The sequence below is a fragment of the Pseudomonas azerbaijanoccidentalis genome, assembly GCF_019145495.1.
GTDB lineage: Bacteria > Pseudomonadota > Gammaproteobacteria > Pseudomonadales > Pseudomonadaceae > Aquipseudomonas > Aquipseudomonas azerbaijanoccidentalis.
This window is the reverse complement of record NZ_JAHSTU010000004.1, coordinates 398,668-510,345: the sequence shown is the minus strand read 5'-3', so window position 1 is coordinate 510,345 and position 111,678 is coordinate 398,668. Positions and strand designations below refer to the sequence as shown.

Sequence of the window (111,678 nt, the reverse complement as noted above, 5' to 3'; positions counted from 1 at the left end):
GGCAACCCAAGGTTCTGCGCCACGCGTTTGGCCAGTTCCAGATCGATATTGGCGAGGATTTCATTGACCTGCCGGGCACGAATGAACTCACGCTCGACCTTGCCCAGCTCAAAGCTGTAGGCCGAAATGATGTGTTCCTGTTCGTGCTTGCTCATGCTGTGGAAAAACAGCCGCGCCTGGGAGAAATGGTCGCCGAACGATTCGCTGCGCTGACGGATCTTGTTGGCGTCGATGCGCTCCGGATAGCTCTCGAAACCGCCGTCCTGCGCGGCGGGCGGTGTTTCCTTCGGCCAGCCGCCGTCGATGGAGTTCGGTTCGTAGGACGCACGACCCTTATCGATGGTGGTTCGATGCAGCGCATCCCGCTGGCCGTTGTGAAACGGTGCTACCGGACGGTTGATCGGAATTTCATGAAAGTTCGGCCCGCCGAGTCGGCTGATCTGCGTATCGGTGTAGGAAAAAAGCCGACCTTGCAGCAATGGATCGTTGGAGAAATCGATGCCCGGCACGATATGCCCCGGGCAGAAAGCGACCTGCTCGATTTCGGCAAAGAAGTTGTCCGGGTTGCGGTTGAGCGTCATTTTGCCCAGCGGTGTGATCGGTACCAATTCCTCCGGGATCAGCTTGGTCGGGTCGAGGATGTCGAAATCGAAGGCGTGTTCGTTTTCCTCCTCGATGACCTGTACGCCAAGTTCCCATTCCGGGTAATCCCCCATCTCGATGGCTTCCCAGAGATCTCGACGGTGGTAGTCAGTGTCTTTACCGGCGAGTTTCTGCGCCTCGTCCCATACCAGCGAACAAGTCCCGGCCGTGGGGCGCCAGTGGAATTTGACGAAGCGCGATTTCCCTTCGGCATTGATCAGGCGGAAGGTATGCACGCCGAAGCCCTGCATGCTGCGCAGGCTTTTCGGGATGGCCCGGTCGGACATGGCCCAGATCACCATGTGTGCCGATTCCGGAACCAGGCTGACAAAGTCCCAAAACGTATCGTGGGCCGAGCCACCGGTGGGGATTTCGTTGTGCGGTTCGGGTTTTACCGCATGTACGAAGTCAGGAAACTTGACGGCGTCCTGAATGAAAAACACCGGCATGTTGTTGCCCACCAGATCGAAGTTGCCTTCTTCGGTGAAGAACTTCACGGCGAAACCTCGTACATCGCGCACAGTATCGCCTGATCCGCGAGGACCCTGCACGGTAGAAAATCGCACGAATACCGGTGTTTTCTTGCCAGGATCCTGGAGGAAACCAGCTTTGGTCAGTACGGAATGGTTCTCGTAGGCCTGGAAGAAACCATGAGCGCCGGTACCGCGCGCATGCACGATGCGCTCGGGAATACGTTCATGGTCAAAGTGCGTGATCTTTTCACGCATGATGAAGTCTTCCAGCAGCGACGGCCCACGGGCGCCGGCCTTCAGGGTGTTTTGATTGTCAGCCACCTTAACGCCTTGGTTAGTGCGCAAGGCCTGGCCGGTGGCGTCAGAGCGGAATTTTTCCAGGCTGTCGAGTTTGGTATTGGTGTTGCTGCGGTCCAGGGTATCGGTCCCGGCCAGTGCGCTCTCGGTGGCGGCAGGCTTCTTGGTGCTCATCAGGCGTCTCTCCTCAGGCATTTTTCGGGGTGCCTAATTAGTGACTGATGCTGTTTTTAGCCGTTCCTTTTATCTGACCTTTGATCGCGTTATTGCCAAAAGACTGGTCGAATGCGAAATAAATGCTAAGAACTGCTATACGGACAGGCTAAAATGCGCGCCCGGCTAACCGCTGATCCTTTTCTAACGCGCCCCACAAGGTTCGCTACGTGATCGAGTTTCAAAACGTCCATAAAACCTACCGCGTCGCCGGTAAGGATATCCCCGCCCTGCATCCGACCAATCTGACGATTGAGAATGGTCAGGTCTATGGCCTGATCGGCCATTCCGGTGCGGGAAAAAGTACCCTGCTGCGTCTGATCAATCGCCTGGAAAACTCCAGTGGCGGCAAGATCATCGTCGACGGCGAAGAAGTCACCGCGCTGGACGCCAACGGCCTGCGCCGTTTCCGTCAGCAAGTCGGGATGATTTTCCAGCACTTCAACCTGCTGGCGTCCAAAACCGTGGCCGACAACGTCGCCCTGCCGCTGACGCTGGCCGGTGAACTGTCGCGTAGCGAAATCGACCAGCGTGTGGCCGAACTGCTGGCGCGGGTGGGTTTGTCCGATCACGCCAAAAAATACCCGGCGCAATTGTCCGGTGGCCAGAAGCAGCGTGTCGGCATTGCCCGCGCCCTGGCGACCAAGCCAAAAATTTTGCTATGCGATGAAGCCACCAGTGCCCTGGACCCGCAAACCACGGCGTCGGTCCTGCAATTGCTGGCCGAGATCAATCGCGAACTGAAACTCACCATCGTCCTGATCACCCACGAGATGGACGTCATCCGCCGGGTCTGTGACCAGGTCGGTGTGATGGACGCAGGCGTCATCGTCGAACAAGGCCCGGTGGCGGATGTGTTCCTGCATCCGAAACACCCGACCACCAAACGCTTCGTACAAGAAGACGAGCACATCGATGAGGGCGAGCAGCGTGACGACTTCGCTCACGTGCCGGGCCGCATTGTGCGTCTGACCTTCCAGGGCGAAGCCACCTACGCGCCGCTGCTGGGGACCGTCGCCCGCGAAACGGGTGTGGACTACAGCATCCTCGCCGGTCGTATCGACCGCATCAAAGACATCCCTTACGGGCAACTGACACTGGCCGTCACGGGCGGTGACATGGAAGCGGCCTTCGCCCGCTTCACCGCTGCCGACGTCCACATGGAGGTGCTGCGCTAATGGAAGCCCTGACAAGTTTCTTCGCCAACATCGACTGGTACGAAATCTGGCTCGCCACTGGCGACACCCTGATGATGCTCGGCGGTTCGCTGTTGTTCACCGTACTGCTCGGCCTGCCGCTGGGCGTGTTGCTGTTCCTGTGCAGCCCGCGTCAGTTGCTCGAAGCCAAGGGTATCTACGCGATGCTGTCGCTGGTGGTGAACATCCTGCGTTCGCTGCCGTTCATTATTCTGTTGATCGTCATGATCCCGTTCACCGTGCTGATCACCGGCACCTCGCTCGGTGTCGCCGGCGCCATCCCGCCGCTGGTAGTGGGCGCCACGCCGTTCTTCGCGCGATTGGTAGAAACCGCCCTGCGTGAAGTGGACCGCGGCATTATTGAAGCCACACAGGCCATGGGCGCGACCACGCGGCAGATCATCACCAACGCCTTGCTGCCGGAAGCCCGTCCGGGCATCTACGCTGCGATCACGGTGACAGCCATTACGCTGGTGTCCTACACGGCCATGGCCGGTGTGGTCGGCGCCGGTGGTTTGGGTGACTTGGCGATCCGCTTCGGCTACCAGCGTTTCCAGACCGACGTCATGGTCGTCACCGTAATATTGCTGCTGGTACTGGTTCAAATACTGCAAACCGTCGGCGACAAACTGGTCGTCCACTTTTCCCGTAAGTAAGACTTGAGCCGGCCATTCGCTGGCAGGCGCCAAACGGGCGCCTCACATGGAGTTAGCTGAATGAAAAAACTACTCGTCGCCTTCGCTGCCGTTGCAGCGTTTTCCGCCCACGCCGCTGACACCCTGACGGTCGCGGCCACGCCGATCCCGCACGCAGAAATCCTCGAATTCGTGAAGCCGGCCCTGGCCAAAGAAGGCGTGGACCTGAAAGTGAAGGTCTTCACCGATTACATCCAGCCGAACGTACAAGTTGCCGAAAAACGCCTGGACGCCAACTTCTTCCAGCACCAGCCGTACCTCGATGAGTTCAACAAAGCCAAGGGCACCAATCTGGTTTCCGTGGCCGGCGTACACCTGGAGCCGCTGGGTGCTTACTCCAGCAAATACAAAACGCTGGATGAGCTGCCAAGCACCGCCACCGTTGTAATCCCGAACGACGCCACCAACGGCGGTCGTGCGCTGTTGCTGCTGGCCAAGGCTGGCGTGATCCAGTTGAAGGATGCGAACAACATCCTGTCGACCGTCAAGGACATCACCGCCAACCCGAAGAACCTCAAGTTCCGTGAACTGGAAGCCGCCACCATCCCGCGCGTGCTCACCCAGGTCGACCTGGCCTTGATCAACACCAACTACGCGCTGGAAGCCAAACTCGACCCGGCCAAGGACGCACTGGTCATCGAAGGCAGCGACTCGCCATACGTGAACATCCTCGTTGCCCGCCCGGACGACAAAGACAGCGAAGCGATGAAGAAACTGGTGGCTGCACTGCACAGCCCGGAAGTGAAAGCATTCATTATTGAGAAGTACAAAGGCGCGGTCGTGCCGGCGTTCTGATCCGAAGCACGCGCTACGCAAAAGGGGACGCTACAGGCGTCCCCTTTTTCGTTTCCGATCTGCCGTAGCCCGCCTTAGAAGTCTGAAAAGCTGTAGGGCTGAAGCTCGGTGATTTGGGACAGCAGGGTCAGATGCTCGACTGCCTTCACTTTCTCAAGATGATCGAGGGTATCCGGGCCACCGAGCATGAGGGCTGGGACGAACCCGTACATCTCGTCGTGGTGTAGGGGGCCGAGTTTTTTCTTGGCGGGTTTGAAGAGGTCACCATAGTCGTTTGTGTCCACATCCATGGATAACAAAAAATCTTGGAGTTCCCGATCCATTTGTTCATTTGTAATTTCATAGTTGTCAAAAATAAATCGCGAAAGAACGCTAGTTATCTGAAGAGAAGATCCCGTTTTCTCGCCCCATAGGTACAAATCACCAAAGGCGCTACGAGCAATCAGGTGATAATTGTCCTTTTCTTTTAGTTTTGTTCCTTCAATCCAGGATGCCACCACTCCTTCATATTCCTGAGGATTGACGATCCAGAAAATCCCGTCGCCGTAACCAGACCAACCATGTTCTGACCAATATTCCAATAACTGATTGGGTAGTTTGCCTCGGTAGCGATCGATGCTAGAAAGCGGCACTTCCCGCCGATCGATTGCCCCACCGAATTTCTCTATAAATCTGGAAAAAACTTTGTCCATTCAGTACCACCTTAGTCCTTTGACGACTTCTATGATCTACAGATCGGAAAAACTGTAGGGCTGGAGTTCGGCGATTTGGGAGAGCAAGGTGAGATGTTCCACCGCCTTCACTTTCTCAAGATGATCCAGAGAATCCGGGCCGCCGAGCATCAGGGCTGGGACGAAGCCGTACATCTCGTTGTGGCGTAGGGTGCCGAGCTTTTTCTTTGCTGGTTTGAACAGGTCGCCATAATCGTTAGCGTCTACCTCACACGACAACAGGAAACATCGCAATCCTTTATCCATGTCCTCTCCTGTGAAAATGGATTTGAATGTTATATAGCGGGAAAGCACACTAGTTATCTTAAGGGAAGCACCTGTTTTTTCTCCCCATAGATACAAATTTCCAAAAGCGCCACGAGCAATTAGGTGGTACGTATCCCGCTCTTCAAATACAGTACCTTCGATCCAAGACGCAACCATCCCCTCGTATTCCTGAGGATTGACTATCCAAAAAATGCCGTCGCCGTAACCGCACCAACCGTGTTCGGCCCAGTATTCCAACAACTGATTGGGCAGCTTGCCTCTATAGCGTTCGATACTTGATATCGGCACTTCCCGCTGATCAATTGCCCCACCGAACTTCTCTAAAAATCTGGAAAAAACTTTGTCCATTCAGTATCACCTTAGTCCTTTGACAACTTCTATCGTCTACAAATCCGAAAAACTGTAGGGCTGGAGTTCGGCGATTTGGGACAGCAGGGTTAAATGTTCCACCGCCTTTACTTTCTCAAGATGATCGAGGGTATCTGGACCTCCAAACCCAAGGGCTGGAACGAAGCCGTACATCTCGTCGTGTCGCAGGGTGCCTAGCTTTTTCTTTGCTGGTTTGAACAGGTCGCCATAGTCGTTCGAGTCCACATTTCTGGAAAGTATGAAGGAGCGAAGTCCCTTATCCATTTCCTTCCCGGTATAAATAGAGGTGTGGGTTGTATAGCGAGAAAGGACACTCGTAATCTTGAGCGAAGCCCCAGTTTTTTCACCCCAAAGGTACAGGTCGCCAAAAGCACCGCGAGCTATTAAGTGGTAGGTGTCATATTTCTCAAGTTTCGTTCCCTCAAGCCAAGACGCCACGACACCTTCGTATTCTTGCGGGTTCACAATCCAGAAAATGCCCTCAGCGTACCCGCTCCATCCATGTTCATCCCAGTATTCCAGCAGCTGATTAGGAAGCTTGCCTCTATAGCGTTCCATACTCGATGCAGGAACTTCTTGCCGATCTACTGGCTCGCCAAACGTCTCCAAAAAAATGGAAAAAATCTCATCCAATTGCTTTCTCCTTAACATTTATGAAGTTTTACATTGAGATATGTTTGTCTACGGAGTGGAGTTGGTACTGTCTCTGCAGCACCTTTCAAGCTTGCAATTTTTGGCCTCCACTGAGGGCCAATGCTTGAATTAACTTGTCGATCACCAAAGTCTGAAATCACATCCTTGCCGCCTGCTCTCAAATCAGGATTATGCAGCCCAGCAAGGTTTGACATTGTTTCCTTAGCTCTTTTTATGCTTTCTACTTTCGCAGCTTTGGCGCTCATCGTTTGCATCAACTCTTCTTGAAAACGCGCTTCCAACTTGTCTTGTAAATCCTTTCGGGCGAGCCTAGCAGCCGCCCGACTCCGCTTCACCGGATTAGCAATATTCTCCAAATACTCATCAACCGTCAGCCGATTCAGCCCGTCCTCCTGTCCCTTCAACTGCCGTTCGAATTCTCCGATTTTAGACGCTGGCAGCTTGTCCGCTTTGAAGCATTCGACTTTATGAAGCGGCATCGCGTTCGGCTTGTCACGGGACGGGTTCTTGTCTTTGCCCGGTGGGTGATTCGGCGGTGGTGCAGGGTCCTGATGGCTGAGAGCACCCCGGCGCGGTGCTGAGGTTTGCAGGTCGGGGCGTTTTTTCAGGGCGTCTTCGTGCTTGAGCATCCATTCGCCTAAACGCGCGCCTTTGGGGCTGGCGCGCATCTCCTGGGCAAGGACGCCCGCATTGCCTCGACCACGGGTGAGGTAAGCCACGATGGCGCTCAGCAGCAGGACAACAACCTCCACATGGCCACGTGCAATCTCTTGGGCGGCGCTGTATCGGGCAGAGGAATCATCCGGCCTGAACGGGTCTAAACCGCCCTCACTGCGTGGGCCGTTCCACGCGATGTGGATGCCGCGCCAGTAGTAGTCGCCAATGCGTGGCAAACCTTCGGTGAAGAACTCGGCAATGGACGTCAGGCCCAGAATGCCCAATATCCACGTGCTGATTTGCAAGCCCATCGCAGCGCCAGCCGCTCCCATGGGGATGGCGCCTGCTCCACCGAGAAATGCACCGGTCCCTGCGCCGATGGCTCCACCGATCAATACACTGCCGGCAACGATCATTGCCATTTGAGCGACGACTTCGATCAGCTCGTTAAGGACGCTGGCGATATCGATGTCAGCGAAGCGCTGTCTCAATAAGCGAGCCGCTTCCCACTCAGCCTCAATGAAGGCAGACCTGACGCAATTGACCCGACGGATATTGAGCGAGGCGGAGGGCGCGGGTTCGTTGAAATGAGTGCGATACCGGGCGCCTCCCTGGTAACCCATCTCTCGAGTGATTCGGTTTTCAATCTCGTGCCACGTGGGCACCAGGTGCCATAAAAACATCAATTGTCTCCCTGACAATTCGCTCCTTGCATGACTCATCAAGTTGTACTTGTGCAAAGTGCCGAGGCACAGGGGGGCCGCATGACCCAAAAGATCAAATCGGACGCGTCCTACACGGGTTGCGGAAACAGGGAAGTTAACTGTGTTGGGTTTTGTGCTCCCAACTGTGTGCCGGGCGCCGAAGTGAGTGCGGTACCGAGCACATACCTGACATTCCTCCCGTTCATGAACGACTCATCCCAGTGACCATTGCTGAAATACGCTTACAACGTATGCGCAAGTTATTGCGCAGAGACGAGGCGTTTTTAGGCCGTTCTGTGCGGTTCTTTGTTGCCCTACATCGTCGCCGGATCAGTCGCACAAATTTGAAGATCCTTCCTACATACGTTGATACCGACGCCAGATAGATTTCGATTCCTCAAGTGGATGTTTTTTTGCTTAGAAGGGAGTCGAGCGCATCTTGTCCGGACATACAAATATCGAATTAATAACTGCGAGATGTTTCTCTGTCTCAAGTTGTAAGTTTGTATGAATTACTCCAGCAAACTTTCAGAATATTTTCTCGATCTCGCTAAGACTCCTGTTTCTCAGCATAAATTTGCGGGTGAGGATGCTCGCTATTCGAGCGAATACGAGGAGTTGGAGTGTGAGTTGGGCAAAGCCGGATCCTTGCACGAGCGCGGCCAGACCGATTGGCTGAAAGTCCTCGAAATCAGCGAGCGCCTTCTGCGCACCCAATCCAGGGATCTACGGGTTGGCGCCTGGTTGACTTGGGCGCTTTATCAGCGTGAGTCCTTTCCGGGATTGCTGGCCGGTTTGGGATTGCTGCATTACCTGTGCGCCACCCATTGGCTCAACATATACCCGCTCAAGGCCCGGACCCGATCTGCGGCTATCGGTTGGTTGGTTCCACGACTTGAACAGGTACTCAACGAAAGCATTGCGATCAAAGAGCAGTTGCCTTTGTTCCGGTGTTTGCTGGAGCACCTGGAAGGTCTTGATGCCATTTGCACCCGCCATCTGGGCGACGAAGCACCTCTTTTATTTCCTGTTTCCCGCCGCCTGAAAAGCCTGGTGCAACGGGTGGTCGAAGATCAACCGGCATTAAGTGTCGTGGAATCCGCGGTGGCTCAGGTGAAGCAGGCTGCCACGCAACTATTCAATCCCGACACACCTATCGATAACGAAAAAGAGGCTCATAAAGCTCTGCGAACTCAGCAGGAGAGTGCGCGGCGGTTGTGTGCCTGGTGGTTGAAAAACAATGCCACCGATTCGCGAGCGTTACGGCTAAATCGTGCCCTTCTCTGGCTACCGGTTGACATGTTGCCCGAGCGCAACGCCGAGCAAATCACAGTGTTGCGCGGGTTGCCTGCCGACAAGCTCAAAATGTTCAAGGAACGTTACGAACAGGCCAAGTTCGCAGATTTGCTCGTGGAACTTGAGGCCAGCCTGGCGAAGGCGCCGTTCTGGTTTGATGGTCAGCGAATGGTGTGGGAGTGTCTTCAGGGGCTGAACGCAGACTTGGCCATGCGTGAGGTGGAAGTTCATTTCTCACTGCTGATTCAGCGTCTGCCCGGCATCCTCGAATTGCGTTTCCATGATGGCGTTCCTTTTGCTGACTCGGCCACGCGGCTGTGGGTTGATGCCCATGTCATGCCTCATCTGCAAACTTCCGTCGAACTCCAAACAGTGGAAGGCCACGAGGCGCTCCCGGCCTGGGTACAGGCCCTCGAAGACGTCCAGCCGATCCTGCGCAAGGACGGCCTTAAAGCCGCCGTGCAAGTGCTCAAGCAGGGCCTGCAGAGTGCCCATGGAGCGCGAGCGCGTTTTTACTGGCAGTTGGCGCTCGCGCGATTGTGCTTCATGGCCCGTAAGTTCGAATTGGCAAAGACCCAGCTTGAAACCCTCGACCAGACATTACGGGACGCAGGCCTGCACGCCTGGGAGCCGGACCTTGCGCTGCAAGTGCTGCAGTTGCTGCATAGCTGCTGTGAGTTGTTGCCGCAGAACCACGCGGTCCGCGAGTGCAAGGAAGAGATTTATCGCAGGTTGTGCCACCTCGATCTTGAAGTGGCACTCGACTAGGCCTCCGGGCCACAACCGCAAGGAGAACAGCCATGGCCAAAGAAGGCTCGGTAGCCCCCAAGGAACGCATCAACGTCACGTTCAAGCCCGCCACCGGCGGCGCCCAGGAAGAGATCGAATTGCCGCTCAAATTGTTGGCAATCGGTGACTACACCCAGCGCAAGGACGAACGAAAAGTCGAGGATCGAAAACCGATCAGCATCGACAAGATGACCTTCGACGAAGTGCTCGCAAAGCAGGAGCTGCAGGTCACCTTGAGCGTGCCGAACCGGCTTCAGGAGGAGGGTGCTGAAGAGTTGGCCGTGGGGCTGCGCATCGGCTCGATGAAAGACTTCAATCCGGCCAGTCTGGTCGAGCAAGTGCCTGAAATGAAGAAACTGATGGAACTGCGTAACGCACTGGTGGCCCTCAAGGGCCCGCTTGGTAACGCGCCTGCATTCCGTAAAGCCATCGAAGGTGTTCTTGCCGACGACGAATCCCGTAGCCGCGTATTGGGCGAGCTGGGACTGGATGCCACAACCGAGCGAGCCTGAGCTCACCTGCCGCCAAGGAAGCCAACATGAGTACGAATGCAGCACACCAGCAAAGCACCGAGAATCGCGAATACAGCATCCTCGACAGCATCATTGCCGAAACCCGCCTGACCCCGGACGACGAGGCCTATGACATTGCCAAGCGCGGCGTGTCGGCGTTTATCGAGGAGCTGCTTAAGCCGAAGAACAGCGGTGAGCCGGTAAAAAAGGCCATGGTCGACCGGATGATTGCCGAGATCGATGCCAGGCTTGGCCAACAAATGGATGAAATTCTCCACCACCCGGATTTCCAGTCTTTGGAGTCTTCGTGGCGTGGTTTGCAATTGTTGGTTGATCGCACCAACTTTCGCGAGAACATCAAGATCGAAATCCTCAACGTTTCCCAAACGGACCTGCTGGACGATTTCGAAGATTCACCGGAGGTGATGCAAGCCGGCCTCTACAAACACATCTACACCGCGGAGTACGGTCAGTTCGGTGGCCAGCCCGTCGGTGCAATCATCGCCAATTACTTCATGTCCCCCAGCTCACCGGATGTGAAGTTGATGCAGTACGTATCCAGTGTTGCGTGCATGTCCCACGCGCCGTTCATTGCTTCGGCCGGGCCTGCATTCTTTGGCCTGGACAGCTTCACCGGCCTGCCGGACCTGAAAGACCTGAAGGATCATTTTGAAGGCCCGCAGTTCGCCAAATGGCAAAGCTTCCGCCAGTCAGAGGACGCCCGCTACATGGGGCTGACCGTGCCACGCTTCCTGTTGCGTAATCCGTATGACCCGGAAGAAAACCCGGTCAAATCGTTCGTCTACAAGGAAACCGTTGCTGACAGTCATGAGCACTATTTGTGGGGCAATACGGCTTTTGCATTCGGCACCCGACTGACCGACAGCTTTGCGAAATTTCGCTGGTGCCCGAACATTGTCGGTCCGCAGAGCGGCGGTGCGGTTGAAGATCTGCCGTTGCACCATTTCGAAAGCATGGGCGAAATCGAAACCAAGATTCCCACCGAAGTCTTGGTGTCTGACCGTCGTGAATTCGAGCTGGCCGAGGAGGGGTTCATTGCGTTGACGATGCGCAAGGGCAGTGACAATGCAGCCTTCTTCTCTGCCAGTTCCGTGCAAAAACCCAAGCACTTCGGTATCAGCGCCGAAGGCAAGGTGGCCGAGCTTAACTACAAGCTCGGCACTCAACTGCCCTACATGATGATCGTCAATCGGCTGGCCCACTATTTGAAGGTTCTGCAGCGCGAGCAACTGGGGTCGTGGAAAGAACGCACCGACCTTGAGCTGGAGCTCAATAAGTGGATTCGCCAGTACGTTGCCGACCAGGAAAACCCGAGTGCCGAGGTTCGTGGCCGGCGACCATTGCGGGCGGCTCAAATCACAGTCAGTGATGTTGACGGCGAGCCAGGTTGGTACCGCGTCAGCCTCAACGTGCGCCCGCACTTCAAGTACATGGGGGCCGATTTCACCCTTTCTCTGGTTGGCAAACTGGACAAAGAGTAAGCGGAGCTGACTCATGGCCGGATACGGCAGCCTCTTCGAACGCCTGAATGGCGAAGCAAGCAAACGTGATGGCTGGAGCCTCGAAAACTCTGCCATGGCGTCCGTGGCTGCCCATCTGGCCAAGATGCTCAGCACCCGTGCAGGCAGTGTCCAGACGCTGGCGGATTACGGATTGCCGGACCTCAATGACATGCGTCTGAGCCTGCACGATTCCTTGAGCCGCGCGCGTTTGTTCATCGAACGTTTTATCGAGGCCTACGAGCCGCGATTGAGCAATGTGCGTGTTCATCCTCGATTGCAGCAAGAAGATCCGCTTCGTTTGTCCTTCTGCATCGAAGGCCTGCTGGAAGTCGAGGGGTTCAAGCGCCAGGTCAGTTTTGCCGCCCGCGTGGATGGCGGTGGTCAGGTCATGGTGAGCCTATGACATACGGAACTCGCCATGTCGTTTAACCGCTACTACCAAAGTGAGCTCACCGCACTTCGCCAGTTGGGGCGTCGATTGGCCGAACGCAGTCCGGCGTTGTCCTCCTATCTGGGGCAAACCGGACAAGATCCCGACGTGGAGCGCTTGCTGGAAGGCTTTGCTTTTCTGACCGGGCGTTTGCGCCAGAAGCTTGATGACGAATTGCCGGAACTGAGCCATTCGTTGATGCATCTGCTGTGGCCCAACTATATGCGGCCGATTCCGGCTTTCAGCATGTTGCAGTTCGCCCCTTTGACGCGTTCGGAGCCTGCGTTGACGGTTGCACGCGACACCCCGGTGGAGAGCGTACCGATCGAAGGAGAGCGTTGCCGTTTCCGTACGTGCTATGCCACCGAAGTCGCGGCGCTGGAGCTTGTCGCGTTGAGCCACTCGGTCAAAGGTGATGGTTCGCTGTTGAGCCTGCGACTGGAGATGACCGCTGACGGTCATCTTGGCGAGTTGCAGTTGCGCCACCTGCGCCTGCATTTCGCGGGTGAACGCTACATCAGCCAAGCGCTGTACCTGAGCCTGTTGCGCCACCTGCAAGGTGTCGAGCTGATCCCGCTGGATGGCAGGGGTGAGCCGCTTATCGGTGTGAACGATCTACCACTGGCATTTCAGTTGCCGGACGAATGTGTGCAACCAGTGGGCTTTGCTGAAGATGAAGCCTTGATGCCATACCCGCTGAATACCTTCCGCGGCTATCGATACCTGCAGGAGTACTTCGCTTTTCAGGATAAGTTTTTGTTCGTCGATATCAAGGGGCTCGACCTGCTCAAGACCTTGCCCGAAGAAAGCATCAAGCAGGTGCGGGGGATGGAGCTGCGCTTCGATATTCGCAAAAGCGCCCTGCAGCGCCTGCGTCCGACCCTCGATAACGTGAAACTCTACTGCACGCCAATCGCAAACCTGTTCAAGCACGATGCGCTGCCCATACGACTCGACGGCAAGCAGGATGAGTACCTGCTGTTGCCTGCCCGGTACAACCAGGAAAACTGTGGCGTGTTCTCTGTCGAGACCGTTACAGGCTGGAGGCCGGGTGGTCTGGGGTATCGGCAGTATGTGCCGTTCGAGTCATTTGAACATGATCCAAGTTTCGATGTACCGACCCACCGAGCGCACTACAGCGTTCGCCAGCGCTCCTCCCTGTTGCACGACGGCCTCGATACTTACCTGAGCTTTGGCACCCAAGCCGTCGACATGCAGGAAACCCTGTCGATTGAGCTGGTCTGCACCAACCAGAACCTTGCGCGCAAGCTGAAGCTTGGTGACATCAATCAGGCTTGCGAGCGGACGCCGGAGTGTTTGAGCTTTCGCAACATCACGCCTGTCACCGCCTGTTTCGCGCCACCGCTCAATCGAGACTTCCTCTGGAAGCTGATCAGCAACATGTCGCTCAACTACCTGTCGCTGGCGGACGTCAACGCGCTGAAGGTGATTCTGGAAACCTACGACTTGCCCCGCTACTACGACCAGCACGCGGAGAAAGTCAGCAAGCGGCTGCTCGGTGGACTGAAGTCAATCAAGCACCAACACGTCGACAGACTGCACCGAGGATTACCGGTCCGAGGGTTGCGCACGGAACTGACCATCGATCCGCAGGGGTACATCGGCGAGGGCGATTTATTCGTCTTCGCATCGGTACTCAACGAGTTTTTTGCGCTTTATGCCAGCCTCAATTCGTACCACGAGTTGCGGGTAATCAGCACACAGGGAGAGGTGTACCAATGGCTACCCCGCATGGGCCTGCAGCCCCTCCTTTGAGTGGGTTGAGTCGAGTCATACGCGAGTACTCCCTGTTCCAGGCTGTGCTGGCAGTCGTTGATCGGCTGCGCGAAGCGCACCCCGGCATGAGCGAAGACGATCTGTACGACCAACTGGAGTTCCAGGCCAATCCGAGCTTTGGTTTTCCCGGTAGCGACGTTGATCGCGTGGAGTTTTTTGAGGAGCACGGGCAACTGCGCGCACGACTTCGTTTCAACTTGATCAGCCTGGTGGGTGCCGGTTCACCACTGCCCGCGTTCTACGCCGAGCAGGCCTTGGGTGACAACGAAGACGGCAACCTGACCCGCAGTTTTCTCGATCTGTTTCACCATCGCCTGCAGCGATTGATGCTGCCGATATGGCGCAAATACCGGTACCGCGCCGGCTTCAAGAGCGGCGCCATCGACCCTTTCTCGGCGCAACTTTTTGCCCTGATCGGCTTGGGTGGAGAAGAGATCCGCAAGGCTGGCGAACTGAACTGGAAACGCCTTTTGCCGTACCTCGGACTCCTGAGTTTACGCGCCCACTCGGCAGCGTTGATCGAGGCGGTGCTGCGTTACTACTTCAAGCACGCCGAGATATTCATCGAGCAGTGTGTTGAGCGTCGCGTCGACATTCTGGATGAGCAACGCAATCGCCTGGGCCTTGCTAACAGCAAGCTTGGCGAGGATCTGGTGCTAGGCCAATACGTTCGTGATCGCGGCGGCAAATTCCGGATTCATATCCGTGAGCTCGACTGGGAGCGCTTCCATGAATTTCTGCCGATTGGTTTCGGCTATCAACCACTGTGCGCACTGGTTCGGTTCACCCTGAGAGATCCGCTCGATTACGACATTCGACTGCTCTTGCGCCAGGAAGATATTCACGAATTGCGCATTGGTGAGCAGAGCGCCTGCCGCCTGGGTTGGACCAGTTGGTTAGGGCGAGAGCACGCCAACGGTCAAGTGACCCTAAGCAGCAGTATTCATTAAGGACGAGACCCCATGATCAATGTGGACCTGCAACAACTCATTCAGGCGCTGGACGTCGAAAGCCGTCGCGACCTGGAAAGCGCTGCCGAGCGTTGCGTCGGCCGCGGCGCCAGCAAAGTGCTCATCGAGGACTTGCTTCTGGCCTTGCTGGAGCGCCCGCTGGGTTTACTCGGTCGTGCTCTGCAAGACGCTGAAGTTGATGCCGGAGAATTGATCAGCGCTTTGCATTTGCCGGGCGAACACGGCGCTTCACGCAACCCCGTGTTCGCGCCAGAGCTGGTGCAATGGCTTCAGGATGCGTTGCTGGTGGCGAATCTTGAACTGGGTCGCAGCCAGGTTGACCAGGCCTCGCTGATTCTCGCCCTGCTACGTAATCCAATGCGTTACGCCGGCAGCCGATACCAACTTTTACTGGCCAGGCTGAACATTGAGCGACTGAAAGAGTTTGCGTTGCTGGGGACGCGGCACCCGGCCATTGATCATTCAATCAAGAACACTGAATCACTGTTAGAGCGTTTTACGCACAACCTGACCCAGCAAGCCCGTGACGACAAGCTGGACCCGGTGTTGTGTCGCGATGATGCGATCCGCCAGATGATCGACATCCTCGCCCGTCGCCGCAAAAACAACCCGATTGTGGTGGGCGACGCGGGTGTAGGCAAAACAGCCATCGTCGAAGGTCTGGCCTTGCGCATCGTCGCCGGGGATGTACCGCCGCCGCTGCGCGATGTTGAGCTGCTGTCTCTGGACATGGGGCTGTTACAGGCGGGTGCCAGTGTAAAAGGTGAGTTCGAACGGCGCCTCAAGGGCGTAATCGATGAGGTCAAAGGCTCACCGAAATCGATCATCCTGTTTATCGACGAGGCGCATACATTGATCGGTGCAGGTGGCGCTGCCGGCGGCTCCGACGCCGCCAACCTGCTGAAACCGGCGCTGGCCCGTGGCGAGTTGCGAACGATCGCGGCAACCACATGGACCGAGTACAAAAAATACTTCGAAAAAGATCCGGCACTCGCCCGCCGTTTCCAGCCTGTGCAATTGCTTGAGCCAACCGTCAGCGAAGCCGTGACAATTCTTCGTGGCCTGGCCGGTGTGTATGAGAAGAGCCACGGCATTTATCTGCGCGATGACGCGGTGGTGGCTGCCGCCGAATTGTCGGCTCGTTACCTCACGGGTCGTCAGTTACCCGACAAAGCGATCGATGTTCTCGACACCGCGTGCGCCCGCGTCCGTATCAGCCTGGCTGCCGCCCCGCAGAGCCTGCAACGGTTACAGGCCGAGCTGGCTGAAGGGGAGCGCAAACGACAGGCGCTACGTCGCGATGCCGAGGCCGGTGTGTTGATCGACCATCAATCCCTGCACGCTTTAGAGCGTCATCTGCAGGACGCCGAAGTGGAAAAAGCGGCACTGCAAACCCGGTGGATGGCGCAGGCTGGCATGGCCGAGTCCGTGCTGAATTTACGCCAGCAGCTGGCCCAAGCCCGGGTTTCAGTCGACAACGTCGAGAAGGGTGACGGATGTTCAGGCGGGCAGGCAGATGACATTCAATGTGTGGAGGCGCTGGAAGCTTCTCTCAAGGAATCTCATCGAGCTCTGCTCGATGCACAAGGCAGCGAACGGCTGGTGAGCTTCGAAGTGTGCCCACGACTGGTGGCCGAAGTGGTGAGCGCCTGGACCGGTGTGCCGCTGACGCAACTGGCCCGGGAGCACAATGCCAAGGTCACCGGTTTTGCCAGCGACTTGCGCAACCGTATCCTTGGTCAGGAGCCCGCGATAGCGGCCCTGGACCGTGCAATGCGCGCAACGGCTGCCGGGTTGAACAGGCCTGACACTCCGGTAGGTGTGTTTCTTCTGGTAGGTCCAAGTGGTGTCGGTAAAACCGAAACTGCATTGGCGCTCGCGGATTTGTTATATGGCGGCGAGCGTTTTATCACCACGATCAACATGTCTGAGTTTCAGGAAAAGCACACGGTCTCGCGTCTGATCGGGTCGCCCCCCGGTTATGTCGGCTATGGCGAGGGCGGCATGCTCACTGAAGCCATACGCCAAAAGCCGTATTCGATCGTGCTGCTGGATGAAGTCGAGAAGGCCGATCCGGACGTCCTCAACTTGTTCTATCAGATATTCGATAAAGGCGTTGTCAACGATGGCGAAGGGCGGGAAATCGACTTTCGCAATGCGTTGATCCTGTTGACCTCGAATCTGGGCAGCGAACGGATCAGCGAGCTTTGCCAAGGCGCTGAGCGGCCAGCGGCCCAAGTGCTGGAGCAGGCGATTGCGCCCATCCTCAGCCGACATTTCAAACCGGCGTTGTTAGCGCGCATGCGTGTCGTGCCGTACTACCCCGTTAGCGGTCCGGTACTGCGCGAGTTGATTGAAATGAAACTCGAGCGTTTGGGTGAACGCCTGCGCCGTCGCGAGCTGGGTTTCACCTATGGCCAAAACCTGGTCGATCACTTGGCGGAGCGCTGTGTTCAAAGCGACAGCGGTGCTCGTTTAATTGACCACCTGCTGGAACTGCATGTACTGCCTCGAATAGCCGACCGTGTCCTCGATTCGATGGCCACGGGAGAGTCCCTTGGGCATGTTCATGCGACGCTGGATGCCGATGCTTGTGTCATCTGCGAGTTCGTCTGAGATGGGTGCGATGCTCGCTGACCTGAAACACCCATTGCTGTATGCCGAAGCCTTGCTGGAGCAGTTCACAGGGCTGTCACGGGCGGCGGATGGTGGCGCGTTGTTGGGGGAATTCGTACGAGGGGTCGCGCAGCTCAGCGGCTGCGAGTTGACGCAGTTGTATCTGCTGGACCCCGCTCATGGCGGCCTCGGGCTCATCAGCGAGTGTCTCGACGGCATTGTGCAGCCCAGGGCCGTCACGAGTTTGCAGGCAGATTACAGTGATCAGAAACTGTTGCAGTTTGCTCTGCGCCAGAACCGTGTAGTGGGTCTCGGTTCATTGAGAGACAGCCTGCACGACACTGATTTTTTGCCGACCCGGACCAGACCCTGGCAATCGCTTTTGTGCGTGCCGTTGCTGAATCAGCGAAAGGCTGTTGACGGCTTGGTGCTTTGCGCCAGCCATCGACAGATCGATCTGCAGGGATTCGCCGGCTCCCTTGGCCAGTTGGGCGCGTTCGCACTCGGCCAGCTACAGCTGTTACGCCGCTTGCGGCAACCTATCGGCAATGCGCGAGTTGTGCCTGTCAGTATCCCGAATGCCAGCGGCTATGGGTTGATCGGCAAGAGTCCGGCCATGCGGCGAACGTATTCCCTGATCAGCAAAGTCGTCAATAGCCCCTACACCGTCCTGTTGCTGGGCGAGACCGGTACCGGCAAGGAAGTGGTCGCGCGGGCCATTCACGACGGTGGGCCTCGACGCTCTCAAGCGTTCATCGTGCAGAACTGTGCCGCATTCGCCGAGAACCTGTTGGAAAGCGAACTGTTCGGCTACCGCAAAGGTGCTTTCACCGGTGCCGACCGGGATCGTCCCGGGCTGTTCGATGCGGCTAACGGCGGCACTTTGTTTCTGGATGAAGTCGGCGACATGCCGATGTCGCTCCAAGCCAAGTTGCTGCGGGTTTTGCAGGAGGGAGAGATCAGACCGTTGGGTTGTAACGACACCCATAGGGTCGATGTGCGGATTATTGCCGCGACGCACCGGGATTTACCGTCGTTGGTCAGGGAAGGCAAGTTTCGTGAGGACTTGTACTACCGCCTCGCACAGTTTCCGATCGAGTTGCCGGCTTTGCGTCGGCGTGAAGGTGACATCCTCGACCTGGCTCGCTACTTCTCTGACAAGGCGTGTGCACTCCTGCAACGGGATGCCGTGCTTTGGTCCGAAGCCGCCCTTGGTCATCTGGCCGCTTATACGTTTCCAGGCAACGTGCGTGAACTCAAAGGCATGGTCGAGCGCGCTCTGCTTCTGTGCGACGACGGCGAACTGTTGCCCGGGCATTTTTGCCTGCCCGTGGACGTGTTTGCTGAAGATAACAGCCTGCACCTGCGCGAACGGCTGGAGCGGTTCGAACGCAACCTGATGATCGCTTGCCTGCGAAAAAACAACGGCAATCAGACACGCACGGCCCGTGAGCTTGGGTTGCCGCGCCGCACCCTGCTGTATCGCCTCGGGCGCCTGAATATCTGCCCTGGGGACCTCGATGGTTAACGCGCCGTCACGCGGGTTACTGGCATTCGCCTTTTCTGTTTTGTTCTCCGGAGATTCGCCCATGCCTGTTCGTAATTGGCCCGCCGTCTTGCTGGCTCTCGTCGTTGTAAGCGGCGTTGGTGGTTGCGGTGGTAATTACAAATTCAATGACAACACCTATCGCCCCCTGGGTGATCCGCATGCGGTCAATCGCGGCCAGTGACTGCAAGGAGCATCAACTACATGGAACTGGTTCTCGAAATACTGAGCAGCAAGCAGTTCGTGCCAACGGATTTGTGCCAGAAGACCTTCAGCGAGTCAGGCGGGGTAATCGGTCGGGGGGCGGATTGCGACTGGGTCATTCCTGACCGCAAGCGTCACCTGTCCAGTCGGCACGCATTGATCAGCTGCCGCGACAATGGGTTTTTCCTGACCGATATCAGCAGCAATGGAATCCAGGACTGCACAACCGGTGTACAGGTGCCCAAAAATGAAGCGATTTTGATCGAAACCGGCAGCGTTTATCTGCTGGGGGATTTCGAAATCCGTGCGCGCCTGTGTTGCTCAGCGACAGCCTTTGACACGCGCGCCGGTGGACGGCGGATGACGGGAAACATCATTCCTGACGAAGTTTTCCTCGACTTCGACCCATTGATCGCTGTTGATCAGCAACAATCTCTTGCCTGCGAGATCGACGCGTTCACGGCGCTCGGTAGCGCGACTCAGGAACCCATGCAATGTGCTGACTTTGCGCGCATCGACATGGAAAACATGCTGGTGCCGCAGTTGATTGACGCACCGCAGGAGTCCGCACCGGCAGCGAGTCGCACGGCTGCCGAGCGCCCGTCTGAAGATTTTTGGGCACGTTTTGGTACTGCGCTGGGGATGGAGCTCGACGGCCTCGAGACTGACGCTCGCGAAGCATTGGCAGTGAGTGCAGCGCGGTTACTCAAGCAAAGCATTAGTGGTTTACAGCAAAGCCTGCGCACCCGCAGCGAACTGAAAAACGAACTTCGACTGGCGCAGACGACGGTACAGGGTCTCAATTCCAACCCTCTCAAGTATGGAGCCGATACCGCGGACGTATTGGGCATGTTGTTGGCTGACAGGCCGGGTCAGTTACCGGCAGATCAGGCAATCTCCCGCGCTTTCCGTGACCTGCAAGCCCATCAGGTGGCGTTGCTGGCGGCCAGTCGCGCAGCAGTTCGAGGTGCTGTGGAGCACTTTTCACCGCAACAGCTGACGCTTCGTTTCGAGCGTGAAAACCCGTCACTGCTGGGAAAGTTCGGCAATCGCTGGAAAGCCTACGGCCGCTATCACCAGGCCCTGCTTCAGGATGGCGAATGGGGTGAGCGCTTGTTGGCCCGTGACTTTGCCCAGGCCTATGAAGAGCAGATTCGCCTGATCTCCACCCTCCATACCGACCTTCAGGGATGACAGGCATGTCGACCGCTTTTTTCAAGGCGCTGATTGCGCTGTCCGCCATGTTGCTATTGACCGCGTGCGCAGCGTTATCACCGTATTCCAGCGTTTCCAAAATCAATTTGAAGCTGTCAGCGAGTGAGCAGTTGAACCCGGATCTCAATGGACGTCCTTCACCGATTGTTGTCCGTCTTGTCGAGCTCAGGCACCCGGTTGCATTCGAGAGTGCCGACTTCTTCAGTCTCTATGAGCGCGCCGCGAAATCCCTGGCTCCGGACCTGGTAGCCAGTGAAGAGTTGCAGCTGCGCCCCGGCGAAACTCGTGAGCTCAAGCTCAGTGTGCAATCGCAAAGCCGCTACGTAGGCATTCTTGCCGCATACCGTGATTTACCGGAAACCCGATGGCGCTACACCGTGCCCGTCATCACGGCGGGCGTCACTCACATCGACCTGGTTCTGGATCAGGCCGGTATTCATGGCAACGGTGAAGCATTTGTACAGGCGGACAATTGAGAATGGATTTCCATAAGGTCATTTGGCAGGAGGGAATGTTGCTGCGTCCGCAGCACTTTCAGCACAACGATCGGTATCACGACCATCAGATAAAGGCTCGCACTCAGTTATTGGGTAGTTTCACCTGGGGGTTCCTGAGCCTGGAGGTTGATTCGCAGTTTCTCAACATGGGCAAACTGGTGGTCAGCCGTGCCTCGGGAGTCCTGCCGGATGGTAGTCTTTTCGAAGTCGGTGGTAGCACTCAACCGCTGGTGCTGGATGTACCTGTGAATACTGGCAACACATCGGCCTATCTGGCGTTGCCGCTGGTCACCGGCAACCACATCGAAGCTCGTCGTCTGGAGCAGGCGGACGTGTTGGCACGATATGTCGCGTATGAGCGAGAGGTTACGGACTCCAACGCCGGCGACGGTTGTGCAAGCCAAGTCAGTTGCGCCCGCCCGGACTTCCGCTTGCTGCTTGGCGACCAGCAAGGCGATCAGGGTTTTGTCAGATTGAAAATCTGCCACGTCCTCGACACCACGCCCGACGGCGTGATCAGTCTCGATCCGGATTTCGTACCGACCTACATCCAGATGCACTCATCGAGCTATTTGCTTTCGTGCCTGAAGGAGGTGATCAGCATGCTCGGTCACCGAGGGGACACCATTGCAGAAAGGATCCGTTCCAATGGCAAGGTGGGCGGGGCGGAAGTCGGTGACTTCATGATGCTGCAATTGATCAATCGAACTGAGCCGTTGCTGCGTCACTATCTCAATCTGCAGCAGGTTCACCCGCAAGAGTTGTACTGCACGCTGCTGACCCTGCTGGGCGAGCTGGCGACCTTCTCAAGTGACAGCAAGCGTCCGCGAGTGGATGTTCGGTACGAACACAGTGACCAGGGTGTGAGTTTTCGCAAACTGATGGAGGCGATCCGTCAGGTGCTATCGATGGTGCTGGAACAGCATGCCATCGAGTTGCCGATGCAGGCGCGTCCGTACGGGATCATTGTTTCGCCTTTGCACGACCCAAAATTAACGGGGTCGGCCTCGTTCGTACTGGCCGCCAGCGCCCACTGCGACAGCGAAGAATTGCGCCATCGATTGCCTGCACATCTCAAGGTCGGCACGGTCGAGAGCATCCGCCAACTGGTCAATCTCCATTTGCCGGGTTTCAAAATCAAACCGTTACCGGTGGCTCCACGGCAGATCGCCTTTCACGCCAACAAGACCTATTTCATTCTTGAACTCGGCTCCGAAGACCAGGCGCAACTCGAGCGCTCTGGTGGTTTCGCGTTCCACGTTTCCGGTGAGTTCGCGGAGCTGGAACTGAAATTCTGGGCCATCAGGAAGTGAGCGACATGATCAAGGACATGCAATACGACCAGAATGACAAAACTGTCCTGCTTGACCGGCTCGGCCGTGGGCCGGCACAGGGACCACTGACGGACTCGGCGGCACCGCCGCGTTTCGAGCAGCTCGAAGATCGCATGATCTACGCCGCTCGGCAGATACCGCAGCAAACTTTCAACGTCCGCCGCAACGCATTGGTGGCATCAGCGTCATGGCTGTTATCGGAAGTCGTACGGCTCAAGCACTGCGCTACCGGTGAAGACTTACCCAGCCTCAATCAGCGATTGAGCACGGCACTGGAACACTTTGCAGATGGCGCATTACGTATCGGTATCGAAAGCAGCCAGGTTTCAACGGCACGTTATGTGCTGTGCACAGTGGTAGATGAGGCGGTGGTGACAACAGCGTGGGGAAAGGAGAGCGAGTGGTCCCAAATGAGCCTTCTCAGCAGGTTTCACAATGAGACGTCTGGTGGTGAAAAGTTCTTCCAGTTGCTCGATCGGCTGTCAAAAAACCCGATCAAGCACCTGCCGATGCTTGAGCTCATGTACTTGTGCCTGTCGCTCGGGTTCGAGGGTAAATACCGAATCCAGGCACGAGGTCTTCTGGAGCTCGAAAATCTTCGTGATGCGCTTTTTCGGCAGATTCGCCTGATACGCGCAGATGCTCCCTATGAACAGTCATCAAGCGGTAACGGCGATTGTGAAGGCAAGCGCCAAAGTCCGGTTCGTATCGTCCCGTGGTGGATGTTGGCACTGATTACAGCGGTATGTCTGATGGTGGTGTATTCAGGCTTTGCCTGGGTCTTGAGTGAACAGCGAGCTTTAGTGTTGCAACCGTTCCATCCGTTTGAGCAGGACGCGATTCAAGCGCAGGCGCAGCCATGGAAGGGGCGTGAGTGATGAAAAACCTCTTCGGAAAAACCGCTGCCTTTTTGCTTAAAACCTGGGTGTGGAGCCTGCTCTCGATATTGTTGACGGCAGTGTTCGTGTGGTGTGTCGGGCCGTTGTTGGCGATAGATGATTTCAGGTTCTGGGAAAGCCCGACATCGCGATTGCTGAGTATCAGTGTGTTGTTTCTGGTGTGGGGGCTGGCCATGGTTTTTGTCAGCTGGCGCACCGACATTCGCGAGCAAACCGAGGGCCGCGAGCAGGGTGTGGATCGTTTGCATCGAGAGCAGCAGATTGACGAAGAGCGCGCGGACCTGAGGGCACGTTTCAAGGCCGCCGTTAAAACCCTCAAAACATCGAGCTTCTATCGAAACCAAAGAGAGCGAGGGCGACGCGATCTGCCTTGGTACTTGCTGATCGGCCCTCAGGGGAGCGGCAAAACCACGTTGTTGAATGTCTCGGGTCTTGAGTTTCCCCTCAATAACCTTGACCGCAAATCAACCGATGAATCACAAGGTACTCGTTCGTGCGATTGGTACTTTGCCGAAAACGGCGTGCTCATCGACACCCCCGGACGTTATCTCAACCAGCCGGATGCTGACATTGACGCTGGCGGTTGGGCCACATTGTTGGGGTTGTTGCGCAAGCGCCGACGACACCGTCCGCTCAATGGCGTACTGGTTGCTCTGCCGGTGCAAATCCTCCTCTCGCATGACGGCGAAGCCCTTCAAACGCTGGCGCGACATGTGCGCACACGCTTGCAAGAGGTGCAGCAAAAACTGCATATCGAACTGCCGGTCTATCTGGTGTTGAGCAAGGCGGACGAGCAGTCAGGTTTCAATGAATTCTTTGATCAGCTGACCCGGGAGGAAAGTGATCACGTGCTGGGTGTGAGCTTGAGCAAAGACCCGGGCTCGGCTGATGCGAGTGCGATACGTGTGGAGTTTGAAGCACTGCTGCATCGTCTCGATAGCCAGGTGATCATGCGCATTCATCAGGAGCGCGACCCTCTTTGTCGAGGTCGTATTCTCGATTATCCGCATCAATTGGGATTGGTCGGCGAAGGGCTTTGCCAATTCATTGAAATGGCCTTCTGCGGTCATCGAAGTCAAGGCGCGTGTACATTTCGCGGCTTCTACTTCACCAGCGCCACTCGACCAGGAAAACCGCTTGCCTATCGTGGCGTGAACAACGCTGTATCGACGACCGCGCTTACGAGTCACCCGCGGTTCATAAACCATTTGTTCAGCCAGGTCATTTTTCCCGAAGCCGATACTGTTCAACTCGACAAGCGCGAGCACAGCCTTGTTTGTTGGGGGCAGCGGACGCTGTACATGACCTCGTTGGCGGCGCTGAGCCTGTTCGGCCTGTGGTGGGCCGGAGGTTTCTCGGCCAATCATGAGCGACTGGAAAACCTGCGCACGCTCGCGCAAGCCTGGACTCTTCAGCGTTCGGCGCTGATCCCTCAGGGTAATTTGTTGCCGGTTCTGCAAAACCTTGATGCCATTCATGCCGCGACACGGGCATTCCCGAAAGCAAGTGACGTTTCGTACCTGGAGCGTGGAGGTTTGTATCAGGGCGAAGCTGCCAATCCGGCGATCATGAGTGCTTACGAGCGTGAGCTTGAAACACACCTGCTGCCATTGATCGCGTCGCTATTGGAAGATCAGATTCGCACCCGGCCGGTGGACCGCGAGCGTTTGCTCAACAGCCTTCGTGCGTACCTGATGTTGAATTTCAAGGATCGCCGCGACGTGATATGGCTGAAAGACTGGATCGCTAGCGACTGGTCCCGCCGATACCCAGCAAACACCGCCGTGCAAAGTCGCTTGAGCGGACACCTTGATCAGTTGCTGAGCCAATCATTCAGCTACACACTCGACGATCCACTGGTCGCCCAGGCGCGGCAGATACTGCGCAGCGAATCCCTGGCCAATGTGGTTTATCGGGTGCTGCGCGAGCAGGCTCGCGCGCTCCCCGAATACCACTTGAACCAGCACCTTGGTCCTCAGGGAGATTTGTTCGTGGGTACGCACTCCCTGATCCCCGGGTTCTACACCCTGAAGGGGTATCAGCAATATTTTTCGGTACAGGGTGCCGCGCTGGTCACCGATATTCTGCGCGACAACTGGGTATTGGGTGAGAGTTCGCAGATCAGCGCCATGGACCTGCGGCATTTGATGGTCGAACTGGAGCAACTGTACTTTCGTGATTACGCCAATGCCTGGGGCGATGCCATCGCACGGATTGCGTTGCAGCCGATCGAGGATGCCGGGGACGGCGCCCAGCAGTTGGCCAGCCTGACTTCAGCCAGCTCACCGGTGCTGCAACTGCTGGCGCAAATTCGCGAGAACACTCGCATTCCCTCGATTGCCGATAGCGTGGATGACGCAGCGGCATCAGCACAACAGCTCACGCAGAAGAGCGGTGGGTTGGGCACACTTGCCGTCACCAATGTTCAGAAGGCTTCCGGGACATTGGCCGGCCATTTGCCCGATACGGCAAGAAAGGCAATGCAACGCCGCTTCGAGCCCTTGCACCGTTTGCTGGACGACGACAACGGCCCGAGTGCTGACCTGACTGCCGTACTGCACGCGCTCAACGAGCTACAACTGCAGCTGACGAGTCTGGCTCGTGCCGGCACCCCGGACCTGGCCGCGTACGAAATGGCCAAGGCACGCATGGAAAACCAGCGCGACGCGCTGAGCATTTTGCGAGCGGCGTCCGGTCGTTTGCCACGGCCGGCGGCGACCTGGTTCAACACGCTTGCCGAAGACAGTTGGCGCCTGGTGCTCGATGACGCTTACCGGTTCGTGAATCAGCGTTATCAGAGTGAGCTGTACAGCTTCTATGGCAAATCGATCAACAAGCGTTATCCCTTTGACGCCCACAGCGCCAGTGATGTGGCACTCAGTGATTTCCGCGAGTTCTTTAAGGTCCAAGGCCTTGTTGAGCGCTTTTTCGACAACTACATGCGCCCGTTTGTGAGCGGCAATCCGGGCAGCTACCGTCTGAAAACCGTTGATGGGCGCTCCCTGCCCGTATCGAGGTTTTACCTCGATCAAATGGTTTCGGCACATGTGATCCGCCAGAGCTTTTTTTCCGAAGATCCTTCCGAGCCACAGGTGCGATTCAAGCTGGAACCTTACACCCTGGATCCAGCCGTCAGCCGTGCCGAGTTCAGATTTGGCGACAGGACCATGGAGTACCGTCATGGTCCGATTATGGCGGCCTCATTTAAATGGCCCGTCGAGGCCGAAGGCGGACGTACAAGTCTGGTACTCGACAGAATGGTGGGGCGTCCGATCGGAATTGAGAAAAACAAGGGTCCATGGTCACTGTTCCGACTTCTGGACCTGATGCAGACCGAGTCTTTGATCGGTCGTGATGTGCTGGTGCTCAAGGCTGATGTGGGTGGCCTGCGTGCCAACTACCTGCTCATGAGCCAACGCACACCGAACCCGTTCGACATGGGTGTGCTACGTACTTTCCGCATGCCCATGCAGCTTTGATGAAGACTATTGGCGTTTGGCGCAGCGTTGCGCGCACGGATCGCGGAAAGATCCGGGCGCGCAATGAAGATGCTTTCCTTGAAAATCCGAAAAAAGGCATATGGGCGGTCGCCGACGGCATGGGCGGGTATCAACGGGGCGACATTGCCAGCGGGCTGATTGTTGCGAGCCTGGCCGAATTACCGGCGCAAAGCGATTTTGATGAGCGAATCAAAGGTGTACGGCAGTGCCTGTCGTGGCTCAATCGTCGCTTGAGTCAGGAGCTGACCGTGGTTGCCGGGCGTCAGGACGAGATCATCGGCAGCACAGTGGTGACGTTGCTGATCGAAGGCAGTCGTGCAGTCTGTATTTGGGCCGGTGACAGCCGTTGTTATTTGTGGCGCGAACAGCGGCTGTATCAGCTGACCAGGGACCATTCGCTGAGGCAGCAACTGATCGACGAACACAGGATGGATGACCGGCAGGCCTGGGCTCACCCGCACTCGGCTGCGTTGACCCGCGCAGTAGGCGCCAGCGAACAACTGAACCTTGATGTGCTGGAGTTCGTAGTGCATCCCGCCGATGTGTTTCTGTTATGCAGCGACGGTTTGCATCAAGACTTGAGCCGTGAGTCTCTGGGGCGCGCCTTGAGTCTGCCTGCGCCGGAGTCGGCATTGACACGTTTGTTCGAAGAAGTGTTGGGCGGTCCGGCGCGGGACAACCTGACAGGCTTGGTTATTCGCCAATGAGCGGGGCCGGGGACGTACTTGATGACATGTCGAGCCGCGACGAAGACCTGACGTACTTCGCTTTCGCAAAACCTGTGGCGACACACAGGGATGCGATGCAAGTACGGCCGGAACCGGTGCCGGATGTGTTGGCCGGGCGCTATCGCCTCGAACGTCTGCTCGGTGCTGGCGGGATGGGAGTGGTGTATCGCGCACGGGACTTGTTGCAAGAACAGTTCGGTGATCCCGAGCCTTATGTCGCGCTGAAAATGCTCAGCGATGAATATGCGGATTGTGTGGACGCCAGTGCCCTGCTTTTTAGTGAGTTCGCCCTGACGCGGCGTGTGCAGCACCCGAATGTAGTGCGCTTGTACGGTTTTGAGGCAGATACCCGCTGCAACAGGGCTTTCATCACAATGGAGCTGATGCGCGGCCTGACCCTGGACAAATTGTTGTGCGAGCGGCCCATGGGTTTACCGTGGCCAGAGCTGCGCGACATCGCACTTCCCTTGATCGATGCATTAGCCCATGTCCACAGTCGCGGCGTGCTCCACGGTGATATCAAACCGAGCAATGTAATGGTCGGTGAGGAAGGCCTTCGACTATTCGATTTCGGTTTGGGATTGGCCGAGGAAGATGCTCTGCCTGGCCTGCCGAAGCTGAGCCGTCATGGTTTCCATGCCTGGACCTTTGGCTACGCTGCCCCGGAGTTACTCGATGGCTCGCCACTGGTAGCCAGCGCTGATGTCTTCTCGGTGGCTTGCGTGATCTACGAGCTGGCCTGTGGCAAACACCCTTTGCGTCGAGTGCCGTCCAATCAGGCCCGTGATGTGGGTATGGAAGTGGAGCCTTTGACGTCCAGTCACCTGCCCAAACGCTGTTGGACCTCCTTGAAAACCGCGTTGTCTTTCGATCCTTCGAAGCGACACATCACGGTGGCCCAATTGCGTCAGGACTTCGCAAGTGCCAGTAATTTCAAGTTGCTGCAAGGCTGGCGTCGACTTTTTCCCAACAGGTTTCGTCAATGACTTGGTAGTCATCACCGCCAAAAATTGCGCCATCTTCTTCCAACGCATCGCAATAGTGGCGTTATCACCCGAACTCGCTACACTGCGCCGGCCGTTCATTTTTCTCTTGAGGCTTGCGCATGAAATTTCGTTTTTTGCTGTGGATGCTGGGTTTGTTGATGAGCAAGGCCAGCCGGACCAATCCTGCGTTTCAGCAGCAATTGGGTGACAAGGAACTGGTGTTTCAGCTGCAGACCCTGGACGGGAAGGTGGCACGGCATTTTCGCGTGAAGGATCAGCGCATCACCAGCAAGGCTGGCGTGTATGCCGAGCCTGCGTTCGCCATCGCCTTTAAAGACGCTGCCTACGGCTTCGCCACGATGCAGGCGAAGAACAAGCAATTGGCGTTCATGACGGGGATTCAGGACAAGTCGATTCAGATCAAGGGCAACCCGGCGCTGGTGATCTGGTTCCAGGGGCTGACCAAGTATTTGAAGCCGAAGAAGGCCAAGCCGAAGGCGTGAGTTGGCTGCGTCTGAAAGCCATTTTTATTTTAGGCGGTGCATGCGCAAGGCAGCGCTACAGGCGAGGCTAATAAGTCATGCTTTTTGTTGGATATTGTCCGGCAAACAGCTATAAACCTTCTATTGTTGAGTATTTAGTATGACTAATTATCAAAACAACAAAAAGGAAGGTCAACCATGCTTCAATCCCGACACGTGCTATCCGGCCTCGGACTGTCCCTGATAATCGCCACTCTCTCCGCCCAGGCTGCCGGCCTGTCTGCCGAACACAAAGCGTTCGGCAAGACCAATGACGGCACGCCCGTCGAACAATATATATTGCGCAACAGCCAAGGCCTGCAAGCCACAGTCATTACCTATGGCGGGGTTCTGCAGTCATTGAAGGTCCCGGGAAAGGACGGCAAGGCCGAAGATATCGTGCTCGGCTTCGATGACGTTCAGGGTTATCAAAGTGGTACCGCGTACTTTGGCGCGACCATCGGCCGCTACGGCAATCGCTTGGCCAACGGCGCATTTGAACTGGACGGAAGACACTATCAAGTGCCGAAAAACGACGGCCCGAACTCGCTGCACGGCGGACCGCTGGGTTTCGACAAACGCGTGTGGAAAGCGCAACCGACTAAAAGCAAGGATTCGGTCGGCGTGACCCTGACTTACCTGTCAGTGGACGGTGAAATGGGCTTTCCCGGCAACCTGAAAACCGAGGTCACGTACAGCCTGACCGAGAACAACGAACTGCGGATCGACTACAAGGCAACGACCGATAAACCGACGGTGCTGAACCTGACCAACCACAGCTATTTCAACCTCGCCGGCGCCGGTAATGGTGATGTGCTGAAACAGGTCGCCACCCTGTACGCGTCGCAGTACACGCCGGTTAATGCCACGTTGATCCCCACCGGTGAACTGGCACCGGTCGCCAACACACCGATGGACTTCACCCAGCCCACCGCCATCGGCAAAAATATCAAGGCTGATCACCCGCAGCTGAAATTCGCTGAACCGAAACACGGCGGTTTTGACTTCAACTGGGTGCTCGACGCCAAGGGCGACGTGAGCAAGCTCGCCGCTGATGTCAGCGACCCGCAATCGGGCCGCCGCTTGCAGCTCTACACCAGTGAACCGGGCGTGCAGTTCTACACCGGCAACTTCCTCGACGGCACGGTCAAGGGCAAGGCCGGCAAGATTTACCCGCATTGGGGCGCGTTCACGCTGGAGACTCAGCATTACCCGGATTCGCCGAACCAGCCGAACTTCCCTTCAACGCGACTGGACCCGGGCAAAACCTATACCCAGAGCGTCGTGCTGAAGTTTTCCGCCCAATAGCCCCCGGGCTCTCGCCCTACCACATAGCAGCTGTCGAGCCTGCGAGGCTGCGTCCGAGGACGCAGTTGTCGCTAGCCAGGCGGATGCGGTGCGCCTGAAACACGTCGCCTCAGTCATCCGAGTCAGAAGCCTCCCGTGTGTCATGAAGTTTGGTTCTGTAAGTCCTGTAAATCTGCTGGACGTCAGGGTTGTCCAGGCTTTCGTAGGTGATGCCTTCCTTGTCCAGGCCATCGAGGCCTTTGATGCCGCTGATGGTCTCTGGCCACTCGTCACGGCTGGATATATCGACTATGAACGGTTTCAGGTAGGTATCGAGATGCCTCTCGCGGGGCTCTCTGATTTCTTCGCTCAGTGCCCGCAAGTAGCCGTCTTTGCCGGTTTTTGACCAGTCAATGGCGAACCTGGCGCGGTAGCAAAGCTCCATGAAGACCAAAAGGATGGTGCGTCCGTTGCCGTCCAGAAAGGGGTGTGCAAACGCCAGTTGGCCCATCACCTCGCCGGGGTGGTCTCTGAAACGTTGTTTGTTTGCCGCCAACTCAAGTGCATAGTCGACAGATATTTTGATGGCGTTCGGGTGTTCAAAGAGGGTGTGTCGGGGATTGGCGAGTTTTGCAGGTAACCCGCTGTTTCGAAGTCACCGAACGGATCAAAAGTCATGCGCTACGTTTCTGTGCGCGCCTTTCCTGAAGATAGCGTCCTTGAAGTGCAAGCGTCTCGGTTTTGCTCAGAACGCCTTTTTTCTTCAGATTGACGAGCAGCTGTTCAATGCCATCCAACTCAACGATATCGCCGGCCATTCGAGTGATGGTCACGGCCATGCGGCTCATGCCATCAGGATCGGCAGTGATATGGTGGTCTTTAGCCAGTTTGCGGACTTGGCTTGCAACACTGACAGCAGCTGTTTGGGTCATCGTAAAAGCCCTCGGTTTGCAGTCAAATCATAGCAGTGCGCTTGTTCTTTGTCAGACCGAGGTGGCTGCTTCGCGAGCAGGCTCGCTCCCACAGGATTGAGATGATCCGGTGGGAGCGGGCTTATTTATGCCTGGGAGAATTGCGAAGCCAGTTCGCGCAGCAGCACTTCGGCTTCCAGTACTTTGCTGACGACGTCGTTGGCTTTTTCGCGGCTCAGGCCGAGGCGTTCGAGCAAGGCGTCGGGGATGTCTTCGTCGGGGCCGGAGCCGATGCCACGGCTACGCAGCAGGCGCACCGACAGGCACACCAGGTTCGGGTACTCGGCGTAGGCGCCGTCATAGGCCGGGTCGTGCTGGAAGCGCAGCGCGGTGGCCAGCTCTTCAGGCATGTCCCAGTAGCGCATCAGCCACGAGCCGATCTGTTCGCGGCTGATGCCTAACAGGTGTTGCTCGATGTAGCTGTGGCACAGGTGCGGGTTGACCTCCAGGTGGCGGCAGATCAGCGAGAAGTGCGGCGGGAACACGTGGGCCAGCAGCAGGTAGCCGAAGTTGTGCAGCAGGCCGGCCAGGTAGGTCAGGCCGGCTTCGGGGCGCTGGGTGCGCGGCATGGCGCGGGTCAGGCCTTCGATGACGGCAGCGGTGTAGATCGATTGCTGCCAGTACGGCGTGCTGTGTTGCGGCTGGTCTTTGGGCAGGCTCAGGGTTTTGCCCAAGGCCAGGCCCAGCGCCAGGTTGATCACCAGGTCGAAACCCAGTACCCGGACGATGGCATCTTCTACCGAACGAATTTTTCCCGGCGAGGCGTAGTACGGCGATGCCGCCCAGCTCACGACCTGTGCGGCCAGTGCCGGGTCGGTTTCGACCACGCCGGTGATGTCGTCGATGGTTGCGTTGGGGTCCACGCGCAGTTTGATGATTTTCTGCGCAGTTTCGGCCAAGGGCGGAATTTCGATGGTTGCTTCCAGCCGTTGCTGGATGCGTCGCGCGGTGAACGCTTGAACGGCCTGGGTGATTTCCTCGCGGTCATCGTCGGGGCGGTCGAGGTTCGGGCGGATGCTGGTCAGCGCTTCACCGAAGTTGGCGGCGCTGGCCTTGCTGAGCATCGATTTGAATGCTTCGCTGGTGATCTCCAGCAACACGCCCGGCTCGCCCGAGTTGACCAGCACACTCGGTTCGCGCAGCAGGCTTTCTTCGTACAGGCAGGGCGAGGTGGTGAGCAATGGCAGGCCTGGCAGTAGGCTCAGATTGTGTTTGCCGAGCATCTTTTCCAGGCGCTCAGTCGATACGGCTGTGAGGCGGCGACCGGTGAGTTCAGTGAGGCGGTTGAGGTCGAGCAATTGGCTCTGCGGAAACAGCACCATCAACGCGCCAACGGCATCATCGAGCAGGACGGCTTGCACCTTGCGCGCCGGATTCACGCCGTGATGATCCAGGACCTCTTCGTAGGCGATGCCCAGTTTGCCCAGCAACATCCGTATAGCCGACGGAGCGTGCGGGGGTTCGGGAGCGAGGGCTGCGTCGGTCATGGTCTGTATCCGTTTCAAAACAATTGCAGGAGTATAACCAGCTCTGTAGGAACGAGCTGATAGAAACTGCGACCGTGCTCACACTTGGCCGTATTGCTGCCCATGGCGCAACCAGCGGTCGAGTAGCGGGCTGACGTGGTCGGGCCAGCGTTCGAGCAAGGCTTGCGCGGCATCGCGCACCGCGGGCAGTAAATCGGCATCGCGCATCAGGTCGGCGACCTTGAACTGAAGCAGACCAGTCTGCCGCGTGCCGAGCATTTCGCCGGGGCCGCGCAGTTCGAGGTCTTTTTCGGCGATGACAAAGCCATCGTTGGTTTCACGCATGATGCCCAGGCGCTGGCGACCGATCTGTGACAGCGGCGGATGGTAAAGCAACACGCAGTGGCTGGCGGCGCTGCCGCGACCGACGCGACCGCGCAACTGGTGCAGTTGTGCGAGGCCCAGGCGCTCGGGGTTTTCGATGATCATCAGGCTGGCGTTGGGTACGTCCACACCGACTTCGATCACCGTGGTGGCCACCAGCAGTTGCAGGTTGCCGGCCTTGAACTCGGCCATCACCGCGGCTTTTTCCACAGGCTTCATGCGGCCGTGGATCAAGCCGACTTTCAATTCGCCGAGGGCGGCGGTGAGGTCTTCATAGGTGGTTTCCGCCGCTTGGCAGGTCAGCTCTTCGGACTCTTCAATCAGCGTGCACACCCAGTAGGCCTGACGCCCTTCGGCGCAGGCGCTGCGCACTCGTTCGATGACTTCGACACGTCGGGTGTCGGTGATCAATACGGTGTTGACCGGGGTTCGGCCGGGTGGCAACTCGTCGAGGATCGAGGTGTCGAGATCAGCGTAAGCGCTCATGGCCAGCGTGCGCGGGATTGGCGTGGCGGTCATGATCAATTGGTGCGGGCACATGCGCCCGCCGACGCCTTTCTGCCGCAGCGCTAATCGCTGCTGCACGCCGAAGCGGTGTTGTTCGTCGATGATCACCAGCGCCAGGTTCTTGAACTGTACTTCGTCCTGGAACAGGGCGTGGGTGCCAACCACCATCGGCGCGCCGCCGGCGATTTGTTCCAGCGCGGCCACGCGGTTTTTGCCCTTGAGCTTGCCGGCCAGCCACGCGACTTCGATGCCCAGCGGTTCGAGCCAGCGCTTGAACGTGATGAAGTGCTGCTCGGCAAGAATCTCGGTGGGCGCCATCAGCGCGACCTGATAACCCGCCTCCAATGCCTGAAGTGCGGCGAGGGCGGCGACCACGGTTTTACCCGCGCCCACGTCGCCCTGAATCAGCCGTAGCATCGGCTCGTGCTGGCTGAGGTCGTAGGCAATTTCATTGCCGACCCGTTGCTGCGCACCGGTGGGGTTGAAGCCAAGATTGGCCAGGTATTTGGCCGGCAGTTTTGTGGCTTTCGGCATCGCTGGCGCGCGCAGCGAACGCATGCTTTCGCGCAGGCGCTGCTGGGACAGTTGATGGGTCAGAAGCTCTTCGAAAGCCAAGCGGTGTTGCGCCCAGTGATGACCGAGTGCGAGCTCGTCGACATCGGCATCGGCTGGCGGGTTGTGCAGGTAGCGGATCGCATCGGCCAGCGGCGCCAGTTGGTAATCGCGCGCCAGTTCCTTGGGAAGCCAGTCGGGGAGGCTGCTGGGGCCGAGCAAGGTCAGGGTTTGCATGCACAGTTGGCGCAAGCGCTGCTGCGTCAGGCCTTCGGTGAGCGGGTACACCGGGGTCAGGGTTTCATCCACGGGCGGCGGCTCGTCGCCGGTGATGGCGCGGTATTCCGGGTGGTAGATTTCCAGCCCCGAGGCACCGGGCCGCGCTTCGCCGTAGCAGCGGACCCGCGTGCCGCGTTTAAGGCCTTCTTTCTGCGCGTTGCTGAAATGGTAGAAGCGCAGGCTGAGCCCGCCGGTGCCGTCCTGCAGGCGCACCACCAGGCTACGACGACGGCCCATGACCACGTCGGCACCGCTGACGGTGCCTTCGACCACGGCGTCCTGCCCCGGGCGCAGCGCACCAATCGGCACTACGCGGGTGCGATCCTGATAGCGCAACGGCAGGTGAAACAGCACGTCCTGAAGATTCTCCAGGCCGACCTTGGCCAGCTTCTCGGCCATGGCTTCGCCGACACCCTTGAGTGCCGTCACCGACACTTGCGACAACTCAGTCATGGCGTTGGCTTAACCGGCCGTTACCGGTGCGGCGGGCTTAGCCACCGAGCACAGGCGAATGGAGTCCGCGAGGATCTCGATGGCCTTCGGACGCGGGAAACTCGCGCGCCAGGCAATGGCTACAGTTCGGAAAGGAACCGGTGCCGAGAGCGGGCGAACCTCGATCACGCCGGGGGCGTAGTGATGGCTATCGACCGCCGACAGCGGCAGGATCGAAATCCCAAGGCCCGAGGCGACCATGTGGCGTATGGTTTCCAGAGAGCTGGATTCAACCGTGGTGTGCTTGGCGCCGTCGTTGCCTTTGGTCAGGGTCGGGCAGGCTTCCAGCACTTGATCGCGGAAACAGTGGCCTTCACCGAGCAGCAGCAGGCTCTTGTCGTTGAGCAGGCTGGCGTCGATGGATTCCTTTTGCGTCCACGGGTGCTGAGCCGGCATCAGGACGTAGAAAGGCTCGTCGTAGAGCTGCAGAGTCAGCACGTCGGCTTCGCTGAACGGCAGGGCGATGATGATCGCGTCGAGCTCGCCGTTGCGCAGTTTGTCGCGCAGTACGTGGGTGAAGTTTTCTTCGATGTACAACGGCATCTGCGGGGCAACCCGGTGCAGTTGCGGAATCAGGTGCGGGAACAGGTACGGGCCGACGGTGTAGATCGCACCGACTTTCAGTGGCGCGGTCAGCTGGTTCTTGCCGGCTTGTGCCAGCTCGCGAATGCCTTGGGCCTGTTCCAGAACCTTTTGCGCCTGGGCCACGATGCCTTCGCCAACGGGGGTCAGGCGCACGGCGCTTTTGCTGCGCTCGAAAATCAGCACACCGAGTTCGTCTTCAAGCTTTTTCACGCCCACCGACAGGGTCGGTTGACTGACGTGGCAACGCTCGGCCGCGTGGCCGAAGTGCTGCTCTTGGGCGAGGGTAACGATGTAGCGTAATTCTGTAAGAGTCATAGCAAGCGTCCATGAAGTTGCGGGCCAAGCATACCGGCTGCAATCGATAGACGCACGTTATCAGACAGTATGTGTTGAGTGACACCGGGCAATGCGTGTTTGCCGTTTCCAGATATGCAAAAGGCACCTTTCGGTGCCTTTTTGGTTTGGAGCGCGACGTTCCTGCTGGCAAGAACTGCTGTGGGAGCGAGCTCCCACATTTTAGCGGCGGCGTTTTTCCAGCGAGTAAACAAACGGTGCAACGATTTCGATAGAGCCGTTGTTCAGCATGTCGGCCGGTGGCTTGGGCAGCGGCTGGGCGCGGCGGATCATGTCCAGGGTAGCCCGGTCGAGATCAGCGTTGCCGGAGCGGCCCACCAGTTCGAAAGACAACACATTGCCTTCGGCATCCACGACAAAGCGCAGACGGTTCAAGCCTTCCTTGCCCCGCGATTGCGCGCTGGCCGGGTACTTTTTGTACTTGGCCAAATGCGCGAGCAGCGTACCTTCCCAACTGGCCTTGGCGGCTACTTGGGCAGGCGAAGGGCCTGGCGCGGGCTGAGCGGATTTCTCCGTCGGAGCCTGGGTCGGTTGCGTGTCGCTCGGTTTTTCCTCGGACGGTTTTTCCTTCGGCGGCTCAGGCTTTTTCTCTACCGGCTTGGGCGGTTTCGGCTTTGGCTTGGGTGGCTTCGGCTTGGGCACCGCAATCTCGGCTTTCGGCGCTTCGGCCAGCTTCGGTATAGGCAGTTCTTCCACCGGTGCCGGTGGCTGTGGCGGCGTTATGACCTTCGGCGGTGCCGGCGGTGGCGGGGCCGGAACCGGCGCCAGCTCGACCATCATCGCTTGTGGCGGCAGCTCGATGGGTGGGCGTGACGTCCAGTTCAGCGCCAGCACAATGGCCAGCGCATGGACGCCCAGCACCACGGCCAGGCTCCCGCTATAACGCGTCAGCTTTTGGCGCGTTGTGATCATTTCTTGACTGCCGTCTCGAGTCCGACCAGGCCGACCTTCAGGTAACCGGCTGAGCGCAGGTTGTCCATCACGCTCATCAGGTCGCCGTAATTCACGCCTTTATCAGCCTGGAAGAAGATCGTCGTGTCTTTTTTGCCTTGGGTCTTGGCGTCGAGTGTGGCGCCAAGTGCTTCGGCTTTCACTTCGTCTTCGCCAAGGAACAGGCGTTGGTCAGCCTTGACGCTGAGGAACACCGGTTTCTCTGGCCGCGGTGCCGGTTTGGCGGTGGAGGCGGGCAGGTCAACCTTGATGTCCACGGTGGCCAGCGGAGCTGCCACCATGAAGATGATCAACAGCACCAGCATTACGTCGATGAACGGCGTAACGTTGATTTCGTGGTTCTCGGCCAGATCGTCGTCTGCGCCTTCTTTCAAATGCAGGCCCATGGCCGATTACCCCACTTTCACCATGTGCGGTTGCGAGCTGCGCTCAGGCTGGTGATCGAGGTCGCGGCTGACCAGCAGCAGGACTTCTGCCGACGCGTCGGCAACCTGCGCCTTGTAACCGGTGATGGAGCGGGCGAACACGTTATAGATCACGACCGCAGGAATCGCCGCGACCAGACCCAGTGCAGTGGCCAGCAGGGCTTCGGCAATGCCGGGTGCCACAACGGCGAGGTTGGTGGTCTGGGTTTTGGCGATGCCGATGAAGCTGTTCATGATGCCCCATACGGTGCCGAACAGACCAACGAACGGCGCAGTCGAACCGATGGTGGCGAGTACGCCGGTGCCGCTGCTCATGTTGCGACCACAAGCTGCTACCAGGCGCTCAAGACGGAAAGCCACGCGCTCCTTGATGCCTTCTTTCTCGCGGGCGCTGGCCGACAAATGCATTTCTTCCAGGGCGTCGTGGACCAGCAGATTGGCGAGGGTGCCAGGCTTGGTCGCCGAGGCACTGGCTTCTTTAAGCGTGGCGGCTTTTTTCAGGTGGACGATTTCGGTACGCAGACGACGCTTGGCGCCCATCAGCTCGAAGCCCTTGGCGATCCAGATGGTCCAGGTGATGATCGAGGCGATGGCCAGGCCGATCATGACGGCTTTTACGATGATGTCGGCGTTCTGATACATGCCCCACGGCGACAAGTCATGGGCCATGCCCAGTGTATTATCGGCTTCGAGGACTTCAGGAGCGTCTTCACCGAGTGCGTCTGCCGGTACGGCCTGGGCCGGATCGGTCGCAGCCGGGGCCACTGCCGGAGCAGCGTGGTCGGCTGGCGCAGCGGCGGCGGCCGGGGTGGCTGGCGCTTGGGCGTCAGCGAAGGCGCTGATCGGTGCCAGCATGAGGCTGAGCAGCAGGGCGGCCACTGCGCTCCAGGCGCGAGGTCGTTTGGTTGGCGAAGCGGGGAATTGATTGCGTGTCATGCTGGCCGGACCTGAGAGAAAAAAACGGGTGATGTTCTTCCAGGCCTCGAAAGGCCGAGAACAAAAGTGGCACGTATTATTGCAAGTAATTCTTGTTAACAAAAGTAATAGAGTATCTTTTTTTCCTGCATTGCTAGCCGCTCGTCCATTGCCGGCGCTAGTCTGTCCGTTTCCAAGGGGAGTTTTCTGATGTCCGCGCCTTCTGTTTTGATCGCCGGTTGCGGTGATGTTGGCAGCCGCCTGGCCACGCAATTGTTGGCTTCGGGCTGGGAGGTCCACGGCTTGCGGCGCGACGTTTCACGCCTGCCCAAGGGCGTCATTGGCGTGGCCGGTGACTTGTTCAACAAGGAGTGCCCGCCGACCTGGCCGATCGGTGCGGTGGATTACCTGGTGTACTGCGCCGCCGCCACCGATCACGATGAAGACGGCTACCGAGCCGCTTACATTCAGGGTTTGCAGCATGTGCTGGAGTGGCTGGGCGATTATGGCCAGGTGCCTAATCGCGTGCTGTTCGTGTCCAGCAGCAGCGTTTACGGCCAGCAAGAGGGCGAGTGGGTTGATGAGACTTCGCCAGCTGTGGCGTCCAGCTACTCAGGACGCGTTATGCTGGAAGCCGAACAGATCGCCCTCAACAGCGGCATTCCCGCCAGCATTGTGCGGCTGACCGGTATTTACGGGCCTGGCCGCGAATGGTTGCTGACCCAGGTGCGTCGCGGGTATCGCGTGGCGGTCGATCCTCCTCTGTACGCCAACCGGATTCATGCTGATGATGCAGCAGGGTTGATGGCATGCCTGCTTGAAGCGGATCGGCGCGGGGTGAAGCTGGAGGATATCTACATCGGTGTGGATGACGCGCCAGCCGCGTTGGCCGATGTGGTGGGTTGGTTGCGCGAGTATCTGGGCGTGACAGACTGGGCCGATGACGCCAGCGTGCGCCGCACGGGCAGCAAGCGTTGCAGTAATGCGCGGGCGAAAGCGTTGGGCTGGACGCCGAAGTATCCGAGCTTTCGTGAAGGTTATGCGGCGATTCTCGAAGGGAGCTGAAAGCAAAAGATCGCGGCCTTCGGCAGCTTCTACAGGGTCATGCATACACCTGCAGGAACTGCCGAAGGCTGCGATCTTTTCAATGGGTCACTGCTTTTCCAGCAACCACTTGCGGTCACCCGGCGTGAACGAAGGCATCTCGTCCGCTTGGGCGGTGTTTACGGTCTGGAAGATTTCCAGTTCTTTACCCTTGCGCGCAAAGATCCAGGCATTGCCTTGGCCATTGAGTTGCAGCCACATGTTGTCGTTGCCGCCGCTCATGGAGGCGCAATCGCCCGCCAGGCACAACGCGTAGCGATCGCTGCCCGGCAAACCGGTCACCTGGCCGTCGGCCTGGAATTGCACCGTGCCGCCTTCGCCGGGGCCGCTGACGACTTTCCAGCTGCCGCCCAGATAAGCGGCATACAGTGCCCGCTCGAAGCTGGCTCCCAGCGGCGCGCCATCCGGCACCGGGATCAGCGCACGGTCGAAGACTTGCTCCGGCTCGTTGTCGCTGGCGGCCTGGCTCAGTTGTTTGCCGTCACGCTTGAGTTCGCTGGCGGAGCTGCCATAGAAGTCGACTTTCCAGGCACCGGACTGTTCGCCCAGCAGCTTGCCTTCGACATTTTCAAAGCCATTGGTGTAACGGGCCTGACCGGCCTTGGTGTTGACGTCCCATTCCAGGTTCGGGCCATAAGCCTGGAGCGCTTCGCGCAGGGGAACACCTTTGGATGCAGCGTCAATCGCCACCTGGTTGATCCAGGTGCCGCTGATATCACGGTCGGCAGGGTCGCTGGCACATCCGCCCAAGAACAGGGCGAGCAGCGAGAGAGCAAGCGCTTTGCGCATGGGTGGAATCCTTTCAAGCTTTCTTTACAGCAGAGCCGTTGGCGCAGCCTGAGGCTGCGCCGCACGCATTACTCGATGACCAGGATGGCATCCATTTCAACCTGCGAACCCTTTGGCAGGGCTGCTACGCCGATGGCGGCACGGGCTGGGTAAGGCTGATCGAAGTACTTGCCCATGATCTCGTTGACCTTGGCGAAGTGGCTCAGGTCGGTGAGGAAGATGTTCAGTTTGACGATGTCTTTGAACGAACCGCCGGCGGCTTCAGCCACGGCTTTGAGGTTCTCGAAGACCTGAACGGTCTGGGCTTCGAAGCCTTCAACCAGTTCCATGGTTTTTGGGTCCAGAGGAATCTGACCCGACATGTAAACGGTGTTGCCAGCCTTGATCGCCTGGGAATAAGTACCGATGGCGGCCGGGGCCTTGTCGCTGGTGATAACAGTCTTGGTCATTTAGGACTCCTTGTAAGGACGGGCTTAGGCGCGCATGCGGGTGATGCGAATCACCCCGGTCAGTGCACGCAGTTTCTTGATCACACGGGCCAGGTGCACGCGGTCGTGCACGCTGACCACCAACTGGACCACGCTGATGCGACCATCGCGTTCATCCATGCTGATTTTCTCGATATTGCCGTCGGCCGCGTTGACGCTGCTGGCCAGCAGGGCGATCAGGCCGCGCTGGTGTTCCAGCTCGACGCGCAGTTCGACGTTGAATTCGCCGGTGACATCCTTGGCCCACGAGAGCTGGATGCATTTTTCCGGGTTGTGGCGGATTTCGCTGATGTTGCGGCAGTTGTCCAGGTGCACGACCATGCCTTTGCCCGCAGACAGGTGGCCGACAATCGGGTCGCCCGGGATCGGCGTGCAGCACTTGGCGTAGCTGAGCACCAGACCTTCGGTGCCGCGAATCGCCAGCGGGCCTTCCGGGCTTGGCAACTGTTCGCCTTCGCCCAGCAGTCGACGAGCCACGACATAGGCCATGCGGTTACCCAGGCCGATGTCTTCCAGCAAGTCTTCGATCAGTTCGAGGCGGTACTCGACCAGCATCGCCTTGACCCGTTCGGCCGGGATTTTTTCCAGCGAGCTGTCAAAGCCGTTGAGGACTTTGTTCAGCAGGCGTTCGCCCAGGCTGATGGATTCGGAGCGGCGTTGCAGTTTCAGGGCATGGCGGATGTGCGTACGTGCCTTGCCGGTGACCACGAAGTTGAGCCACGCCGGGTTCGGCCGGGCGCCGGGAGCGCTGACGATCTCGACCGTGGAGCCGCTTTGCAGCGGTTCGGACAGCGGCGCGAGGCGACGGTTGATCCGGCAGGCAATGCAGCTGTTGCCGACGTCGGTGTGCACCGCGTAAGCGAAGTCGACCGCCGTGGAGCCCTTGGGCAGCTCCATGATCCGGCCTTTGGGTGTGAACACGTAGACCTCGTCCGGGAACAGGTCGATCTTCACGCTTTCGATGAATTCCAGCGAGTTGCCAGCGCGTTGCTGCATTTCCAGCACGCCTTTGACCCACTGGCGGGCGCGGGCATGAGTGCCCTTCGGCTGCTCGTCGCCGCTGGATTTGTACAGCCAATGAGCGGCGATGCCGTTGTTGGCCATCTCTTCCATTTCACGGGTGCGGATCTGGATCTCGATCGGTACGCCGTGCATGCCGAACAGCGTGGTGTGCAGCGATTGATAGCCGTTGGCCTTGGGGATCGCGATGTAATCCTTGAAGCGCCCCGGCAACGGTTTGTACAAATTATGTACAGCGCCTAGCACGCGGTAGCAGGTGTCGACCTTGTCGACGATGATCCGGAACGCATAGACGTCCATGATCTCGTTGAAGGCCCGGCGCTTGCCGCGCATTTTCTTGTAGATGCCGTAGAGGTGTTTCTGGCGACCGCTGACCTCGCCCTGAATGCCGTCGATGGCCAGGCAGTGGCTGAGGGATTCTTCGATCTTGTTGACGATTTCCTTGCGGTTGCCCCGGGCGCGTTTGACGGCCTGGTAGATCCGCGCGGAACGCATCGGGTGCATGGCCTTGAAGCCAAGGTCTTCGAATTCTATGCGGATGGCGTGCATGCCCAGCCGGTTGGCGATGGGCGCATAGATTTCCAGGGTTTCCTTGGCGATGCGCCGGCGTTTTTCGCCGGACAGCACTTCCAGCGTGCGCATGTTGTGCAGGCGGTCGGCCAGTTTGACCAGGATCACGCGGATGTCGCGCGCCATGGCCATGGCCATTTTCTGGAAGTTTTCGGCTTGGGCTTCGGCCTTGGTCTCGAAGTTCATCTGGGTCAGTTTGCTGACCCCATCGACCAGTTCGGCCACGGTTTCGCCAAACTGCGCTTGCAGCGCTTCCTTGGCAATACCGGTGTCTTCGATCACGTCATGCAGCATGGCCGCCATCAAACTCTGATGGTCCATATGCATGTCGGCAAGAATATTGGCCACGGCAAGAGGATGCGTGACGTACGCCTCACCGCTACGGCGGCGTTGACCGTCGTGGGCTTGTTCGGCGTAGAAATACGCTCGGCGGACCAGGTTGACCTGGTCTTTGCCGAGGTAGGTCGATAAGCGATCGGCGAGGGCGTCTATGCTCGGCATAATGTCTCCTGCCGTAAGCTGTGATCCCGCGCCGTGCTACGTCGACCAGGCATAGGCTTAGACGGCCTCGTTGGACTCGTCCTCGAATGCAGCAAAAAGCGGTTCATCTTCAACGATTTCGGCTTCAGCGATAGCTGCGTAGTCGATCAGGCCTTCAGCGATTTCACGCAGGGCAACGACGGTAGGCTTGTCGTTTTCCCATGCTACTTTCGGCTCTTTGCCGCCGGTGGCCAGTTGACGGGCACGCTTGGTAGAGAGCATGACCAGCTCAAAGCGGTTATCCACGTGTTCTAGGCAGTCTTCAACGGTTACGCGGGCCATGGTCTTCCTCGTAGCAAATGCAATATGCGCGCTGCCCGGATGGGCGAGCGGACTCAACAGTTTAAAAAATCACCAGCGATTAGGGAAGCGCTGATTTTTTGATCAAGCCCTTCAACGCGCTGCAAGTGCCAATGTAAAGCCCTTGCAGCTGTTTTGGGAAGTGCTCTTTAACCGAGCAATTCAGCCAGCAATTTACCGTGGCGCTGCTGCTGACGCTTCTGAATCAGCTGATTGGCACGGAAAATCGCCTTCAAATCGTGCAGTGCGTGAGCGAAATCGTCGTTGATGATCAGGTAGTCGTAGTCGACATAGTGGCTCATTTCGCTGACCGCTTCGCGCATCCGGCCATCGATGATTTCGTCGCTGTCCTGGCCGCGATTGGTCAGGCGCTGATGCAGGGCTTCAAGCGATGGCGGCAGAATGAAGATCGAACGGGCCTGCGGCATCAGCTTGCGAACCTGCTCGGCGCCCTGCCAGTCGATCTCCAGAATCAGGTCGTGACCTTCGTCCAGAGTCTGCTGCAAATGGCTTTGCGAGGTGCCGTAGAGGTTGCCGAACACTTCGGCGCGCTCGAGAAAATCCCCGTGTTCGATCATCTTCACGAACTGTTCGCGGGCGACGAAGTTGTAGTTCACGCCGTCCACTTCGCCCGGGCGCATGGCGCGGGTGGTGTGGGAAACCGAGACGCGGATCTCTGGATTGGCGTCGGTCAGAGCCTTGACGAGGCTGCTTTTGCCCGCGCCCGAGGGAGCGGAGATGATGTACAGGGTGCCGGTGCTGTGGGTCATGTCAGGGTTGCCTTACTCAATATTCTGCACTTGTTCGCGCATCTGCTCGATCAACACTTTGAGGTTGACCGCAGCCTGGGTGCTGCGCGGGTCGAAGGCTTTGGAGCCCAGTGTGTTGGCTTCGCGGTTGAGTTCCTGCATCAGGAAGTCCAGGCGCCGCCCGGCAGCGCCGCCGGATTTGAGTACCCTGCGAACTTCGATGATGTGTGTGCTCAGGCGATCCAGTTCTTCGGCGACGTCGCTTTTTTGCGCGAGCATGACCATTTCCTGCTCCAGGCGCTGCGGGTCCATCTCGGCCTTCATGTCGGCGAAACGGTCGAGCACTTTCTGGCGCTGGGTGGCGAGCATTTGCGGAACCAGTTCGCGCAGGGTCACCACGTCCTCTTCAATGGACGTCAGGCGCTCGTTGATCAACCGGGCCAGCTCCGCGCCTTCGCGCTCGCGGCCGGCCTTGAGTTCTTTCAGGCCTTGGTTGAACAGGGCCAGTGCCTCGGCATTCAAGGCTTGCGGGTCGGTGGCATCACCCACCAGCACGCCGGGCCAGGCCAGGACTTCGAGCGGGTTCAGCGCGGCTGGATTCTTGATCAGGCTAGCGATTGTCTCTGCGGCGGCAACCAATTGCGCAGCGCGCGCCTGGTCAACCTGCAACGCTTTGCCGGTGTTCTCTTCGGTGAAGCGCAGGGTGCATTCGAGCTTGCCCCGCGATACGCCCTGGCGCAGGGCTTCACGAACGGCGCCTTCGAGGTCGCGAAAGGAGTCCGGCAGGCGCAGGTGCGGTTCCAGGTAGCGGCTGTTGACCGAGCGCAGCTCCCAGCTCAGGGTGCCCTGGACGCCGGCTTTCTCGACGCGGGCGAAGGCGGTCATGCTGTGCACCATGGAGGTACCTCGCAATGCAGATCGGCGCGGAACCGAGGCTCCGCCAATCCGATATCAATGAATTAAAGCCGACTGGCAGCAAAGGCGCAGGATTGTAGCGCAGTGGCGCCAATGCGCCCAAACACACGGTGTGACAAACGGCTGCAGGTCGTCGGGCGCGGGCCGTTCAGAGCCTTCGCTCGTCCGAGGATTTTTTTAGAAGTGCCCACGCGTGGCTGGCAGCTCTATAATGCTCCGCAGTTTTCCGTCCCCGTACAGGTATCCCTTATGAAACGTCCAAGTGGTCGCGCTGCCGATCAGCTCCGCTCGATCCGCATTACCCGCAACTACACCAAACACGCCGAGGGATCTGTACTGGTCGAGTTCGGTGATACCAAAGTCATCTGCACCGTCAGCGTCGAAAACGGCGTACCACGCTTCCTCAAGGGCCAAGGCCAGGGCTGGTTGACTGCCGAGTACGGCATGCTGCCGCGCGCCACCGGTGAGCGTAACCAGCGTGAAGCGAGCCGTGGCAAGCAGGGCGGCCGCACCCTGGAAATCCAGCGCCTGATCGGCCGCTCCCTGCGCGCTGCACTGGATATGTCCAAGCTGGGCGACGTGACCCTGTACGTCGACTGCGACGTGATCCAGGCTGACGGTGGCACCCGCACTGCGTCCATCACCGGCGCCATGGTTGCGCTGGTCGACGCCTTGAAAGTGATCAAGAAGCGTGGCGGCCTGAAAGGCGGCGACCCGCTCAAGCAAATGATCGGTGCGGTATCGGTTGGCATGTACCAGGGCGAGCCGGTACTCGACCTCGACTACCTGGAAGACTCGGCTGCCGAGACTGACCTCAACGTGGTGATGACCAGCACGGGCGGTTTCATCGAGGTTCAGGGCACTGCCGAAGGCGCGCCGTTCCAGCCTGAAGAGCTGAACGCCATGCTGGAACTGGCCAAGAAAGGCATGAACGAGATTTTCGATCTGCAAAAGGCTGCACTGGCGGACTGACCGGATTGTTCCACGCAAGGAGGACGTTATGAGTGACGAGCAACAGCTGCTTCCCACGCCGAGCAAAGAAGTTCGGCAGTGGGCGATGTTTTGCCACTTGTCCGCCTTGCTGGGGATCTGGATTCCGTTCGGCACGCTGATCGGCCCGTTGATTCTCTGGCAGATGAAGCGCGAGATGGACCCGTTCGTCGATGCGCAGGGTAAAGAGGCGCTGAACTTTCAGATTACCGTCGCCATTGCTTCTGCCATTTGCTTCCTGCTGATGGTGGTGATCATCGGGTTCTTCCTCTTTGGCCTGATTGCCATTGGCGCTCTGGTGCTGACGATCATCGCGGGCGTGAAGGCCAATGAGGGGTTTCCTTATCGGTATCCGTTCACATGGCGCTTGATTAAGTAAACCAGGCACTGCAATTAATAAATGCCCCGACTTGTCGGGGCATTTTTTGTTATCAAATATTTCATCAGGCAACTTCGATTACATGTCTACACCTTTGGTCACAACTGTAAATCCGCATTGCAGTCTATATCCTTGGCAATGAGGCTGGGCGGTTGTTAAAGTTGCCACCAAGTAATATTTATTAGAAATATTTCGATATATTCAGACCATTGACGGATACTGAAATCAAAACAGTCAGCGTTGATGAAAATCAACCTGTTCAAGAGGCGTGTCCAGGTAAACAGTTCGCCCCTGAATGAATCATTCAAGATTATCTCAATGTTACAGCTCGATTTTTATGGAACGCTCGTCGCTGCGTCCTTAGTACTCTTACTGGGTCGCGGACTTGTCACGCGTGTCGGTTTTTTACGTGCTTACAATATCCCTGAGCCTGTCGCGGGCGGCCTTATGGTTGCCCTGGTTCTATTGGTTTTACGATTGTTCGATATTGAAGTGCGTTTTGACACCTCGCTACAAACACCCTTGATGCTGGCTTTTTTCGCCACCATTGGGTTGAGTGCAGACTTCGCCAGCCTGAAGAAAGGTGGACGCGTGGTGGGGGTGTTTGTATTAGCGGTCACCGGTCTGTTGGTGGTTCAGAATGCCATGGGCATCGGGCTTGCAACGGCATTGGGGCTCGACCCTCTGATGGGGCTGCTGACAGGCTCGGTGACGTTGGCAGGTGGTCACGGCACGGGCGCTGCCTGGGGTGCGACGTTCAGTGAAAAGTACGGTCTGGCCTCCGCCTCCGAGCTTGCCATGGCTTCTGCCACGTTTGGCTTGGTGCTGGGCGGTTTGATTGGCGGGCCGGTCGCTCGACTGCTGATCAAGCGCACACAAGTCCCCGGCTGTTCTAAAGATAAGCCACGGCTACCAAAGGGCTTTGAGCAGCCGAATAAAGAACGCTCGATCACGCCATTTTCGTTTATCGAGACACTCGCGTTGATTGCTGTCAGCTTGTTGGCAGGTAATCTCTTGAATGGCGCGCTCCGCGAAACTGCATTTGAGTTGCCGACATTCGTTTGCGTATTGTTCGTGGGCGTGCTTTTGCGTAACGGACTTTCAGCGCTTGGTTTATATCAAGTGTTTGAGCGCGAAGTTTCTGTACTGGGAAATGTCAGTTTGTCGCTGTTTCTGGCAATCGCGCTGATGTCACTCAAGTTGTGGGATCTGGCTGCACTGGCATTACCAATCTTCATTATTCTCGCCGCACAAACGCTGGTCATGGCTCTGTTCGCGATATTCGTGACGTTCAGAGTGATGGGCAGTAATTACGATGCGGCGGTACTGGCGGCAGGGCATTGCGGCTTTGGTCTGGGGGCCACTCCGACGGCCATCGCTAACATGCAAGCCGTAACGCAGCGTTACGGCCCTTCGCAGATCGCATTCCTGGTCGTGCCGATGGTTGGCGCGTTCTTCATCGACATCATTAACGTCATTGTGATCAAGCTGTACCTTGCGCTACCCTTCTTTGGCGTTGCCTGAAGTTCGGAACACGGATTTCAGCGCATAAAAAATGCCCGTATCTCACGATACGGGCATTTTTTTGTCCGCGACAAACGTTTAGATCGTCAGCGTCCAGTCGTAGTCCACGATCAGCGGCGCATGCTGCGAGAACCGTGGCTGACGTGGCAGGCGCGCACTGCGTACGAAGCGGCGCAGGCCCGGGGTCAGGATCTGGTAGTCGAAACGCCAGCCGAGGTTGAGCATTTCGGCCTGTTCGTTATCCGGCCACCAGCTGTACTGGTCGCCTTCACGGCTGACTTCGCGCAGGGCATCGACATAACCCATGTTGCCGACAATCTCGTCCATCCAGGCGCGTTCAGGCGCCAGGAAGCCCGGGGATTGCTGGCTGTCGCGCCAGTTCTTGATGTCCAGCTTCTGTTGCGCCACGTACAGCGAGCCACAATAAATGTACTCGCGGCGTTTGCGCCGTTGCTTGTCCAGGTACTTGGCGAAGTCGTCCATGAGCTTGAACTTCTGGTTCAAGTCTTCATCGCCGTTCATGCCGGATGGAAGCAACAAGGTTGCAATACTGACTTTGTCGAAATCGGCTTGCAGGTAGCGCCCGTAGCGGTCGGCCGTCTCGAAACCGAGACCGCTGATGACAGCCTTCGGTTGCAACCGCGAGTACAAAGCCACACCGCCTTGGGCGGGAACTTCGGCATCGCAGGCATAAAGGAAGTATCCATCCAGTTGGAAGGCTGGATCGTCCAGTTCAAAGGCGGAGGCACGGGTGTCCTGCAGGCAGATGACGTCGGCATTCTGTGCCTGCAGCCAACTGAGCAAACCTCGCTCGACTGCAGCCTGAATACCATTGACGTTCACACTGATGATCCGCATAAATGGCCCCAAAAATCGCGTGCGTGTATGATACACGGCGTCAAGCTAATTAGCTAAATCCGTGGTATTTGGGGTTTTTTTCATGCAAGCGTATCAGCGCGATTTCATTCGTTTTGCCATCGATCGCGGCGTTTTGCGCTTCGGTGAGTTCACCCTGAAGTCCGGGCGCACCAGTCCTTACTTCTTCAATGCCGGCCTGTTCAACTCGGGCTCGGCCCTGGCGCAGCTCGGTCGTTTCTACGCCGCCGCCATTGCCGAAAGCGGTATTCCCTTCGACGTGCTGTTCGGTCCTGCCTACAAAGGCATTCCTTTGGCGGCGACCACTGCCGTGGCCTTGGCCGAACATCACAACCGTGACTTGCCGTGGTGCTTCAACCGCAAGGAAGCCAAGGCCCACGGCGAAGGCGGCAGCCTGGTCGGCGCGCCGTTGACCGGCGAAGTGCTGATCATTGACGACGTGATCACCGCCGGTACCGCCATCCGAGAAGTGATGCAGATCATTGCTTCCCAGGACGGCGCCAAGGCGACTGGCGTGCTGATTGCCCTGAACCGGCAGGAGCGTGGCAACGGTGAATTGTCGGCGATCCAGGAAGTGGAGCGTGATTTCGGCATTCCGGTGATCAGCATCGTTTCGCTGAACCAGGTGCTGGAATTCCTGGCGGATGACCCGCAGCTCAAACAGCATTTGCCAGCCGTGGAAGCCTACCGCGCTCAGTTCGGCGTCTAACGAGCTCGTCGCAATTCCCGCGTAGGAGCTGCCGAAGGCTGCGATCTTTTGATTTAAGATCAAAGGATCGCAGCCCTCGGCAGCTCCTACACAGGTGATGTGCAATGTTCGGGGATCGCAGGCAAAAAAAAGACCCCGCTCAGCCAGGCTGAGCGGGGTCTTTTTGTGTGCGCTATCGCTTAAGGACGCTTGCGATTGCTGATCAAGGTGCCGACGCCGGTATCAGTGAAGATCTCCAGCAGGATCGCGTTCGGCACGCGACCGTCGATGATCAGCGAGCTGCCCACGCCGCCCTGGACCGCTTCCAGTGCGCAACGGATCTTCGGCAGCATGCCGCCGTAGATGGTGCCGTCGGCGATCAGATCGTCGACCTGCTGGGTCGTCAGGCCGGTCAGGACCGTGCCCGACTTGTCCATCAGGCCGGCAATGTTGGTCAGCAGCATCAGCTTCTCGGCTTTCAGCGCTTCGGCGACTTTACCGGCTACCAGGTCGGCGTTGATGTTGTACGACTCGCCGTTGGCGCCGACGCCGATAGGCGCGATTACCGGGATGAAATCACCTTTGACCAGCAGGTTCAGCAGGTCGGTGTTGATGCCGACCACTTCGCCCACATGGCCGATGTCGATGATTTCAGGGGTGGTCATCTCTGGCGTCTGGCGGGTGACAGTGAGCTTTTTCGCACGAATCAGCTCGGCGTCTTTACCGGTCAGGCCGATGGCGCTGCCACCATGACGGTTGATCAGGTTGACGATGTCCTTGTTGACTTGGCCACCGAGGACCATTTCCACCACGTCCATGGTTGCGGCGTCGGTAACGCGCATGCCGTCGACGAAATGGCTCTCGATCGACAGACGCTTGAGCAGGTCACCGATTTGCGGGCCGCCACCGTGAACCACCACCGGGTTGATGCCCACGGCTTTCATCAGCACGATGTCGCGGGCGAAGCCGGTTTTCAGCTCCTCGCTTTCCATCGCGTTGCCGCCGTATTTGATCACCAGCGTCTTGCCGACATAGCGGCGAATGTAAGGCAGCGCTTCGGACAGGACCTTGGCGGTGTTGGCGGCGGCTTCGCGTTCGAGGGTCATTCAGGGCTCCGGGTGAATCAGAACGGTAGTTGGAGATCAGGTGCAACACGCTTCAACTGGGCGTGGAAAACGTCCTTGATGCGCTGCAATTCAGCCTCGTCATCGGCCTCGAAGCGCAGCACCAGCACCGGTGTGGTGTTGGAGGCGCGAACCAGGCCCCAGCCTTTGGCATAGTCGACTCGCACGCCGTCGATGGTGGTCAGGTCAGCGCCTTCGCCCCACGTCGCGTCGTGCAATGCATCAATGATGCTGAATTTGCTCTCTTCGGTCACATGGATATTGATTTCCGGCGTAGAAATATCGTTCGGGAAGGTCGCGAACAGCTCTTCCGCTGAGGATTTTTCCTTGCTGAGGATCTCCAGCAACCGCGCGGCGCTGTAAATGCCGTCGTCGAAGCCGAACCAGCGCTCCTTGAAGAAGATGTGCCCGCTCATTTCGCCGGCCAACAGGGCGCCGGATTGTTTCATTTTCTTTTTGATCAACGAGTGACCGGTCTTCCACATTAGCGGCCGACCACCGTATTCCTTGATCAGCGGGATCAGGCGACGGGTGCATTTAACGTCGAAGATAATTTCGGCATTCGGGTTGCGCGCCACAACGTCGCGGGCGAACAGCATCAGCAGGCGGTCCGGGAAGACGATGCTTCCGGTGTTGGTCACCACGCCGACGCGATCGCCGTCGCCGTCGAAGGCCAGGCCGATATCGGCGTTGGTTTCCTTGACCTTGGCAATCAGGTCGACGAGGTTTTCAGGCTTGCCCGGGTCCGGGTGGTGGTTCGGGAAGTTGCCGTCGACTTCACAGAACAGGGGGATCACTTCGCAGTTCAGCGCTTCGATCAGTTGCGGGGCGATCACGCCGGCCGCACCGTTGCCGCAGTCGACCACGACTTTCAGGCGTCGGGCCAGTTTGACGTCCTGGACGATTTCGGTGCTGTAGCGGTCGAGGATCTCGACTTTGGTGATGCTGCCTTGGCCGCTGCTCAGGTTGTTGGTCTTGAGGCGGTCGTGCAGGGCCTGGATCTGTTCGTTGGCCAGGGTGTCGCCAGCGATGACGATCTTGAAGCCGTTGTAGTTCGACGGGTTGTGGCTGCCGGTGAGCATCACGCCGGATTTGCCGGCCAGTATGTTGGCGGCGTAGTACAGCGCAGGCGTTGGCACCAGGCCGACATCGCTGACGTGACAACCGCTGTCGGCCAGGCCCTGGATCAATTGTTCAACCAGTTCCGGGCCGGACAGGCGACCGTCACGGCCAACGGAAATGTTCGGTTCATTCTGGGCCAGGGTTTGGGCACCGATGGCGCGACCGAGCCAGTAAGCCGTTTCAGCGTTCAGAAACTCCGGCACGGTGCCGCGAATGTCATAGGCGCGGAAAATGCTGTCGGGGAACTTGGGGGCGACGCGGGCGGGGGTGCTCATCTGTAGCAATGCTCCATCTCGAAAGTGGCTGGACAGGTCGCCGAAACATTTGGCGACACGTTCAAACTGAAGGGTATGACGGCGATTTCCACAGAGAGTTCGTGGTGTGAAAGGGCCATGCCAGCAATGTCAGCGTCTTTTTGACCGGCCAATACCTCGATTCAGACGCTCTCCTGTAGGAGCTGCCGTAGGCTGCGATCTTTTGATTTTGGCTGTTCAAGATCAAAGGATCGCAGCCTGCGGCAGTCCTACAGGGTTTAGCGTTTTTACCGGGTCATTTGGTACCGGAGTGGCCGAAACCGCCCGTGCCACGCTCGGTTTCGACAAACTCTTCAACCATTTCGAAGTGAGCCTGTACCACTGGCACCAATACCAACTGCGCCAGGCGCTCGCCAACCGGCATGGTGAATTCGGTCTGGCCACGGTTCCAGCACGAGACCATCAGCGGGCCTTGGTAGTCGGAGTCGATCAGGCCCACCAGGTTGCCCAGCACGATGCCGTGCTTATGGCCCATCCCCGAACGCGGCAGGATCAGTGCGGCGAGGTTCGGGTCGCCAATGTAGACCGACAGGCCGGTGGGGATCAGCACGGTCTCACCCGGTTTGATCACGGTGTCCTGTTGCAGCATGGCGCGCAGGTCGAGGCCGGCGGAGCCTGGCGTGGCGTACTGTGGCAGCGGGAATTCGGTACCAATGCGTGGGTCGAGGATCTTGGCTTGCAAAGCGTGCATGTAAATTAAACCTGGTTCAGACGTTCGGCGATAAAAGTGATCAGCTGGCGAGCAATCTTGCTCTTGCTGGTCTGGGCGAAAAGTGTGGCGTGAAGCTCACGGTCGATCACGCTGCAGGCGTTTTCTTCGCTGTTGAAGCCAATGCTCGGGTTGGCGACGTCGTTGGCGACGATCAAATCGAGGTTTTTGTCTTTCAGCTTGCGGGCAGCGTAGTCGAGCAGGTGTTCGGTTTCGGCGGCGAAACCGACACTGAACGGACGGTCGGGGCGCGTGGCGATGCTCGCCAGAATGTCTGGGTTGCGGACCATTTGCAGGACAAAGCCGTCGCCGCTCGTAGGGTCTTTCTTGAGTTTTTGTGGGGCGACGACTTCCGGACGGTAATCCGCCACCGCAGCCGAGGCGATGAAGATGTCGCAAGGAATCGCGGCTTCACACGCGGCGAGCATGTCGCGGGCGCTGACGACATCGATGCGCGTGACCCGATCCGGTGTCGGCAGGTGCACGGGGCCGCTGATCAGGGTGACTCGGGCGCCGGCTTCTACCGCGGCTTCGGCCAGGGCGAAGCCCATTTTTCCGGAGCTGTGGTTGGTGATGTAGCGCACCGGATCAATGTTTTCCTGGGTTGGGCCCGCGGTAATCACCACGTGTTTGCCGGTCAGCGCCTGACGCTGGAAGCAGTCGGCGGCGAGCTGGGCCAGATCGGTGGCTTCGAGCATGCGCCCCAGGCCGACATCGCCGCAGGCCTGGCTGCCGGAGGCCGGGCCGAAGACCTTGATCTCACGGCTTTCTAGGGTCTGCAGGTTGGCTTGGGTCGCAGGGTCGCGCCACATGGCCTGGTTCATCGCCGGGGCAACGGCGACGACGGCGTCTGTGGCCAATACCAGCGTGGTCAGCAAATCATCGGCGATGCCTTGGGCCAGGCGCGCGATCAAGTCCGCAGTGGCCGGGGCGATCAATACCAGATCGGCCCATTTGGCCAGTTCGATGTGGCCCATGGCGGCTTCGGCTGCCGGGTCCAGCAAGTCCAGGTGCACAGGGTGCCCGGACAGAGCCTGCATGGTCAGCGGGGTGATGAACTCGGCACCGCCACGGGTCATGACCACGCGTACTTCGGCGCCCTGGTCCATCAGGCGGCGAACCAGGTCGGCGCTCTTGTAGGCGGCGATGCCGCCGCCGACGCCAAGAACAATGCGTTTCCGATACAGCCGCTGCATAGGCCTGCCTTTCATTTCGTTGATGACTGCGTGGCGAAACCCCCTCCCCAGGAGTGAATTCGCCCGCAAAAAAGATGGGCTACGATATCACAGCGACCGCTACGGAACAGCGGCGCCCACAGACAGGGAGGTGCTATGAGTATTCGTGATTGGCCGGCGGCTGAGCGGCCGCGGGAGAGGTTACTTGAACAGGGCTCGGGAAGCCTGTCGGACGCCGAGTTGCTGGCGATTTTCTTACGAACAGGCGTAGTGGGTAAAAGCGCCGTGGATCTGGCGCGACATCTGTTGAGTGAATTTGGCAGCCTGCGCTCGCTGCTTGAGGCTGATCAGGAAACGTTCAGCAAGCAGTTGGGACTCGGACCGGCGAAATTTGCCCAGTTGCAGGCTGCTCAAGAAATGAGCAGGCGCCATCTGGCCGAGCGGGCGCGCCAAAAGTCGGCACTGGAAAATCCGCATGCGGTTCGCGAGTACCTCAAGTCGATGCTGCGTCATGAGCCACATGAGGTGTTTGGTTGTCTGTTTCTCGACTCCAAGCATCAGGTGCTGACGTTTGAGACGCTGTTTCGCGGTTCCATCGACAACACGAGCGTTCATCCGCGAGAGGTGGTCAAGCGTGCCTTGGCCAACAACGCCGCGGCGTTGATCCTCTGTCACAACCACCCGTCGGGCAATTCTGATCCGAGTCAGGCTGATCGGGTGCTGACCAAGCGCCTGCAAAAAGCGCTGGAGTTGATCGATGTTCGGGTGCTCGACCATTTCATCATCGGCGACGGCGATCCGTTGTCGATGGCGGAGTATGGGTGGATGTAGGTCTGAAGGGAGAATACAAATCCAGTGTGGGAGTGAGCCTGCTCGCGATGGCGTCGTGTCAGTCACTTGGACGGTAACTGAAAGAATGCAATCGCGAGCAGGCTCGCTCCTACAGGTTTTGTGTACGGCGGATTACTTGATGTTGACCTTCGAGTAATCCTGCCGCCCAAACGGGCTGACCGAGTAGCCTTCGACATCCTTGCGCGTCAGGGCGAAAGCCGTTGGATGGGCCAAAGGCAACCACAGCGCCTGCTGTTGGATCTGCGCCTGTGCCTGTTCGTAAAGCTTGGTGCGTACACCTTGCTCGCCGGTGGTCTTGCCGGCGCTGATCAGCTTGTCCAGGTCCTGGTTGCAGTAACGGGCGAAGTTAGTCCCGGACTTGAGCGCCGCGCAGGAAAACTGCGGGGTGAGGAAGTTGTCCGGATCGCCGTTGTCGCCGGCCCAACCCATGAACAGGATGTCGTGCTCACCGGCCTTGGCGCGGCGGATCAGCTCGCCCCATTCGATCACCCGGATTTCGGCCTGAATGCCGATTTCCGCAAGATCGGATTGCAGCAACTGGGCGCCCAGGCTCGGATTTGGGTTCAACAGGCTGCCTGATGGGCGAGTCCAGATCGTGGTCTGGAAGCCGTCCTTGAGCCCGGCCTTGGCCATCAACGCCTTGGCTTTCTCAACGTCATGGGGGTAGCCCGGCAAGCCTTTGGCGTAGCTCCAGGTATTGGGCGGATACGGGCCGCTGGCGGGTTCGGCGGTGTCTTCGAACACGGCTTTGACGTAGTTGGCCTTATCGAAGGCAAGGTTGATCGCTTGGCGCACTTCGGGTTTGTCCAGCGGCGGGTGCTGGCTGTTGAGGGCGACGAACGCGGTCATGAAGGCGTCAGTCTTTTCCACTTTAAGCGTCGGCTCTTTCAGCGCGGCTTGTACGTCCAGCGGCTTGGGCGACAAGGCAATCTGGCACTCGTTGCGGCGCAGTTTCTGCAAGCGCACGTTGGCGTCCGGGGTGATGGCGAAGATCAGCGGATCGACCGAAGGCTTGCCACCGAAGTAGTCCGCGTTGGCCTTGTAGCGGATAGACGCGTCTTTCTGGAAACGGGTGAAGACAAACGGGCCGGTACCGATTGGCTGATTGTTGAGCTTTTCCGGGGTCCCGGCCTTGAGCAGTTTGTCAGCGTATTCGGCCGAATAGATCGAGGCGAAGCCCATGCTGAGGGTCGGCAGGAACGTCGAATCCGGGTGGTCGAGGGTGAAACGCACGGTCAGCGGGTCGAGGGCGTCGATTTTCTTGATCAGTGCCGGCAGTTGCATCGATTGCGCATGCGGGAAGCCACTTTGGGCCACTTTGTGCCATGGGTTGGCCGGGTCGAGCATACGATCGAAGCTGAATTTCACGTCTTCGGCGGTCAATTCGCGGGTCGGGCTGAAGTACTCGGTGCGGTGGAATTTCACCTGCGGGTGCAATTTGAAGATGTAGATCAGGCCGTCGGGGCTGACTTCCCAGCTGTCGGCGAGGCTGGCGACGACTTTGCCGCTGGCGGTGTCGAAATCCACCAGACGGTTCATCAGCACGTCAGCCGAGGCGTTGGTGGTGGTCAGCGAGTTGTATTGCACCACGTCGAACCCTTCGGGGCTGGCCTCGGTGCAGACGCTCAGGGCGGCGGCCTGGGCCAATGGGCTCAGCAACAGAGGGGCAAGCAACAGCGGTAGGGCAGCGAGGCGCATGGTCGGATTCCTTTACAGATCGAAGGCCCATCTGCAAGTGCAGTCTGGAAAAGGCTTACCCTAGTGGGCTCTTTTGCAAATGACTATCCCCTTTTTCAATTTGAGGGGACTATAGGCGCCTGATTGGGGTGGGCCTTGACTGAAAAAACCCCGGGATTGGCCTGTCGAGGGTTTCTCTGCGACGAGCGGTCGGAATCGACGACAGCCTTTATCCAAAGCGCCTGGCGCCGGAAAAATAGGGTTTTTATCCATTCAAGGCACAGCGAATGTTGTTGCTCTCCAGTCTTTCTGGTATAAAGCAGCGCTCTTTTCTAGGGGCCCGGTTCCTTCACTGTAGGTGTAGCCGGTAAGACCTCTAAAGAAACGCGGCGCCTGGCGCCAAATGACTGAGAGATTAAGCGGCCAACCCATGCCGGGTTGGGCATGTGGTTTTAGAGGGCTGAGGCATGTCTAGAGTATGTCAAGTTACCGGTAAGGGTCCGGTGACTGGGAATAACATTTCCCACGCAAACAACAAAACCCGTCGTCGTTTCCTGCCGAACCTGCAGCATCACCGCTTCTGGGTTGAAGAAGAGAAACGTTTCGTGCGTCTGCGCGTATCTGCCAAAGGCATGCGTATCATCGACAAGCGTGGCATCACTGCCGTGCTGGCCGAAATCCGCAAAGCTGGCAAGATCTAAGGGAGCTAATCATGCGTGAATTGATTCGTTTGATTTCGAGCGCCGGTACTGGTCACTTCTACACTACCGACAAGAACAAGCGCACTACTCCGGACAAAATCGAGATCAAGAAATTTGATCCGGTTGTTCGCAAGCACGTGATCTACAAAGAAGGCAAAATCAAGTAATTGATTTTTCCCTCTTACGAAAAAGGCCCGTATCGCAAGATACGGGCCTTTTTTGTTGTTTTTGGAAACGGGTCGTGCCGGATGATCAGCCGCAGTACATGTCGCTGATTACATTGTCCCAGTCGGTAAAGATCCGCAGGCGATCGGGTTCAAATTCCGGGGTATGGCGATTGACCACAACCTTGATCGCATTCGCCTCCGCGCGCGCCTGCTCTTTGATTGCCAGTGTCAGGCGTTGGCCTATGAGGTCCTTCGCATACCGAATATCGCATTGCTTCGATGAGGCGTCGGCATGTGCCGGCAACAGACTGGCTGAAAAGGCGAGACTCGCCAGCAGGCAAATGATGAAAAGTTTGCGCATGTTAATTCGCGTCCTTGTGAGTTATGAGTGTGAAGCTCCCTTTTGCCGGGAGCGAAAACAGCATCCCTCATGGACGACGACTGAGTGCGGTAACTATGTATAGGGTGGCTCAGCCTTCAACAGCGTATTGACGAAACAAGGCCCGTATCGCGAGATACGGGCCTTGTTTGTTGTGCGCGATCCAGCTTGAGTCGTCAGCGATGATTCAAATCAACCGCAGTTGATGCTGACGATGACTCTATCGGCATTGGTATGCAGGTTGATGCGCCGCGGGCGCAGGTCCCAACTCGAAGGGTACGTCGGTCCCGTGGCGCGCACAGGAGCCCCGTTGGCCAGGGCGCGTACTTCTTCGAGCAGCTGCGGGGTGCATTTCTCGCCGATGGTGTATTGGGCGATGGCGAGATCACATTGATCAGGTAAGACGGGCATGTTTTGCCTCCTTGCAAATTTATAGGGTCAGGTCGCTCACCTCGCCCGGTGGCTGCACGTCCTGTGCAAACCATCCCGGCGATGAACTGCGTGGCGCCTGCGCGTAGTCTTGTCCGGTGCCGCCTGAATTGGCCAGCGGCAGAATATGAGCACCTGTTTCGATTGCTGGTGGCTTATGCCTTTTGCTCAAACGCCACATAGATCTTGCGGCACGGCTCCAGCACTTCCCAGGTGCCTTTGAAGCCGGCCGGGATGACGAAGCGATCGCCCGCACGCAGAGTCTTGCTGTTGCCATCGCTGTCACGCAGCACGGAAACGCCCTGCACGATCTCGCAATATTCGTGCTCGGTGAAATTCACCGTCCACTGGCCGACGGCGCCTTCCCACACACCTGCGTTCAACTGGCCGCATGGGCTGTTGTAGTGGTTGTAGACCGCTTGCTCCGGGTCGCCCTTGAGCACTTTGGCCGGGTCCGGGCGGTAGCGCTCGGCGGCGGTGGTGGCTTGGCTGAAGTCGACGACGTTCTGGATGCGCATTGTTTTTATCTCCCGTATTTACGGCGCGAGTGGTTGGTCAGCCCAAAGTCTATGTTTATTAAAATGAACATCGCAAGGCCGTTTGCCGGCGATATGTCAAATATATTGAAACTTCACCTGCCGCTGGTTTAGGGTGACGGTTGCCTTGGGCCGAAAGCAGGCTGGCCGGGCAGAATTCCTGACAGCGCCCGCGAAGATCGCGGGTGTCGTATTCAATAAGAGGAGGACACTCGCATGACCACCCTGACCCGTGCCGACTGGGAACAACGTGCCCGCGACCTGAAAGTCGAAGGCCGCGCCTACATCAATGGCGAATACACCGACGCTGTTTCCGCCGAGACCTTCGAGTGCATCAGCCCGGTCGATGGCCGTCTGCTGGGCAAGATTGCCAGCTGTGACGCCGCCGATGCCCAGCGCGCTGTGGAAAACGCCCGCGCCACTTTCAATTCCGGCGTCTGGTCGCGCCTGGCGCCGACCAAGCGCAAAGCCACCATGATCCGTTTCGCCGGCCTGCTGAAAAAGCATGCCGAAGAGTTGGCCCTGCTTGAAACCCTGGACATGGGCAAGCCAATCAGCGACTCCCTTTACATCGACGTTCCCGGCGCGGCGCAAGCGTTGAGCTGGAGCGGTGAAGCCATCGACAAGATCTACGACGAAGTCGCCGCGACTCCGCACGACCAATTGGGTCTGGTGACCCGTGAGCCGGTCGGCGTGGTGGGCGCCATCGTGCCGTGGAACTTCCCGTTGATGATGGCCTGCTGGAAACTCGGCCCGGCGCTGTCCACCGGTAACTCGGTGATCCTCAAACCGTCGGAAAAATCGCCGCTGACCGCCATCCGCATCGCCGCGCTGGCCGTTGAAGCCGGTATTCCGAAAGGCGTACTGAACGTGCTGCCGGGTTACGGTCACACTGTCGGCAAGGCTTTGGCCCTGCATAACGATGTCGACACCCTGGTGTTCACCGGTTCGACCAAGATCGCCAAGCAGCTGTTGATCTACTCCGGCGAATCGAACATGAAGCGCGTCTGGCTCGAAGCCGGCGGCAAGAGCCCGAACATCGTGTTCGCCGATGCGCCGAATCTGCAAGACGCTGCCGAAGCCGCTGCTGGCGCTATCGCCTTCAACCAGGGCGAAGTCTGCACCGCCGGTTCGCGCCTGCTGGTAGAGCGTTCGATCAAGGACAAATTCCTGCCGCTGGTGATCGAGGCCCTGAAAACCTGGAAGCCGGGCAACCCGCTGGACCCGGCGACCAACGTCGGCGCGCTGGTGGATACCCAGCAGATGAACACCGTGCTGTCTTACATCGAGTCGGGCCACACCGACGGCGCCAAACTGGTCGCTGGCGGCAAGCGCATCCTCCAGGAAACCGGCGGCACGTATGTTGAGCCGACGATTTTCGACGGTGTGAGCAACGCGATGAAAATCGCCCAGGAAGAAATCTTCGGGCCAGTGTTGTCGGTCATCACCTTCGACAGCGCTGAAGAAGCCGTCGCCATCGCCAACGACACGCCTTACGGCCTGGCCGCGGCGGTGTGGACTGCCGATATTTCCAAGGCCCACCTCACCGCCCGCGCGCTGCGCGCCGGTAGCGTGTGGGTCAACCAGTATGACGGCGGCGACATGACGGCACCATTTGGTGGCTTCAAGCAGTCCGGCAACGGTCGCGACAAGTCGCTTCACGCGTTCGACAAGTACACCGAGCTGAAGGCGACCTGGATCAAGTTGTAAGTCAGTGAGGGAGCCCGATAGTCAATCGGGCTCCTGAACGACGCAGATCCCTTGTGGGAGCGAGCCTGCTCGCGATTGCGGTGTAACAGTCGACGTTAATGTTGAATGTGAAACCGTCATCGCGAGCAGGCTCGCTCCCACAATGTTTTGTGTTGCACATAAATAATATCCACAGGAGCGTGGAGCATGCGTTGGGCGACGTATTTCGCCGTGTTGGCGTCTGTCTTGAGTGTGGGCCTGGCGCTGGGCGTCAGCATGCCGCTGGTGTCGTTTCGCCTGGAAAGCTGGGGCTACGGCTCGTTTGCCATTGGTGTGATGGCGGCAATGCCGGCCATCGGCGTGCTGTTGGGTGCGAAGATTTCCAGCCATCTGGCGGCGCGTCTGGGCACCGCCAATCTGATGCGTCTGTGCCTGTGGGCCGGTGCGGTGTCCATCGGTTTGCTGGCGTTGTTGCCGAGCTATCCGATTTGGCTGGTGCTGCGCTTGATGATCGGCGTGATCCTGACCCTGGTGTTCATCCTCGGCGAAAGCTGGATCAACCAACTGGTGGTCGAAGAGTGGCGCGGCCGATTGGTGGCGCTGTATGGCAGCAGTTATGCGCTGAGCCAGTTGGCCGGGCCGATCCTGTTGGGCGTGCTGGGTACCGAACACGATTATGGCTTCTGGGTGGGTGTCGGTTTGCTGGTGGCGGCGCCATTGCTGTTGCTGGGGCGCAGTGGTGCGCCCAGCAGTGAGGCGTGCAGTGTGACCCTCGGCGATTTGTGGACCTTCTGCCGGGGCTTGCCGGCGATTGCCTGGGCGGTGTCGCTGTTTGCCGCATTCGAAGCGATGATCCTGACGCTATTGCCGGTTTACTGCCTGCGTCAGGGCTTTACGACTGAAATCGCTTTGGCGATGGTCAGCACGGTGGTGGTCGGCGATGCCTTGTTGCAATTGCCGATTGGTGCACTGGCGGATCGCGTCTCGCGGCGCTCATTGTTTACGGGCTGCGCGGTGGTCCTGCTGGTGTCGAGCCTGGCGATTCCGCCGCTGATCGACACGCTGCTGATCTGGCCGTTGTGGGTGTTATTCGGCGCCAGTGCCGGGGGCTTGTTTACCTTGTCGTTGATCCTGATTGGCGAGCGTTATCGCGACGATGCGCTGGTGCGCGCCAATGCCCATATCGCTCAACTGTGGGGGATTGGCTGCTTGCTCGGACCGTTGATCGCCGGGGCCGGCAGCCAGTGGATAAGCGGGCACGCACTGCCGTTGTTGATGGCGGCAGGGGCGTTTGGTCTGGTGATTTTGGTGTCGCGGCAAGGAGCGTTTGGCGCCACGCAGCCGGCATAAGATCAAGAGATCGCAGCCTTCGGCAGTTCCTACAGATGCATGCTCGTTCCTGTGTAGGAGCTGCCGAAGGCTGCGATCTTTTAAAGCATCCGCTCCAGCCCGACGGTATTGCTCAACCACGCATTAAAGCGTCGCCACCAACTGCCCGGTTCCTTGGTGACGGTGTGCATTTTGCCGTCATCTTCGGTGACCCACACCACCTTGTCCTTTTCCAGTTTCACCTGATAACTCAAAGGCGGCGCCATGCCCTGCAACGCCAGTTCGCGTACGTGGGCGGCGAGTTCCGGGCTGTCCACCAGCACCCCGACTTCGGTGTTCCACAGCACCGAGCGCGGGTCGAAATTGAACGAGCCAATGAAGGACTTTTTCTGATCGAAGACGATGGCCTTGCTGTGCAGGCTGGAGTCGGATTCGCCGTATGACCGGCTGGAAAACAGTCGCGGCCCACTGCCGCTGTCATCGCCGGGCTGGCGGCGCAACTCGAAGAGCTGCACGCCATGCTCCAGCAACGCCTTGCGATACGGCGCGTAACCGCCATGCACCGCCGGGACGTCGGTTGCTTCCAGTGCGTTGGTCAACAGCAGCACCGAGACCCCGGCATCGGCGCGGCCCGTCAGGAACACCAGCCCCGGTTGACCGGGGACGAAGTAGGCCGAAACCATGATCAGTTCTTTGCTGACGCCGTTGAGTTCGGGCGCCAATTGAGTGGTCAGCAGTAATTGCGGATCGGGCTCATCCTTGGCCAGCACCTTGCTCGGCGCATCCCACAGCGCCTGGTTCCAGGCCCAGATCAGTTCTTTGCGCCAGATGTCCAGGCGCGGTTCGGTGGCGAACTTCATCAGCTGTTGATAGAGCGCGTGATTCTGCTTGCGCGACTCTTCAAGAGATTCTTCCAGTCGAGTGCGGGTGTTTTCCAGGTCCTTGGCCGTCGGCTTGCTGGAGACGAACGCATCGATCGGTTTGCTCAGCGCACTGTTCCAGTACTGGTCGAAACTGTGCCCCAGCTGCTCGGCCACCGGCCCGACACCCAGTATGTCGATGTCGGTGAAGTTCAGATTGGGTTCGGCGTCGAAGTATTCGTCCCCCAGATTGCGCCCGCCGACAATGGCCATGCTGTTGTCTGCCAGCCACAGCTTGTTGTGCATGCGCCGGTGTTGCTGCGACAGATTGAACAAGCGGCCCATGGTGCGTGTGACGCCGGTGCTGCGTCCCAGATGGAGAGGGTTGAACACGCGAATCTGTATCTGCGGATGTGCCGCGAGGGTGGCGATGGTGCGGTCCAGGCCGTCGCTGGTGGTGTCGTCGAGCAATATGCGTACGCGCACGCCACGGTCGGCGGCCTTGAGCAATTCTTCCACCAGCATTCGCGTGCTGATGCCGTCATGCACGATGTAGTACTGCAGATCGAGGCTGCTTTGAGCGTTGCGAATCAGTTCGGCGCGGGCGGTGAACGCTTCAGTGCTGTCGGACAGCAGGCGAAAACCTGATTTGCCTTCGTAAGGTGCAGCCTGAGCCTGCACCGAACGACCGAATGCCGAAGTGCTCGCCGGCAATGCCTGGCTCGGTTCGCGTTGGACGTCGAAGCTGGCGCAGCCGCCAAGGAACATCGTGAGTAACACAAGAGCAAGCAGGGACTGTCTGACTCTCACGTGGGATCGTTCCGATTGGTGGCAGAGGTTGGCATATGGACGCTGGTATTCGCAGAAAGGTCAGTCGGTCAGCCCGTCGGTCTCTGCCAGCAGCTTGATGGCCGCGGCGCCGACTTTGCGCACGGCTTCTTCAATCTGTGGCGTTGGTTTGGCAGCGTAGTTCATGCGCAGGCAATTGCGGTATTTACCCGAGGCGGAAAAAATACTGCCGACTGCGATCTGTACGCCTTGATCGTACAAGGCACGATTCAGTTTCAGCGTGTCGAAGCCTTCCGGCAGTTCTACCCACAGCATGAAGCTGCCTTGCGGACGGCTGGCACGAGTGCCGGCGGGGAAGTAGCGGGTGACCCAGTCGATCATCATGTCGCGATTACGCTGGTATTGCGTGCGCATCCGCCGCAAATGCGGCTCGAAGTGGCCGCCTTTCAGAAATTCGGCGATGGCAATTTGCGGTTGAGGCGCGGTGGAGCCAGTGCTGATGTATTTCATGTGCAGCACCCGCTCCAGATAGCGTCCCGGTGCGACCCAGCCAATGCGCAAACCAGGGGCCAGGGTTTTGGAGAAGGAACTGCACAGCAGGACGCGGCCGTCCTCGTCGAAGGACTTGATCGTGCGCGGGCGCGGATAGGTGTAGGCCAACTCGCCATACACATCGTCTTCGATGATCGCCACGTCGAAACGCTGCGCGAGCATCAACAACGAGCGTTTGCGCGACTCCGGCATGATGTAGCCCAGCGGGTTGTTGCAGTTGGGGGTCAACTGTATGGCCTTGATTGGCCACTGTTCCAAAGCCAGTTCCAAGGCGTCGAGGCTAATCCCGGTGAGTGGGTCGGTGGGGATTTCCAGCGCCTTCATGCCCAGGCCCTTGAGCGTTTGCATGGCACCGTGAAAGCTCGGCGAGTCCACGGCCACGATGTCGCCCGGCTGACAGATGGCGCGGATGCTGGTGGACAGCGCTTCGTGGCAACCAGTGGTCACCACCAGATCACCCGGCCCCAACTGGCAGCCGGAATCGAGCATCAGGCGGGCAATCTGCTCACGCAGTTCAAGGTTGCCGTGGATGTTGTCGTAGTACAGGCCGGGCATGTCCTGACGCCGACTGATCCGGGCGAGGTCGCGCAGCAGCGGTTTCATGGTGGGCGAAGTGATGTCCGGCATCCCGCGCCCCAGCTGCACCACATCCTTGCGCGGTACGGCGCGAATCAACTCCAGCACCTGATCCCATTGGGAAATGTCCACCGGGCGTTGGGCCGGGCGGCCAACGGCAGGCAACTCCGGCAGCTCGCGACTGGCCGGGACAAAGTATCCCGACTTGGGCCTCGGCATGGCCAGCCCGCTGTCTTCCAGCACCCGATAGGCCTGCTGCACCGTGCTCAGGCTGACGCCGTGTTCAACGCTCAATGCGCGCACCGACGGCAGTCTGTCACCGGGGCGATAAAAACCCTGTTCGATACGCGTGCCGAGCAATTCGGCGAGATTGACGTAAAGAGTCATGGCGCAGCCTCTATGGAGGTGATTGGGTTAACCAGTACAGATGAAGCAAAAATACGTGATTCAGTGGCGAATTCGATAAATCTGTATGGAGATAATACAGGTGCTTTGAATCTGTAATGCTTTTGCCCGTCCGCGCATCATGAAATCTCTGGCTACCCAAGTAAACAGGAGTATTGAAAATGAACGGCTTGAGCGATGTGCGGCTGGCGTTACACAGTCAGGAACTGGAGGCAGGGCAAAAGGACAATTCGCGTCAGGCGCTCATGCGCAACGCGCCGTCCGGCCTGAGTCGCTGGGACCTGTTCTGGCAACGCCTGCACACGCGCAAGGCGTTGCTGGCCCTGACGCCAGACCAGCTCAAGGATATCGGGCTGACGAGGGAGCAGGCGCGGGAGGAGGGGCTTAAGCCATTCTGGCGTCTATAACGTGAAACGCGTTTTTCTTGTAGGAGCTGCCGCAGGCTGCGATCTTTTGACTTTGATTTTTAAAAAAACAAGATCAACAGATCGCAGCCTGCGGCAGCTCCTACAGGGTGTGTTCAAGCCAACTCTTTGAGTCGATGCCACAACATCCCCAACGCCAACAACGGCGAACGAAGATGTTTTCCGCCCGGGAAAGTAATGTGTGGCACCTTGGCAAACAGATCGAAACCTCCGCTGTGCTGACCACTGATGGCCTCGGCCAGCAGCTTGCCCGCCAGGTGCGTGGCATTCACGCCGTGACCGGAATAGGCTTGGGCGTAATACACGTTTGGCTGGTCTTTGAGCCGGCCGATCTGCGGCAGACGGTTGGCGCCGATGCCGATCATGCCGCCCCATTGGTAGTCGATTTTTACGTCGCGCAGTTGTGGAAAGACTTCCAGCATCTTCGGACGCATATAGGCGGCGATGTCTTTCGGGTCGCGTCCCGAATAATGGCAGGCGCCGCCAAACAGCAAGCGGCGGTCCGCCGAAAGTCGGTAGTAATCCAGCGCCACCCTCTGATCGCAGACCGCCATGTTCTGTGGCAGCAGTGCGTGGGCCAATTCTTCGCTCAGGGGTTCGGTGGCGATGATGTAGCTGCCGGCGGGCAGCACTTTGCCGCTGAGCTCGGGGTTGAGGTCGCTCAGGTAGGCATTGCAACCAAGAACCAGCGTCTTCGCACGAACTGAGCCTTGGGCGGTATGCACCTTGACCTCAGGACCGTAGTCGATGCGCGTGACGGCCGATTGTTCGTACAGTTTCACGCCCAGTTGCTGCGCGGCGGCCGCTTCACCCAGCGCCAGGTTCAGCGGGTGCAGGTGCCCGGAGCCCATGTCGATCAAACCGCCGACGTAACGCCTGGAACCGACGACGGTGTGCATCTCGTTGGCTTGCAGCAGGCGGGTTTCATAACGGTATCCGAGGCCGCGCAGCTCTTCAGCGTCTTGCGCAAAACCTTCAAGGTCTCGGGGCTTGTTGGCCAGATCGCAGTAACCCCAGGTCAGGTCGCAGGGAATCTGGAAACGCTCGACGCGCTGGCGGACGATTTCCACAGCTTCCAGGCCCATGAGTTTCATCTGGCGCACACCGTCGGCGCCAATCACGTTGGCGAACTGATCGAGGCCATGGCCGACACCGCGAATCAACTGCCCGCCGTTGCGACCGCTGGCGCCCCAGCCAATTTTGCGGGCTTCGAGCAGCACCACGCTCAGGCCGCGTTCGGCCAGTTCAAGCGCGGTGTTCAGCCCTGAAAAACCGCCACCGACCACGCACACATCGGCCACTACATCCCCTGTGAGCACCGGATAATCCGGCTGCGGCAGGCTGCTGGCGGCGTAATAGGAAGCAGTGTGCTGGGCACGGGCGTTCATGCGCGTCATCCTGATCGTGTGTTTAGAAAATTTGACGGAGCATAAGCCGGACCTTCCCGGACGGGCAACATTGGTCGGTTGCCGCTGTCTGCGTCGAGGCTTTTGCCGCACAATTGCGCCCTATTCCGCATTCGGTCACCGCTTCGATGAGCTGCAACAGCCAGAAAATCCGCACACTGCGCCAGCAGATTCCCTCGTTCGAGTGCGTGCCCGGCTGCCATGACTGCTGCGGTCCGGTGACCACCTCGCCGGAAGAAATGTCGCGCCTGCCGCGCAAGACCCGCGCCGAGCAAGAGGCGGCCATGGACGAACTCAACTGTGTGCATCTCGGCCCGAACGGCTGCACCGTGTATGAAGAGCGACCGTTGATATGCCGGTTGTTCGGCACCACCAAAACCTTGCCATGCCCCAACGGGCGCGGGCCGGTGGAGTTGATTCATCCACGAGTCGAGAAGCAGATATTCGAATACATGGCTTCCAACCGGCAGGTGTTGGTTTAGATCCTCGAACCGAGTTTTCCGCATCGCTAGCAGGCTAGCTCCCACAGGGAATGCAGGTGAACCACAGATTTTTGTTCACCACCTAACCTGTGGGAGCCAGCCTGCTGGCGATAGCAGCACCTCAAATGTCAGTCCGGAATCGGCAGGGTCAGGCTCTCTTTCACCTCTTCCATCACGATATAGCTCTTGGACTCGCGCACGTGCGGCAGCTTGAGCAGAATGTCGCCCAACAGCTTGCGGTACGAAGCCATCTCGGAAATCCGCGCCTTCACCAGGTAGTCGAAATCCCCTGACACCAAATGGCACTCCAGCACGTGAGGCAGCTTGAGCACTGCACGTCGGAACTCTTCGAAAGTATCGCCGGATTTGTAGTCGAGGCTGATCTCGACGAACACCAGCAGACTACCCTTCAAATGCTGCGGATTGAGCCGCGCGTTGTAGCCCATGATGATCCCTTCGCGCTCCAGGCGACGGACCCGCTCGGTACACGGCGTGGTCGAGAGCCCGACCTTTTCCCCCAGTTCGGTAAACGATATACGCCCGTCCGCTTGCAGAATCCGCAGGATATTGCGGTCGATCTTGTCCAGTTCCCGTTTGGTCTGAGTGTTGGTACGCATAGGGGATGCGCCTCCGTAAAAAGGGTTTTTGCCGAGAATTGTCGCCAAATATAGGCGCTTATATAGTGAAAAGCACTGGCAAATCTTTTTTACACTGCGCACATCTGAAGCTCTGAACAATAAACGTCAGCGGTTCGCCGCGATGAGGGAAATGAAAATGCGCGTTATGGTCTTGGGTAGCGGCGTCATCGGTACCACCAGTGCTTACTATCTGGCGCGTGCCGGGTTTGAAGTGGTGGTGGTCGACCGGCAGCCCGCTGCTGCCATGGAGACCAGTTTCGCCAACGCCGGGCAAGTCTCGCCGGGCTACGCTTCGCCATGGGCTGCGCCGGGCGTACCGCTCAAAGCGATCAAGTGGCTGCTCGAGCGCCACGCGCCCCTGGCGATCAAGGCCACTGCCGACATCGACCAGTACCTGTGGATGGCGCAGATGCTGCGCAACTGCACCGCCAGCCGTTACGCGGTGAACAAGGAGCGCATGGTTCGTTTGTCCGAATACAGCCGTGACTGCCTCGACGAACTGCGCGCTGAAACCGGCATTGCCTACGAAGGCCGCAGCCTCGGTACCACCCAACTGTTCCGCACCCAGGCTCAATTGGACGGCGCCGCGAAAGACATCGCCGTGCTGAAAGAGTCCGGCGTGCCGTTCGAGCTGCTCGATCGCGAAGGCATTGCCCGCGTTGAGCCGGCGCTGGCCAGCGTGACCGACATTCTCGCCGGTGCCCTGCGCCTGCCGAACGACCAGACTGGCGACTGCCAGATGTTCACCACCAAGCTCGCCGAGATGGCCGCTAACCTCGGTGTGCAATTCCGTTTTGGTCAGGACATTCAGCGCCTCGACTTCGCTGGCGATCGTATCAATGGCGTGTGGATCGACGGCAAGCTGGAAACCGCCGACCGCTACGTATTGGCGCTCGGCAGCTACTCGCCGCAGCTGCTCAAGCCGCTGGGGATTAAGGCACCGGTGTACCCGCTCAAGGGTTACTCGCTGACCGTGCCGATCACCAACCCGGCGATGGCGCCGACGTCGACCATTCTCGACGAGACCTACAAAGTCGCGATCACCCGTTTCGACAACCGCATCCGTGTCGGCGGCATGGCGGAGATCGCCGGTTTTGACCTGTCGCTGAACCCGCGTCGGCGCGAAACCCTGGAGATGATCGTCAACGACCTTTATCCTCAGGGCGGCAATCTGGCCGAAGCCAGCTTCTGGACCGGCCTGCGTCCAACCACACCGGACGGCACCCCGATTGTTGGCGCCACCCCGTTCAAGAACCTGTTCCTGAACACTGGTCACGGCACCCTCGGCTGGACCATGGCGTGCGGCTCGGGCCGCTTGTTGGCTGACCTGATGGCCAAGAAAAAACCACAGATCAGCGCCGAAGGCCTCGATATTTCCCGTTATGGCAGCAAAACCCAGGAGTCTGCAAAACATGTCAGTCCAGCGCCAGCTCACCAATGACCGCATGAGTCAGATCGTCAGCCACAACGGCACCGTGTATCTGGCCGGGCAGGTCGGCGACGACTTCGACGCCGGGATCGAACAGCAGACGCGCGATGTTCTGGCCAATATCGAGCGTCTGCTCGACCTGGCCGGGACTGACAAGCAGCATCTGCTGTCGGCAACGATTTACCTGAACGACATCGATGCGCACTTTGCCGGAATGAACTCGGTTTGGGATCAGTGGCTGCCCAAGGGCGCCGCCCCGGCCCGTGCCACCGTCGAAGCGAAGATGGCCAAGCCAAGCATCCTGGTCGAGATTTCGATCGTCGCCGCATTGCCGTAAACCGTAGTAAAGATCCCTCTCCCGGCGCTGGCTGTTCACCCCGTCAGCCAGCGTCGGTTTTTCTTCCCAACGACCGACCAGAAGTCTGCCGCCATGCGTCCTGCCCGTGCCCTGATCGACCTTCAAGCCCTGCGTCACAACTACCGAATCGCCCGTGAAGTCACGGGGGCTAAAGCTCTCGCGGTAATCAAGGCCGATGCCTACGGCCATGGTGCGGTGCGTTGCGCCCAGGCACTGGAAGCCGAGGCAGACGGTTTTGCCGTGGCTTGCATCGAAGAGGCCCTGGAGCTGCGTGCTGCCGGCATCCGCGGGCCGGTGTTGTTACTGGAAGGTTTTTTCGAAGCCGATGAGTTGTCGCTGATCGTCGAGCACGATTTCTGGTGTGTGGTGCATTCGCTGTGGCAACTCGAAGCGATCGAAAAGGCTGCACTGAGCAAGCCGATTATCGTCTGGCTCAAGCTCGATTCGGGCATGCACCGGGTGGGGCTGCATCCAAAGGATTATCAGGCCGCTTATCAACGGCTGCTGGCCAGCGGCAAGGTGGCGAAAATCGTGCTGATGAGCCACTTCGCCCGGGCCGATGAATTGAACAGCCAGGCCAGCGCCGAGCAGGCCGCGGTGTTCGAAGCGGCGCGGCAGGGTTTGTCTGCCGAAATCAGCCTGCGTAACTCACCGGCCGTGTTGGGCTGGCCGCAGATCCCGAGTGACTGGGTGCGTCCGGGCATCATGCTCTACGGTGCCACGCCTTTTGAGGAAGCCAACGCCGTGGCCGCGCGCCTGCAACCGGTAATGACCCTCGAATCGAAAGTGATCAGCGTGCGTGAGCTGCCGGCTGGCGAGCCAATTGGCTATGGGGCGAAGTTCATTACCCAGAAGCCGATGCGCGTGGGCGTGGTGGCCATGGGTTACGCCGATGGCTATCCGCGTCTGGCGCCGACCGGCACGCCGGTACTGGTGGCCGGGCAACGCAGCCAATTGATCGGCCGGGTGTCGATGGACATGCTGTGCGTCGATTTGACCGATATCCCGCAAGCAGGCTTGGGGTCGACGGTCGAATTGTGGGGTAAAAACATCCTCGCCAGCGACGTGGCCATGGCCGCTGGCACGATTCCTTACCAGATCTTCTGCAATTTGCGCCGGGTGCCACTGCTCTATTCCGGGAGCTGACACTCGACGGTGCGAACCGGAAGTCGCTTCGCCGAACAGGATTCAGGCCAAAGTGTTGTAAATACTGAACGCTGTCGCCATGATAACGCTCAATATTCCAACAAACCTGAATCCTGGAGGCTCCAGCATTGGACGTCGGTGAACGACTGCAATCGATCCGTAAGCTCAAAGGCCTTTCCCAGCGTGAACTCGCCAAGCGCGCGGGCGTCACCAACAGCACCATTTCGATGATCGAGAAAAACAGCGTCAGCCCCTCGATCAGTTCGCTGAGGAAAGTGTTGGGCGGGATTCCCATGTCCATGGTCGAGTTCTTTTCCGAAGAAATCCTGCAGGAAAAACCGACTCAGATCGTCTACAAAGCCAACGAGCTGATCGACATTTCCGATGGTGCAGTGACCATGAAACTGGTCGGCCGGGCGCACCCGAGCCGGGCTATCGCGTTCCTCAATGAAATCTACCCGCCAGGCGCCGACACCGGTGACGAGATGCTCACCCATGAGGGCGAGGAAACCGGGATTCTGGTGGAAGGTCGACTTGAACTGGTGGTCGGGCTGGAAACTTTTGTGCTCGAAGCTGGCGATAGCTACTACTTTGAAAGTACCAAGCCGCATCGTTTCCGTAATCCGTTCGATGCGCCGGCGCGACTAATCAGCGCAGCTACACCTGCTAATTTTTAACAAAAGAGGCGCCCTGCCAGCATGGCCGAGGCACCCGAGCCGTTTTACCGTTGCGCAACAAGACCCCTTCGACTTTGGGGTTGTTTCAGTGTCGCGGGCTTACCGCTATACTTGCGCCCGCCTGCGAACCGTGGCCGTAGGCGTGACTAGCCACCATTGAGGGTGAACGCGTGAACCTAATTATGAAAATGCTGGCCGTACCAGCAACCGTATTGGCCCTCTGGGCTGTCAGCGCTCAAGCTGCGACGAACGACGAAATTGCCAAACGCCTTGAGCCAGTCGGCCAGGTTTGTGTTCAGGGTAAAGAGTGCAAAGGCATGGAAGTCGCTGCTGCTTCCGGCGGCGGCGGTGGTGCGAAGGCACCTAAAGACGTGATCGCCAAGCACTGCAACGCTTGCCACGGTACCGGCCTGTTGGGCGCGCCGAAAATCGGCGACAAGGCAGCCTGGAAAGAACGTGCCGATCACCAGGGCGGTCTCGACGGCATCCTGGCCAAAGCCATTACCGGTATCAACTCGATGCCGCCTAAAGGCACCTGCGCCGACTGCTCCGATGACGAGCTCAAAGGCGCCATCAAAGAGATGTCCGGCCTGTAACACGCCTGTCTCTTTCGCGAAAAAGCCGCTTTCGAGCGGCTTTTTTGTGCCTGCAATTTCCCTGTAGGAGCTGCCGAAGGCTGCGATCTTTTGATCTTGTTTTTAACAATCCACATCAGAAGATCGCAGCCTTCGGCAGCTCCTACAGGTGAGGGTGATCTTCAGAGGCTGTTCATTGCAGCAAAGACCCGGCAAGCTCGGTCCAACCCCACGTCATGGAATGTAAGGGAGGATCGAATGGTTCAGCTGTGTTCTATCGAGCAGGCGGTCGATGATGTCTTGGTGCGGTTGCCAACGCATATTCATATGGGGCTGCCCTTGGGCTTGGGCAAACCCAACCATTTCGTCAACGCGCTGTATCGACGTATCAAACAGTCGCCGCAGCGACAGCTGACGGTCTACACCGCGTTGTGCCTGGGTCGCCCGCCGTTGGGCGACGGCTTGCAGAAACGCTTCCTCGAACCCTTCATCGAACAGGTCTTCGGCGATTATCCGGAACTGGATTTTTTGACCGACCTGCGCCGGGATAACCTGCCGGGCAACATCCACATCCAGCAGTTTTTCATGCAGCCCGGCAGCCTGCTCAACAGCGCGTCGGCGCAACAGGATTACGTCAGCAGTAACTACAGCCACGCAGCCCGGGACATCAATGCCGCCGGGCTGAACCTGGTGGCGCAACTGGTTGCCAGCCACGCCGAGCATCCCGATCGCTTGAGCCTGAGCTGCAACCCGGACATCACTCTCGACCTGCTACCGATGATTGCCAAGCGCCGGGCGGCCGGGGAAACGATCCTGATGGTCGGCCAGGCGCACGACGATTTGCCCTACATGCCCGGCGATGCCGAAGTCAGCATCGACACGTTCGACCTGCTGATCGACGAGAAGGACAGCACCACGCTGTTCTCCACGCCGAACATGCCGGTGGGCTTCCAGGACCATTTCATCGGCCTGCACGCCAGTACGCTGGTGCGCGATGGCGGCACCCTGCAGATCGGCATCGGCTCCATGGGCGATGCGCTGACGGCGGCGTTGCTGGCGCGTCAGGCGGATAACAATGGTTACAAGGCTTTGCTGGCGGATGTGAACCTGAGCCAATGGGCACAACTGATCGAACGCGAAGGTGGCCTCGAACCGTTCGCCAAGGGCCTTTATGGTTGTAGCGAAATGTTCGTCAACGGTCTGCTGGTGCTGGCCGACGCCGGCATCGTGCGGCGCAAGGTGTACCCGGACGTGCCGACCCAACAACAGGCGAACGCCGGCACCCTTGACGAAGCGGCGCAAACCGACGGCATCTCGGTGCACGGTGGTTTTTTTCTCGGGCCGCGCAGTTTCTATGAGCGCTTGCGCGAGTTGCCTCAAAGCAAGCGCCTCGAATTCAACATGACGCGCATCAGCTACATCAACGAGCTGTACGGCCAGGAAGAACTCAAACGCTTGCAGCGCCTCGATGCGCGGTTCATCAACACCGCGTTCACCGTGACCCTGCTGGGTGCCGCCGTGGCGGATCAGCTGGAAGACGGGCGGGTGCTCAGTGGCGTCGGCGGGCAGTACAACTTTGTGGTGCAGGGCCACGCGCTGCAAGGTGCGCGCTCGGTGTTGTTGCTGCGCAGCTGGCGCGAATCGGGCGGCGACGTCAGTTCGAACATCGTTTGGGAATACGGTCACTGCACCATCCCGCGACACCTGCGGGACATCGTGGTCACTGAATACGGCATCGCCGATCTTCGCGGCAAGACCGATGCAGCCGTGATCGAAGCCTTGCTCAATATCAGCGACTCACGCTTTCAACAGGGGCTGATCGAGCAGGCGCAGAAGGTCGGCAAATTACCGAAGGATTTTCAGCTTGATCCGCGTTTCCGCGATAACACGCCGCAGCGTTTGCAGGGCATTGAGGCGCGGCATCCGAAGCTGTTTCCGGAGTATCCGCTGGGTTGTGATTTCACTGAGGTGGAGCGGGATGTGTTGCGGGCACTGAACTGGCTCAAGAGCAAGTTCAAGCTGAGTGAAGTACTGGAGTTGGGCAAGGCTGCGCTGGATGCGCCGGAACCTGCGGCGTTTCCATTACACCTGGAGCGTATGCAGCTGAGCAGCCCGCAAGGGCTGAAGGAAGACTTGTATCAACGTCTGCTGCTCACAGGCCTCAAGGCCACTGCGCAATAACTGCCCACCCAAAAACCAACTGTGGGAGCTAGCCTGCTAGCGATTTAAGTCTGTCGGTCATGAAGGTGGTGACTGACACGACGCCATCGCTAGCAGGCTAGCTCCCACAGGGGTTAGTCGATGAAGGTAACAACGCCATCCTTCAGCGACTGCACACGTGCCAGCGATTCTACGCGATAACCCTGCGAATCCAGCTCTGCACGGCCACCCTGGAACGACTTCTCGATCACGATGCCCAGACCTGCAACGGTAGCGCCGGCCTGCTTGATGATCGAGATCAGTGCCTGGGACGCCTTACCGTTGGCCAGGAAGTCATCGATGATCAGCACGCGGTCGCTGCTGGTCAGGTGGCGCGGGGAGATCGCCACAGTGCTTTCGGTCTTCTTGGTGAACGAGTAAACGGTCGCCGACAGCAGGTTTTCGGTCAGGGTAAGTGACTGTTGTTTGCGGGCGAAAATCACCGGCACGCCGAGGTTCAGGCCAGTCATGATCGCCGGCGCGATGCCCGAGGCTTCGATCGTGACGATCTTGGTGATGCCCGAGTCCTTGAACAGCGAGGCGAATTCGTCGCCGATCAGCTTCATCAGGGCAGGGTCGATCTGATGGTTCAGGAAGGCGTCGACCTTCAGGACCTGATCGGAAAGCACGATGCCTTGTTCTCGGATTTTCTGGTGCAGTGCTTCCATGAAGCTTTCCTCTACTGGCGCGAAATGCGCCTAGCTTGTCAAAAGTGGTTTGTTTAAAAATGCTTTGATTAAAAAGTGGTCAATTCTAGCGCTTTAACATCGCGCGTATATCCGCCAATGCGTTGTTTCCGCGGACGGCTTTGACTTCGGTCGGGGTGTCGTCGTTGCCTTCCCAGGCCAGATCGTCCGGCGGCAGCTCATCGAGGAAGCGGCTTGGCGCGCAGTCGATGATCTCGCCGTACTGTTTGCGCTTGGCGGCAAAGGTGAAGGCCAGGGTCTGGCGCGCACGGGTGATACCCACGTAGGCCAGGCGGCGTTCCTCTTCGATGGTGTCGGCTTCGATACTGGAGCGGTGCGGAAGAATTTCCTCTTCCATGCCCATGATGAACACGTACGGAAACTCCAGACCCTTGGACGCATGCAGGGTCATCATCTGCACACCCTCGGCGCCATCTTCCTCTTCCTGCTGACGTTCCAGCATGTCGCGCAGGACGAGTTTGCCGATGGCGTCCTCGACGGTCATCTCGCCTTCTTCGTCTTTCTCAAGGGTGTTTTTCAACGCCTCGATCAGGAACCAGACGTTACCCATGCGGTAATCGGCGGCCTTGTCGCTGGAGCTGTTGGTGCGCAGCCAGTTCTCGTAGTCGATGTCCATGACCATGCTGCGCAGGGCGGAGATCGGGTCTTCGCCGGCACACTGTTCGCGAACCCGGTCCATGAAGCGCTTGAAGCGCGACAGGCGATCGGTGAAGCGGCTGTCCAGATGCTCGCCCAGACCGATTTCATCGGTGGCGGCGTACATCGAGATCTTGCGCTCGGTGGCGTAGTTGCCGAGTTTTTCCAGGGTGGTCGAACCGATCTCGCGGCGCGGCACGTTGATGACGCGAAGGAAGGCGTTGTCGTCGTCCGGGTTCACGATCAGGCGGAAGTAGGCCATCAGGTCCTTCACTTCCTGGCGACCGAAGAAGCTGTTGCCACCGCTCAGGCGGTACGGCACCTGATGGTGCTGCAATTTCAGTTCGATCAGCTTGGCCTGGTAGTTACCGCGGTAGAGGATCGCGAAATCGCTGTACGGTCGGTCGGTGCGCAAGTGCAGGCTGAGGATTTCCATGGCCACACGCTCGGCTTCGGCGTCTTCGTTGCGGCAGCGGATCACCCGGATCTCGTCGCCGTGGCCCATTTCACTCCACAGCTGCTTTTCGAATTCGTGCGGGTTGTTCGAAATCAGCACGTTGGCGCAGCGCAGGATACGGCTGGTGGAGCGGTAGTTCTGCTCCAGCATCACCACTTTCAAGGACGGGTAATCTTCCTTAAGCAGCATCAGGTTTTCCGGGCGCGCGCCGCGCCAGGCATAGATCGACTGGTCGTCGTCGCCCACCACGGTGAACTGGTTGCGCTTGCCGATGAGCATCTTCACCAGCAGGTATTGGCTGGCGTTGGTGTCCTGGTATTCGTCCACCAGCAGGTAACGCACCTTGTTCTGCCACTTTTCCAGGATGTCGGCGTGTTCTTCGAACAGTTTTACCGGCAGCAGGATCAGGTCGTCGAAGTCCACCGCGTTGAACGCCTTGAGCGTGCGCTGATAGTGGGTGTAGACGATGGCGGCAGTCTGTTCCTTGGGGTTGCGCGCGTTTTCCAGGGCCTGGGCCGGCAGGATCAGGTCGTTTTTCCAGGCGCCGATCATGTTCTTGATCTCGTCGACGCCGTCGTCGCCCGAGTATTCCTTCTGCATGATGTCGGTCATCAGGGCTTTGACGTCGGTCTCGTCGAAGATCGAGAAGCCCGGTTTGTAGCCCAGCCGCACGTGCTCTTTGCGGATGATGTTCAGGCCCAGATTGTGGAACGTGCAGACCGTCAGGCCCCGGCCTTCGCCGGAGCGCAGCAGGGTGCCGACCCGCTCCTTCATCTCGCGGGCGGCCTTGTTGGTGAAGGTCATGGCGACGATGTATTGGGCGCGGATGCCGCAGTTCTGGATCAGGTGCGCGATTTTGCGCGTGATCACACTGGTCTTGCCGGAGCCTGCACCGGCGAGCACCAAAAGAGGGCCGCCGACGTAGCTCACGGCTTCTTGCTGCCGGGGATTGAGTCGGGACATAGGTAAATTCAGGCGTCAGTCACGAAATGGGCCGGCATTTTAACAGGCTCAGCAAATTGTGCTGCTCTCTCCGACTTGTGACGCACAACGCGATCTCTAATTGCCGGTTTTGTTACTTTCACGCAGGATGCGCAACGGATTTGCGTCTAATGTACGTAATTCCGGATACAAAGGCCTCGTTTGATAACTGATGTCATTGTCATTAGTTATCGGCACGGCATAATGCCCGTCGCCTACATCTTTGCAGAGTCTAGGGAGCTAGCTTGTCTACGCCTGTCGAACCCTTGCGTTTGCTGCTACTGGCCGAAGAGCCAGCGTGGGCAGCGTTGTTGCGCGAGTGTCTGGCTCCGATGGGGAGCTCGGCCGTGCTCATCAGCGCGCCGAGTTGGGAGTCGGTCAGCAGTCTGTTCGATGACAACCGCAGTGCGGTGTTATTGACGATCCCGGCGCTTCAGCCGGCGCCGGGCCGTTGCTGTCTGCCGACGGTGTTGCTGCTTGAGCACGAGCCGCTCACACCGCCCGACGGCGTCAGCGACTGGCTGGTTCGCGATCATCTCGACCCCGGCATGCTGCGCCGTTGCCTGCGCCACGTGCGCGAGCGCGGCGTGCTGGAGACGACCCTGCAACGCCTGGCCGAACAAGACCCGCTCACCGGCATCGCCAACCGCCAGGGTTTTCAGACCCTGCTGACGGCGCGGCTGGCGGAAAACGACGGTCGCGGCCTGGCCCTCGGGCACCTCGACCTCGACAACTTCCGTCACGCCAACGATGCCCTCGGCCATCAAGCCGGCGACCGGTTGATCCTGCAAGTGGTCGCACGGCTCAAAAGCCAGCTCGAAGCCGGCGATCAGTTGGCGCGGCTGGGCAGCGATGAGTTCGCCCTGTTGATCGATACCCGCCGCGCGCCTCAACGCGCCGAGTGGATGGCCGAACGCATCACCGAAGCGCTGGCCGAGCCTTATTGGGTCGATGGCGAAAGCCTTTTGATCGGCTCCAGCCTCGGCATCGCCCATGCCCGCGCCCAGGCCGGTGCCGACCCGCTGATGTGGCACGCTCACATTGCCATGCAGCAGGCCAAGAGCACCCAAGGCTGCACCTTTCATATCTTCAACGAACGCATCAACCGCAATGCCCGCAGCATCGCCGACCTCGAAACCGAGCTGCGCCGGGCGTTGCGTCGCGATGAGCTGGAACTTCATTACCAGCCACGCCTGAACCTCGAAGACGGGCAAATCGTTGGTCTCGAAGCGCTGGTGCGCTGGCGTCATGCCGAGCGTGGCTTGCTGCCACCGAGCGAGTTCGTGCCGCTGGCCGAGCAAAGCGGCTTGATCGTGCCGTTGGGTTACTGGGTGATTTCCCGCGCCTTGCGTGACATGCAGGCCTTGCTCGAACTCGGTTTGCCGCCGTTGCACATGGCGATCAACCTGTCGTTCCGCCAGTTCCAGGACAGCCAGTTGCTCTCGACCCTGAGCCGGCTGATTGCCGAGCGGGGCGTCGAGGCGCAGTGGCTGGAATTCGAATTGACCGAAACTGCGGTCATGCGCCGCAGCGATCTGGTGAAGCAAACCATGGATGCCCTCGGGCGTCTGGGCGTGCGTTTTTCCCTCGATGACTTCGGCACCGGGTTCTCGTCGTTCGTGCACCTCAACAGCCTGCCGATCACCTTGCTGAAGATCGACAAGAGCTTTGTCGGCGGCATGGAACAGCGCGAAGAGAACCGTAAACTGGTCCATGCGATGATCAACCTGGCGCACAACCTCAACCTCGAAGTGGTCGCCGAAGGCGTGGAAACGCCGGAGCAACTGGATTTGCTGCGCGGGTTTGATTGCGATCAGGTGCAGGGTTATCTGATCAGCAAGCCGCTGCCGCTGGCGGATCTGGTGGATTACCTGACGTTTGGTTCCGGCGAGCAGAGCATTGTCGAGGCCATATAAAGATCGCAGTCTGCGGCAGCTCCTACAGGGTTATGCATTCCCATGTAGAAGCTGCCGCAGGCTGCGATCTTTTGATCCTAATCCGGCTGAATAACCCGAAAACTGCCTTGGGCCGAAGGCTCGCGCCGAATCATCCGCGTCATCTTCCACTCAAACGCCAGCGTCAGGCTCACCGCCGCGCATGCCAGGCCCAGCGCCAGCCCCCACCAGACGCCCGTTGGCCCCCAGTTCAGGTAGAACGCCATCCACCATGCTGCCGGTGCGCCAATCAGCCAGTAGCAACCCAGCCCGACCAGAAACGTGGTCTTGGCGTCCTTGAGCCCGCGAATGCAGCCCATGGCGATGGTTTGCACGCCGTCGAACAACTCGAACCAAGCCGCCACGGCCAGCAGGCTCACGGCCAGGTTGATGACGTCGCGGAAGGCCGGGTCGTTGTGGTCCAGAAACAGACCGATCAACTGATTCGGCAACAGCCAGAACACCATCGCGAAGCACAGCATCGCCACTGCACCGAAGCCAATGCCGACCCGGCCGGCCAGCCGCGCATCCAGCAATTGCCCGGCGCCGTAATGCTGACCGATGCGCATGGTGATTGCGTAGGACATGCCCGCCGGGACCATGAACGCCACGGAGACGATTTGCAGGGCGATCTGGTGCGCCGCCAATTGCGTGCTGCCCATGGTGCCCATGCACAGCGCCGCGAAGGCGAACAGACCGACCTCCACCGCATAGGTGCCGCCAATCGGCAGGCCCAGGCGCCACAGTTCTTTCAGGTACTGCCGGTTGAGGCGCAGCAACCCCGCGCGCAGCGGATAGGCGTCATAAGCCGGGTGCCGGCGAATGTGCCACGCCAGCGCCAACGCCATGAGGTTGGCGACAATCGCCGTGACCAGGCCGATGCCCATCAAGCCGAGTTTCGGCAGGCCGAACATGCCCGTGATCAACGCGTAATTGAGCAGGAAGTTGGCCACCGTACCGCCCAGGCTAATGACCATCACCGGCGTTGCGCGGCCGATGGCGCTGGTGAAACCGCGCAAGGCCATGAAGCTCAGGTAGCCGGGCAGGGCGAAGGGCAGGAAGATCAGGAATTGCCCCGCCGCCTGGACGTTGCTTTCGGTCTGGCCGAACAGCAGCAACACTGGTTTGAGGTTCCACAGTAGCAACCCGGCGCCCAGCGCCATCAACCACGCCAGCCACACACCGGCCTGGGTTAGCCGCGCCGCGCCGAGAATATCGCCCGCGCCGTGACGAATCGCCACCAGCGTACCGACCGCCGCGATCACACCGATGCAGAAAATCGACACGAACGAATAGGAGGCCGCACCGAGCCCGCCGCCGGCCAGTGCTTCGGGGCTCAGGCGCGCCATCATCAGGGTGTCGGTAAGGACCATCAACATGTGCGCCAACTGCGAGGCAATCAACGGCCCCGCCAGCCGCAGGATGGCCCAGAGTTCAATACGCGCTGGATGCTGCATGGTCATCACGCTCGAATGTCAGAGAGAACAGGAAAGCGTCGATTCTCGGCGCTTCGCGGGGTTTGCACAAAGGGATAAAAAGGATGGGTGGCATGATTCAAACTCATGCTGGAGAGTTTCTGCTAGGGTGGCCTGATCCCGCTATAGGAGCTTTCCGCATGTCGCGTCGTCTTCCTCCCTTGTATGCCCTGCGCGCATTTGAAGCGGCGGCGCGGCACAGTTCATTCACCCGCGCTGCCGAAGAGCTGTCGATTACTCAAAGTGCGGTCAGCCGGCATATTCGTACGCTCGAAGAGCATTTTGCCTGCCGGTTGTTTCACCGCAGTGGCCGCAACCTGCAACTGACCGAATCCGCCCGTTTACTGTTGCCGGGTATCCGTGAAGGCTTTACGGCACTGGAGCGCGCTTGCAACACCTTGCGCGCCGAAGACGACATCCTGCGCATGAAAGCCCCGTCGACGCTGACCATGCGTTGGTTGCTGGCGCGCCTCAGCCGCTTCCGCCACTTGCAGCCGGGCAACGAAGTGCAATTGACCAGTGCCTGGATGGACGTCGATTCGGTGGATTTCAATGACGAGCCGTTCGACTGTGCGGTGCTGCTGAGTAACGGCCATTTCCCGCCGGACTGGGAGGCGAGTTACCTGTTCCCCGAGGAACTGATACCGGTGGGCGCGCCCAACTTGCGCGACGATCAGCCTTGGGACGTCACGCGCCTGGCCAACACTGAGTTGCTGCACCCGACGCCGGACCGGCGCGACTGGCGCAACTGGCTGGAACGCATGGGCCTGGCCGATCAGGTGTCGCTCAAGGGCGGGCAGGTATTCGATACGCTGGAGTTGGGCATGATCGCCGCCGCTCGTGGCTATGGCGTGTCCATGGGCGATCTGCTGATGGTGGCCGAGGACGTGGCGCAAGGACGTTTGAGCCTGCCGTGGCCGACCGCCGTCGCCAGTGGGGAGAAATATTACCTGGTCTGGCCGAAAACCCGTCCCGGCGGCGAGCGCATGCGCCGTCTCAGCGATTTCCTGCAAGGGGAAGTCCGGGCGATGGAATTGCCGGATGTCGTGCGCTTGAGCTGAAACGATGAAGCCCCTGAAGTAGCGGCCTTGCGCCATATCCTAACTCGTTGCTCAAGTATTGCCGTTTGCCGCCGAAAATCTCTTCGTGGGACCTTCGTGCAGGTTCGACGCTACCCCCATTATTAGAAATTTTGCCGAGCATGCGTCGCGATCAGGATGATCCGTTCGCTCGGCCAGGAGCTGTCATGTCTCAACCTCGTGCCCGGATCGCTTCACAGCTTGGTCTTGCGCTTGCCGTGATACTGGCGATTGTCATCACCGGCAGTACCTTGTTCGCCCTGCGCTCGCTGGACACGGCCAACCTGGCCACCCGCGAAGAACACCTGGCCAGTGAAGCCCGGTTGTTGGCCGATCAGTTGAGCACCTTTCACGGCACGTTGCGTGAAAGCACGCAGCGCCTGGCGGGGCTGTTCGAGACACGCTTCACCGGCGGGCTGAGCGTACACCCGGACGAGCCGGTGGTTGTGGCAGGCGTGCAGACGCCGGGCTTGCACCTGGGCAGCGAGGTGCTCAACAACAACTTCAAGGAAGTGGACGAGTTCAAGCAGATGACCGCGGGTGTGGCCACGGTGTTCGTGCGCAGCGGTGAAGACTTCATTCGAGTCAGCACAAACGTCACCAAACAGGACGGGAACCGCGCCATCGGTACCGTGCTCGATCACGCGAACCCAGCCTACGCCCGTTTGATGGCGGGGCAGAGTTACGTGGGGCGATCCTTGCTGTTTGAGCGCTTCTACATGTCGCAGTACACCCCGGTGCGCGACAGCAGCGGCAAGGTTATTGCGGTGTTGTACGTCGGTTTCGATTACACCGACGCGCAGAAGGCCCAGTTCGAGAATCTCAAGCGATTCCGCATCGGCCAGACTGGCTCGCTGGCGCTTTTGGACGAGCAGAACAAATGGCTGGTGCCGATTGCTGGTGTAGAGGCGCTGGACCAAGCCGTCCCGGCCATCAACGCCTTGGCGAAAACCCCGGGTAAAGGCGAGTTCTGGAGCGACAAGTCCGAAGACTTCTACAGTATCGCCGTACCGTTCGAAGGTGGGCCGTGGTCGGTGGTGGCGAGCATGCCGAAAACCGAAATCAGCGCCGTCACCTGGAGCGTCGGCATTCAGTTGGCCATCGGCAGCCTGCTGGCGATGTTGATCGCGGTGGGTTCGGCGGTCTGGTTGCTGCGCAGCAAACTCGCGCCGCTGGGTGATCTGGTGCGTCAGGCCGAAGCCTTGGGTGCCGGTGATTTGAGCGTGCGGCTGAACGTGTCGAGCAACGATGAAATCGGTCAACTGGCCCGCGCGTTCAACCAGATGAGCCAGGCACTGTCGACCATGGTCGAGCACATTCGCAACGCCTCGATGGAGGTCAACAGCCGCGCCCAGGCCTTGTCCGGTTTGTCCGGCGGTGCTTACGAAGGCATGGAACAGCAGTCGGGCGAAATCACCAGCATGGCCGGCGCCGTGGAAGAGTTCAGCGCCACGTCCCTGAACATCGCCGACAACATGGGCAGCACCCAGCGTCTGGCCCAGGAAAACGCCCAGCAAACCCAGATCGGTCGCACGTCCATGGACGAAGCGTCCTCGTCGCTGGAGCAAATCGCCGGTGCTTTGAACAGCACGGCGACGGTGATCAATACTTTGGGCCAGCGTTCCCAGGAAATCGGTGGCATCGTCGGCGTGATCACCTCGATTGCCGAGCAGACCAACCTGTTGGCGCTCAACGCCGCGATCGAAGCCGCCCGCGCCGGTGAGCAGGGTCGTGGTTTTGCGGTGGTGGCGGACGAAGTGCGTAACCTGGCGTCCCGTACCCGTCAGGCGACTGACGAAATCTCTGTGATGATCCAAAGCATTCAGCAGGAAACCGGCAACGCCATCAGCACCATGGAGCAGGGCAACGTGCTGATGCAGGAAGGCTTGTCGCGCAACGCCAATGTCGCCTCGGCACTGGCGCGGATCGACGAACAAAGCCGCTCGGCCGGCCAGCAATTTGCGGCCATCACCACCGCGACCCAGGAACAGAGCAGTACCGCGACCTTGCTCAGCAGCAACCTGCAGAGCATTGCCCTGGCCAACAGCGAGCAGCGTGAAGTGGTTTCCAACCTGGCCGTCACCGCCAAAGAACTGGAGAAGCTGGCGGCAGATTTGCGTTCCGAGGTTGACCGGTTTCGTTGAGGCGCCTTTGAAATAGCCAATCGCGAGCAGGCTCGCTCCCACACTCGACCTGCGTTCACAAATCCAATGTGGGAGCGAGCCTGCTCGCGATTGGGGGCAACTCGATTTCAGGGCTTACTGCGTAGCCGGCCGATACTGCAACGCTTCGGCCAGATGTTCCCGCGTGATCCCGTCTACATGCTCAAGATCCGCTAATGTCCGCGCCACCTTGAGCAGCCGATGCGCTGAACGTAACGACAGGGTCAATCGTTCGCACGCCGTTTCCAGCCAGTGCTCATCGGCTGTGGATAACGTGCAGTGGCGGCGCAATCCCGGCAAATCCAGGAAGGCATTCGCGCAGCCCTGGCGCTTCTGTTGCCGTTCACGAGCATCGGCCACCAACGCGGCAGCGCTGGCGCTGTCTTCACCCGGTTTCGGCGTCGGATTCAACGCCGTCGCTTCCCGAGCAACCGTCAGGTGCAAATCGATCCGGTCCAATAACGGTCCCGACAGCTTGTTGCGGTACCGCTGCACCATGTCCGGCGTACAAGAGCACTTGCCGCTTGGTTCGCCAAGATATCCACAGGGGCACGGGTTCATGGCGGCGACCAACTGAAAACGCGCCGGAAACCGAACGCGGTCCTTCGCCCGGGAAATCACGATATGCCCGGACTCCAAAGGCTCCCTGAGCACTTCCAGAACCTTACGATCAAATTCCGGCAATTCATCGAGGAACAGCACACCGTGATGGGCCAGGGTGATTTCGCCGGGTTGAGGCTTGGAGCTGCCGCCCACCAGCGCCGGGCCTGAGGCCGAGTGATGTGGCTGGCGAAACGGGCGTTGCGGCCAGTGGGTCAACGGTACGCAACTGGCGACTGACTGAATCGCCGCCACCTCCAGCGCCTCGCATTCGGCAAGCGGCGGTAACAGCCCTGGCAGACGACTCGCCAGCAACGTTTTACCCGTGCCGGGTGGCCCACTGAACAACAGGTTATGCGCACCCGCTGCCGCAATCAGCAATGCGCGCTTGGCGGCTTGCTGGCCCTGCACTTCACTCAGGTCGGGATAAGGTTTACTGGCATGCATCAAACCATCGGAAACGTACGGCTCAACCGGCGTGTGCCCGTTGAAATGGGCGACGGCTTCCAGGAGATGATCCACGGCAATCACCTTCAAACCCGACGCCAGACAAGCCTCTTCGGCATTCGCCCGCGGCACCATCAGCGAACGCCCGGCCTTGCGCGCAGCCAGTGCTGCCGGCAAAACGCCGCGTACTGCCCGAACCGCACCCGACAGCGCCAACTCACCCAAACATTCCACGTCATCGAGCGTCAGTGTCGGCACCTGCACGCTGGCGGAAAGAATTCCCAACGCAATCGCCAGGTCGAACCGCCCACCGTCCTTGGGCAAATCGGCCGGCGCCAGATTCAACGTGATCCGCCGCGCCGGAAATTGCAGCCCCGAATTGATGATCGCGCTACGCACCCGATCCTTGCTCTCCTTTACCGCCGCCTCGGGCAACCCGACCATGGTCAGCGACGGTAAGCCGTTGGCCAGATGAACTTCGACGGTAACGGCGGGTGCTTCCACACCCACCTGGGCGCGGCTGTGGACGATGGAGAGGGACATGGTCGTTCCTTGAGATGACGTTGGGGGCCGCTTCCTGCGGGTTTTTGAAGGGTAGTTGCGGGCGGAGATTTTGGTGGCGTGGGTGAGAGGGCAAACTTTCACTGGATGTTGCCGGTATGAGTGTCGCGGAACGGAAGCTGACGATGCTTGTTGATGCTGTCGTGCTGAAGGACCTTCGATCCGCTCTTGCCAGAGCGTTGAACGTGTCGACACCTACGGTGAACGACATTGTGCTCCAGCGTCGGGGTGTCAGTGCGGATATGGCTCTACGGCTATCTATCTGTTTGGACACGACCCCGGAATTTTGGCTGAACCTGCAATCGACCTACGGTTTGCGTAAGGCCGAGATTGAGCGAGGGGACGCGATTCGGGATCAGGTCGAGCGGCTTGCTCACTGTGCCTGATTGTTTTCTGGGATCTATCGAACCCCACGCCAAAAGCGTGGGGTTTTTTGTTCAGAAGGCGTGAAGCAGCTTTGCTGCTCTTTTCCACCAAGGCGCATTGATCGCTCTGCGGCGCAATCGGACGGCGGATGAGAACTTTGCAGGACGTTGTGTGGGATCAAAAGATCGCAGCCTTCGGCAGCTCCTACAGGTGAAGCTGAAGGTCGTGCCGAGCAGGCTCGCTCCCACAGTGGATTGGGTTTCTACAGTGGGATTCGTCCGTTATTCGGTGGGTGGGTTCAGCTTCGCTTCCAGCTCTGCCACTTTCGACTCAAGCGCTTCCAGACGCGCCCGTGTGCGCGCCAATACAACCATCTGGCTATCGAACTCTTCCCGGCTCACCAGATCCAGTTTGCTGAAGCCGCTCTGCAGCAACATTTTGAACTGACTTTCGATTTCAGCTTTCGGCAGCGGGGTATCGCCGCTGAAGAGGCGGGAGGCGGTGCCGGTGAGGGCGTCGAGGAAGTCTTTGGGCGCGAGCATGGGAAGAGGTCCTGGTAACAATGGCGGGCAGTGTATCACGCAGTGTCTATAGTCATTTTCGCAGGCAGTGGATGCACGCTTTTCGCGCATGCGGACGGACGGCATCGCACCGTTGTTGTGCGTATCGCGTCGGGTGTGGTGGCGATGTGGCTGACATCTACCGGCAAACGCTTGAAAACAGTGAAATTTGTGGAGATGGCAAGCTTTCTGCTTAGACCCTTGTGACCCATGCACTGATGCAGTCGCTGTGACGAATGCAGTGCGCCAGGCGAAACGGGGGAGTGTTTCGCAAGGAGCGGTTAACTGGCGTCGGACGGGCAGGTTAGAGCCGACGATGCGTTACAAAGCCAGGCACTGCGCTTAGACTTGAGACGGGTTTGTTTTCCTGGGGCAAGTCCACCAATTCGGGAGAGAGTTTTCATGAAGCTAGTCACTGCCATCATCAAGCCGTTCAAGTTGGACGACGTGCGCGAGTCGTTGTCCGAGATCGGCGTGCAGGGCATTACCGTTACTGAAGTCAAAGGCTTCGGTCGGCAGAAGGGTCACACCGAGCTGTATCGCGGCGCGGAGTACGTGGTCGATTTCCTGCCAAAGGTGAAGATTGATGTCGCCATTGACGACAAGGATCTCGACCGGGTTATCGAGGCGATAACCAAGGCCGCCAACACCGGCAAGATCGGTGACGGCAAGATCTTCGTGGTCAATCTGGAACAGGCGATTCGCATCCGTACCGGCGAAACCGATACCGACGCAATCTAAGCCGCCACAAACCCAACGCCCCAGGAGAAAACAATATGACTCTGCGTAAATTCGCAGGGCTAGGAGCCCTGTTGTCCATCGTAATGCCCAGCCTTGCTTTGGCGGCAGACGAAGTGGCGGCCCCAGTCCTCAACTCCGGCGATACCGCCTGGATGTTGACCTCGACAGCTCTCGTGCTGTTCATGACCATTCCCGGCCTCGCGCTGTTCTACGGCGGCATGGTTCGGTCGAAAAACATTCTTTCCGTGATGATGCAGTGCTTCGCCATTACTGGTCTGATCAGCGTCCTGTGGGTCATTTATGGCTACAGCATCGCGTTCGACACCACCGGCATGGAGCAGGGCGTCGTCAACTTCAACTCGTTCTTCGGCGGCATGGGCAAGGCTTTCCTCGCCGGTGTCACGCCAGCCAGCCTGACCGGCCCGGCGGCGCTGTTCCCTGAAGCGGTGTTCATCACCTTCCAGATGACCTTCGCCATCATCACCCCGGCGCTGATCGTCGGTGCCTTCGCCGAGCGGATGAAATTCTCCGCGATGCTCATCTTCATGGGCATCTGGTTCACCCTGGTCTATGCACCGATCGCGCACATGGTCTGGTCCGGCAACGGCGGCCTGATGTGGGACTGGGGCGTACTGGACTTCGCCGGCGGCACCGTGGTGCACATCAACGCTGGTGTGGCCGGTCTGATTGCCTGCCTGGTACTGGGCAAGCGCAAAGGCTTCCCGACCACCCCGATGGCGCCGCACAACCTCGGCTACACCCTGATGGGCGCCGCGATGCTGTGGGTTGGCTGGTTCGGTTTCAACGCCGGTTCCGCGGCTGCCGCCAACGGCACCGCCGGCATGGCGATGCTGGTGACCCAGATCGCAACCGCCGCTGCTGCGCTGGGCTGGATGTTCGCCGAATGGGTCACCCATGGTAAGCCAAGCGCACTGGGCATTGCTTCGGGTGTGGTTGCCGGTCTGGTCGCCATCACTCCGGCCGCTGGCACCGTTGGCCCGATGGGCGCACTGGTGATTGGTCTGGCTGCCGGCGTGGTGTGCTTCTTCTGCGCCACCACCCTGAAACGCAAACTCGGTTATGACGATTCCCTGGACGCGTTCGGCGTGCACGGCATCGGCGGTATCCTCGGCGCGATCCTGACCGGTGTGTTTGCTGCACCGTCCCTGGGTGGCTTCGGCACCGTCACCGACATCGCCGCACAAGTATGGATTCAGTGCAAAGGCGTGGGCTTCACGGTGATCTACACCGCGATTGTCACTTACATCATCCTCAAGGTCCTGGACGCTGTCATGGGCTTGCGGATTACCGAAGAAGAAGAGGCTGTCGGCATCGATCTGGCGCTTCACAACGAACGCGGCTACAACTTGTAAGCACGCGCATAAAAAACTTGCCCGGCTTGCCGGGCATTTTTTTGTCTGGAATTTGTCATTGGATGTGAGGCTGAAAGGTTTTTTCTGACAGCTTTGTGAACGTTTACGGCAGGCGTTTTTCTGCGGGCAATCGCTTACGCAATGGAAGGAATATTAGGGCCTTTGTTTTTTCCCAGAGCGCGCTAGAATGCGCCCCGAACGTGCGGAGAACTGTATGTGGCAACAGACTCTGATAACCCTGCGGGCGAGGCCCCGGGGCTTTCATCTGGTAACGGACGAGTTACTCGCCGGCTTGCCTGAACTCAAGGCGTGTCGGGTCGGTCTGTTGCATTTGTGGCTGCAGCATACCTCGGCGTCGTTGACCATCAACGAGAACGCCGATCCGGCGGTACGTCGCGACTTCGAACGATTTTTCAATCGTCTGATCCCACAAGGAACAGACGGCTATGAGCATAACGACGAAGGCCTGGACGACCTCCCGGCGCACTTCAAGGCCAGCGTGCTTGGCTGTCAGCTCAGTTTGCCGATCTCGGCAGGCCGACTGGCGTTAGGGACCTGGCAAGGTGTTTATCTGGGCGAGCATCGTGATCATGGCGGTGCCCGCAAAGTCCTCGCCACCCTGCACGGTGATGGGGCATAACCGCTGGTCAGCAGCGGCTGTTGATTTTTTTCCGGCAGCCTTCGACAGAAGGCAAAGCTGGGCTATAACTAATCTGCTTTTCGCAAGTCATGAGGTAGAACATGAGCGACGATGATCTGGAAAACGACGACCTCGAAGTAGGCGACGAAGACGAGGCCGAAGAAGGCTTGGAAGCGGCAGCGGAAGACGTTGCTGATGACGACGGCGGTGATGCGCCCGCGCCGACTGCCAAAGGCAAAGCCAAGGCAGCGGTATCGGTCGATGAGCTGCCAAGCGTCGAAGCCAAGAACAAGGAACGCGATGCTCTCGCGCGGGCCATGGAAGAGTTTTTGGCCAAAGGTGGCAAGGTGCAGGAAGTGGAGGCCAACGTGGTCGCCGATCCGCCCAAGAAGCCTGACAACAAGTACGGCAGCCGGCCTATCTGAGCCTGCTTCGCGCTTGCGAAAAAGCCCGCCGTCGCTGCGGGCTTTTTCATGGGGATGGAAAAGCAAAAGATCGCAGCCTTCGGCAGCTCCTACAGGTGTGCACATAAACTTGTAGGAGCTGCCGAAGGCTGCGATCTTTTCAGGACACCATCAATATTTGGGGACGTTCCACCGCGCCAACAACGCCGGCAACTCGGTCAAGCTACGAATTTCCGCATCCGGCAAACGTTCCGCCTCCCACACCTTGCCCGCCGGGTTGAACCAGACCGCACGCAACCCTGCCTGTTGCGCTCCGGCAATGTCGTCGCCGGGGTGATCGCCGATATGCACCGCCGTTTCCGGCGTTGCGCCACCGCGCTGCAAGGCTTCGTGAAACAGTCGTGAATCCGGTTTGCCGATGCCGATGTCTTCAGCACACAGCGCAAACTTGAAGTAGTCCGCCAGGCCTAGCCGACGTACATCGGCGTTGCCATTGGTGACCACGCCGAGTGCGTAATGGTTGGCGAGGATCTCAAGGGTTGGTTCCACTTCCGGGAACACTTCGATCTGGTGTCGCGCGTGCAGAAACACTTCAAAACTCTTGTCCGCCAGATCCGAGGCTTCTGCATGGGCATAGCCGGACTCTTCCAGCGCATGGAACAGCACACGCCGGCGCAGGGCGCTGATGCGATGCTTGAGTCCCGGCTCGCTGCTCAGGATGCGTTCACGAATGGCCCACAGATGTTCCACCGGCACCGCACCCAGATTGGGCGCGTGCTCGGTCAGCCATTCACGTAAAACGGCTTCGGCACTGACGATCACCGGGGCGGTGTCCCACAGGGTGTCGTCGAGGTCGAAGGTGATCAACTGAATGCTCATGAATCGTCGCCTTTCATGCGTTTGGCCCGTGGATGGGCGCTGTCGTAGACCGTGGCCAGGTGCTGGAAGTCCAGGTGGGTGTAGATCTGTGTGGTCTTGATGTCCGAGTGGCCGAGCAGTTCCTGCACCGCGCGCAGGTCCTGCGAGGATTCCAGCAAATGGCTGGCGAAGGAATGTCGCAGCATGTGTGGGTGCAAGTTCTGCCCCAGTTCACGTTCGCCGGCAGCCTTGACCCGCACCTGAATCGCCCGCGGCCCGAGGCGCCGGCCTTGCTGGCTGATAAATACGGCGTCGTCCGCCGGATTGGCCATCGCCCGCAGCGGCAACCATTGCTCTAATGCCTCGCGAGCCTTTTTGCCCACTGGCAGCAGGCGGGTTTTGCTGCCCTTGCCGAGCACCTGGACCATGCCGTCTGCAAGGTCGAGTTGATCAAGGTTCAGGCCGGTCAGCTCTGAAAGCCGCAGTCCAGAGGAATAGAACAGTTCCAGAATCGCCTGATCGCGACGAGCGAGGAAGTCATCCTCCACGCCGCCTTCCAGCAGTTGCAGGGCGCGGTCGGTGTCGAGGGTTTTCGGCAGGCGGCGTTCACCCTTGGGCGGTGCCAGGCCGTTGGCCGGGTCGTGATCACACAGGCCTTCGCGGTTCAGGTAGTGATAAAGCCCGCGCACGGCTGAAAGCAGACGCGCCAGGCTGCGCGAGGATTGGCCTTGAGCATGCAGGCGAGCGATCAGGCTGCGCAGGCGCTGAATGTCCAGTGCCGCCCAACTGCCGATGTTCTGTTTGAGGCACCAGCCCAGGACTTTATCGAGGTCACGGCGGTAGGCCGAGAGCGTGTGCGGGGACACCTGCCGCTCACTGCGCAGGTGTTCGCAGTAAGCGTCCAGTTGTCGTTCCATGCTCAGCGTACCGAGCGCAGGGAGCTGTTGACCCGTGGCAGCACGCGGCCCATGACTTCGGCGATGTAGCTGAGGAACAGCGTGCCCACCGAACTCTTGTAGTGCTGCGGGTCACGGCTGGCGATGGCCAGGATGCCGTGGATACCTTGATGGCTGATGGCGACGACGGCCGTGGAGCCAATCTGCTTGCGTTGTTCTTCGCCGAACAAAAAGTCCAGCTCATGTTCACGCAGGCTGCCACTGACGCTCTTGTCTTCCAGCAACAGGCCGCCGATGGCCACTTGTGCCTCGGCGTGGGTGACCCAGCGGCCCACCGGCATGGCGTTGTCGCCCAGCAGGATGAGGCTGACGAAGGGCACCTGGAAATCCTGACGCAGGCTGTCTTCGACGCAGATCACCACGTCTTCCAGGCTGGTGGCATCCATCAGTGCGAGAATAAGGCGGCGGGTCTTGTCGAAGAGGCGGTCGTTGTCGCGGGCCACATCCATCAAGTGCGACAGACGGTGACGCAGTTCGATGTTGCGGTCGCGCAGGATGGTCATCTGCCGCTCCACCAGCGAAACGGTGTCGCCGCGCCGGTGGGGAATGCGCATTGCCGGCAGCAGTTCTTCGTACTCGACGAAGAAGTCCGGATGAGCCTCCAGGTACGCGGCAATTGCCGCCGCTTCCAGGCTCTCGGACGGAGATTCGTCGGACTGTCGGTCTGGTACCTGTGGCTTGTCGGTCATGGCTTTGGCTCACTCAAAGACGTACTTGTCCTTCGTATACGCGGACTGCCGGGCCGGTCATCAGCACCGGTTGGCCAGGGCCTGCCCATTCAATGGACAGACGCCCGCCAGGCAGGTCGATCAACAACGGCGAATCCATCCACCCCTGACTGATCGCGGCTACTGCCGCAGCACAAGCGCCGGTGCCGCAGGCCTGGGTTTCCCCGGCACCGCGTTCCCAGACGCGCAACTGCGCGCGGCCTCGGTCGATGACCTGGAGAAAACCGACGTTGACCCGCGCCGGGAAGCGCGGGTGGTGTTCGATTTTCGGTCCCAGTTCATGCACCGGTGCGTTGTTGATATCGCTGACCCGCACAACGGCATGAGGGTTGCCCATGGACACTGCAGCCAGCTCGACTGCTGTGCCATCGACATCGACCTGATAGCTGCTCGCCTGCTCTGGTGCCTGAAACGGAATATCCGCCGGCACCAGGCGCGGCGCGCCCATGTTCACGCCGATCTGGCCGTCACTACGAACGTCCAGCTCGATGATGCCGCCTTTGGTCTCGACGCGAATCTGGCGCTTTGCGGTCAGGCGCTTGTCGAGGACAAAGCGGGCGAAACAGCGTGCACCGTTACCGCATTGTTCCACTTCGGAACCATCGGAGTTGAAGATCCGATAGCGGAAATCCACATCCGGGTTGCACGGCGCTTCGACGATCAGCAATTGGTCGAAACCGATGCCAGTGTGCCGATCACCCCATTGCTTGGCGTGCTTGGGCAGAATATGCGCGTGCTGGCTGACCAGGTCGAGGACCATGAAGTCATTGCCCAGGCCGTGCATTTTGGTAAAACGCAGCAGCATGGCTTACTCCGGCAGCAGGCTTTCGCCAGCAAACAACTCGGCTACCGTCTCACGGCGACGCACTTCAAATGCCTGATCACCGTCCACCAACACTTCAGCGGCACGGCCACGGGTGTTGTAGTTGGAACTCATGACAAACCCATAGGCGCCGGCCGAATGCACGGCCAGCAGGTCGCCTTCTTCCAGGGCCAGTTCACGCTCCTTGGCCAGGAAGTCGCCGGTCTCGCAGATCGGGCCGACGATGTCGTAGGCGCGGGCAGCGGTGGTACGCGGGCGCACGGCGGTGACGTCCATCCAGGCTTGGTACAGCGCCGGGCGGATCAGGTCGTTCATGGCCGCATCGACGATGGCGAAGTCTTTGTGTTCGGTGTGCTTGAGGTACTCGACCTGGGTCAGCAGTACGCCGGCGTTGGCCACGATGAAGCGGCCCGGCTCGAACACCAGCGCCAGGTCGCGACCGTCGAGACGCTCGCGTACGGCTTTGATGTAATCGGCAGCCAGTGGCGGCTCTTCATCGCGATAACGCACGCCCAGGCCACCACCGAGATCGATGTGGCGCAGGTAAATGCCGCAATCGCCCAGGCGATCGACCAGGCCCAGCAGGCGGTCGAGGGCATCAATGAATGGTGGCAGGGTGGTCAATTGCGAACCGATGTGACAGTCGACGCCGACCACTTCCAGGTTTGGCAGCTGCGCGGCACGCACGTACACGTCTTCGGCGTCGGCGATGGCGATGCCGAACTTGTTCTCTTTGAGACCGGTGGAAATGTACGGATGGGTGCCGGCATCGACGTCCGGGTTCACACGCAGCGAAATCGGTGCGCGAACGCCCAGTTCGGCGGCAACCACTTGCAGGCGTTCCAGCTCGTCGGTGGACTCCACGTTGAAGCAGTGCACGCCGACTTCGAGGGCGCGACGCATGTCGTCACGGGTCTTGCCGACGCCGGAGAACACGATCTTGTCAGCGCTGCCGCCAGCGGCCAGTACGCGTTCCAGCTCGCCACGGGAGACGATGTCAAAACCAGCGCCCAAGCGCGCCAGGACATTCAGGACGCCCAGGTTGGAGTTGGCCTTGACCGCAAAGCACACCAGGTGCGGCATGCCGGCCAACGCATCGGCGTAGGCCAGGTATTGGGCTTCGATGTGCGCGCGCGAGTAAACGTAGGTCGGTGTACCAAAGCGATCAGCGATAGCAGACAGGGCAACACCTTCCGCGAACAGTTCACCGTCACGGTAGTTAAAAGCGTCCATGATGTTCCCTTATTGGTAGACGTCGTGCTTGTGTGCCTTGGACGGCTGCTTTTGCGAGGACTGAGCCTGCTCGGCAGGGTCCTGGCTATCGTCCGGCAGGTACAGCGGGCCTTTTTGGCCACAGGCCGACACGAGGCAGGCAACCGCGAGGAGCGCGGCAAGGGAAGAGATCAGGCGCTTCATGGCGAAATCCTTGAAAATGCATTAATTGCGCCGGAGTATACCGGCCACCCGGCAGCTTGCCTATGCAACGGACCGCCCGTCCGGCGGGGCTTGGCCCGTGGCCGGCCTGTATCAAGCAATCCCACAGGTCGTTATTCTTTGCAATCGACGGGTCTCAGTCGTATCTTGCGGCGCTTGAGCCTGATCAGACAATTTTTGAGGTTGCCGCAATGAGTTTGACCGAAGCCCGTTTCCACGATCTGGTCGATGAAACCCAGGAAAAGCTGGAAGACATCTTTGACGAAAGCGATCTGGATATCGACCTGGAGAGCTCGGCCGGTGTGCTGACCGTCAAGTTCGAGAACGGCAGCCAGTTGATCTTCAGTCGTCAGGAGCCGCTGCGTCAGCTGTGGCTTGCCGCCGTGTCCGGTGGTTTCCACTTCGACTACGACGAAGAAAGCGAGCGCTGGATGTGCGACAAGAGCGAAGAGCAGTTGGGCGAAATGCTTGAGCGCATCGTCCAGCAGCAGGCCGGTGTCGAGTTCGATTTCGAAGGCCTGTGAGATCGTGACCCAGCCTGCACCGGTTCGCCCACCCAAGCCGCTCTACAGCAACGTCAGCCCTGCGGTGCCGTCGCCGTGCAGCGGTGTATGCCGGCTGGATGAGCAGAAAGTCTGCCTCGGCTGTTTCCGCCATGTGGAAGACATCCGTGAATGGCGCTCGGCGGATGATGAGCGTCGACGGGTGATCTGCACCCAGGCCGCACACCGCAAGGCCAGTGTCTGACCTGTAGCAGCTGGCGAAGCCTGCGTTCGGCTGCGAAGCAGTCGTAAACCTGAATCCTCGGCACGCCTGATACACCTTGTCGCCTGATCTCACGACTGCTGCGCAGCCGAACGCCGGCTTCGCCAGCGGCTACATAGGCTGCGGCAGCCGCTGGCTTGTATATTTTTTGAGCTGTGATAGTGTCCGGATACGCCTCAACCCATCGAGGCTTGTGAAAACCCCGCCTTCTTCTGGCGGGGTTTTGCTTTTTTCGTGCAGAAGAAAGGAGTCTGCCCTGATCATGACCGCACCTTCCATCACCCTTACCCGACTGGACGTTCAGCGTCTGGAGCGTCTGATCGACAGCCTGGATGACACGCTGCCGGGCGTTATCGCGCTGCAAACCGAACTGGATCGCGCCGATACCCTGGTCGGCCACGATGAAGTGCCCGCCGATGTCGTGACCATGAATTCCCGTGTGCACTGCCGCGAAGAAAGCAGTGGCAAGGATTACCACCTGACACTGGTGTACCCCAAGGATGCCAATGCCGACGAAGGCAAGATTTCCATCCTGGCACCGGTCGGCAGCGCACTGCTGGGCTTGAAGGTCGGGCAGCATATCGACTGGCCGGCACCGGGCGGCAAGACCCTGAAACTGACCTTGCTGGAAGTCGAATCGCAGCCGGCCCAGGGCGGCCACTTTCCGGAATGATTTCTCGTCAGACCTGCTCGAGCGCCTCGTTCAATGCGCGCTCCAGGTCGGCCTTGTAGCGCAGATACAGATTGCTTGAACCCTGACCATCACCGAGCAGGCCCGACAGGTCCAGGTCGGTGATGTAGCAGCGGTAACGTTCGGTCTCGCGGCGCTGCTCGACGATTTCCCGGGCGACCACGCTGAACAGTTGGTCGCCGTGCTCCAGCTCTGAAAACTCCCGCTGATTGCAATACAACGTGACCTGCACCTTGCCCGGTGCGGCTTTGCCGACGATCGCCTGTACGTCGTAGAACGGTTTGTTGACCGGGGTTTGCGGTGCCGGCCGGGCTTCGACCCGACGTGCTCGACCTGTGCCGCTGGGCAGCAGTTGGTAGTACAGGATGTCCGGATGTTTGGGTTGTACCGAATCCATCGGCAGCGAGGCGTCACGCCGGTACTGGATCGATAGCAGGAAACGTTGCAAAGGCACCAGCAAGCTCTGTTCGTCATGCCAGGGCAACCGCTGATGCCACATCGCATTGAATTCATCGAGAACGTACAGATCGGCCAGGCTTTCGCTTACCCGATAGAACACTTGAAGGGTGTCGGGCTGTCCCATCGGCAGCAGCAGCGACAGGTCGTGGTCCTCCAGCGCCATCGGGTCCAAATGCAGCGGGCTGTAACTGGACTGCTCTTGTGCCAGGTAATCGAACAGGGCAGGCAGGGAGGTGAGCGCCGCATGTTTGACCTGGCCCGGCACCAATTCCAGTACGTGGTAATGCTGTTGGACCTGGATCAAGTAACGCAGGTTGAGTTGGCTCAGCAGCAGGTTCTGCGCGGTGTCGAGAATGTCTTCGACACGCTGGGCAATGAACTGCGCACGGTTATGGCAGAAACAACGCACGCGCAGCTTAGGCTGCTGCGGGCCTTGTGGCAGGTTGTTGAGGTAATCGCGCAGGCAGTCGAGCAGGGCGTGGACGCCGTCGTAACGGCTGACCAGCACTTCGTTCCAGCTGTTGAGCGTAACCTGATCGAGGGTCAGCACCAGGTTTTCCCGGACCCCTGCATAGCTCAACGAGTCGGTACGCTCGGTGGTCATCAGGATGTTCAGGTCGCGGTGATGTTTGAGCGGGTCAACGCCGACGTTCACCAGAATCAATATTTCGCTTGGCACGCTGGCGCGCAGCAAAGGCTCTTCGGCAACCGTCGGCAGCGGCAGGGGAATGGTTTGTTGCAGACTGCCGAGCAGATTGAACAGTTCGAATTCGCTCAGGTCGCTGCTGCCGGGGTGCAAGGCCAGGCGCGTGCTGCTGTCGATCACGCCGTTGCGGTGACACCAGGTGAGCAATTCGAGTAAATGACGGCTGCGCTTGATCGGCGCGAAGTGCTCCCATTCCAGCGCGGTCAGACTGCCGTTGTACAAGCCCCACTGGCTTTGCCCGGATTCTTTTTTGTCGGGCGAGTGCACCAGGGTCAGCGTGTCTTCGGCCAGGTCCGGGGCGATGCCCGGGTTGATGAACTCGACCTTGTCGGCTTTGCGCTCGAAAGCTGCATACAGGCGCCGGCCCAGCACACTGAGGTCACGCTTGTTGATCAGGCTGACGGTTTGTTCGTTGCGGGCAAACTGGGTCAGGAAGCGGTAGCTGTAATTCAGCTCGTTGACCAGTGCGCGACGCTCCGAGCTCACTTGCCGGACCTTCCACTGGCTGCGGCTGTCGAGCAGGGCCAGTTGCCGCTGGTCCCACTTCCACTCGTGGGCCAGGCGCTCGAGCAGCGAGCGTTGCCAGCTCTGGGTGCGACCGCCGCTGCCGGTCAGCTTGCGATTGACCTTCAGGTACAGCGCCCGGCGCACCAGCTCCAGCCGCTCCGGTTCATTTCGGGCAATGAGGTACTCCTCGATACGCCGGTAAACCACGACGTACGGGTCCAGCTCATCCAGGTCGAGCTGATTGGCGAACACCGCTTGTTTAAAGCGCAGGCTCAGGCATTGGACCCTGGGGTGTTCGCTGGCGTAAACCTCAGTCAGCAACAGCTTGAGCACCGATTTGTACGGCGACTCAATGCCCTTGAACAGCTGCCAAAGGCCGGCGCCTATGAATTCACCAGGTGGAATAAAGGCCAGATGCCCCAAGTCCAGGCTTTCGTCGGCGCGGATGAAGCGCTTGGAGAGCAGAGTGTGGGTGTAGCGGTCGTAGCTCGATTCTTCGTAGACCGGCACCAGCCACCAGATGGGTGTGCGTCCCGCCAGCCAGATCGCCGTGCGATAGAACTCGTCGAGTAGCAGGTAGTGTTGGGTCGTGCCGCAGTTTTCCGAGCTCAGTTGGTTGTCGCGCTCGCCCCGTACGAAACGAATCGGATCAATCAGGAAGAAGTGCGCCTCGGCGCCCTGGCTGGCAGCCCAGGCTTCAAGCAGTTGGCATTTCTTGCGCAGCTCGGCGAGCTCGTTTTCGGTCAAGTCCGGGCTGTGGCAAACCCACACGTCCATATCGCTCTGATCGGCTTGGGCCAGGGTGCCCAGGCTGCCCATCAGAAACAGGCCGTGAATCGGCCGTGGCGGATTGCTGCCGTGGCGCGGCTTGTAGGAAAACGAGCGGGTCAGGCGCTGGGCTTCGGCGAGGACATTAGTGTCCGGCTCGAAATTCGACACCCCGGCCGGCGTGTTGCCCGAAACGTAACCCGGCAACAGTGGATGGTTGACGTGGAAGAACAACGGCAAAAGGCTCAACACCGCCTGCTGGCGCGTGGACAGGCCTTCAACGGCGCGGGCCAGACGGCCCTCATTGAGCTTGAGAAAACGTGCGCGTAGCTGGTTGAGAACCTTTCGGTCGATTCCCTCGTCCAGATCGGGGCGTATTTCGTGGGTGCGGGTCATGTCAGCTCAAACCGGCTCGCAGGGCTCGGATGTGGGGCTCTCGGGTGAGGGGCAGTTTAGCGCCTCGGCCTCGGGATTTTTAAGCTGATTTTGTTTTTTTGACGTCAGATTTCTATCGCGCGGCGACAGCGGCCATGAGAGGCGCGCAACCGGGCAGGCCCGCGGAAATCCCATGGTGGGGTTTCCGTGGGCGATTCGATGGAATTCAGGCTGTTACTTCGGCGTTAAGAATGGTCAGCACGGTTTGCACATTTTGCGCGGCATCGCGGCCCAGGCTGGTCAGGTAACCGCCGTCAGGCTGGTCGGTGAGTTCTTTTTCGAAGAGACGTTTGGCGGCGGCAATGTGTTTCGGGGCAGCAGTCTGATGAATTTTCAGACCTTCCTGGGAACTGTCCAGGTTAAAGAGTGCGAGGACTTCCAGTTCGGCAACCAACTCAGGGGTAAGCGACATAAGGACTCCAGACTTTCTAGGAATTGGACGACAGCGCTCCTAAGGTGAACCCGCTTGTGCAGCATGTCCAGTGCTCGCGACAGGGTTTTTTCGCCTTGGGCAGCATTCCCCGTCGGGCCGTGTGGCAGCGGGGTGTTTGCAGTGTAGTCAGGGTCTGGGAGGCAGCAGGACGGATTGGCAACAAATTGTGTGGGAGCGGGCGTGCTCCCACAGGTTTGGCATCTTTAACCGGGCGCTTACTTCTTTTCCGGTGGCAGTTCCGGCAGCGCGCGCAGGGCCGCTTCGTACCATTCGGTATTGAACGCGCGGTCTTCTTCGAGGATCGCGTCGATTTCCACCGCCAAAACGTGCGCCATCAGGTTGAGGATTTCCTCACGCTCGTAGCCCACCAGGGTCAGCTTGTTGAACGTTGCCTTGGCCGCTGGCGGGTTGTCGCTTTCGATCTGGTTTTCGATGGCTTCGACCAGGGTATTTTCGGCGAACTCTTCTTCGTCGGCATCGATATCGGTTGGCTCGCTCATGGCAGGCTCCTTGGGGAAAGACCGCCAGTTTACCTGCATTCAGCCGCGTGATGCTGCTGGCAAGAATCACCAGAGCGTTCTATAAAAAGGCACTGCCCACCCCGCACGGCCTGGAGGCTATGTGATGCTCAAGCTTTATGGATTTTCCGTCAGCAACTACTACAACATGGTCAAATTGGCGCTGCTGGAAAAAGGCCTGCCATTCGAAGAGGTGCCGTTTTATGCCGGCCAATCCCCGGAAGCATTGGCGATCAGCCCGCGTGGCAAGGTCCCGGTGCTAGGCGTCGAACAAGGTTTCATCAATGAAACCAGTGTGATTCTCGAATACATCGAACAAAGCCAGAAAGACACGCCGCTGCTGCCAAGTGATCCTTTCGAGCGGGCGCAGGTGTTGGCGTTGGCCAAGGAGATCGAGCTCTACATCGAACTGCCGGGCCGTGCTTGTTACCCGGAAGCATTTTTCGGCATGACGTTGCCGGAGGCGATCAAGGAAAAGACCAAGACAGAATTGCTATTGGGCATTGCGTCGCTGGGCAGGCACGGCAAATTCAGCCCCTATGTGGCGGGCGACAGTTTAAGTGTGGCGGATTTGTATTTCCTGTACAGCGTGCCGTTGGCCTGTGGGGTCGCCAAGAAGTTGTTCGACATCGATTTGCTCGCAGAACTGCCCGCCGCAAAAGCATTGTTGCAGCGCCTGGAGCAGAATCCGAACGTTCAGCGAATTGCAGCGGACAAGGAAGCGGCGATGCCAGCGTTCATGGCGATGGTCGCATCCAAGAAGTAGTTTGGTAGCGCTCTTAGGATCGCATCGCCAGCAGGCTGGCTCCCACAAGTGCATGCGGCAGGAACAAATTTTGTGTCTGCCGCCGATCAATGTGGGAGCCAGCCTGCTGGCGAGGCTTTTGGCGACTTAGCGGCTGGCGAGCAACGCCTGACCGCGAGCCACGGCTGCCTTGACCTGCGCCGGCGCGGTGCCGCCGATGTGGTTACGGGCGTTGACCGAACCTTCCAGGGTCAGCACGGCGAACACATCCTGATCGATCTGGTCGCTGAACTTGCGCAGTTCTTCAAGGCTCATTTCCGCCAGGTCTTTGCCGCTTTCCACGCCGTACTTCACGGCATGGCCAACGATTTCGTGGCAGTCGCGGAATGGCAGGCCACGACGCACCAGGTAGTCAGCCAGGTCGGTGGCGGTGGAGAAGCCGCGCAGGGCTGCTTCGCGCATCATCGCGTGCTTGGGCTTGATCGCAGGGATCATGTCGGCGAAGGCGCGCAACGAGTCGCGCAGGGTGTCGGCGGCGTCGAACAGCGGTTCCTTGTCTTCCTGATTGTCCTTGTTGTAGGCCAGTGGCTGGCCCTTCATCAGGGTCAGCAGGCCCATCAGCGCGCCGAACACGCGGCCGGTCTTGCCACGCACCAGCTCCGGCACGTCCGGGTTTTTCTTTTGCGGCATGATCGAGCTGCCGGTGCAGAAACGGTCCGGCAGATCGATGAACTGGAACTGCGCGCTGGTCCACAGCACCAGTTCTTCGGAGAAACGCGACAAGTGCATCATCGCGATGCTCGCGGCGGAACAGAATTCGATGGCGAAATCGCGATCGGAAACGTTGTCCAGCGAGTTGCCGCCGACCGCGTCGAAGCCCAGCAGTTGCGCGGTGTATTCGCGATCGATCGGGTACGTGGTGCCGGCCAGCGCAGCGCTGCCCAATGGCATGCGGTTGGTGCGCTTGCGGCAGTCGACCAGGCGCTCGTAGTCGCGGCTGAGCATTTCGAACCAGGCCAGCATGTGGTGCCCAAAGGTGACCGGTTGGGCAGTCTGCAGGTGGGTGAAGCCCGGCATGATGCTGCCAGCTTCGCGCTCGGCCTGTTCCAGCAAGCCTTTTTGCAGGCGGGTGATTTCGCTCAGGATCAGGTCGATCTCGTCACGCAGCCACAGGCGGATATCGGTGGCGACCTGGTCGTTACGGCTGCGGCCGGTGTGCAGCTTTTTACCGGTCACGCCGATGCGGTCGGTCAGACGCGCCTCGATGTTCATGTGCACGTCTTCGAGGTCGACGCGCCAGTCGAACTGGCCGGCCTCGATTTCACTCTGGATGGTCTTCAGGCCATCGGTGATGCTGTCGCGCTCGGCATCGGTCAGCACGCCGACCTTGGCCAGCATGGTGGCGTGGGCGATCGAGCCCATGATGTCGTGGCGATACAGGCGCTGGTCGAAAGTGACGGAGGCGGTGAAGCGGGCGACGAAGGCGTCGACGGGTTCACTGAAGCGGCCGCCCCAGGACTGATTGGTCTTGTCAGTGCTCATGAATTCGCTCGTATCGGCTGAAGAAAGATGGCGTTGAAAGCTGGCGCGGATAATAACAGGGTTGCCAATCGTGTCGGTGACACTGGTCGACTGGTTTTTTCAGGTCGTGAGTCGTGCCGGATACAAGCCTTGTACAAATTGCATAACGATATTTTTCAATTGAGCAATATCGTCTCGGCAACCGTCTACAGTTGGACAGTAGGATCAGCGCACTTCTCGGTGCCAAAGCTGACTATAAGAAGAGGGGGTGTTCATATTGCGTATCAGCAAACCCTGTGGCGATGTGTCGCCGAAGCGGGCCTGGGCCGCTAATCACCCGGCAGATGAAAATTTAGCTGCCCGACCAGCGGCACTTTTTGACGCTCGCGCTAGTCTTAGCGTGGATCGCGGTGACGGACGTCACTTCACCTGTCTACGCTATCCTTGTGCGAGACTCACGCAGGAATCCAGCGCAATATGAATGTCCTGATCGTTGATGACGACCCCCTAGCCCGCGAGCGCCTGAGCCGAATGGTTGGCGAACTCGAGGGATACAGTGTCCTGGAGCCTAGCGCCACGAATGGCGAAGAAGCGTTGGCACTGATCGACAGCCACAAGCCGGACATCGTGCTGCTCGATATCCGGATGCCGGGCCTCGATGGCCTGCAAGTGGCCGCGCGATTGTGCGAGCGCGAAACTCCGCCCGCCGTGGTGTTCTGCACCGGGCCCGATGAATTTGCCGTGGAAGCCTTACAGGCCAGCGCCGTAGGCTATCTGGTGAAACCTGTGAGAACTGAACATCTACATGACGCGTTAAAAAAAGCCGAGCGGCCCAATCGGGTTCAACTCTCGGCCTTGACCCGCCCGGCTGCCGAAAGTGGCAGTGGCCCACGCAGCCATATCAGCGCCCGTACCCGTAAAGGGATCGAGCTGATTCCGCTGGATCAGGTGGTTTACTTCATTGCGGATCACAAATACGTGACCTTGCGCCATGAAGCCGGCGAAGTGCTGCTTGATGAGCCGCTCAAGGCCCTCGAAGACGAATTCGGCGACCGTTTTGTGCGCATCCACCGTAATGCGCTGGTGGCACGCGAGCGTATCGAACGCTTGCAACGCACACCGCTCGGGCATTTTCAGCTGTTCCTCAAAGGCCTGAACGGTGACGCCTTGATCGTCAGTCGGCGCCATGTGGCGGGCGTGCGGAAGATGATGCAACAGCTTTAACTCGCTGCCCGCAGGCGAGTTTCACACCCGATTGCCGGATATCCGGGGCCAGGGAGGCCGAGTAGTTTCTGATACAAGTCAAAGTGGATTTGGCTGAGCTGTTATTATCCGTCGTATCTTTTCAGTACGGATTGATCCATGTCCTCTCGCCAAATCCGCATCGCCACCCGCAAAAGTGCTCTCGCCCTGTGGCAGGCCGAATATGTCAAAGCCCGTCTGGAAGAGGCCCATCCGGGCCTGCTCGTGACGTTGGTTCCGATGGTCAGTCGTGGCGACAAGCTGCTCGACTCGCCTTTGTCGAAAATCGGTGGCAAGGGCCTGTTCGTCAAGGAACTGGAAACCGCGCTGCTGGAGAACGAAGCCGACATCGCCGTGCATTCCATGAAAGACGTGCCGATGGACTTCCCCGAAGGGCTCGGCCTGTTCTGCATCTGCGAGCGCGAAGACCCGCGCGATGCATTCGTCTCCAATACTTACGCCAGTCTCGATGAGTTGCCGCAAGGCAGCATCGTCGGCACGTCTAGCCTGCGTCGTCAGGCGCAACTGCTGACCCGTCGTCCAGACCTGGAAATCCGCTTCCTGCGCGGCAACGTCAACACTCGTCTGGCCAAGCTGGATGCGGGCGAGTACGACGCGATTATTCTCGCCGCTGCCGGTTTGATCCGCCTAGGCTTTGAAGATCGCATCACCTCGGCCATCAGCGTCGACGACAGCCTGCCAGCCGGAGGCCAGGGCGCGGTGGGGATCGAGTGCCGGACTGCGGACAGCGAAATTCACGCGTTGCTGGCGCCGCTGCATCACCAGGACACCGCCACCCGCGTGACCGCCGAACGAGCCCTCAACAAGCACCTGAATGGTGGCTGCCAGGTGCCAATTGCTTGCTACGCCGTACTGGAAGGCGAGCAGGTCTGGTTGCGTGGCCTGGTGGGTGATCCAAGTGGCGGTCTGCTGCTCAGTGCCCAGGCGCGTGCACCGCGTGGCGACGCTGAAGCCTTGGGCGTGCAAGTGGCCGAAGATCTTTTGAGCCAAGGCGCCGCCGACATTCTCAAAGCGGTCTACGGCGAGGCAGGTCACGAGTGACAAGCTGGCGCTTGCTGCTGACGCGTCCGGCGGATGAGTCGGCGGCGCTGAGCGATGTCTTGGCCGGGCAGGGGGTTTTCAGCAGCAGCCTGCCGCTTTTGGACATCGTGCCAATCCCGGTCTCTGAGACAATGCGCGACGTGATCAGGGAGCTGGATCGCTTTTGCGCCGTGATCGTGGTGAGCAAACCTGCCGCGCGAATCGGCGTTGAAATGCTCGACCAATTCGGCTCGCATGCGCCGCTTGTGAAGTGGTTCAGTGTCGGTGCGGCCACCGCGCAAATTCTTGAGGCTCGCGGTCTGGATGTGAGCTTCCCGGAAGGCGGCGATGACAGTGAAGCCTTGCTTGAATTGCCCGGGTTGCGCGAGGCTGTCGCCCGGCCTGGTTCGCGCGTACTGATTCTGCGCGGTGAGGGCGGTCGCGAGCTGCTGGCCGAGCGCTTGCGGGAGCTAGGTGCTAGTGTCGAGTATCTGGAGTTGTATCGTCGCGAGCTGCCGCAGTACCCGCCGGCAACGTTGGCGCAGCGGATTGAAGCGGAACGCCTGAACGCACTGGTGGTCAGCAGTGGACAGGGTTTTGAGCACCTGCATCAATTGGCTGGCGATGCCTGGCCGCAATTGGCGCGGTTGCCGTTGTTTGTACCAAGCCCCAGGGTCGCCGAGCTGGCGCGTGCCGCCGGGGCCATAACAGTTGTGGATTGTCGTGGTGCGAGCGCCGCGGCTTTGCTGACGGCGTTACGGGAGCATCCCGAACCCGTTCTCTAATGCAAAGGATGGATACGTGAGCGAAACAGCCTTGCCTAAAAATGACTCGCGGCCAGTGATTGATGCGCCGGTTGATGTTCCTGTTGATGAAACGCTACCCCCACCGGCTGCCGAACAGCGGCGAGGCAACGGGCTGGCAATCGTCGCGCTGCTGCTGGGTGCCGCCGGTATCGCAGTGGGCGGCTGGGGTGTCTGGCAGGTGCGCCACCTGCAAGCGACCAACCAACAGCAGCTGAGCCAGGTGCAGGCATTGAGCGACGAGGCGCAAAGTCTGAAACTCAATGAGCAGCGCCTGAGCGCACGCTTGGAACAACTGCCGGGCGCCGATGTGCTGGAAGAGCGCAGCCGTCTGGTGATCCAGTTGCAAGGTGATCAGCAGCGACTCAATCAACGTCTGGAAACCGTTCTAGGCGCCAGCCGCAAGGACTGGCGTCTGGCCGAGGCCGAGCACTTGTTGCGTCTGGCCAGCCTGCGACTGTCGGCATTGCAAGACATCAGCAGTGCTCAGGCGCTGGTGCAGGGCGCTGATGAAATTCTGCGTGAACAAAATGACCCCGGTTCCTTCGCCGCTCGCGAGCAAGTGGCTAAAACCCTGGTGGCCTTGCGCAGCACCGAGCAGCCGGATCGCACCGGTTTGTTCCTGCGGCTGGGAGCACTGCGTGACCAAGTCATCAGCCTCACCGAGCTCGCGCCAGAGTACAAGGACCGCGGCGAATCCCTGCTGGGGCTGACCGCCGATGGCGACGGCGCCAGCCGCTGGGCGCAATGGTGGGATCAGATTTCGCGCTACATCCGCATCGATTTCAACGCCGACAAGAATGTCCGCCCGCTGCTGGCCGGGCAGAGCCTGAGCCAGGTACGGCTGGCGCTGAGCCTCGCACTGGAGCAAGCGCAATGGGCTGCGCTCAATGGTCAGGCCGCGGTCTACACCCAGGCGCTGGACGAGGCGCGGGATGTGCTCAAGGGCAACTTCAACCCGGACAACCCGCAGAGCAAAGTGATGCTCGAACAAGTGGCCGAACTGAGCAAGCAGCCCGTCACGGTGGTGACTCCCGACCTGACCGGCACGCTGAGTGCGGTGCAAGGTTATCTGGAGCGGCGTAACGTCAATGCCGAGGATTCGATCAAGCCACTGGCCAAACCTGCTGCGAATACCGCGCAGGAGGCCACTCCATGAAGCGTCTCTATGTGATCGTGTTCCTGGTGATCGCGGCCACGGCCGCGCTGGGTTTGGCCATTGCCGAACATTCCGGTTACGTGCTGGTCGCCTACAAGAGCTTTCGCTTCGAATCGAGCCTGTGGGCAACGCTGGCGTTGGTGGCGGTGCTCTGGCTGGTGTTCTGGGGCATCAAGGCGCTGATCGAATTGGTGACGACTTCCAGTGGCGTGGTCAATCCATGGTCGCGGCGTAACCGCAGTCGCCGGGTGCAGGTGGCCATCGAGCACGGGCAACTGGATCTGGCTGAAGGTCGCTGGGCCAGTGCGCAGCGGCATTTGCATCGCGCTGCGGAAGCCGAGCGCCAGCCGCTGCTGTACTACCTCGGCGCTGCCCGCGCGGCGAACGAACAAGGTCATTACGAAGAGAGCGACAACCTATTGGAGCGGGCTCTGGAGCGTCAACCTCAGGCCGAGCTGGCGATTGCCTTGAATCATGCGCAATTGCAGACCGACCGTGGCGACACCGATGGTGCCCTGGCGACCCTGCAAGCGATGCACGAGCGTCACCCTCATAACGCCCAGACACTGCGCCAGTTGCAACGCCTGCATCAGCAACGCGGTGATTGGTCGGCGGTGATCCGCCTGCTGCCGGAGCTGCGCAAGGATAAAGTCCTGCCCAAAGCCGAACTGGCCGAGTTGGAGCGCCGTGCGTGGGGTGAGAACCTGTCCCTGGCAGCGCATCAGGAAGCAGACGGAACCGTCGGCCTGCAAGCGCTTGAACGCGCCTGGCAGCAGCTGACGTCGGCGCAACGTCAAGAACCGCAACTGGTGCTGGCCTATGCCGAGCAGCTGCGACAGTTGGGCGCTCAGGCCGAGGCCGAAGAGATTCTGCGTAACGCACTCAAGCGCAACTACGACAGCCATCTGGCGCGTCTCTACGGTTTGGTGCGCGGCAGCGATCCGGCGCGTCAGTTGCAGCTCGCCGAAGGCTGGCTCAAGGAGCATCCTGGCGACCCAAGTCTGTTGCTGACCCTGGGGCGTCTGTGTCTGCAAACCAGTTTGTGGGGCAAGGCCCGGGACTATCTGGAAAGCAGCCTGCGGGTGCAACGCAACCCGGAAGCCTGTGCCGAGCTCGCGCGGCTGTTGGCGCAAATGGGCGACACCGAACGCAGCAATCAGCTGTTCCAGGAAGGCCTTGGCTTGTTGGACGAGCGCTTGCTGGCTGCCCCGCTTCCGGTGCCAGTCAACGCTTGAAAACTGCACACCTTAAGCCGCTGGCGCAGCCTGCGTCAGCGGTTACATCAAACCTGTGTGGAAGTGGTAAAAGTCACGCTGTTTTTGCCTTCCTATCGCATCTTAAGCAGAGTCCTACAAGGGACTACACCTGATCCTCTAGCTTCTGTCGGGAATTCCCTACGTCCCTGCTGAAGTGTCGCGGCCACCCTGCCTTGAAAGGCTGGCGCGCTTTCCTCTACCGTAGCCATCTGTCCTTAATTGTTACGGAAAAGCCATGTCGTTGGCCTGTTCTCGCTCCCTGTTTTTCACACTTTTCATTGCGAGCGCCCTGGTGCTGGGCGTGTCCTACTACCTTGAATACGCCGTCGGACTAAAACCCTGTGGGTTGTGCCTGTTGCAGAGGGTTTGCCTGGCGCTGCTGACGGCTGTCTGCCTGATTGCGTCCGTGCACGGGCCAGGCCGCTACGGGGCGTTAGTGTATTGGTTGCTGGGTATTGCCTGTAGCCTGGCCGGCACTGTAACGGCGTGGCGACAGGTCTTGCTGCAAGGCGACCCGGCGCGTCAGCTATCGGCCTGTTTGCCGAACCTCACCGACCTGTTCGCCAGTGCACCCTGGACTTGTGTCGTGCAGCTGATGTTCAAAGGCACGGTCGACTGTGGGCAAATCGCCTGGTCGTTGTTCGGCCTGAGCATTCCGGAATGGAGCCTGCTGTTCTTCGTGGCGATGATGATTGTGGGGGTTTATCAGTTATTGCGGCTTGTGCGGATCAGCGTGCAGCGACCGCTCGGCGGCGATTCGTCGCACCGGGCCCTCGTGGGTGATTAAACACTTGTATGAACTTTATCGCCTGCGTACCTTGAAGCCACAGTCATGCGGGCATAATCTGGCCCGCACGTGTCATTGGAATTATGTTGCTCGATGACGCTCTGCCTGACCGCCCATTACAAGAGGCGAACGGGCATAGAGCAGCTGACCCACAAGGGAAGAGAGATCACCATGCTCGAAAGTTGTCAGAATGCTCAGGAACGCTGGGGTGGAGTGCATCTGCTGATTGATCGCTGGTTGCAGGAGCGCAAGGAGCTGATCGACGCCTACGACAAGCTCGGTGCCAAGCCTGAAGCGCTGGGCGAGAACCGAAAGCCTCTGCAGGAATTCTGCGGCGTGCTGGTCGACTACGTTTCCGCCGGGCACTTCGAGATCTATGAGCAGCTGACGGGCGAGGCCAAGGCCTTCAACGACAAGCGCGGCCTGGAACTCGCCGAGACCATTTACCCACGCATCGATGTGATCACCGAGAAACTCCTGGCGTTTAACGATCTGTGCGATGAAGGTAAATGCGTCGCCGAGAAGTTCAAGGAACTCGGCGGCCTGTTGCATGAACGCTTCGAACTGGAAGACTGCCTGATCGAAGTGCTGCACACTGCTCACAAGGAAGCCGATTCGGTCCAGGCCTGAAACGCTTCCCGCAAGACTCCGAAACGGCGTGCCTAGGCACGCCGTTTTTCATTTCTGCTTTCAGCCGGTCGCGCCGCGTAATTCGACTTCGAACACCAGAGGTGTGAAAGGCGCGATCAGGTCGCCGGCACCGTCGGCGCCATAGGCTTGCGACGATGGAATCACCAGTCGCCATTTTGCGCCCACCGGCATTTGCTGCAATGCACTGCGCCAGCCACTGATCACGCTGTCGAGGCTGAACCACTGTGGTTGATTGTTTTGGTCGAACACGGTGCCGTCGGGAAGGCGACCGATGTACAGCACCTGCACTTTGCCGTTCGGCCCGGCTTTGACGCCGGTGCCGGGTGACAACTCGGTCAGCAGGATTCCATCGGCCAATTCACGAACGCCGGGTTTGGCTTTTTCAGTGGCGAGAAATCGTTGCTCGTTTTCCATCGCCAGCTCGCTTTGCGGTGCCGGAGTTTGCATGGCAATCCGGGCTTCGTGCTCGGTGAGGATCTGCTCGATCTGTTCGTCTTTCAACGCCAGTGGCTTGCCTTGATAGGCTTGTTGCAAACCTTCGACCAGCGCTTTGAGCTGCAGGTCGGGAGCCTCCTGGCGCAAGCGTTCGCCGAGGCTCGCACCCAAGCTGTATGCGAGATCGTGGGCGTCATTTTCCGAGGGTTTTTCAGCAGCCTGAGCCACGGAAAAAATTACGCACAGCGATAAAAAAAGGTAGCGCGACATGGGCACTCTCCAGCCTGAGATGCGGGCGATTATGCCAGTGTGAATGCCCGCAACGGTGAACTGCTTTTTGCGACGACGAAGAAGATTTTCGTTCGTTTGCAACGCACCGCTTTCGATAGTGTCAACATGCCCTAGCGGCGGTTGCAGCAGAGGTCTAGTATGAGCCGCAACTCACTTCAGCCAGGAGGTAAACCATGTCGGCCACCAAGAAGCCAGTAAACACTCCGTTGCACCTGCTCCAACAACTCTCGAGCAGCCTGCTCGAGCATCTGGAAACCGCTTGTTCCGAAGCCTTGGCTGATGCTGAAAAACTGCTCGCCAAGCTGGAAAAGCAGCGTGGAAAAGCGCAGGAAAAACTGCACAAATCCCGCACCAAATTGCAGGACGCTGCAGCGGCCGGCAAGGCCAAGGCACAAGCCAAAGCCAAGGACGGAGTGAAAGAACTCGAAGACCTGCTGGATGCTCTGAAAGAGCGTCAGTCGGACACTCGTGGCTACATCCTGCAACTCAAGCGTGACGCTCAAGAAAGCCTGAAACTGGCCCAAGGCGTTGGTCGTGTACAAGAGGCTGTCGGCAAGGCGTTGTCCCTGCGTGCGACCAAGCCTGCTGCGGCCCCTGCGAAGAAAGCCGCTGCCAAACCGGCTGCTGCAAAAGCACCGGCCAAGCCTGCTGCCAAACCGGCTGCCAAAGCCCCGGTGAAAGCTGCAGCCAAACCCGCTGCAAAACCGGCAGCGCGTAAACCTGCTGCGGCCAGTGCTGCAAAACCTGCGGCCAGAACGGCTGCCGCAAAACCTGCCGCTGCCAAGCCAGCCGCTGCAAAAACCACCGCGGCCAAACCTGCCGTGGCGAAAACCGCAGCAGCAAAACCAGCGGCGAAAACCGCTGCCAAACCGGCTGCTAAACCAGCGGTAAAAGCTGCCGCTAAACCTGCTGCCCGCACCGCCGCGGCCAAGCCAGCAGCCAAGCCAGCAGCCAAACCTGCTGCCCGCACCGCTGCGGCCAAGCCAGCAGCCAAGCCTGCCGCCAAACCGGTTGCAGCCAAAACTGCCGCCAAGCCAGCCGCTAAACCCGCTGCAAAAGCACCGGTAAAAGCACCGGCTAAACCAGCCGCCAAGCCAGCTGCAAAAACGGCGGCTGCCAAGCCTGCCGCTGCTGCTAAACCGGCCACTGCCAGTGCAGCCAAACCTGCCGCCGCCAAACCCGCTGCCAAGCCTGCTGCTGCAAAATCAGCGGCCAAACCTGCTGCCAAGCCAGCAGCCAAACCGGCAGTGAAAAAACCGGTCGCAGCCAAGCCGGCGACAGCACCTGCTGCCAAGCCAGCGACCCCGGCTCCAGCCGTAGCACCTGCTTCGACGGCCACCACCTCGACAGCTACGCCAGCGCCAACGCCGGCTGTTGTTCCGAGTGCTGCAACCACCACCCCAACCAGCGCTTCCTAAGTGCCGGTTACCGCGACGCGCAGCTGATGCAGCGCGTCGCGGTCGAGGTGGGCGGCACCGGCCGCCACACCTTCCAGCCAGGCCGATAAATCGGTCGTCTCTCCCTGCGGCCAATCTTGCGCAGATCGTTCCAGTCGCTGTAGCAGATGCCGTTCGGCTTCCAGCTCAAGCGTCTTCACTTGTTCGCGCAACGTGCGCAACCCGGCGTCTTTCGTGGCCGCGTCTTTCCATTGCATGCGCAGTGCCCGCAAAGGTCGCACGACATCGGCGTCCCAGGTCTGGGCCACATTGCGAAGTTGCTGCAAGCGTTGTTCGTTGCAGGCGATTGCGCGCTCACCCAGCCATGCCGCGCACAGCAGCAAACACACGTTGACGCCCGACGCCTGCAATTGCAGGCATGCCTGTTCCACACCCGGGCGGGCATAAGTGGTCAGGGAAAAGCTCCACAGGTCAGAGGACATAGTGCTACTCGCGCCAGTTGCGAGCGAAGCTGGTAGACTCCGCCGCCATTATGATTCGACTTCAGAACCTGACTTTACAGCGTGGCCCGCAACGTCTGCTAGAAGACGCCGAGCTGACCCTGCACGCCGGCCAGAAAGCCGGCCTGATCGGTGCCAACGGCGCCGGCAAATCGAGCCTGTTCGCCTTGCTTCGGGGCGAACTGCACCCGGACTCGGGTGATTGCTTCCTGCCGGCCGACTGGCGTATCGCCCACATGCGCCAGGAGGTCGACACGCTCGAACGCCTGGCGGTCGACTACGTGCTCGATGGCGACCTGCGCCTGCGCCAGGTGCAACGCGACCTGGCGGCAGCCGAAGCGGCCCATGACGGTGCCGCACAGGCCCGCCTGCACTCCGAGCTCGACAGCGCCGACGGGTACACCGCCGACGCCCGGGCGCGCAAGTTGTTGGCCGGCCTGGGCTTCACCAACGAGCAAATGGATCGTCAGGTCGGGGACTTCTCCGGTGGCTGGCGGATGCGTCTGAACCTGGCGCAGGCCCTGATGTGTCCATCGGACCTGTTGCTGCTTGACGAACCGACCAACCACTTGGACCTCGACGCCATCATCTGGCTCGAAGAGTGGCTCAAAAGCTACCCCGGTACCTTGATGCTGATTTCCCACGACCGGGACTTCCTCGATGCCGTGGTCGATCACGTCGCGCACGTCGATCAGCGCAAAATCACTCTCTATCGCGGTGGCTACAGCGCCTTCGAGCGTGCCCGTGCCGAACGTCTGGCCCAGCAACA

Annotated in this window: 107 protein-coding genes and 2 pseudogenes (2 of these 109 cut by a window edge); 60 read left to right on the top strand and 49 right to left on the bottom strand. The window is 59.2% G+C overall.

Annotated elements, in window-relative coordinates; genetic code table 11:
• On the bottom strand, positions 1-1,586 hold the 5' portion of the coding sequence (katE, locus tag KVG88_RS16560; RefSeq protein ID WP_217872048.1) for a catalase HPII. The gene continues 553 nt to the left of window position 1, outside the view; the window shows 1,586 of its 2,139 coding nt (coding positions 1-1,586); it begins with the start codon at positions 1,584-1,586; the stop codon falls past the left edge of the window.
• Between the two features lie 209 nt (positions 1,587-1,795).
• Here katE and KVG88_RS16555 point away from each other — a divergent pair, with 209 nt between their 5' ends.
• From KVG88_RS16555 to KVG88_RS16545, 3 genes are read left to right on the top strand one after another with little or no spacing between them, the layout of a single operon-like run.
• Entirely contained in the window at positions 1,796-2,803 is a 1,008-nt protein-coding gene (locus KVG88_RS16555) for a methionine ABC transporter ATP-binding protein (protein WP_217872047.1), read from the top strand.
• Positions 2,803-3,477: a methionine ABC transporter permease gene (locus KVG88_RS16550; protein ID WP_150702342.1), complete on the top strand. Its 675-nt coding sequence runs from the start codon at positions 2,803-2,805 to the stop codon at positions 3,475-3,477. The genes KVG88_RS16555 and KVG88_RS16550 overlap by 1 nt, the downstream gene beginning before the upstream one ends.
• 60 nt (positions 3,478-3,537) lie before the next feature.
• A complete protein-coding gene (locus tag KVG88_RS16545) occupies positions 3,538-4,311 on the top strand; it encodes a MetQ/NlpA family ABC transporter substrate-binding protein (RefSeq protein WP_217872046.1) in 774 nt (257 codons plus the stop codon).
• Between the two features lie 74 nt (positions 4,312-4,385).
• Here the strand turns inward: KVG88_RS16545 and KVG88_RS16540 are convergent, their stop codons facing one another.
• The 4 genes from KVG88_RS16540 to KVG88_RS16525 are packed head-to-tail and all read right to left on the bottom strand — an operon-like array spanning position 4,386 to position 7,672.
• Positions 4,386-5,003, bottom strand: a complete 618-nt coding sequence (locus KVG88_RS16540; protein ID WP_217872045.1) for a GAD-like domain-containing protein — start codon at positions 5,001-5,003, stop codon at positions 4,386-4,388.
• Positions 5,004-5,039: 36 nt separating this feature from the next.
• Positions 5,040-5,657: a GAD-like domain-containing protein gene (locus tag KVG88_RS16535; protein ID WP_217872044.1), complete on the bottom strand. Its 618-nt coding sequence runs from the start codon at positions 5,655-5,657 to the stop codon at positions 5,040-5,042.
• Between the two features lie 36 nt (positions 5,658-5,693).
• Positions 5,694-6,311, bottom strand: coding sequence for a GAD-like domain-containing protein (locus KVG88_RS16530; protein WP_217872043.1), 618 nt, complete (start codon positions 6,309-6,311; stop codon positions 5,694-5,696).
• Between the two features lie 11 nt (positions 6,312-6,322).
• Complete coding sequence (locus KVG88_RS16525) at positions 6,323-7,672, bottom strand: DUF6861 domain-containing protein (protein WP_217872042.1); 1,350 nt, start codon at positions 7,670-7,672, stop codon at positions 6,323-6,325.
• Positions 7,673-8,200: 528 nt separating this feature from the next.
• On the opposite strand from KVG88_RS16525, the gene tssA reads away from it, so the two are divergent.
• The 18 genes from tssA to KVG88_RS16435 all read left to right on the top strand — a co-directional run bounded on the left by tssA (position 8,201) and on the right by KVG88_RS16435 (position 30,365).
• Positions 8,201-9,757: a type VI secretion system protein TssA gene (gene tssA / locus KVG88_RS16520; RefSeq protein ID WP_217872041.1), complete on the top strand. Its 1,557-nt coding sequence runs from the start codon at positions 8,201-8,203 to the stop codon at positions 9,755-9,757.
• Between the two features lie 32 nt (positions 9,758-9,789).
• On the top strand, positions 9,790-10,290 hold the full coding sequence (gene tssB, locus KVG88_RS16515) for a type VI secretion system contractile sheath small subunit (protein ID WP_150702350.1): 501 nt from the start codon (positions 9,790-9,792) through the stop codon (positions 10,288-10,290).
• A gap of 26 nt (positions 10,291-10,316) precedes the next feature.
• Complete coding sequence (gene tssC / locus KVG88_RS16510; protein ID WP_150702351.1) at positions 10,317-11,792, top strand: type VI secretion system contractile sheath large subunit; 1,476 nt, start codon at positions 10,317-10,319, stop codon at positions 11,790-11,792.
• A gap of 13 nt (positions 11,793-11,805) precedes the next feature.
• Positions 11,806-12,216: a type VI secretion system baseplate subunit TssE gene (gene tssE, locus KVG88_RS16505; RefSeq protein ID WP_150702352.1), complete on the top strand. Its 411-nt coding sequence runs from the start codon at positions 11,806-11,808 to the stop codon at positions 12,214-12,216.
• Between the two features lie 15 nt (positions 12,217-12,231).
• The gene (tssF, locus tag KVG88_RS16500; protein ID WP_150702353.1) at positions 12,232-14,019 is read left to right on the top strand and encodes a type VI secretion system baseplate subunit TssF; all 1,788 of its coding nucleotides are present in this window, start codon (positions 12,232-12,234) and stop codon (positions 14,017-14,019) included.
• Positions 13,983-14,990 (top strand): type VI secretion system baseplate subunit TssG, encoded by a 1,008-nt coding sequence (tssG, locus tag KVG88_RS16495; RefSeq protein WP_150702354.1) that lies wholly within the window; start codon positions 13,983-13,985, stop codon positions 14,988-14,990. The genes tssF and tssG overlap by 37 nt, the downstream gene beginning before the upstream one ends.
• A 12-nt stretch (positions 14,991-15,002) precedes the next feature.
• Positions 15,003-17,627 (top strand): type VI secretion system ATPase TssH, encoded by a 2,625-nt coding sequence (gene tssH, locus KVG88_RS16490; protein ID WP_217872040.1) that lies wholly within the window; start codon positions 15,003-15,005, stop codon positions 17,625-17,627.
• A gap of 10 nt (positions 17,628-17,637) precedes the next feature.
• Positions 17,638-19,155 carry a sigma-54 interaction domain-containing protein gene (locus KVG88_RS16485; RefSeq protein WP_217872039.1) on the top strand — a complete coding sequence of 506 codons (1,518 nt, stop codon included), beginning with the start codon at positions 17,638-17,640 and terminating at the stop codon, positions 19,153-19,155.
• Positions 19,156-19,216: 61 nt separating this feature from the next.
• Positions 19,217-19,357 carry a type VI secretion protein gene (locus KVG88_RS16480; protein WP_150702357.1) on the top strand — a complete coding sequence of 47 codons (141 nt, stop codon included), beginning with the start codon at positions 19,217-19,219 and terminating at the stop codon, positions 19,355-19,357.
• A 20-nt stretch (positions 19,358-19,377) separates the two neighbouring features.
• Positions 19,378-20,571 carry a type VI secretion system-associated FHA domain protein TagH gene (gene tagH, locus KVG88_RS16475; protein ID WP_217872038.1) on the top strand — a complete coding sequence of 398 codons (1,194 nt, stop codon included), beginning with the start codon at positions 19,378-19,380 and terminating at the stop codon, positions 20,569-20,571.
• Positions 20,568-21,068, top strand: a complete 501-nt coding sequence (gene tssJ, locus KVG88_RS16470; RefSeq protein ID WP_150702359.1) for a type VI secretion system lipoprotein TssJ — start codon at positions 20,568-20,570, stop codon at positions 21,066-21,068. The genes tagH and tssJ overlap by 4 nt, the downstream gene beginning before the upstream one ends.
• A 2-nt stretch (positions 21,069-21,070) precedes the next feature.
• Complete coding sequence (gene tssK / locus KVG88_RS16465) at positions 21,071-22,402, top strand: type VI secretion system baseplate subunit TssK (RefSeq protein WP_217872037.1); 1,332 nt, start codon at positions 21,071-21,073, stop codon at positions 22,400-22,402.
• 5 nt (positions 22,403-22,407) lie between these two features.
• Entirely contained in the window at positions 22,408-23,301 is an 894-nt protein-coding gene (gene icmH, locus KVG88_RS16460; protein WP_150702361.1) for a type IVB secretion system protein IcmH/DotU, read from the top strand.
• A complete protein-coding gene (gene tssM / locus KVG88_RS16455; RefSeq protein WP_217872036.1) occupies positions 23,301-26,801 on the top strand; it encodes a type VI secretion system membrane subunit TssM in 3,501 nt (1,166 codons plus the stop codon). Before icmH ends, tssM begins: the two co-directional genes overlap by 1 nt.
• Positions 26,801-27,529, top strand: a complete 729-nt coding sequence (locus KVG88_RS16450) for a PP2C family protein-serine/threonine phosphatase (RefSeq protein ID WP_217872035.1) — start codon at positions 26,801-26,803, stop codon at positions 27,527-27,529. The genes tssM and KVG88_RS16450 overlap by 1 nt, the downstream gene beginning before the upstream one ends.
• Complete coding sequence (locus tag KVG88_RS16445) at positions 27,526-28,536, top strand: serine/threonine-protein kinase (RefSeq protein WP_217872034.1); 1,011 nt, start codon at positions 27,526-27,528, stop codon at positions 28,534-28,536. Before KVG88_RS16450 ends, KVG88_RS16445 begins: the two co-directional genes overlap by 4 nt.
• A 119-nt stretch (positions 28,537-28,655) precedes the next feature.
• The gene (locus KVG88_RS16440; protein WP_150702365.1) at positions 28,656-29,039 is read left to right on the top strand and encodes a helicase; all 384 of its coding nucleotides are present in this window, start codon (positions 28,656-28,658) and stop codon (positions 29,037-29,039) included.
• Between the two features lie 177 nt (positions 29,040-29,216).
• Positions 29,217-30,365, top strand: coding sequence for an aldose epimerase family protein (locus KVG88_RS16435; RefSeq protein ID WP_150702366.1), 1,149 nt, complete (start codon positions 29,217-29,219; stop codon positions 30,363-30,365).
• Positions 30,366-30,474: 109 nt separating this feature from the next.
• Here the strand turns inward: KVG88_RS16435 and KVG88_RS16430 are convergent.
• The 8 genes and pseudogenes from KVG88_RS16430 to exbB all read right to left on the bottom strand — a co-directional run.
• Positions 30,475-30,966: pseudogene (locus KVG88_RS16430) on the bottom strand (Fic family protein); the annotation flags it as partial.
• A 52-nt stretch (positions 30,967-31,018) separates the two neighbouring features.
• Positions 31,019-31,276, bottom strand: a complete 258-nt coding sequence (locus tag KVG88_RS16425) for a hypothetical protein (protein ID WP_150702367.1) — start codon at positions 31,274-31,276, stop codon at positions 31,019-31,021.
• Between the two features lie 125 nt (positions 31,277-31,401).
• Positions 31,402-32,802, bottom strand: coding sequence for an aminoacyl-tRNA deacylase and HDOD domain-containing protein (locus tag KVG88_RS16420; protein ID WP_150702368.1), 1,401 nt, complete (start codon positions 32,800-32,802; stop codon positions 31,402-31,404).
• Between the two features lie 78 nt (positions 32,803-32,880).
• Positions 32,881-34,956: an ATP-dependent DNA helicase RecG gene (recG, locus tag KVG88_RS16415; RefSeq protein ID WP_217872033.1), complete on the bottom strand. Its 2,076-nt coding sequence runs from the start codon at positions 34,954-34,956 to the stop codon at positions 32,881-32,883.
• A gap of 9 nt (positions 34,957-34,965) precedes the next feature.
• On the bottom strand, positions 34,966-35,895 hold the full coding sequence (locus KVG88_RS16410) for a hydrogen peroxide-inducible genes activator (protein ID WP_056854177.1): 930 nt from the start codon (positions 35,893-35,895) through the stop codon (positions 34,966-34,968).
• Positions 35,896-36,096: 201 nt separating this feature from the next.
• Positions 36,097-36,846 (bottom strand): energy transducer TonB family protein, encoded by a 750-nt coding sequence (locus KVG88_RS16405; protein WP_217872032.1) that lies wholly within the window; start codon positions 36,844-36,846, stop codon positions 36,097-36,099.
• Positions 36,843-37,271, bottom strand: a complete 429-nt coding sequence (exbD, locus tag KVG88_RS16400; protein ID WP_217872031.1) for a TonB system transport protein ExbD — start codon at positions 37,269-37,271, stop codon at positions 36,843-36,845. Before exbD ends, KVG88_RS16405 begins: the two co-directional genes overlap by 4 nt.
• 6 nt (positions 37,272-37,277) lie before the next feature.
• On the bottom strand, positions 37,278-38,246 hold the full coding sequence (gene exbB, locus KVG88_RS16395) for a tonB-system energizer ExbB (protein WP_217872030.1): 969 nt from the start codon (positions 38,244-38,246) through the stop codon (positions 37,278-37,280).
• Between the two features lie 189 nt (positions 38,247-38,435).
• On the opposite strand from exbB, the gene KVG88_RS16390 reads away from it, so the two are divergent.
• Positions 38,436-39,290 carry an SDR family oxidoreductase gene (locus tag KVG88_RS16390; protein WP_217872029.1) on the top strand — a complete coding sequence of 285 codons (855 nt, stop codon included), beginning with the start codon at positions 38,436-38,438 and terminating at the stop codon, positions 39,288-39,290.
• Positions 39,291-39,377: 87 nt separating this feature from the next.
• On the opposite strand, the gene KVG88_RS16385 is transcribed toward KVG88_RS16390, so the two are convergent.
• The 6 genes from KVG88_RS16385 to KVG88_RS16360 form a co-directional block, all read right to left on the bottom strand.
• Positions 39,378-40,118: a hypothetical protein gene (locus KVG88_RS16385; RefSeq protein ID WP_217872028.1), complete on the bottom strand. Its 741-nt coding sequence runs from the start codon at positions 40,116-40,118 to the stop codon at positions 39,378-39,380.
• 68 nt (positions 40,119-40,186) lie between these two features.
• The gene (locus KVG88_RS16380) at positions 40,187-40,567 is read right to left on the bottom strand and encodes a RidA family protein (RefSeq protein WP_003229509.1); all 381 of its coding nucleotides are present in this window, start codon (positions 40,565-40,567) and stop codon (positions 40,187-40,189) included.
• A 24-nt stretch (positions 40,568-40,591) separates the two neighbouring features.
• A complete protein-coding gene (spoT, locus tag KVG88_RS16375) occupies positions 40,592-42,697 on the bottom strand; it encodes a bifunctional GTP diphosphokinase/guanosine-3',5'-bis pyrophosphate 3'-pyrophosphohydrolase (protein ID WP_008047084.1) in 2,106 nt (701 codons plus the stop codon).
• 57 nt (positions 42,698-42,754) lie between these two features.
• Positions 42,755-43,018 (bottom strand): DNA-directed RNA polymerase subunit omega, encoded by a 264-nt coding sequence (gene rpoZ / locus KVG88_RS16370; protein ID WP_007921129.1) that lies wholly within the window; start codon positions 43,016-43,018, stop codon positions 42,755-42,757.
• A gap of 167 nt (positions 43,019-43,185) precedes the next feature.
• Positions 43,186-43,806, bottom strand: coding sequence for a guanylate kinase (gmk, locus tag KVG88_RS16365; RefSeq protein WP_150702374.1), 621 nt, complete (start codon positions 43,804-43,806; stop codon positions 43,186-43,188).
• A 12-nt stretch (positions 43,807-43,818) separates the two neighbouring features.
• The gene (locus KVG88_RS16360; protein ID WP_150702375.1) at positions 43,819-44,682 is read right to left on the bottom strand and encodes a YicC/YloC family endoribonuclease; all 864 of its coding nucleotides are present in this window, start codon (positions 44,680-44,682) and stop codon (positions 43,819-43,821) included.
• Between the two features lie 267 nt (positions 44,683-44,949).
• Here KVG88_RS16360 and rph point away from each other — a divergent pair, with 267 nt between their 5' ends.
• The 3 genes from rph to gltS all read left to right on the top strand — a co-directional run bounded on the left by rph (position 44,950) and on the right by gltS (position 47,593).
• Positions 44,950-45,672, top strand: coding sequence for a ribonuclease PH (gene rph, locus KVG88_RS16355; RefSeq protein ID WP_047535109.1), 723 nt, complete (start codon positions 44,950-44,952; stop codon positions 45,670-45,672).
• Between the two features lie 28 nt (positions 45,673-45,700).
• Positions 45,701-46,069, top strand: coding sequence for a DUF4870 domain-containing protein (locus KVG88_RS16350; RefSeq protein ID WP_217872027.1), 369 nt, complete (start codon positions 45,701-45,703; stop codon positions 46,067-46,069).
• 318 nt (positions 46,070-46,387) lie between these two features.
• The gene (gene gltS, locus KVG88_RS16345) at positions 46,388-47,593 is read left to right on the top strand and encodes a sodium/glutamate symporter (RefSeq protein WP_150702406.1); all 1,206 of its coding nucleotides are present in this window, start codon (positions 46,388-46,390) and stop codon (positions 47,591-47,593) included.
• A 78-nt stretch (positions 47,594-47,671) separates the two neighbouring features.
• Here the strand turns inward: gltS and crc are convergent, their stop codons facing one another.
• On the bottom strand, positions 47,672-48,451 hold the full coding sequence (crc, locus tag KVG88_RS16340; RefSeq protein ID WP_008062840.1) for a catabolite repression control protein Crc: 780 nt from the start codon (positions 48,449-48,451) through the stop codon (positions 47,672-47,674).
• Positions 48,452-48,533: 82 nt separating this feature from the next.
• On the opposite strand from crc, the gene pyrE reads away from it, so the two are divergent.
• Positions 48,534-49,178, top strand: a complete 645-nt coding sequence (gene pyrE, locus KVG88_RS16335) for an orotate phosphoribosyltransferase (protein ID WP_217872026.1) — start codon at positions 48,534-48,536, stop codon at positions 49,176-49,178.
• Positions 49,179-49,357: 179 nt separating this feature from the next.
• Here pyrE and argB read toward each other — a convergent pair whose 3' ends face one another.
• The 4 genes and pseudogenes from argB to coaBC form a co-directional block, all read right to left on the bottom strand.
• Complete coding sequence (argB, locus tag KVG88_RS16330; RefSeq protein ID WP_008047078.1) at positions 49,358-50,263, bottom strand: acetylglutamate kinase; 906 nt, start codon at positions 50,261-50,263, stop codon at positions 49,358-49,360.
• A gap of 17 nt (positions 50,264-50,280) precedes the next feature.
• Positions 50,281-51,657: pseudogene (locus KVG88_RS16325) on the bottom strand (phosphomannomutase/phosphoglucomutase); the annotation flags it as partial.
• A gap of 295 nt (positions 51,658-51,952) precedes the next feature.
• The gene (gene dut / locus KVG88_RS16320) at positions 51,953-52,408 is read right to left on the bottom strand and encodes a dUTP diphosphatase (RefSeq protein ID WP_150702378.1); all 456 of its coding nucleotides are present in this window, start codon (positions 52,406-52,408) and stop codon (positions 51,953-51,955) included.
• 5 nt (positions 52,409-52,413) lie between these two features.
• Entirely contained in the window at positions 52,414-53,622 is a 1,209-nt protein-coding gene (gene coaBC, locus KVG88_RS16315; RefSeq protein ID WP_150702379.1) for a bifunctional phosphopantothenoylcysteine decarboxylase/phosphopantothenate--cysteine ligase CoaBC, read from the bottom strand.
• Positions 53,623-53,757: 135 nt separating this feature from the next.
• Between coaBC and radC the strand changes: the two genes are divergently transcribed.
• Positions 53,758-54,432 (top strand): RadC family protein, encoded by a 675-nt coding sequence (gene radC, locus KVG88_RS16310; protein ID WP_150702380.1) that lies wholly within the window; start codon positions 53,758-53,760, stop codon positions 54,430-54,432.
• Positions 54,433-54,564: 132 nt separating this feature from the next.
• Here the strand turns inward: radC and KVG88_RS16305 are convergent, their stop codons facing one another.
• Complete coding sequence (locus KVG88_RS16305) at positions 54,565-56,151, bottom strand: ABC transporter substrate-binding protein (RefSeq protein ID WP_217872025.1); 1,587 nt, start codon at positions 56,149-56,151, stop codon at positions 54,565-54,567.
• 446 nt (positions 56,152-56,597) lie between these two features.
• On the opposite strand from KVG88_RS16305, the gene rpmB reads away from it, so the two are divergent.
• Together rpmB and rpmG are read left to right on the top strand one after the other, a co-directional pair.
• The gene (gene rpmB, locus KVG88_RS16300) at positions 56,598-56,831 is read left to right on the top strand and encodes a 50S ribosomal protein L28 (RefSeq protein ID WP_034147715.1); all 234 of its coding nucleotides are present in this window, start codon (positions 56,598-56,600) and stop codon (positions 56,829-56,831) included.
• Positions 56,832-56,842: 11 nt separating this feature from the next.
• Positions 56,843-56,998 carry a 50S ribosomal protein L33 gene (rpmG, locus tag KVG88_RS16295; RefSeq protein ID WP_007894709.1) on the top strand — a complete coding sequence of 52 codons (156 nt, stop codon included), beginning with the start codon at positions 56,843-56,845 and terminating at the stop codon, positions 56,996-56,998.
• Positions 56,999-57,083: 85 nt separating this feature from the next.
• Here rpmG and KVG88_RS16290 read toward each other — a convergent pair whose 3' ends face one another.
• The 3 genes from KVG88_RS16290 to KVG88_RS16280 form a co-directional block, all read right to left on the bottom strand.
• Complete coding sequence (locus KVG88_RS16290) at positions 57,084-57,359, bottom strand: peptidase inhibitor (protein ID WP_217872024.1); 276 nt, start codon at positions 57,357-57,359, stop codon at positions 57,084-57,086.
• A gap of 210 nt (positions 57,360-57,569) precedes the next feature.
• Positions 57,570-57,788: a peptidase inhibitor gene (locus KVG88_RS16285; RefSeq protein WP_150702383.1), complete on the bottom strand. Its 219-nt coding sequence runs from the start codon at positions 57,786-57,788 to the stop codon at positions 57,570-57,572.
• Positions 57,789-57,961: 173 nt separating this feature from the next.
• Positions 57,962-58,324, bottom strand: a complete 363-nt coding sequence (locus KVG88_RS16280; RefSeq protein ID WP_217872023.1) for a cupin domain-containing protein — start codon at positions 58,322-58,324, stop codon at positions 57,962-57,964.
• 234 nt (positions 58,325-58,558) lie between these two features.
• Here KVG88_RS16280 and KVG88_RS16275 point away from each other — a divergent pair, with 234 nt between their 5' ends.
• Both KVG88_RS16275 and KVG88_RS16270 read left to right on the top strand, forming a co-directional pair.
• Positions 58,559-60,052 (top strand): aldehyde dehydrogenase, encoded by a 1,494-nt coding sequence (locus KVG88_RS16275; protein ID WP_150702385.1) that lies wholly within the window; start codon positions 58,559-58,561, stop codon positions 60,050-60,052.
• Between the two features lie 186 nt (positions 60,053-60,238).
• Positions 60,239-61,381 carry an MFS transporter gene (locus KVG88_RS16270; RefSeq protein ID WP_217872022.1) on the top strand — a complete coding sequence of 381 codons (1,143 nt, stop codon included), beginning with the start codon at positions 60,239-60,241 and terminating at the stop codon, positions 61,379-61,381.
• A gap of 80 nt (positions 61,382-61,461) precedes the next feature.
• Here KVG88_RS16270 and KVG88_RS16265 read toward each other — a convergent pair whose 3' ends face one another.
• A complete protein-coding gene (locus KVG88_RS16265; protein WP_217872021.1) occupies positions 61,462-63,030 on the bottom strand; it encodes a phospholipase D family protein in 1,569 nt (522 codons plus the stop codon).
• A gap of 60 nt (positions 63,031-63,090) precedes the next feature.
• A complete protein-coding gene (locus tag KVG88_RS16260; protein ID WP_217872020.1) occupies positions 63,091-64,524 on the bottom strand; it encodes an aminotransferase-like domain-containing protein in 1,434 nt (477 codons plus the stop codon).
• Between the two features lie 179 nt (positions 64,525-64,703).
• Between KVG88_RS16260 and KVG88_RS16255 the strand changes: the two genes are divergently transcribed.
• Positions 64,704-64,949, top strand: a complete 246-nt coding sequence (locus KVG88_RS16255; RefSeq protein WP_217872019.1) for a DUF1127 domain-containing protein — start codon at positions 64,704-64,706, stop codon at positions 64,947-64,949.
• A gap of 113 nt (positions 64,950-65,062) precedes the next feature.
• Here the strand turns inward: KVG88_RS16255 and KVG88_RS16250 are convergent, their stop codons facing one another.
• Entirely contained in the window at positions 65,063-66,355 is a 1,293-nt protein-coding gene (locus KVG88_RS16250; protein ID WP_217872018.1) for an NAD(P)/FAD-dependent oxidoreductase, read from the bottom strand.
• Between the two features lie 146 nt (positions 66,356-66,501).
• Here KVG88_RS16250 and KVG88_RS16245 point away from each other — a divergent pair, with 146 nt between their 5' ends.
• Positions 66,502-66,855 carry a YkgJ family cysteine cluster protein gene (locus tag KVG88_RS16245; protein ID WP_150702391.1) on the top strand — a complete coding sequence of 118 codons (354 nt, stop codon included), beginning with the start codon at positions 66,502-66,504 and terminating at the stop codon, positions 66,853-66,855.
• 128 nt (positions 66,856-66,983) lie between these two features.
• On the opposite strand, the gene KVG88_RS16240 is transcribed toward KVG88_RS16245, so the two are convergent.
• Entirely contained in the window at positions 66,984-67,472 is a 489-nt protein-coding gene (locus KVG88_RS16240; protein ID WP_007975155.1) for an Lrp/AsnC ligand binding domain-containing protein, read from the bottom strand.
• Between the two features lie 157 nt (positions 67,473-67,629).
• Between KVG88_RS16240 and dadA the strand changes: the two genes are divergently transcribed.
• The 6 genes from dadA to KVG88_RS16210 all read left to right on the top strand — a co-directional run bounded on the left by dadA (position 67,630) and on the right by KVG88_RS16210 (position 73,859).
• Positions 67,630-68,934 carry a D-amino acid dehydrogenase gene (dadA, locus tag KVG88_RS16235; RefSeq protein ID WP_150702392.1) on the top strand — a complete coding sequence of 435 codons (1,305 nt, stop codon included), beginning with the start codon at positions 67,630-67,632 and terminating at the stop codon, positions 68,932-68,934.
• Positions 68,906-69,259 carry a RidA family protein gene (locus tag KVG88_RS16230; protein WP_217872017.1) on the top strand — a complete coding sequence of 118 codons (354 nt, stop codon included), beginning with the start codon at positions 68,906-68,908 and terminating at the stop codon, positions 69,257-69,259. Before dadA ends, KVG88_RS16230 begins: the two co-directional genes overlap by 29 nt.
• 93 nt (positions 69,260-69,352) lie before the next feature.
• Positions 69,353-70,426: an alanine racemase gene (gene alr, locus KVG88_RS16225; RefSeq protein ID WP_150702394.1), complete on the top strand. Its 1,074-nt coding sequence runs from the start codon at positions 69,353-69,355 to the stop codon at positions 70,424-70,426.
• A gap of 128 nt (positions 70,427-70,554) precedes the next feature.
• Positions 70,555-71,103 carry a cupin domain-containing protein gene (locus KVG88_RS16220; RefSeq protein ID WP_007947433.1) on the top strand — a complete coding sequence of 183 codons (549 nt, stop codon included), beginning with the start codon at positions 70,555-70,557 and terminating at the stop codon, positions 71,101-71,103.
• Between the two features lie 182 nt (positions 71,104-71,285).
• Positions 71,286-71,699 (top strand): c-type cytochrome, encoded by a 414-nt coding sequence (locus tag KVG88_RS16215; protein ID WP_150702407.1) that lies wholly within the window; start codon positions 71,286-71,288, stop codon positions 71,697-71,699.
• A gap of 237 nt (positions 71,700-71,936) precedes the next feature.
• Positions 71,937-73,859 carry an acetyl-CoA hydrolase/transferase C-terminal domain-containing protein gene (locus tag KVG88_RS16210; protein ID WP_217872016.1) on the top strand — a complete coding sequence of 641 codons (1,923 nt, stop codon included), beginning with the start codon at positions 71,937-71,939 and terminating at the stop codon, positions 73,857-73,859.
• A gap of 113 nt (positions 73,860-73,972) precedes the next feature.
• On the opposite strand, the gene KVG88_RS16205 is transcribed toward KVG88_RS16210, so the two are convergent.
• On the bottom strand, positions 73,973-74,545 hold the full coding sequence (locus KVG88_RS16205; RefSeq protein WP_217872015.1) for a xanthine phosphoribosyltransferase: 573 nt from the start codon (positions 74,543-74,545) through the stop codon (positions 73,973-73,975).
• Positions 74,546-74,630: 85 nt separating this feature from the next.
• Positions 74,631-76,640 (bottom strand): DNA helicase Rep, encoded by a 2,010-nt coding sequence (gene rep, locus KVG88_RS16200; RefSeq protein ID WP_150702397.1) that lies wholly within the window; start codon positions 76,638-76,640, stop codon positions 74,631-74,633.
• Positions 76,641-76,903: 263 nt separating this feature from the next.
• Between rep and KVG88_RS16195 the strand changes: the two genes are divergently transcribed.
• Positions 76,904-78,574, top strand: a complete 1,671-nt coding sequence (locus KVG88_RS16195; RefSeq protein ID WP_150702398.1) for a putative bifunctional diguanylate cyclase/phosphodiesterase — start codon at positions 76,904-76,906, stop codon at positions 78,572-78,574.
• 77 nt (positions 78,575-78,651) lie between these two features.
• Here the strand turns inward: KVG88_RS16195 and KVG88_RS16190 are convergent, their stop codons facing one another.
• Complete coding sequence (locus tag KVG88_RS16190) at positions 78,652-80,049, bottom strand: NorM family multidrug efflux MATE transporter (protein WP_217872014.1); 1,398 nt, start codon at positions 80,047-80,049, stop codon at positions 78,652-78,654.
• Between the two features lie 158 nt (positions 80,050-80,207).
• Here KVG88_RS16190 and KVG88_RS16185 point away from each other — a divergent pair, with 158 nt between their 5' ends.
• A complete protein-coding gene (locus KVG88_RS16185) occupies positions 80,208-81,128 on the top strand; it encodes a LysR substrate-binding domain-containing protein (RefSeq protein ID WP_217872013.1) in 921 nt (306 codons plus the stop codon).
• A gap of 185 nt (positions 81,129-81,313) precedes the next feature.
• Positions 81,314-83,290 (top strand): methyl-accepting chemotaxis protein, encoded by a 1,977-nt coding sequence (locus tag KVG88_RS16180; protein WP_150702401.1) that lies wholly within the window; start codon positions 81,314-81,316, stop codon positions 83,288-83,290.
• Between the two features lie 114 nt (positions 83,291-83,404).
• Here KVG88_RS16180 and KVG88_RS16175 read toward each other — a convergent pair whose 3' ends face one another.
• Positions 83,405-84,898: a YifB family Mg chelatase-like AAA ATPase gene (locus tag KVG88_RS16175; RefSeq protein WP_150702402.1), complete on the bottom strand. Its 1,494-nt coding sequence runs from the start codon at positions 84,896-84,898 to the stop codon at positions 83,405-83,407.
• A 143-nt stretch (positions 84,899-85,041) separates the two neighbouring features.
• Between KVG88_RS16175 and KVG88_RS16170 the strand changes: the two genes are divergently transcribed.
• Positions 85,042-85,302 carry a HigA family addiction module antitoxin gene (locus KVG88_RS16170; RefSeq protein WP_225934045.1) on the top strand — a complete coding sequence of 87 codons (261 nt, stop codon included), beginning with the start codon at positions 85,042-85,044 and terminating at the stop codon, positions 85,300-85,302.
• 261 nt (positions 85,303-85,563) lie between these two features.
• Here the strand turns inward: KVG88_RS16170 and KVG88_RS16165 are convergent, their stop codons facing one another.
• Positions 85,564-85,824 (bottom strand): accessory factor UbiK family protein, encoded by a 261-nt coding sequence (locus KVG88_RS16165; protein WP_150702403.1) that lies wholly within the window; start codon positions 85,822-85,824, stop codon positions 85,564-85,566.
• A gap of 420 nt (positions 85,825-86,244) precedes the next feature.
• On the opposite strand from KVG88_RS16165, the gene glnK reads away from it, so the two are divergent.
• The 4 genes from glnK (at position 86,245) to sutA (ending at position 89,021) form a co-directional block, all read left to right on the top strand.
• Complete coding sequence (glnK, locus tag KVG88_RS16160) at positions 86,245-86,583, top strand: P-II family nitrogen regulator (RefSeq protein ID WP_002555808.1); 339 nt, start codon at positions 86,245-86,247, stop codon at positions 86,581-86,583.
• 35 nt (positions 86,584-86,618) lie between these two features.
• Positions 86,619-87,956 (top strand): ammonium transporter, encoded by a 1,338-nt coding sequence (locus KVG88_RS16155; protein ID WP_217872012.1) that lies wholly within the window; start codon positions 86,619-86,621, stop codon positions 87,954-87,956.
• 214 nt (positions 87,957-88,170) lie between these two features.
• Positions 88,171-88,596: a secondary thiamine-phosphate synthase enzyme YjbQ gene (locus KVG88_RS16150; RefSeq protein ID WP_150705528.1), complete on the top strand. Its 426-nt coding sequence runs from the start codon at positions 88,171-88,173 to the stop codon at positions 88,594-88,596.
• Positions 88,597-88,697: 101 nt separating this feature from the next.
• Positions 88,698-89,021, top strand: coding sequence for a dormancy-specific transcriptional regulator SutA (gene sutA, locus KVG88_RS16145; RefSeq protein WP_150705529.1), 324 nt, complete (start codon positions 88,698-88,700; stop codon positions 89,019-89,021).
• A gap of 150 nt (positions 89,022-89,171) precedes the next feature.
• Here the strand turns inward: sutA and KVG88_RS16140 are convergent, their stop codons facing one another.
• Genes KVG88_RS16140 through lptM form a run of 6 tightly spaced genes read right to left on the bottom strand, consistent with a single transcriptional unit; the run spans position 89,172 to position 93,781 of the window.
• Positions 89,172-89,879 carry an HAD family hydrolase gene (locus tag KVG88_RS16140; RefSeq protein ID WP_150705530.1) on the bottom strand — a complete coding sequence of 236 codons (708 nt, stop codon included), beginning with the start codon at positions 89,877-89,879 and terminating at the stop codon, positions 89,172-89,174.
• The gene (xerC, locus tag KVG88_RS16135) at positions 89,876-90,775 is read right to left on the bottom strand and encodes a tyrosine recombinase XerC (RefSeq protein ID WP_217872011.1); all 900 of its coding nucleotides are present in this window, start codon (positions 90,773-90,775) and stop codon (positions 89,876-89,878) included. The genes KVG88_RS16140 and xerC overlap by 4 nt, the downstream gene beginning before the upstream one ends.
• Positions 90,776-90,777: 2 nt before the next feature.
• Entirely contained in the window at positions 90,778-91,503 is a 726-nt protein-coding gene (locus KVG88_RS16130; protein WP_150705532.1) for a DUF484 family protein, read from the bottom strand.
• A gap of 13 nt (positions 91,504-91,516) precedes the next feature.
• Positions 91,517-92,347: a diaminopimelate epimerase gene (dapF, locus tag KVG88_RS16125; RefSeq protein ID WP_150705533.1), complete on the bottom strand. Its 831-nt coding sequence runs from the start codon at positions 92,345-92,347 to the stop codon at positions 91,517-91,519.
• 3 nt (positions 92,348-92,350) lie between these two features.
• Positions 92,351-93,598, bottom strand: coding sequence for a diaminopimelate decarboxylase (lysA, locus tag KVG88_RS16120; RefSeq protein ID WP_217872010.1), 1,248 nt, complete (start codon positions 93,596-93,598; stop codon positions 92,351-92,353).
• Positions 93,599-93,607: 9 nt separating this feature from the next.
• The gene (gene lptM / locus KVG88_RS16115) at positions 93,608-93,781 is read right to left on the bottom strand and encodes an LPS translocon maturation chaperone LptM (protein ID WP_075946461.1); all 174 of its coding nucleotides are present in this window, start codon (positions 93,779-93,781) and stop codon (positions 93,608-93,610) included.
• Positions 93,782-93,990: 209 nt separating this feature from the next.
• Here lptM and cyaY point away from each other — a divergent pair, with 209 nt between their 5' ends.
• The 3 genes from cyaY to rnk all read left to right on the top strand — a co-directional run bounded on the left by cyaY (position 93,991) and on the right by rnk (position 95,237).
• Positions 93,991-94,323 carry an iron donor protein CyaY gene (gene cyaY / locus KVG88_RS16110; protein ID WP_217872009.1) on the top strand — a complete coding sequence of 111 codons (333 nt, stop codon included), beginning with the start codon at positions 93,991-93,993 and terminating at the stop codon, positions 94,321-94,323.
• Positions 94,324-94,327: 4 nt separating this feature from the next.
• On the top strand, positions 94,328-94,546 hold the full coding sequence (locus tag KVG88_RS16105; protein ID WP_217872008.1) for a DUF1289 domain-containing protein: 219 nt from the start codon (positions 94,328-94,330) through the stop codon (positions 94,544-94,546).
• A gap of 280 nt (positions 94,547-94,826) precedes the next feature.
• Entirely contained in the window at positions 94,827-95,237 is a 411-nt protein-coding gene (gene rnk, locus KVG88_RS16100; RefSeq protein WP_075946457.1) for a nucleoside diphosphate kinase regulator, read from the top strand.
• 7 nt (positions 95,238-95,244) lie between these two features.
• Here rnk and KVG88_RS16095 read toward each other — a convergent pair whose 3' ends face one another.
• The 3 genes from KVG88_RS16095 to KVG88_RS16085 all read right to left on the bottom strand — a co-directional run bounded on the left by KVG88_RS16095 (position 95,245) and on the right by KVG88_RS16085 (position 99,063).
• A complete protein-coding gene (locus tag KVG88_RS16095) occupies positions 95,245-98,091 on the bottom strand; it encodes a class I adenylate cyclase (RefSeq protein ID WP_217872007.1) in 2,847 nt (948 codons plus the stop codon).
• 205 nt (positions 98,092-98,296) lie between these two features.
• On the bottom strand, positions 98,297-98,542 hold the full coding sequence (locus KVG88_RS16090) for a TIGR02647 family protein (protein ID WP_057712785.1): 246 nt from the start codon (positions 98,540-98,542) through the stop codon (positions 98,297-98,299).
• 236 nt (positions 98,543-98,778) lie between these two features.
• Positions 98,779-99,063 (bottom strand): hypothetical protein, encoded by a 285-nt coding sequence (locus KVG88_RS16085; protein WP_075946455.1) that lies wholly within the window; start codon positions 99,061-99,063, stop codon positions 98,779-98,781.
• A gap of 124 nt (positions 99,064-99,187) precedes the next feature.
• Here KVG88_RS16085 and KVG88_RS16080 point away from each other — a divergent pair, with 124 nt between their 5' ends.
• Entirely contained in the window at positions 99,188-99,847 is a 660-nt protein-coding gene (locus tag KVG88_RS16080; protein WP_217872006.1) for a glutathione S-transferase family protein, read from the top strand.
• Positions 99,848-99,973: 126 nt separating this feature from the next.
• Here KVG88_RS16080 and argH read toward each other — a convergent pair whose 3' ends face one another.
• Positions 99,974-101,368, bottom strand: a complete 1,395-nt coding sequence (argH, locus tag KVG88_RS16075; protein ID WP_217872005.1) for an argininosuccinate lyase — start codon at positions 101,366-101,368, stop codon at positions 99,974-99,976.
• 456 nt (positions 101,369-101,824) lie between these two features.
• On the opposite strand from argH, the gene KVG88_RS16070 reads away from it, so the two are divergent.
• The 7 genes from KVG88_RS16070 (at position 101,825) to rsd (ending at position 108,265) form a co-directional block, all read left to right on the top strand.
• Entirely contained in the window at positions 101,825-102,571 is a 747-nt protein-coding gene (locus KVG88_RS16070) for a LytR/AlgR family response regulator transcription factor (protein WP_075946453.1), read from the top strand.
• 138 nt (positions 102,572-102,709) lie between these two features.
• Complete coding sequence (gene hemC, locus KVG88_RS16065) at positions 102,710-103,651, top strand: hydroxymethylbilane synthase (protein WP_217872004.1); 942 nt, start codon at positions 102,710-102,712, stop codon at positions 103,649-103,651.
• Positions 103,648-104,415: a uroporphyrinogen-III synthase gene (locus KVG88_RS16060; RefSeq protein WP_217872003.1), complete on the top strand. Its 768-nt coding sequence runs from the start codon at positions 103,648-103,650 to the stop codon at positions 104,413-104,415. The genes hemC and KVG88_RS16060 overlap by 4 nt, the downstream gene beginning before the upstream one ends.
• 16 nt (positions 104,416-104,431) lie before the next feature.
• Positions 104,432-105,592 (top strand): uroporphyrinogen-III C-methyltransferase, encoded by a 1,161-nt coding sequence (locus KVG88_RS16055; RefSeq protein ID WP_217872002.1) that lies wholly within the window; start codon positions 104,432-104,434, stop codon positions 105,590-105,592.
• Entirely contained in the window at positions 105,589-106,827 is a 1,239-nt protein-coding gene (locus KVG88_RS16050) for a heme biosynthesis protein HemY (protein WP_217872001.1), read from the top strand. The genes KVG88_RS16055 and KVG88_RS16050 overlap by 4 nt, the downstream gene beginning before the upstream one ends.
• Positions 106,828-107,083: 256 nt before the next feature.
• Positions 107,084-107,635, top strand: coding sequence for a disulfide bond formation protein B (locus KVG88_RS16045; protein WP_150705418.1), 552 nt, complete (start codon positions 107,084-107,086; stop codon positions 107,633-107,635).
• 171 nt (positions 107,636-107,806) lie between these two features.
• Positions 107,807-108,265, top strand: a complete 459-nt coding sequence (rsd, locus tag KVG88_RS16040) for a sigma D regulator (RefSeq protein WP_150705419.1) — start codon at positions 107,807-107,809, stop codon at positions 108,263-108,265.
• A gap of 60 nt (positions 108,266-108,325) precedes the next feature.
• On the opposite strand, the gene KVG88_RS16035 is transcribed toward rsd, so the two are convergent.
• Positions 108,326-108,991 (bottom strand): FKBP-type peptidyl-prolyl cis-trans isomerase, encoded by a 666-nt coding sequence (locus tag KVG88_RS16035; RefSeq protein WP_217872000.1) that lies wholly within the window; start codon positions 108,989-108,991, stop codon positions 108,326-108,328.
• Positions 108,992-109,185: 194 nt separating this feature from the next.
• Here KVG88_RS16035 and KVG88_RS16030 point away from each other — a divergent pair, with 194 nt between their 5' ends.
• Positions 109,186-110,430, top strand: a complete 1,245-nt coding sequence (locus KVG88_RS16030) for an AlgP family protein (protein ID WP_217871999.1) — start codon at positions 109,186-109,188, stop codon at positions 110,428-110,430.
• Here KVG88_RS16030 and KVG88_RS16025 read toward each other — a convergent pair.
• Positions 110,427-110,891 carry a TIGR02444 family protein gene (locus tag KVG88_RS16025; protein WP_150705422.1) on the bottom strand — a complete coding sequence of 155 codons (465 nt, stop codon included), beginning with the start codon at positions 110,889-110,891 and terminating at the stop codon, positions 110,427-110,429. The two genes, KVG88_RS16030 and KVG88_RS16025, sit on opposite strands and share 4 nt — an antisense overlap.
• A gap of 50 nt (positions 110,892-110,941) precedes the next feature.
• On the opposite strand from KVG88_RS16025, the gene KVG88_RS16020 reads away from it, so the two are divergent.
• Positions 110,942-111,678, top strand: the beginning of a protein-coding gene (locus tag KVG88_RS16020; RefSeq protein ID WP_217871998.1) for an ATP-binding cassette domain-containing protein. The gene runs 1,174 nt beyond the window's last position; the window shows 737 of its 1,911 coding nt (coding positions 1-737); its start codon is at positions 110,942-110,944; the stop codon falls past the right edge of the window.

Excerpts from the sequence above, each read along its gene's own strand:
- KVG88_RS16550 (WP_150702342.1), top strand. The coding sequence starts at position 2,803 with ATGGAAGCCCTGACAAGTTTCTTCGCCAACATCGACTGGTACGAAATC.
- KVG88_RS16545 (WP_217872046.1), top strand. The coding sequence starts at position 3,538 with ATGAAAAAACTACTCGTCGCCTTCGCTGCCGTTGCAGCGTTTTCCGCC.
- KVG88_RS16540 (WP_217872045.1), bottom strand. The coding sequence starts at position 5,003 with ATGGACAAAGTTTTTTCCAGATTTATAGAGAAATTCGGTGGGGCAATC.
- KVG88_RS16535 (WP_217872044.1), bottom strand. The coding sequence starts at position 5,657 with ATGGACAAAGTTTTTTCCAGATTTTTAGAGAAGTTCGGTGGGGCAATT.
- KVG88_RS16525 (WP_217872042.1), bottom strand. The coding sequence starts at position 7,672 with ATGTTTTTATGGCACCTGGTGCCCACGTGGCACGAGATTGAAAACCGA.
- tssA (WP_217872041.1), top strand. The coding sequence starts at position 8,201 with ATGAATTACTCCAGCAAACTTTCAGAATATTTTCTCGATCTCGCTAAG.
- tssB (WP_150702350.1), top strand. The coding sequence starts at position 9,790 with ATGGCCAAAGAAGGCTCGGTAGCCCCCAAGGAACGCATCAACGTCACG.
- tssC (WP_150702351.1), top strand. The coding sequence starts at position 10,317 with ATGAGTACGAATGCAGCACACCAGCAAAGCACCGAGAATCGCGAATAC.
- tssE (WP_150702352.1), top strand. The coding sequence starts at position 11,806 with ATGGCCGGATACGGCAGCCTCTTCGAACGCCTGAATGGCGAAGCAAGC.
- tssF (WP_150702353.1), top strand. The coding sequence starts at position 12,232 with ATGTCGTTTAACCGCTACTACCAAAGTGAGCTCACCGCACTTCGCCAG.
- tssG (WP_150702354.1), top strand. The coding sequence starts at position 13,983 with ATGGCTACCCCGCATGGGCCTGCAGCCCCTCCTTTGAGTGGGTTGAGT.
- tssH (WP_217872040.1), top strand. The coding sequence starts at position 15,003 with ATGATCAATGTGGACCTGCAACAACTCATTCAGGCGCTGGACGTCGAA.
- KVG88_RS16485 (WP_217872039.1), top strand. The coding sequence starts at position 17,638 with ATGCTCGCTGACCTGAAACACCCATTGCTGTATGCCGAAGCCTTGCTG.
- KVG88_RS16480 (WP_150702357.1), top strand. The coding sequence starts at position 19,217 with ATGCCTGTTCGTAATTGGCCCGCCGTCTTGCTGGCTCTCGTCGTTGTA.
- tagH (WP_217872038.1), top strand. The coding sequence starts at position 19,378 with ATGGAACTGGTTCTCGAAATACTGAGCAGCAAGCAGTTCGTGCCAACG.
- tssJ (WP_150702359.1), top strand. The coding sequence starts at position 20,568 with ATGACAGGCATGTCGACCGCTTTTTTCAAGGCGCTGATTGCGCTGTCC.
- tssK (WP_217872037.1), top strand. The coding sequence starts at position 21,071 with ATGGATTTCCATAAGGTCATTTGGCAGGAGGGAATGTTGCTGCGTCCG.
- icmH (WP_150702361.1), top strand. The coding sequence starts at position 22,408 with ATGATCAAGGACATGCAATACGACCAGAATGACAAAACTGTCCTGCTT.
- tssM (WP_217872036.1), top strand. The coding sequence starts at position 23,301 with ATGAAAAACCTCTTCGGAAAAACCGCTGCCTTTTTGCTTAAAACCTGG.
- KVG88_RS16450 (WP_217872035.1), top strand. The coding sequence starts at position 26,801 with ATGAAGACTATTGGCGTTTGGCGCAGCGTTGCGCGCACGGATCGCGGA.
- KVG88_RS16445 (WP_217872034.1), top strand. The coding sequence starts at position 27,526 with ATGAGCGGGGCCGGGGACGTACTTGATGACATGTCGAGCCGCGACGAA.
- KVG88_RS16440 (WP_150702365.1), top strand. The coding sequence starts at position 28,656 with ATGAAATTTCGTTTTTTGCTGTGGATGCTGGGTTTGTTGATGAGCAAG.
- KVG88_RS16435 (WP_150702366.1), top strand. The coding sequence starts at position 29,217 with ATGCTTCAATCCCGACACGTGCTATCCGGCCTCGGACTGTCCCTGATA.
- KVG88_RS16425 (WP_150702367.1), bottom strand. The coding sequence starts at position 31,276 with ATGACCCAAACAGCTGCTGTCAGTGTTGCAAGCCAAGTCCGCAAACTG.
- KVG88_RS16420 (WP_150702368.1), bottom strand. The coding sequence starts at position 32,802 with ATGACCGACGCAGCCCTCGCTCCCGAACCCCCGCACGCTCCGTCGGCT.
- recG (WP_217872033.1), bottom strand. The coding sequence starts at position 34,956 with ATGACTGAGTTGTCGCAAGTGTCGGTGACGGCACTCAAGGGTGTCGGC.
- KVG88_RS16410 (WP_056854177.1), bottom strand. The coding sequence starts at position 35,895 with ATGACTCTTACAGAATTACGCTACATCGTTACCCTCGCCCAAGAGCAG.
- KVG88_RS16405 (WP_217872032.1), bottom strand. The coding sequence starts at position 36,846 with ATGATCACAACGCGCCAAAAGCTGACGCGTTATAGCGGGAGCCTGGCC.
- exbD (WP_217872031.1), bottom strand. The coding sequence starts at position 37,271 with ATGGGCCTGCATTTGAAAGAAGGCGCAGACGACGATCTGGCCGAGAAC.
- exbB (WP_217872030.1), bottom strand. The coding sequence starts at position 38,246 with ATGACACGCAATCAATTCCCCGCTTCGCCAACCAAACGACCTCGCGCC.
- KVG88_RS16390 (WP_217872029.1), top strand. The coding sequence starts at position 38,436 with ATGTCCGCGCCTTCTGTTTTGATCGCCGGTTGCGGTGATGTTGGCAGC.
- KVG88_RS16385 (WP_217872028.1), bottom strand. The coding sequence starts at position 40,118 with ATGCGCAAAGCGCTTGCTCTCTCGCTGCTCGCCCTGTTCTTGGGCGGA.
- KVG88_RS16380 (WP_003229509.1), bottom strand. The coding sequence starts at position 40,567 with ATGACCAAGACTGTTATCACCAGCGACAAGGCCCCGGCCGCCATCGGT.
- spoT (WP_008047084.1), bottom strand. The coding sequence starts at position 42,697 with ATGCCGAGCATAGACGCCCTCGCCGATCGCTTATCGACCTACCTCGGC.
- rpoZ (WP_007921129.1), bottom strand. The coding sequence starts at position 43,018 with ATGGCCCGCGTAACCGTTGAAGACTGCCTAGAACACGTGGATAACCGC.
- gmk (WP_150702374.1), bottom strand. The coding sequence starts at position 43,806 with ATGACCCACAGCACCGGCACCCTGTACATCATCTCCGCTCCCTCGGGC.
- KVG88_RS16360 (WP_150702375.1), bottom strand. The coding sequence starts at position 44,682 with ATGGTGCACAGCATGACCGCCTTCGCCCGCGTCGAGAAAGCCGGCGTC.
- rph (WP_047535109.1), top strand. The coding sequence starts at position 44,950 with ATGAAACGTCCAAGTGGTCGCGCTGCCGATCAGCTCCGCTCGATCCGC.
- KVG88_RS16350 (WP_217872027.1), top strand. The coding sequence starts at position 45,701 with ATGAGTGACGAGCAACAGCTGCTTCCCACGCCGAGCAAAGAAGTTCGG.
- gltS (WP_150702406.1), top strand. The coding sequence starts at position 46,388 with ATGTTACAGCTCGATTTTTATGGAACGCTCGTCGCTGCGTCCTTAGTA.
- crc (WP_008062840.1), bottom strand. The coding sequence starts at position 48,451 with ATGCGGATCATCAGTGTGAACGTCAATGGTATTCAGGCTGCAGTCGAG.
- pyrE (WP_217872026.1), top strand. The coding sequence starts at position 48,534 with ATGCAAGCGTATCAGCGCGATTTCATTCGTTTTGCCATCGATCGCGGC.
- argB (WP_008047078.1), bottom strand. The coding sequence starts at position 50,263 with ATGACCCTCGAACGCGAAGCCGCCGCCAACACCGCCAAGGTCCTGTCC.
- dut (WP_150702378.1), bottom strand. The coding sequence starts at position 52,408 with ATGCACGCTTTGCAAGCCAAGATCCTCGACCCACGCATTGGTACCGAA.
- coaBC (WP_150702379.1), bottom strand. The coding sequence starts at position 53,622 with ATGCAGCGGCTGTATCGGAAACGCATTGTTCTTGGCGTCGGCGGCGGC.
- radC (WP_150702380.1), top strand. The coding sequence starts at position 53,758 with ATGAGTATTCGTGATTGGCCGGCGGCTGAGCGGCCGCGGGAGAGGTTA.
- KVG88_RS16305 (WP_217872025.1), bottom strand. The coding sequence starts at position 56,151 with ATGCGCCTCGCTGCCCTACCGCTGTTGCTTGCCCCTCTGTTGCTGAGC.
- rpmB (WP_034147715.1), top strand. The coding sequence starts at position 56,598 with ATGTCTAGAGTATGTCAAGTTACCGGTAAGGGTCCGGTGACTGGGAAT.
- rpmG (WP_007894709.1), top strand. The coding sequence starts at position 56,843 with ATGCGTGAATTGATTCGTTTGATTTCGAGCGCCGGTACTGGTCACTTC.
- KVG88_RS16290 (WP_217872024.1), bottom strand. The coding sequence starts at position 57,359 with ATGCGCAAACTTTTCATCATTTGCCTGCTGGCGAGTCTCGCCTTTTCA.
- KVG88_RS16285 (WP_150702383.1), bottom strand. The coding sequence starts at position 57,788 with ATGCCCGTCTTACCTGATCAATGTGATCTCGCCATCGCCCAATACACC.
- KVG88_RS16280 (WP_217872023.1), bottom strand. The coding sequence starts at position 58,324 with ATGCGCATCCAGAACGTCGTCGACTTCAGCCAAGCCACCACCGCCGCC.
- KVG88_RS16275 (WP_150702385.1), top strand. The coding sequence starts at position 58,559 with ATGACCACCCTGACCCGTGCCGACTGGGAACAACGTGCCCGCGACCTG.
- KVG88_RS16270 (WP_217872022.1), top strand. The coding sequence starts at position 60,239 with ATGCGTTGGGCGACGTATTTCGCCGTGTTGGCGTCTGTCTTGAGTGTG.
- KVG88_RS16260 (WP_217872020.1), bottom strand. The coding sequence starts at position 64,524 with ATGACTCTTTACGTCAATCTCGCCGAATTGCTCGGCACGCGTATCGAA.
- KVG88_RS16255 (WP_217872019.1), top strand. The coding sequence starts at position 64,704 with ATGAACGGCTTGAGCGATGTGCGGCTGGCGTTACACAGTCAGGAACTG.
- KVG88_RS16250 (WP_217872018.1), bottom strand. The coding sequence starts at position 66,355 with ATGAACGCCCGTGCCCAGCACACTGCTTCCTATTACGCCGCCAGCAGC.
- KVG88_RS16245 (WP_150702391.1), top strand. The coding sequence starts at position 66,502 with ATGAGCTGCAACAGCCAGAAAATCCGCACACTGCGCCAGCAGATTCCC.
- KVG88_RS16240 (WP_007975155.1), bottom strand. The coding sequence starts at position 67,472 with ATGCGTACCAACACTCAGACCAAACGGGAACTGGACAAGATCGACCGC.
- dadA (WP_150702392.1), top strand. The coding sequence starts at position 67,630 with ATGCGCGTTATGGTCTTGGGTAGCGGCGTCATCGGTACCACCAGTGCT.
- KVG88_RS16230 (WP_217872017.1), top strand. The coding sequence starts at position 68,906 with ATGTCAGTCCAGCGCCAGCTCACCAATGACCGCATGAGTCAGATCGTC.
- alr (WP_150702394.1), top strand. The coding sequence starts at position 69,353 with ATGCGTCCTGCCCGTGCCCTGATCGACCTTCAAGCCCTGCGTCACAAC.
- KVG88_RS16215 (WP_150702407.1), top strand. The coding sequence starts at position 71,286 with ATGAAAATGCTGGCCGTACCAGCAACCGTATTGGCCCTCTGGGCTGTC.
- KVG88_RS16210 (WP_217872016.1), top strand. The coding sequence starts at position 71,937 with ATGGTTCAGCTGTGTTCTATCGAGCAGGCGGTCGATGATGTCTTGGTG.
- KVG88_RS16205 (WP_217872015.1), bottom strand. The coding sequence starts at position 74,545 with ATGGAAGCACTGCACCAGAAAATCCGAGAACAAGGCATCGTGCTTTCC.
- rep (WP_150702397.1), bottom strand. The coding sequence starts at position 76,640 with ATGTCCCGACTCAATCCCCGGCAGCAAGAAGCCGTGAGCTACGTCGGC.
- KVG88_RS16190 (WP_217872014.1), bottom strand. The coding sequence starts at position 80,049 with ATGCAGCATCCAGCGCGTATTGAACTCTGGGCCATCCTGCGGCTGGCG.
- KVG88_RS16185 (WP_217872013.1), top strand. The coding sequence starts at position 80,208 with ATGTCGCGTCGTCTTCCTCCCTTGTATGCCCTGCGCGCATTTGAAGCG.
- KVG88_RS16180 (WP_150702401.1), top strand. The coding sequence starts at position 81,314 with ATGTCTCAACCTCGTGCCCGGATCGCTTCACAGCTTGGTCTTGCGCTT.
- KVG88_RS16175 (WP_150702402.1), bottom strand. The coding sequence starts at position 84,898 with ATGTCCCTCTCCATCGTCCACAGCCGCGCCCAGGTGGGTGTGGAAGCA.
- KVG88_RS16170 (WP_225934045.1), top strand. The coding sequence starts at position 85,042 with ATGCTTGTTGATGCTGTCGTGCTGAAGGACCTTCGATCCGCTCTTGCC.
- KVG88_RS16165 (WP_150702403.1), bottom strand. The coding sequence starts at position 85,824 with ATGCTCGCGCCCAAAGACTTCCTCGACGCCCTCACCGGCACCGCCTCC.
- glnK (WP_002555808.1), top strand. The coding sequence starts at position 86,245 with ATGAAGCTAGTCACTGCCATCATCAAGCCGTTCAAGTTGGACGACGTG.
- KVG88_RS16155 (WP_217872012.1), top strand. The coding sequence starts at position 86,619 with ATGACTCTGCGTAAATTCGCAGGGCTAGGAGCCCTGTTGTCCATCGTA.
- KVG88_RS16150 (WP_150705528.1), top strand. The coding sequence starts at position 88,171 with ATGTGGCAACAGACTCTGATAACCCTGCGGGCGAGGCCCCGGGGCTTT.
- sutA (WP_150705529.1), top strand. The coding sequence starts at position 88,698 with ATGAGCGACGATGATCTGGAAAACGACGACCTCGAAGTAGGCGACGAA.
- KVG88_RS16140 (WP_150705530.1), bottom strand. The coding sequence starts at position 89,879 with ATGAGCATTCAGTTGATCACCTTCGACCTCGACGACACCCTGTGGGAC.
- xerC (WP_217872011.1), bottom strand. The coding sequence starts at position 90,775 with ATGGAACGACAACTGGACGCTTACTGCGAACACCTGCGCAGTGAGCGG.
- KVG88_RS16130 (WP_150705532.1), bottom strand. The coding sequence starts at position 91,503 with ATGACCGACAAGCCACAGGTACCAGACCGACAGTCCGACGAATCTCCG.
- dapF (WP_150705533.1), bottom strand. The coding sequence starts at position 92,347 with ATGCTGCTGCGTTTTACCAAAATGCACGGCCTGGGCAATGACTTCATG.
- lysA (WP_217872010.1), bottom strand. The coding sequence starts at position 93,598 with ATGGACGCTTTTAACTACCGTGACGGTGAACTGTTCGCGGAAGGTGTT.
- lptM (WP_075946461.1), bottom strand. The coding sequence starts at position 93,781 with ATGAAGCGCCTGATCTCTTCCCTTGCCGCGCTCCTCGCGGTTGCCTGC.
- cyaY (WP_217872009.1), top strand. The coding sequence starts at position 93,991 with ATGAGTTTGACCGAAGCCCGTTTCCACGATCTGGTCGATGAAACCCAG.
- rnk (WP_075946457.1), top strand. The coding sequence starts at position 94,827 with ATGACCGCACCTTCCATCACCCTTACCCGACTGGACGTTCAGCGTCTG.
- KVG88_RS16095 (WP_217872007.1), bottom strand. The coding sequence starts at position 98,091 with ATGACCCGCACCCACGAAATACGCCCCGATCTGGACGAGGGAATCGAC.
- KVG88_RS16090 (WP_057712785.1), bottom strand. The coding sequence starts at position 98,542 with ATGTCGCTTACCCCTGAGTTGGTTGCCGAACTGGAAGTCCTCGCACTC.
- KVG88_RS16085 (WP_075946455.1), bottom strand. The coding sequence starts at position 99,063 with ATGAGCGAGCCAACCGATATCGATGCCGACGAAGAAGAGTTCGCCGAA.
- KVG88_RS16080 (WP_217872006.1), top strand. The coding sequence starts at position 99,188 with ATGCTCAAGCTTTATGGATTTTCCGTCAGCAACTACTACAACATGGTC.
- argH (WP_217872005.1), bottom strand. The coding sequence starts at position 101,368 with ATGAGCACTGACAAGACCAATCAGTCCTGGGGCGGCCGCTTCAGTGAA.
- KVG88_RS16070 (WP_075946453.1), top strand. The coding sequence starts at position 101,825 with ATGAATGTCCTGATCGTTGATGACGACCCCCTAGCCCGCGAGCGCCTG.
- hemC (WP_217872004.1), top strand. The coding sequence starts at position 102,710 with ATGTCCTCTCGCCAAATCCGCATCGCCACCCGCAAAAGTGCTCTCGCC.
- KVG88_RS16050 (WP_217872001.1), top strand. The coding sequence starts at position 105,589 with ATGAAGCGTCTCTATGTGATCGTGTTCCTGGTGATCGCGGCCACGGCC.
- KVG88_RS16045 (WP_150705418.1), top strand. The coding sequence starts at position 107,084 with ATGTCGTTGGCCTGTTCTCGCTCCCTGTTTTTCACACTTTTCATTGCG.
- rsd (WP_150705419.1), top strand. The coding sequence starts at position 107,807 with ATGCTCGAAAGTTGTCAGAATGCTCAGGAACGCTGGGGTGGAGTGCAT.
- KVG88_RS16035 (WP_217872000.1), bottom strand. The coding sequence starts at position 108,991 with ATGTCGCGCTACCTTTTTTTATCGCTGTGCGTAATTTTTTCCGTGGCT.
- KVG88_RS16030 (WP_217871999.1), top strand. The coding sequence starts at position 109,186 with ATGTCGGCCACCAAGAAGCCAGTAAACACTCCGTTGCACCTGCTCCAA.
- KVG88_RS16025 (WP_150705422.1), bottom strand. The coding sequence starts at position 110,891 with ATGTCCTCTGACCTGTGGAGCTTTTCCCTGACCACTTATGCCCGCCCG.